The 89,063-nt window shown below is 60.9% G+C and carries 84 protein-coding genes, 1 tRNA gene and 1 pseudogene (1 of these 86 running past the window's edge); 53 read left to right on the top strand and 33 right to left on the bottom strand.

Features of this window, described 5'->3' with window-relative positions:
• The first annotated feature begins 182 nt into the window (after positions 1–182).
• Positions 183–259 (top strand) — tRNA-Met (locus AC3WTO_RS28490).
• On the opposite strand, the gene AC3WTO_RS28485 is transcribed toward AC3WTO_RS28490, so the two are convergent.
• From AC3WTO_RS28485 to AC3WTO_RS28475, 3 genes are all read right to left on the bottom strand, one after another.
• On the bottom strand, positions 216–1,874 hold the full coding sequence (locus tag AC3WTO_RS28485) for a recombinase family protein (RefSeq protein WP_492464303.1): 1,659 nt from the start codon (positions 1,872–1,874) through the stop codon (positions 216–218). The genes AC3WTO_RS28490 and AC3WTO_RS28485 overlap by 44 nt on opposite strands.
• 558 nt (positions 1,875–2,432) lie before the next feature.
• Positions 2,433–2,870: a type II toxin-antitoxin system VapC family toxin gene (locus AC3WTO_RS28480; protein WP_492464130.1), complete on the bottom strand. Its 438-nt coding sequence runs from the start codon at positions 2,868–2,870 to the stop codon at positions 2,433–2,435.
• Entirely contained in the window at positions 2,870–3,115 is a 246-nt protein-coding gene (locus AC3WTO_RS28475; protein WP_492464131.1) for a type II toxin-antitoxin system VapB family antitoxin, read from the bottom strand. The genes AC3WTO_RS28480 and AC3WTO_RS28475 overlap by 1 nt, the downstream gene beginning before the upstream one ends.
• Positions 3,116–3,353: 238 nt before the next feature.
• On the opposite strand from AC3WTO_RS28475, the gene AC3WTO_RS28470 reads away from it, so the two are divergent.
• From AC3WTO_RS28470 to AC3WTO_RS28450, 5 genes are all read left to right on the top strand, one after another.
• Complete coding sequence (locus AC3WTO_RS28470; RefSeq protein ID WP_492464132.1) at positions 3,354–4,313, top strand: ArdC family protein; 960 nt, start codon at positions 3,354–3,356, stop codon at positions 4,311–4,313.
• On the top strand, positions 4,310–4,666 hold the full coding sequence (locus AC3WTO_RS28465) for a DUF2958 domain-containing protein (RefSeq protein WP_492464133.1): 357 nt from the start codon (positions 4,310–4,312) through the stop codon (positions 4,664–4,666). Before AC3WTO_RS28470 ends, AC3WTO_RS28465 begins: the two co-directional genes overlap by 4 nt.
• A gap of 99 nt (positions 4,667–4,765) precedes the next feature.
• Positions 4,766–6,883, top strand: a complete 2,118-nt coding sequence (locus AC3WTO_RS28460) for a ParB/RepB/Spo0J family partition protein (RefSeq protein ID WP_492464134.1) — start codon at positions 4,766–4,768, stop codon at positions 6,881–6,883.
• Between the two features lie 65 nt (positions 6,884–6,948).
• Positions 6,949–7,977 carry a DUF7146 domain-containing protein gene (locus AC3WTO_RS28455; protein ID WP_492464135.1) on the top strand — a complete coding sequence of 343 codons (1,029 nt, stop codon included), beginning with the start codon at positions 6,949–6,951 and terminating at the stop codon, positions 7,975–7,977.
• A 287-nt stretch (positions 7,978–8,264) separates the two neighbouring features.
• Positions 8,265–9,191, top strand: coding sequence for a DUF2493 domain-containing protein (locus AC3WTO_RS28450; protein ID WP_492464136.1), 927 nt, complete (start codon positions 8,265–8,267; stop codon positions 9,189–9,191).
• A 40-nt stretch (positions 9,192–9,231) separates the two neighbouring features.
• On the opposite strand, the gene AC3WTO_RS28445 is transcribed toward AC3WTO_RS28450, so the two are convergent.
• Complete coding sequence (locus AC3WTO_RS28445; protein WP_492558461.1) at positions 9,232–9,834, bottom strand: histidine phosphatase family protein; 603 nt, start codon at positions 9,832–9,834, stop codon at positions 9,232–9,234.
• A 496-nt stretch (positions 9,835–10,330) separates the two neighbouring features.
• On the opposite strand from AC3WTO_RS28445, the gene AC3WTO_RS28440 reads away from it, so the two are divergent.
• The 13 genes from AC3WTO_RS28440 (at position 10,331) to AC3WTO_RS28380 (ending at position 20,021) form a co-directional block, all read left to right on the top strand.
• Entirely contained in the window at positions 10,331–10,657 is a 327-nt protein-coding gene (locus AC3WTO_RS28440; RefSeq protein ID WP_492464137.1) for a DUF736 domain-containing protein, read from the top strand.
• A 179-nt stretch (positions 10,658–10,836) separates the two neighbouring features.
• The gene (locus AC3WTO_RS28435; protein ID WP_492464139.1) at positions 10,837–11,097 is read left to right on the top strand and encodes a DNA -binding domain-containing protein; all 261 of its coding nucleotides are present in this window, start codon (positions 10,837–10,839) and stop codon (positions 11,095–11,097) included.
• Positions 11,094–11,510, top strand: coding sequence for a transcriptional regulator domain-containing protein (locus AC3WTO_RS28430; protein ID WP_492464140.1), 417 nt, complete (start codon positions 11,094–11,096; stop codon positions 11,508–11,510). The genes AC3WTO_RS28435 and AC3WTO_RS28430 overlap by 4 nt, the downstream gene beginning before the upstream one ends.
• A 13-nt stretch (positions 11,511–11,523) precedes the next feature.
• Positions 11,524–11,979, top strand: coding sequence for a DUF2285 domain-containing protein (locus AC3WTO_RS28425; RefSeq protein ID WP_492464141.1), 456 nt, complete (start codon positions 11,524–11,526; stop codon positions 11,977–11,979).
• Between the two features lie 133 nt (positions 11,980–12,112).
• Positions 12,113–12,394 (top strand): helix-turn-helix transcriptional regulator, encoded by a 282-nt coding sequence (locus tag AC3WTO_RS28420; RefSeq protein ID WP_492464142.1) that lies wholly within the window; start codon positions 12,113–12,115, stop codon positions 12,392–12,394.
• A 16-nt stretch (positions 12,395–12,410) separates the two neighbouring features.
• The gene (locus AC3WTO_RS28415) at positions 12,411–13,448 is read left to right on the top strand and encodes a replication initiator protein A (protein WP_492464143.1); all 1,038 of its coding nucleotides are present in this window, start codon (positions 12,411–12,413) and stop codon (positions 13,446–13,448) included.
• Entirely contained in the window at positions 13,445–13,948 is a 504-nt protein-coding gene (locus AC3WTO_RS28410; RefSeq protein WP_492464144.1) for a DUF2840 domain-containing protein, read from the top strand. The genes AC3WTO_RS28415 and AC3WTO_RS28410 overlap by 4 nt, the downstream gene beginning before the upstream one ends.
• Complete coding sequence (locus AC3WTO_RS28405) at positions 13,945–14,508, top strand: S26 family signal peptidase (protein ID WP_492464145.1); 564 nt, start codon at positions 13,945–13,947, stop codon at positions 14,506–14,508. Before AC3WTO_RS28410 ends, AC3WTO_RS28405 begins: the two co-directional genes overlap by 4 nt.
• Before the next feature lie 46 nt (positions 14,509–14,554).
• Positions 14,555–14,890 (top strand): DUF736 domain-containing protein, encoded by a 336-nt coding sequence (locus AC3WTO_RS28400; protein ID WP_492464146.1) that lies wholly within the window; start codon positions 14,555–14,557, stop codon positions 14,888–14,890.
• 48 nt (positions 14,891–14,938) lie between these two features.
• Entirely contained in the window at positions 14,939–15,616 is a 678-nt protein-coding gene (locus AC3WTO_RS28395; protein ID WP_492464147.1) for a lytic transglycosylase domain-containing protein, read from the top strand.
• A 234-nt stretch (positions 15,617–15,850) separates the two neighbouring features.
• The gene (locus AC3WTO_RS28390; protein WP_492464148.1) at positions 15,851–17,590 is read left to right on the top strand and encodes a relaxase/mobilization nuclease domain-containing protein; all 1,740 of its coding nucleotides are present in this window, start codon (positions 15,851–15,853) and stop codon (positions 17,588–17,590) included.
• Positions 17,591–17,613: 23 nt separating this feature from the next.
• The gene (locus AC3WTO_RS28385) at positions 17,614–19,599 is read left to right on the top strand and encodes a conjugal transfer protein TraG (RefSeq protein ID WP_492464149.1); all 1,986 of its coding nucleotides are present in this window, start codon (positions 17,614–17,616) and stop codon (positions 19,597–19,599) included.
• Between the two features lie 5 nt (positions 19,600–19,604).
• The gene (locus AC3WTO_RS28380; protein WP_492464150.1) at positions 19,605–20,021 is read left to right on the top strand and encodes a CopG family transcriptional regulator; all 417 of its coding nucleotides are present in this window, start codon (positions 19,605–19,607) and stop codon (positions 20,019–20,021) included.
• 106 nt (positions 20,022–20,127) lie between these two features.
• Here AC3WTO_RS28380 and AC3WTO_RS28375 read toward each other — a convergent pair whose 3' ends face one another.
• Complete coding sequence (locus AC3WTO_RS28375) at positions 20,128–20,346, bottom strand: hypothetical protein (RefSeq protein WP_492464151.1); 219 nt, start codon at positions 20,344–20,346, stop codon at positions 20,128–20,130.
• A 598-nt stretch (positions 20,347–20,944) separates the two neighbouring features.
• On the opposite strand from AC3WTO_RS28375, the gene trbB reads away from it, so the two are divergent.
• Genes trbB through AC3WTO_RS28320 form a run of 11 tightly spaced genes read left to right on the top strand, consistent with a single transcriptional unit; the run spans position 20,945 to position 30,457 of the window.
• Entirely contained in the window at positions 20,945–21,928 is a 984-nt protein-coding gene (gene trbB / locus AC3WTO_RS28370) for a P-type conjugative transfer ATPase TrbB (RefSeq protein ID WP_129413027.1), read from the top strand.
• A complete protein-coding gene (locus AC3WTO_RS28365; RefSeq protein ID WP_129413028.1) occupies positions 21,925–22,248 on the top strand; it encodes a TrbC/VirB2 family type IV secretion system protein in 324 nt (107 codons plus the stop codon). The genes trbB and AC3WTO_RS28365 overlap by 4 nt, the downstream gene beginning before the upstream one ends.
• Entirely contained in the window at positions 22,248–22,529 is a 282-nt protein-coding gene (locus tag AC3WTO_RS28360; protein ID WP_129413029.1) for a VirB3 family type IV secretion system protein, read from the top strand. The genes AC3WTO_RS28365 and AC3WTO_RS28360 overlap by 1 nt, the downstream gene beginning before the upstream one ends.
• Positions 22,530–22,540: 11 nt before the next feature.
• Positions 22,541–24,997 carry a conjugal transfer protein TrbE gene (gene trbE, locus AC3WTO_RS28355; RefSeq protein ID WP_492464152.1) on the top strand — a complete coding sequence of 819 codons (2,457 nt, stop codon included), beginning with the start codon at positions 22,541–22,543 and terminating at the stop codon, positions 24,995–24,997.
• Complete coding sequence (gene trbJ / locus AC3WTO_RS28350; protein ID WP_492464153.1) at positions 24,994–25,755, top strand: P-type conjugative transfer protein TrbJ; 762 nt, start codon at positions 24,994–24,996, stop codon at positions 25,753–25,755. The genes trbE and trbJ overlap by 4 nt, the downstream gene beginning before the upstream one ends.
• Before the next feature lie 30 nt (positions 25,756–25,785).
• Positions 25,786–26,049 (top strand): putative entry exclusion protein TrbK-alt, encoded by a 264-nt coding sequence (trbK-alt, locus tag AC3WTO_RS28345; protein ID WP_492464154.1) that lies wholly within the window; start codon positions 25,786–25,788, stop codon positions 26,047–26,049.
• Between the two features lie 2 nt (positions 26,050–26,051).
• Complete coding sequence (gene trbL / locus AC3WTO_RS28340) at positions 26,052–27,410, top strand: P-type conjugative transfer protein TrbL (protein ID WP_492464155.1); 1,359 nt, start codon at positions 26,052–26,054, stop codon at positions 27,408–27,410.
• Positions 27,407–28,096 carry a conjugal transfer protein TrbF gene (gene trbF / locus AC3WTO_RS28335; RefSeq protein WP_492464156.1) on the top strand — a complete coding sequence of 230 codons (690 nt, stop codon included), beginning with the start codon at positions 27,407–27,409 and terminating at the stop codon, positions 28,094–28,096. The genes trbL and trbF overlap by 4 nt, the downstream gene beginning before the upstream one ends.
• Positions 28,093–29,079: a P-type conjugative transfer protein TrbG gene (gene trbG, locus AC3WTO_RS28330; protein WP_492464157.1), complete on the top strand. Its 987-nt coding sequence runs from the start codon at positions 28,093–28,095 to the stop codon at positions 29,077–29,079. The genes trbF and trbG overlap by 4 nt, the downstream gene beginning before the upstream one ends.
• Positions 29,076–30,218 (top strand): TraB/TrbI/VirB10 family type IV secretion system protein, encoded by a 1,143-nt coding sequence (locus AC3WTO_RS28325; protein ID WP_492464158.1) that lies wholly within the window; start codon positions 29,076–29,078, stop codon positions 30,216–30,218. Before trbG ends, AC3WTO_RS28325 begins: the two co-directional genes overlap by 4 nt.
• 2 nt (positions 30,219–30,220) lie before the next feature.
• Entirely contained in the window at positions 30,221–30,457 is a 237-nt protein-coding gene (locus tag AC3WTO_RS28320; protein WP_492464159.1) for a DUF2274 domain-containing protein, read from the top strand.
• Between the two features lie 5 nt (positions 30,458–30,462).
• On the opposite strand, the gene AC3WTO_RS28315 is transcribed toward AC3WTO_RS28320, so the two are convergent.
• Together AC3WTO_RS28315 and AC3WTO_RS28310 are read right to left on the bottom strand one after the other, a co-directional pair.
• On the bottom strand, positions 30,463–31,356 hold the full coding sequence (locus tag AC3WTO_RS28315) for a LysR family transcriptional regulator (protein ID WP_492464160.1): 894 nt from the start codon (positions 31,354–31,356) through the stop codon (positions 30,463–30,465).
• Positions 31,357–31,376: 20 nt separating this feature from the next.
• Positions 31,377–32,375 (bottom strand): class I SAM-dependent methyltransferase, encoded by a 999-nt coding sequence (locus tag AC3WTO_RS28310; protein ID WP_492464161.1) that lies wholly within the window; start codon positions 32,373–32,375, stop codon positions 31,377–31,379.
• 367 nt (positions 32,376–32,742) lie between these two features.
• Between AC3WTO_RS28310 and AC3WTO_RS28305 the strand changes: the two genes are divergently transcribed.
• The 3 genes from AC3WTO_RS28305 to AC3WTO_RS28295 all read left to right on the top strand — a co-directional run bounded on the left by AC3WTO_RS28305 (position 32,743) and on the right by AC3WTO_RS28295 (position 36,259).
• The gene (locus AC3WTO_RS28305; protein ID WP_492464162.1) at positions 32,743–33,543 is read left to right on the top strand and encodes a helix-turn-helix transcriptional regulator; all 801 of its coding nucleotides are present in this window, start codon (positions 32,743–32,745) and stop codon (positions 33,541–33,543) included.
• A gap of 102 nt (positions 33,544–33,645) precedes the next feature.
• Positions 33,646–34,857, top strand: a complete 1,212-nt coding sequence (locus AC3WTO_RS28300; RefSeq protein ID WP_492464163.1) for an MFS transporter — start codon at positions 33,646–33,648, stop codon at positions 34,855–34,857.
• Position 34,858: 1 nt separating this feature from the next.
• Positions 34,859–36,259 carry a hypothetical protein gene (locus AC3WTO_RS28295; RefSeq protein WP_492464164.1) on the top strand — a complete coding sequence of 467 codons (1,401 nt, stop codon included), beginning with the start codon at positions 34,859–34,861 and terminating at the stop codon, positions 36,257–36,259.
• A 72-nt stretch (positions 36,260–36,331) separates the two neighbouring features.
• On the opposite strand, the gene AC3WTO_RS28290 is transcribed toward AC3WTO_RS28295, so the two are convergent.
• Positions 36,332–37,471, bottom strand: a complete 1,140-nt coding sequence (locus AC3WTO_RS28290) for an epoxide hydrolase family protein (RefSeq protein ID WP_492464165.1) — start codon at positions 37,469–37,471, stop codon at positions 36,332–36,334.
• A gap of 92 nt (positions 37,472–37,563) precedes the next feature.
• Positions 37,564–37,845, bottom strand: a complete 282-nt coding sequence (locus AC3WTO_RS28285) for a DUF982 domain-containing protein (protein WP_492558458.1) — start codon at positions 37,843–37,845, stop codon at positions 37,564–37,566.
• A 267-nt stretch (positions 37,846–38,112) separates the two neighbouring features.
• Here AC3WTO_RS28285 and AC3WTO_RS28280 point away from each other — a divergent pair, with 267 nt between their 5' ends.
• Positions 38,113–40,050 (top strand): AI-2E family transporter, encoded by a 1,938-nt coding sequence (locus AC3WTO_RS28280; RefSeq protein ID WP_492464167.1) that lies wholly within the window; start codon positions 38,113–38,115, stop codon positions 40,048–40,050.
• A gap of 411 nt (positions 40,051–40,461) precedes the next feature.
• Here the strand turns inward: AC3WTO_RS28280 and AC3WTO_RS28275 are convergent, their stop codons facing one another.
• Positions 40,462–45,264: a putative Ig domain-containing protein gene (locus AC3WTO_RS28275; RefSeq protein ID WP_492464168.1), complete on the bottom strand. Its 4,803-nt coding sequence runs from the start codon at positions 45,262–45,264 to the stop codon at positions 40,462–40,464.
• Between the two features lie 232 nt (positions 45,265–45,496).
• On the opposite strand from AC3WTO_RS28275, the gene AC3WTO_RS28270 reads away from it, so the two are divergent.
• From AC3WTO_RS28270 to AC3WTO_RS28255, 4 genes are read left to right on the top strand one after another with little or no spacing between them, the layout of a single operon-like run.
• Positions 45,497–46,027 carry a phage tail protein gene (locus AC3WTO_RS28270; RefSeq protein WP_492464169.1) on the top strand — a complete coding sequence of 177 codons (531 nt, stop codon included), beginning with the start codon at positions 45,497–45,499 and terminating at the stop codon, positions 46,025–46,027.
• 40 nt (positions 46,028–46,067) lie between these two features.
• Positions 46,068–46,598, top strand: coding sequence for a phage tail protein (locus AC3WTO_RS28265; RefSeq protein ID WP_492464170.1), 531 nt, complete (start codon positions 46,068–46,070; stop codon positions 46,596–46,598).
• Between the two features lie 52 nt (positions 46,599–46,650).
• The gene (locus tag AC3WTO_RS28260) at positions 46,651–47,184 is read left to right on the top strand and encodes a phage tail protein (protein WP_492464171.1); all 534 of its coding nucleotides are present in this window, start codon (positions 46,651–46,653) and stop codon (positions 47,182–47,184) included.
• Between the two features lie 23 nt (positions 47,185–47,207).
• The gene (locus tag AC3WTO_RS28255) at positions 47,208–47,753 is read left to right on the top strand and encodes a GNAT family N-acetyltransferase (protein ID WP_492464172.1); all 546 of its coding nucleotides are present in this window, start codon (positions 47,208–47,210) and stop codon (positions 47,751–47,753) included.
• On the opposite strand, the gene AC3WTO_RS28250 is transcribed toward AC3WTO_RS28255, so the two are convergent.
• Complete coding sequence (locus AC3WTO_RS28250; RefSeq protein ID WP_492464173.1) at positions 47,746–48,039, bottom strand: DUF6916 family protein; 294 nt, start codon at positions 48,037–48,039, stop codon at positions 47,746–47,748. The genes AC3WTO_RS28255 and AC3WTO_RS28250 overlap by 8 nt on opposite strands.
• A 264-nt stretch (positions 48,040–48,303) precedes the next feature.
• Positions 48,304–49,311, bottom strand: coding sequence for a LysR family transcriptional regulator (locus AC3WTO_RS28245; RefSeq protein WP_492464174.1), 1,008 nt, complete (start codon positions 49,309–49,311; stop codon positions 48,304–48,306).
• Positions 49,312–49,357: 46 nt separating this feature from the next.
• Here AC3WTO_RS28245 and AC3WTO_RS28240 point away from each other — a divergent pair, with 46 nt between their 5' ends.
• The 6 genes and pseudogenes from AC3WTO_RS28240 to AC3WTO_RS28215 form a co-directional block, all read left to right on the top strand.
• Positions 49,358–50,200, top strand: a complete 843-nt coding sequence (locus AC3WTO_RS28240; protein WP_492464175.1) for an isocitrate lyase/PEP mutase family protein — start codon at positions 49,358–49,360, stop codon at positions 50,198–50,200.
• Positions 50,201–50,351: 151 nt separating this feature from the next.
• Positions 50,352–51,374 carry an amino acid ABC transporter substrate-binding protein gene (locus AC3WTO_RS28235; protein ID WP_492464176.1) on the top strand — a complete coding sequence of 341 codons (1,023 nt, stop codon included), beginning with the start codon at positions 50,352–50,354 and terminating at the stop codon, positions 51,372–51,374.
• Between the two features lie 44 nt (positions 51,375–51,418).
• Entirely contained in the window at positions 51,419–52,621 is a 1,203-nt protein-coding gene (locus AC3WTO_RS28230; protein WP_492464177.1) for a cystathionine beta-lyase, read from the top strand.
• Between the two features lie 11 nt (positions 52,622–52,632).
• A complete protein-coding gene (locus AC3WTO_RS28225) occupies positions 52,633–53,853 on the top strand; it encodes a cytochrome P450 (RefSeq protein WP_492464178.1) in 1,221 nt (406 codons plus the stop codon).
• 958 nt (positions 53,854–54,811) lie between these two features.
• Positions 54,812–55,096 (top strand): DUF982 domain-containing protein, encoded by a 285-nt coding sequence (locus tag AC3WTO_RS28220; RefSeq protein WP_492464179.1) that lies wholly within the window; start codon positions 54,812–54,814, stop codon positions 55,094–55,096.
• Positions 55,097–55,447: 351 nt separating this feature from the next.
• Positions 55,448–55,795: pseudogene (locus tag AC3WTO_RS28215) on the top strand (hypothetical protein); the annotation flags it as partial.
• Between the two features lie 114 nt (positions 55,796–55,909).
• Here AC3WTO_RS28215 and AC3WTO_RS28210 read toward each other — a convergent pair.
• The 3 genes from AC3WTO_RS28210 to groES all read right to left on the bottom strand — a co-directional run bounded on the left by AC3WTO_RS28210 (position 55,910) and on the right by groES (position 58,208).
• Complete coding sequence (locus AC3WTO_RS28210; protein ID WP_129413049.1) at positions 55,910–56,149, bottom strand: hypothetical protein; 240 nt, start codon at positions 56,147–56,149, stop codon at positions 55,910–55,912.
• A gap of 64 nt (positions 56,150–56,213) precedes the next feature.
• Complete coding sequence (gene groL, locus AC3WTO_RS28205) at positions 56,214–57,842, bottom strand: chaperonin GroEL (protein WP_492464180.1); 1,629 nt, start codon at positions 57,840–57,842, stop codon at positions 56,214–56,216.
• A 51-nt stretch (positions 57,843–57,893) separates the two neighbouring features.
• The gene (gene groES / locus AC3WTO_RS28200; protein WP_492464181.1) at positions 57,894–58,208 is read right to left on the bottom strand and encodes a co-chaperone GroES; all 315 of its coding nucleotides are present in this window, start codon (positions 58,206–58,208) and stop codon (positions 57,894–57,896) included.
• A 319-nt stretch (positions 58,209–58,527) separates the two neighbouring features.
• On the opposite strand from groES, the gene AC3WTO_RS28195 reads away from it, so the two are divergent.
• On the top strand, positions 58,528–58,806 hold the full coding sequence (locus AC3WTO_RS28195; RefSeq protein ID WP_129413052.1) for an usg protein: 279 nt from the start codon (positions 58,528–58,530) through the stop codon (positions 58,804–58,806).
• 91 nt (positions 58,807–58,897) lie between these two features.
• Here AC3WTO_RS28195 and AC3WTO_RS28190 read toward each other — a convergent pair whose 3' ends face one another.
• The gene (locus AC3WTO_RS28190) at positions 58,898–59,446 is read right to left on the bottom strand and encodes a TspO/MBR family protein (RefSeq protein WP_492464182.1); all 549 of its coding nucleotides are present in this window, start codon (positions 59,444–59,446) and stop codon (positions 58,898–58,900) included.
• A 634-nt stretch (positions 59,447–60,080) separates the two neighbouring features.
• Positions 60,081–60,266: a hypothetical protein gene (locus tag AC3WTO_RS28185; RefSeq protein WP_492464183.1), complete on the bottom strand. Its 186-nt coding sequence runs from the start codon at positions 60,264–60,266 to the stop codon at positions 60,081–60,083.
• Between the two features lie 542 nt (positions 60,267–60,808).
• Between AC3WTO_RS28185 and curA the strand changes: the two genes are divergently transcribed.
• The gene (gene curA / locus AC3WTO_RS28180; RefSeq protein ID WP_492464184.1) at positions 60,809–61,828 is read left to right on the top strand and encodes an NADPH-dependent curcumin/dihydrocurcumin reductase; all 1,020 of its coding nucleotides are present in this window, start codon (positions 60,809–60,811) and stop codon (positions 61,826–61,828) included.
• A gap of 95 nt (positions 61,829–61,923) precedes the next feature.
• Here the strand turns inward: curA and AC3WTO_RS28175 are convergent, their stop codons facing one another.
• From AC3WTO_RS28175 to AC3WTO_RS28165, 3 genes are all read right to left on the bottom strand, one after another.
• The gene (locus tag AC3WTO_RS28175; protein WP_492464185.1) at positions 61,924–62,307 is read right to left on the bottom strand and encodes a type II toxin-antitoxin system VapC family toxin; all 384 of its coding nucleotides are present in this window, start codon (positions 62,305–62,307) and stop codon (positions 61,924–61,926) included.
• Positions 62,304–62,561, bottom strand: coding sequence for a type II toxin-antitoxin system Phd/YefM family antitoxin (locus AC3WTO_RS28170; protein WP_129413054.1), 258 nt, complete (start codon positions 62,559–62,561; stop codon positions 62,304–62,306). The genes AC3WTO_RS28175 and AC3WTO_RS28170 overlap by 4 nt, the downstream gene beginning before the upstream one ends.
• Positions 62,562–62,837: 276 nt before the next feature.
• Entirely contained in the window at positions 62,838–63,494 is a 657-nt protein-coding gene (locus AC3WTO_RS28165) for a CPBP family intramembrane glutamic endopeptidase (protein ID WP_492464186.1), read from the bottom strand.
• A gap of 355 nt (positions 63,495–63,849) precedes the next feature.
• Between AC3WTO_RS28165 and AC3WTO_RS28160 the strand changes: the two genes are divergently transcribed.
• On the top strand, positions 63,850–64,323 hold the full coding sequence (locus AC3WTO_RS28160) for a nucleoside deaminase (protein WP_492464187.1): 474 nt from the start codon (positions 63,850–63,852) through the stop codon (positions 64,321–64,323).
• 90 nt (positions 64,324–64,413) lie between these two features.
• Here the strand turns inward: AC3WTO_RS28160 and AC3WTO_RS28155 are convergent, their stop codons facing one another.
• Together AC3WTO_RS28155 and AC3WTO_RS28150 are read right to left on the bottom strand one after the other, a co-directional pair.
• Entirely contained in the window at positions 64,414–64,584 is a 171-nt protein-coding gene (locus AC3WTO_RS28155) for a hypothetical protein (RefSeq protein ID WP_492464188.1), read from the bottom strand.
• Positions 64,585–64,701: 117 nt separating this feature from the next.
• Complete coding sequence (locus AC3WTO_RS28150; protein WP_492464189.1) at positions 64,702–64,908, bottom strand: hypothetical protein; 207 nt, start codon at positions 64,906–64,908, stop codon at positions 64,702–64,704.
• Positions 64,909–65,111: 203 nt separating this feature from the next.
• Here AC3WTO_RS28150 and AC3WTO_RS28145 point away from each other — a divergent pair, with 203 nt between their 5' ends.
• Complete coding sequence (locus AC3WTO_RS28145) at positions 65,112–65,297, top strand: hypothetical protein (protein WP_129413058.1); 186 nt, start codon at positions 65,112–65,114, stop codon at positions 65,295–65,297.
• A 30-nt stretch (positions 65,298–65,327) separates the two neighbouring features.
• Here AC3WTO_RS28145 and AC3WTO_RS28140 read toward each other — a convergent pair whose 3' ends face one another.
• The 5 genes from AC3WTO_RS28140 to AC3WTO_RS28120 all read right to left on the bottom strand — a co-directional run bounded on the left by AC3WTO_RS28140 (position 65,328) and on the right by AC3WTO_RS28120 (position 67,535).
• Complete coding sequence (locus AC3WTO_RS28140) at positions 65,328–65,504, bottom strand: hypothetical protein (protein ID WP_165358149.1); 177 nt, start codon at positions 65,502–65,504, stop codon at positions 65,328–65,330.
• Between the two features lie 33 nt (positions 65,505–65,537).
• Positions 65,538–66,143 carry a hypothetical protein gene (locus AC3WTO_RS28135; RefSeq protein ID WP_492464190.1) on the bottom strand — a complete coding sequence of 202 codons (606 nt, stop codon included), beginning with the start codon at positions 66,141–66,143 and terminating at the stop codon, positions 65,538–65,540.
• A 299-nt stretch (positions 66,144–66,442) separates the two neighbouring features.
• On the bottom strand, positions 66,443–66,817 hold the full coding sequence (locus AC3WTO_RS28130) for a nuclear transport factor 2 family protein (RefSeq protein WP_492464191.1): 375 nt from the start codon (positions 66,815–66,817) through the stop codon (positions 66,443–66,445).
• Positions 66,817–67,272, bottom strand: a complete 456-nt coding sequence (locus tag AC3WTO_RS28125; RefSeq protein WP_492464192.1) for a VOC family protein — start codon at positions 67,270–67,272, stop codon at positions 66,817–66,819. The genes AC3WTO_RS28130 and AC3WTO_RS28125 overlap by 1 nt, the downstream gene beginning before the upstream one ends.
• Positions 67,273–67,307: 35 nt before the next feature.
• A complete protein-coding gene (locus AC3WTO_RS28120) occupies positions 67,308–67,535 on the bottom strand; it encodes a hypothetical protein (protein WP_492464193.1) in 228 nt (75 codons plus the stop codon).
• A 139-nt stretch (positions 67,536–67,674) separates the two neighbouring features.
• Between AC3WTO_RS28120 and AC3WTO_RS28115 the strand changes: the two genes are divergently transcribed.
• Positions 67,675–68,583: a transcriptional regulator GcvA gene (locus AC3WTO_RS28115; protein WP_492464194.1), complete on the top strand. Its 909-nt coding sequence runs from the start codon at positions 67,675–67,677 to the stop codon at positions 68,581–68,583.
• A 295-nt stretch (positions 68,584–68,878) separates the two neighbouring features.
• Positions 68,879–69,130, top strand: a complete 252-nt coding sequence (locus AC3WTO_RS28110; RefSeq protein WP_492464195.1) for a hypothetical protein — start codon at positions 68,879–68,881, stop codon at positions 69,128–69,130.
• A gap of 327 nt (positions 69,131–69,457) precedes the next feature.
• On the opposite strand, the gene htpG is transcribed toward AC3WTO_RS28110, so the two are convergent.
• Positions 69,458–71,383, bottom strand: a complete 1,926-nt coding sequence (htpG, locus tag AC3WTO_RS28105) for a molecular chaperone HtpG (RefSeq protein ID WP_492464196.1) — start codon at positions 71,381–71,383, stop codon at positions 69,458–69,460.
• A 526-nt stretch (positions 71,384–71,909) separates the two neighbouring features.
• Between htpG and AC3WTO_RS28100 the strand changes: the two genes are divergently transcribed.
• Together AC3WTO_RS28100 and AC3WTO_RS28095 are read left to right on the top strand one after the other, a co-directional pair.
• Positions 71,910–73,046, top strand: a complete 1,137-nt coding sequence (locus AC3WTO_RS28100; RefSeq protein WP_492464197.1) for a GGDEF domain-containing protein — start codon at positions 71,910–71,912, stop codon at positions 73,044–73,046.
• Between the two features lie 197 nt (positions 73,047–73,243).
• Positions 73,244–76,909: an autotransporter outer membrane beta-barrel domain-containing protein gene (locus tag AC3WTO_RS28095; protein WP_492464198.1), complete on the top strand. Its 3,666-nt coding sequence runs from the start codon at positions 73,244–73,246 to the stop codon at positions 76,907–76,909.
• Positions 76,910–77,097: 188 nt separating this feature from the next.
• Here AC3WTO_RS28095 and AC3WTO_RS28090 read toward each other — a convergent pair whose 3' ends face one another.
• Together AC3WTO_RS28090 and AC3WTO_RS28085 are read right to left on the bottom strand one after the other, a co-directional pair.
• A complete protein-coding gene (locus AC3WTO_RS28090; protein WP_492464199.1) occupies positions 77,098–77,856 on the bottom strand; it encodes a class I SAM-dependent methyltransferase in 759 nt (252 codons plus the stop codon).
• A gap of 767 nt (positions 77,857–78,623) precedes the next feature.
• On the bottom strand, positions 78,624–79,577 hold the full coding sequence (locus AC3WTO_RS28085; RefSeq protein ID WP_492558460.1) for a helix-turn-helix domain-containing protein: 954 nt from the start codon (positions 79,575–79,577) through the stop codon (positions 78,624–78,626).
• A 531-nt stretch (positions 79,578–80,108) separates the two neighbouring features.
• Between AC3WTO_RS28085 and AC3WTO_RS28080 the strand changes: the two genes are divergently transcribed.
• On the top strand, positions 80,109–84,578 hold the full coding sequence (locus AC3WTO_RS28080) for an autotransporter domain-containing protein (RefSeq protein WP_492464200.1): 4,470 nt from the start codon (positions 80,109–80,111) through the stop codon (positions 84,576–84,578).
• A gap of 313 nt (positions 84,579–84,891) precedes the next feature.
• Here AC3WTO_RS28080 and AC3WTO_RS28075 read toward each other — a convergent pair whose 3' ends face one another.
• From AC3WTO_RS28075 to AC3WTO_RS28065, 3 genes are all read right to left on the bottom strand, one after another.
• Positions 84,892–85,425, bottom strand: coding sequence for a GNAT family N-acetyltransferase (locus AC3WTO_RS28075; protein WP_492464201.1), 534 nt, complete (start codon positions 85,423–85,425; stop codon positions 84,892–84,894).
• 62 nt (positions 85,426–85,487) lie between these two features.
• Positions 85,488–88,610: a multidrug efflux RND transporter permease subunit gene (locus tag AC3WTO_RS28070; RefSeq protein ID WP_492464202.1), complete on the bottom strand. Its 3,123-nt coding sequence runs from the start codon at positions 88,608–88,610 to the stop codon at positions 85,488–85,490.
• A gap of 12 nt (positions 88,611–88,622) precedes the next feature.
• Positions 88,623–89,063 carry the end of an efflux RND transporter periplasmic adaptor subunit gene (locus AC3WTO_RS28065; RefSeq protein ID WP_492464203.1) on the bottom strand. It continues 573 nt past the right edge of the window, so only the last 441 of its 1,014 coding nucleotides appear in the window; its start codon lies off the right edge, out of view — the gene reads right to left on this strand; the stop codon is at positions 88,623–88,625.

Here is an 89,063-nt window from a genome sequence, read left to right as displayed (position 1 = left end):
CAATGGTACTTCGTCTCAAGACGCGGGAGAGTAGGTCGCTGCCAGGTCTGCTAAATGCACGTAATAATCTTCTCTTTTCATGTCGTAAGCCCCGCCAAACGGGACTTCGGGGCCGCGAAAGCGGCCTTTTCATTTGGCGAGGTGGAATTTTGGTAAGCGAAAGCTTATCTTTACATGGTTGACGCGGGATGGAGCAGCCCGGTAGCTCGTCAGGCTCATAACCTGAAGGTCGTAGGTTCAAATCCTACTCCCGCAACCATCTTTACTTGCGAAAACCCCGCCCTTCCGGCGGGGTTTTTCGTTTGGACGGAAAGCGTAAGGATTCCAGCTAGATCGCCCTGGATTTCGATTACGAGCTGTCCACCCTCAGGCCTAAGAACAATTGCCTCGATGAGGGAACGGATAGCCTCGGCTGCTTCCATCCGTCTGTCTTCGGATTCGTCTTGCAGTGTTTCGTGCAGGTGCTGGATGCGGATCCGGTACTGTTGGGCCATCGCCGGATGCAGGAGGGGCGGCGGTTCGTCGACCGTGGCGAGAAATGACGTAAGCTCTTCCTTGCGCGCGCGCACCTTGTCACCACGCGCTTTGACGTCTTGAATGGAAAGCGCATCGCTCAGATAGAGATCCATGAGTTTTTGGACCTCTTGTTCGAGGTTCATCAGTTCGGCTTCGGCTGCAGCAATATTGGTGCGGCTTTCCATGCGCAGGCGGTTGGTCTCTTGCGTGTAAGCATCACAGAATTCCGCGAAAAGATCCGGATCCAGCATGCGTGTCCGCAGCGCATTGAGGACACGCGCCTCAAGCTCGTCGCGCCGAATGTTAACCCTATTGGCACAGGTCCCTTTGTTGCGCGCGTTCGAGCACCCCAGCAGCGTGGCTGAGATCGTCGAATAGCCACCACCGCAGTGTGCGCATTTGAGCAACCCCGACAGCAGATATCTTGGACGTCGCCGGGAGCTGATCACAGAGAAAGCGGCACTCTCCGTGTGGTCTCCCGCTACGGAATTCCTGGCTTGCCGGGTCTTCACAGAGTTCCACAACGCATCGTCGACGATGCGCAATTCAGGCGTTTCCTGAACGACCCATTCGGATTCGGGATTTGGACGTGCTTGGCGCCTGCCCGTGTCTGGATCTTTTATGAAGCGCTGACGGTTCCAAACCAGCTTCCCTATGTACATCTCGTTGTTGAGAATGCCGTTCCCACGCTTGAGATTGCCGTTGATAGTGCTGAAGCCCCAGTCTCCGCCGGAAGGTGCTTTGATTCCCTCCTGATTGAGCGCGGCAGCAATCGCCTTTGCGGATTTCCCCGTGGAGTAGTCTTGGAAAATCCTCCGGACCACATGCGCTTCGAACTCATTGATGCATCGGTCCCCGCGGACCGGTTCGCCGCTTGCATCGTATTTCTTTACGACGTCGTAGCCGTAAGAATTGCCGCCGCCGGATTTGCCCGCTTCGATGCGTCCGCGCTGGCCGCGTCGCGTCTTGTCGGCCAAATCTTTTAGGAACAGCGCATTCATCGTGCCTTTGAGGCCGACGTGGAGTTGGGTGACTTCACCCTCTGATAAGGTGATAATCTTCACATCCATGTAGGACATGCGCTTGAAAATGCCCGCGATGTCCTCCTGGTCGCGAGAAAGACGATCCATCGCCTCCGCGAGGATGACTTTGAAGCGGCCGCGCGTTCCATCCAAAATCAGCGACTGAATACCTGGCCGAAGCAGAGAGGCCCCGGAGATCGCGTGATCTGTATACTCGTCAACAACTTGCCATCCCTGCTTTTCGGCGTGCAACCGGCACAGTCTCAACTGGTCAGCAATGGAAGCGTCACGTTGGTTGTCGGAGGAGTAGCGAGCGTAAATAGCGGCCTTCAACACACTACTTCTCCTGCCTTCAGGAGTTCTTTGATCCGCGCGTCGGTCTTTGTATATCGAAATTCTGGCGTGCCAGTTGTCTGCCAAGCAGCCGGGCCAGTCTTACGAGACGGGGATCTGGTTCGCCCCGCGCCGTGAAGGTGAGTTCCTGCGCTTCGCCTGGCATCGCCTCGATCAACTGCTCGCGCTCGGCTTGCGAGATTGTATTCAGTTTGCGGACTCTGTGAACCATGAGAGCTAGGTTTCACAGAAAATCGCCCATAAACAACGTGAATATTGAGCGAACGATTGACGACGTTTGGGGCTCGATATGGTGTTCTGGAGTGCTTCTGCGTGCGACTACGTGCTACATCGCAGTAATATAACCTATGGAAGATGCTATAAGACTGGGTCATGAAAGCTCCGAAGTCCACTTCTCTTCATATCATGAGAAAGCAGTCCGTCTTTCGTTGTTGCAGGAATGCGGGAATCCTATTCCGATCAGGCATAAATGAACTGATTTCTATTTCGCATATACGTTACGCGGTGTAAATCTCTCATAGCGGGGCGGACGGTTGGCTCCTAGGCAATTTCGATATCTGTTTTCGAAAAATCGTGACCGATGAATAAAATTGGCAAGCGATTTTCTTTTGCACAGGCATAGACAAAACAATCGCCAAAATTCAGTCGAGCCGGATGGGCAACAACTTTGCCATATATTCGAGCTGCGTCTAACGCGCTACGATGAGTCTGGCCGGAGATTGCGATCTCGCGTACCTTCAAGATCGACAAGAGTTCGGCCACGTCCTGTTGAGCCTCGTTGATAAATTCTGCCGGTACCGGAGCATCCTTGCCGAGCTGTCGATTGGCGGCAATCCGAGCGAGGCTGATCACTGCCTCGAACACTGTCAGCGACGAACAAAAGACCGGCTTGGTCGCATTTTCAAGCTTGGCCAACATATAACTGGCCTCTTGTTCGTCCGCGAGTATTGCTACAATCGCGGAGGCGTCGAGATACATTAATTGCCCCACATTTCGTCGGTGAATGCTTTCATGTCAAACGGTTCCGTCTTTGGGCCGAGCCGCGCTGCGACCCGGTCCTGAATCTTTTTCACACGCTCCTTCAACGGTACGCTTTCGCGTGAACGCTCGATCTCATTTTGAAGTGCTCGGCGCACGGCTTCGGTCTTGTTCGGTGCCCTGGTAAGTTTTTGAACCGTCTTTGCTAAATCATCGACGGTGCTGTCTTTTATGAAGAGAGCCATGATGTTCCTGTGGATATTTGTTCTCGGATATCCCGATATCTTATCAGGATATCCGCAAGAGGCAAGGCGAATCGAGACGCTTGTGGAGCTGAAACTGCCGTACTTCCATATCGCCTGGCGCTTCTGCCAAAGAAGGCTCTCAGGGCAAAAGCATACGAGAGGAAGAGTTCGGGTCGGATTGCTGTGACGGGTTGGTAGCTGGGAGAGCGGCTCTCGGCGCCCGTCGCGGAGATCCGCGATGTCCAGGAAAACTGCTTTCGCTCGCGCCGGACAAAACCGGGCGAGCCTGTATGACGAAATCACCGACAAGATCATCGCAGAACTGGAGGCCGGGCGCGTGCCCTGGGTCCAACCTTGGGGAACAGCGGCTGCCAATGCAACGGTCGCCATACCGCAAAACGCTGCTACCGGCAGGCCGTACTCAGGGATCAACATCTTGCTTCTATGGGGCGCGGTCATTGAAAGAGGCCTTCCCTGCCAAAGCTGGCTCACGTTCCGCCAGGCGTTGTCGCTTGGCGGCAATGTTTGCAAAGGTGCGCGCGGCACGACTGTTGTCTATGCGGATCGCTTCGTGCCGGACAACGAGAAGCGCCGTGCTCGTGAGGCAGGCGATGAGGCCCGGGCCGTCCCGTTCCTGAAACGCTTCGTCGTGTTCAATGCAGCACAATGCGAAAACCTGCCGGCTGACATTACAAGCGTCGCGCCGCCGACACCCACCGCCCTGATCGAACCTCGGGTCGAAGCGCTCATCTGTGCCACCCGCATCGACTTCCGCATTGGCGGCGACCGTGCATGCTACATCCCGGCCCTCGACTGTGTGCAGGTCCCACCGCCGCAGGCGTATTTCGAACCAATCAACTGGCACCGCACTGCGCTCCACGAACTCGGCCACGCGACAGGCCACGCCTCCCGCCTGGCACGCGACATGACATGCCAATTCGGCTCCAGACAGTATGCTTTCGAAGAACTGATTGCGGAGATGACGTCAGCCTTCTGCTGCGCGTCGCTCGGCATCGTGCCCACCGTGCGTCACGCAGACTATATCGGCTCCTGGCTCGATGTCCTGCGCGAAGACAATCGCGCTATCGTGCGCGCTGCGTCGCATGCGAGCAAATCAGCGGACTGGCTTCTCGCTTTCCTTCCCGAAGATGAAACCGACACCGAAGTTCATCTCAACGCCGGCAGGAGGGTGGCATGACGCTGATCACGCCCGAACAGCGCATGCGCCTGCTTGCAAACGGCTGCATGCGCGATGTGGATCACGCTCCGCTGGTCAAACTTTTCAACCCCATCGGCACCGGCGTCTGGCTGGTGACCGAACTCGCCACGGATGAAGATACGCTGTTTGGCCTGGCCGATCTTGGCGAACCCGAATTAGGCTCGTTCAGCCTTACCGAAATCAGCGCGGTACGCCTGCCTTTCGGTCTGGGTATTGAACGTGATCTCACCTTCGCGAGCGCCTTTCCGTTGTCGGTCTGGACGGAGGTATCACGTCGCACCGGCAGCATCCGCGCAGCCGAGCAGCTGCTGAAGACGTTGGGGTCCGCCTGACCGGCCGGCCTGGGAGAAGAGTCAGAGCCGGGATGGTCTTTTGTGACGGGTAGGAGGTCGAGAGAGAGGCTCTCGGCCGCCCGTCGCGGAGTAACCCCGATGGCTGCTGGAAATAAGAAAATAACCTTGTCGTCCTCACGCGACATTCCCTTCGACAAGCTGGTGCTGAGCCAGTCCAATGTCCGCCGGATAAAGGCCGGGATTTCGATCGACGATCTGGCGGCGTCGATCGCCAGGCGTGGACTCATCCAGAGCCTGAGCGTCACTGCCGTGGTCGACGACAAGGGCCAGCCGACCGGCATGTTCGAAATCCCGGCCGGTGGCCGACGTTACCGGGCGCTCGAGCTTTTGGTGAAACAGAAGCGGCTTGCTCGCAATGCGGCAGTGCCCTGCGTCGTTCACGAATGTGACGGCGCGATCCTTCCCGAGGAAGTTTCATTGGCCGAAAACATCGAACGCGCGCCGTTGCATCCTCTCGACCAGTTTCGCGCCTTCCACCAGATGCGTTGCAAGGGCCTGACCGAGGAGGACATCGCGGCCGCGTTCTTTGTTTCAGCCCAGGTGGTCAAGCAGCGTCTTCGCCTCGCTTCGGTCTCGCCAGTGCTTCTTGACGTCTATGCTGAGGACGGCATGACGCTGGAGCAACTCATGGCATTCACCATTTCCAGCGATCATCTTCGCCAGGAAGAGGTCTGGAGTGCGGTCAAGGATGCGTGGTCGAAGGAGCCCTACCAGATCCGGCGCATGCTGACCGAGTCAACGGTGCGCGCGTCTGACAAGCGCGCCGTGTTCTTAGGACTAGAGACATACGAGGCTGCCGGCGGCGTCGTCCTGAATGACTTGTTTCAATCCGACGATGGCGGATGGCTGCAGGACGCGGCCCTGCTTGATCGGCTCGTCGCGGAAAAGCTGCGAGACGTGGCGGCCGAGCTGGCCGCTGAAGGCTGGAAGTGGGTGGAGGCGGCTGCCAACTTTCCCTTTGACGTCACGCGCAATCTGCGTGCGCTTCGCGGCGAGCCGCTCGACCTGACGGAGGACGAGCGCGCTGCGGTCGACCTGCTGAACGCCGAGTATCGGCAGTTGGAAGCCGAACACGAGGGCGTCGAAGAGCTGCCGGACGATGTCGACCAGCGTCTCGGGCAGATCGAGGCTGAACTCGCCACCTTCGCGGCTCGGCCAGTTCGTTTTGCACCGCAAGACATCGAGCGTGCGGGCGTCTTTGTCACAATTGCCCACAGTGGCGGGCTCGATATCCAGCGCGGCTACGTCAGGCCCGAGGATGACTTGGAGCCGGAAACCGATGAACCAACGGGCGCGGACGGAGATAGAGATCACCCTGGGCGAAGTGCTCAGGGCGCTCTCATCACGATTGATGGACATTCGAGCCAAGGCGAGGGTGACGACGAGAAGATCAAACCGCTTCCGGATCGTCTGCTCGCGGAGTTGACAGCTCATCGCACGCTGGCGCTTCGCAATGCGGTCGCCGGCAATCCCCAGGTCGCCCTGACGGCGCTTCTGCACAAGCTGGTCTGCGATACGTTTCTGCATCGCAGTCAAAGCGGCTCCCTCGACGTGACCGTCCGGCATGTGTTCTTCCCGTTCCAGGATGAAACCTTGAAGGACAGTGCCGCCGCCCGCGCGCGGCATGAACGTGACGAGAGCTGGGCCAACGACATCCCCGATGACGACGATGCGCTGTGGCAGTGGCTTGCCGGTCTGAACAATGACTGCCGAATGGCCCTGCTCGCCCATTGCGTCAGCGATGGCGTCAATGCGCTTTACGAAAAGCCCAACCCCTATGGCGCCCAGGGCCTGTCGCAGAGCGGGCTTGAGAGACGGCTCCGTCAGGCAGATCGTCTGGCGCGCGAGACCGGTCTGGACATGGCCGAAGCCGGCTGGCGGGCTTCAGTCGGAAACTATCTCGGCCGCGTGAGCAAAGCGCGAATCCTTGAGGCCGTACGCGAAGCCTCGGGCGACCAGGCCGTCCAGCGCATAAGTCACCTGAAGAAAGCTGACATGGCCGAGGAAGCCGAACGGCTGCTTGCCGCCTCGGGTTGGCTGCCGGAGCCTCTGCGCACACCACCCGCAGCCGCCGAGGTCGTTTGCCAGCCCTCTATCGACGATGTCGGGGAAACGGCGGCCACAGGCGATAAATCGGCTCTGGGCGATTTCGACAACCCGGAAGACGATCCCGCTCACGCGATCGCCGCCGAATGAGCCACCGGCACTTGCAAGACGCGCCCGCCGGTGACGGCGGGCGTTTGTCTGTGATGGAGGCAATCATGGGTGATACGCCGCATGAATTGGCATGCAGCCTTGCAGAAAGAGCTGAAGCGGTGTGCCGGCACTATCTTTCGAATGGCCGCCGTGTCGGACGTTACTGGCTGGTTGGCGACGTGCGCAACGCCCCCGGGCGGTCGCTGTATGTGCGCCTTGTCGCGTCGCCCCGGGCAACTGCCGGAAAATGGGTCGACGCCGCCACCGGCGAGCATGGCGATCTTCTCGATGTGATCAGGGAAAACTGTGGCTTTGCCGCCTTCAAAGATGTCGCCAACGAGGCCCAGCGTTTTCTGGGCACCTCAGATTCTGAGGCCACACCGACGGCAAACCGGATGATTGCGGCGGCACGTGACACGCCATCTTCGGCCCGTCGTCTGTTCAAGCTATCGCAGCCGATCGTCGGCACGCTTGCTCACGCCTACCTGCAGCGTCGCGGCATCACGCAGCTGTTGGGCACTGCCAGCCTTCGTTTCCATCCGCGCTGCTATCACCGCCCTGAGGACGGACCGTTCGAGACGTGGCCAGCGATGATTGCTGCGGTCACCAATCTCGATGGCGATATCACCGGTGTTCATCGCACCTGGCTCGATCCGCACGGCCTCGACAAGGCGCCAATCGACACACCGCGTCGAGCGATGGGGGACCTGCTTGGCAATGCGGTGCGCTTCGGCTCCGGTGGCGAGGTCATGGCTGCCGGGGAGGGCATCGAAACCGTGCTTTCAGTCCGTCAGGTCCTCGCCGATATGCCAGAGCTGGCAGCGCTCTCTGCAGCGCATCTCGCAGCCATCCTGTTTCCCGACACGCTGCGGCGGCTCTACATCCTTCGCGACAACGACCCTGCTGGCGAGAGCGCACGCGATCGCCTGGTCGAACGGGCCAGCGGGGCCGGAATTGAGGCAATCGTCCTGTCACCTTGCCTCTCCGATTTCAACGAAGACCTGCGCAATCTCGGTCTTGAAGCCTTGCGCCGTCACATCAGCAGTCAGATCGCGCCCGCGGATAGTGTCCGCTTCCTGTCGCGGGCACGGTGAGCTGGCGGTTCGAAGCGGAAGGCGGGATCGCCTTGTGTGGACCAATCCATCTCGCTTAGGCCCTGCGTCCCGGTCTTGAAGAGACGCGATGTGCCCACAGACCGGCCGGCCCCGCAATGGCTGCGGCCGGCTATTTTCCGTGGCCCTGCGGGCCTTCCACCGCGAAACAAAATAGCCCGCCGCAACCATCCTTCGCTGCGCTTCGGCGGGGTGCGTGACCGGCCAACCTGGGGGCTTCCGCTCTGTCAAGACCGCAGCGGTCGCGGTCCAACCCAGGGAGTTCCACCATGACGAGCGGTCACGCCCACTTCGAGCCTCCTCATCAATCGTCGCCAACCGAGCATGTTCTCAACGAACTCCAACTTCATGGCTACCGGCCATTTGCCGATGAGCCCGACCAGCGACATCTGCCCGACGGCAGCGCAGTCACAGGTGCCGTAGCGGACATCTTCGACGCCCTGATCGCGACGCTGGCCGACACACGCCTCGAGCCCGATCTGGATGAACTCCTCTGGTCGACCGTCAATCTCTTCCACCGCGCCGCTGAACGGGCCGGCCGCGAACTGGACGACAACGAGCTCGCCCAGAGGCGCTCTCAACGGGAACAGGACGGCAGCGAGGTGAAATCAGTCGATCTCGAACGCCTGATCGCGAAGGGTCGTACGCTGATCGAGCGCCAGGATGCATTCGAGCTGATGCGGGATCAAGCCGCCGAGCATTTCGAACGCCATGCGGGCAAACCCTGGTTTCCGCGCAACGGCTCCAAGGTCAGTCACCGCGATCTGACTTCCGCCATCATCGAAAGTCGCGACTTCCTCATGGCCAAGAGGCGTGCCGAACAGGAGGTGCTGCTCCCGAACGGACCGAAGATCATTGTCACCGGTGGCCTCGATTTCAACGATCATCACTTGATCTGGGCAAGGCTCGACCAGGTGAAATCCAGGCACCCTGATATGGTGCTGGTCCATGGCAAATCGCCAAAGGGCGCCGAGAAGATCGCCTCGCTGTGGGCAAGGAACCGCAACGTTCCACAGATCGGATTTGCTCCGGACTGGACCCGTCACGGGCGCGCCGCACCGTTCAAGCGCAACGACGAGATGCTGCAGATCATGCCGAAAGGCGTGCTGCACTTTCCAGGCACCGGCATCAACGACAACCTTGCCGACAAGGCAAGGAAGCTCGGCATCCCGGTCTGGAGGACCGTCGGCGCATGAGCGCCGATAACTGAACAGGCTCGAAATCCGACGCCGTGGACTATTTCAAATGGGTGGTGTCGGCGAGGCTCACCACCGCCCGGTTGCGCCAATAGCCATCTTGCTGGAGATGGGTGATGCTTCCGGGGCTTGCCCGAAAGCTGACATGTCCACAGGCCTCGATCGGCATCCTGATCCAGGCGGCCACCACAAACGTCAAAGCGAAGCCGTGCGTAACGATGATCTGCGTCTCACAAGGACGCTGCGAAATCTCGCCAACGCACTGAAACACGCGTTCGGCGAGCTCTCGACGGGTCTCTCCGTTGGCAATCCCGCCGCGGTGGTCAAGCCGATCGTCGTCCGGCGGAGGTATTTGGCGTTCATCGAGCCATGTCTGCGGTTTCCCTTCGGCAGATCCGTAGCTCATTTCCCGAAGGTCGCCTGTCAGCTCAAGAGGGCACTGCAGACGAGCGGCGATGATCCCGGCAGTCTGGGACGCGCGAAGCAGATCGGAACTGAAGATTTCCGCGGAGCCCACGCCCAACCAGGATGCCAGATGCTCCGCCACCTTGCTTGCGTCATACCGGCCCTGTTGGGTCAAACCGGTATCGTACCAGCCACCGACCTCCCTCTCGATGTGATGAAGCGACTGGGTGTGCGTGATGACAAAGAGGTTCTTTATGAGATTGCGAAGCCCAGATGTGTTCGCAGCCTGTTATCCTGGTCTTGGAACCCTTCCCACCGAATCCCTGTTGTCGACCATCCACGGAGCTAGCGGCGGCTTTGTCTCAAAAGCGTGGTGGACGCCGAAGAGGCATTCAACTGCGAATGCGCGAGCGCCAAGGGACGGCAAACTTACGTGCCGGCCACTGGCGGACCATGGGCGCCAACGCGTCGTTTCCAATGGCTGTCCAACCGCTCCTTTCGGCCTGTTCAATGGCGTGATCTCGCCGAAGCCGGCTGGCGCCTCGACCTCCTGAACGCAACAGCGGCGTCGCACTTTCTTCCCCTGCCGGCTTCGCCGGCATTCCTCGCGAGGCAAGAAAGTCCTCCTTGGCTGTCATGCCCCTTTTGGGGTGCGTCGTCGTTCGCCTTCGGCCTTCCGATCGCCATCGAGGCCGCAATGGTGCGGGTTCGAACACCAAAAACGGAGACTGACAATGGCCACCATCGGTTCCTTCAAGAAGGCCGGATCGAACGAATTCACCGGCGAAATCGTCACCCTCAGCGTTCGCGCCAAGAACGTGCGCATCGCCCCCGATACCCGCGCCACCGGCGACAACGCTCCAAGCCACCGGGTCCTGGTCGGACGCGCCGAAATCGGGGCCGCATGGTCCAAGCGCTCCAGCGAGGGCCGTGACTATCTGGGTCTCAAGCTCGATGACCCGAGCTTCAACGCTCCCATCTACGCCAATCTCTTCGACGACGAAGACGGCGACACCTTCTCATTGATCTGGTCCCGTCCGACGAGCCGCCGGGGCGAGTGAGCAAGGACCAGAGGCCCCGACCAAAACGTCGGGGCCTCTTTCAACAAGGCATGCAGCGGCGATCGCAGCGGGGCGCCGATGCGAAATTCGCATCGGGTGATGCCGAATGTCGCCCATTCGAAAGACGCCGTGCTTCGATAGAATGATGCTTCGGACAATCTGGAAACCGTGATGATGCGATGACGGCAGCGTATGACGATAGCGCCCCAACCGGGGACGAACTCACCGACTATGACCGGGAGCATGGGAAGCTGTACCTGCGCCTGCTTGATGCGGAGGCCGATGGCGCCGCGTGGCAAGAGGCCGTCAGCCTGCTTTTTGGAATTGACCCCGACCAGGAGCCGCAGCGTGCCAGGCAGATGCACTCCAGCCATCTGGAACGTGCCCGCTGGATGACGGAGAAGGGCTATCTGCTGCTGTTGCGGCGTGCGCGCGATTGACGCTGTCGTTTAAGGGTGATGCCGGCCGGACAACACCCGATGTCTCGTCAGGGACTTCCGCCATTTTCATCAACCCGCAATTCTGGCTGATCCGACTTGCATGGTTGCGAGGCATTGTGGTGAAGCCAGAGACGTCCCAATGGCGAGATCAGCAGAGCTATGACTATCTCGATACCTTGACGACAGAGGGCCTCGCCTGGGAATATCTTCGACGCTCCCCCGACTATCAAAAACAATACAATACGCTGGTGGCCGAAGGCCTCGACAACGCGCCTTTTGATTTGGCGGCCCAACGGCGCTGGGGGTTGCGATTTCCCGGCGCGACCGGACCTTTCCGCTCTGGCGCAATCGGTATTCTGGTCACGCGCAGTCGATCCGGCCGTTCTTACTCTTGCTGCGGATTTCGAATTTAGGTCCGGGCATCCGATGCCGCCTCCTGAAATCCGGGCTTATCGCAAGGGCCATGAAGGCACCTATGCAGTTTACGACAATGCCGTCCTGACACAGCTTGTCCTGTCTCCCGGTGCCGATCCCGCTGGTCCGCTTGCGATCCTTGTTCCCTTCGACGCCGACACGCTTGGGCGGATCGAAGCCCTGACACGTTTCTGGCGAGCTTGGCAGCGCCAACCCGTTCCACCCGACACGCGCATCACGGCTCAGCGGCGGCGGCGGTTGCGCCTGGTGCTTCGGGCCGCGGACGGTCGCGACAGCGGCGCAAGCTATCGCGAGATCGCGGTCGCGCTCTATGGCGGGCCGCGCGTGGAAGCTGATCCCTGGAAGACCTCGCCGCTCCGGGACACCGTGATCGGGCTGGTCGAAAGCGCTGCGTCACTCATCGCCGGCGGCTATCTTCAGCTTCTCCGTCACCGCCGCCGTCGCTGATGTCGCGCCGTGCGGGGTGGGATTTTAGTCCGCTCAACTTCCCCATCCCCCACAAGATTTCCCTACGCCACCTTGGTCGCCACTGGCCGCCGAACGCCGGCAGTCAGCACTCAAAACACGGAGGCCGAAATCCATGCGATCTGATCTGGCTTTGTTGCCCCCGCGCTATCTGCGCACAAAGGAAGCAGCCGAATTTCTGAGCCTGTCCGCGCGCACGCTCGAAAAACACAGGACCTACGGCACCGGCCCTGATTATCACAAACTTGGCGGTCGCGTGGTCTACGCGGTTGAGGATCTGCAATCCTGGGCAAATCGCGGCTCCGTCACCTCCACCTCCGACCCTCGCGGTTCGGTCCTGCCGGCAAAACGCCATTCGCCGGCGCCGCCGGCGCACGGCGCAAGGCCATCGCGCTGAACGGTGGACCCTCGAGATGCAACCGGTTTCCCAATTCCTCCAAGGGCAATTCGATCCCTTCCGGGCTCTTCCTGGTGAGTTCGCCCCACGCGACGTGCAGGACCTCATGGCCTATCCGTTCTTTTCCCTCTCAAAGTCGCATCGCACCGTGCCCATCGAATTTGCAACAGGCCGTGTCTCGATCCGCGTCGAGGCAGTCCCCGATCACGGCATGGCGACCATATGGGATGCCGACATCCTGATCTGGGCCGCAAGCCAGATCGTCGAGGCGCGCGACACGGGCCTGCGCACGTCGCAGCTGATGGCAGCCACGCCGTATGAGATCCTGAAGTTCGTCGGCCGCGGAACCAGCGCTCGCGACTATCAGCGCCTGAAGGCCGCGCTCGACCGGCTGCAGTCGACGACAATCTGCACGTCGATCCGTCAACGCGCCGAGGGCCGGCGTCATCGCTTCTCGTGGCTCAACGAATGGCAGGAGCGAACGGACGCTGATGGCAATGCCGGTGGCATCGAGCTGGTCGTGCCCGATTGGTTCTATCAATCGGTCCTTGATGATGCGCTCGTCCTGACCATCGATCGTGGCTACTTCGCTTTGACCGGCGGCCTCGAACGCTGGCTTTATCGGCATGTGCGCAAGCACGGCGGACGGCAGCGTAACGGCTGGCGTTTCGACTTCCGACATCTTCACCAGAAGTCGGGTGCCCTGTCTCCGTTCAAGCGTTTTGCATTCGAGCTTCGCGACATCGTCCGCCGCCAGCCTTTGCCCGGATACACACTGTATCTGGAGGTCGAGCTCGGCGGGCGAATTCTGCTTGCCTTTGAACCGGCATTGCCTCCGGAGAAAACCGGGGAAGGTTTCGTGCCATCGGGAACCCGGCAACACGTGCGATCGGGAACCGCAAGCACGTGCCATCAGGAACCGGACCGGCGCCCAAGCGGCTGTCCGGCAAAGGGAATTCGATCCCCTAACTTAGAGTCTAACAGAGAATCTAACATTCGGCCGCGTGCGGGCAGGCGCAAAGCCCGGGTGCAAAGAGAGGACAGGGAGCCATGACCCTTACCTCCGCCGAGCTCTCGCCGGCGCTCTGCACAGACACACTGACAACCGTCGAACTGACCTGGATAGGCAAGAAGCAGGAGCAGTGGATCCGTTTCGGCAATCCGCTCAAGGAGCAGATCGTCGATCGCCAGCGCCGCATCGTCTCCTTTCGGCAGGATAGCGTCTTTGCCTTGATCCGCTGGGCGGCCAACGATTTCGGGACCACCTTGTCCCGCATCGACATCGTGGTTGCGGTAGCGCGCGGCCAGCCGCTGCAAACGCTGCCGACCGTGCGCCCCGGCGGTGAAATCCTGCTGTCGATGGCGAGATGGCCGCACGTCGAGCTTGTCCTCAAGGCGATCGATGCGATCGAACAGGTCGGGATCGACCCCAGTTCCGTGTCGCCCGAGCATTGGCGACACATGCACAACCGAATGACGGCGGGACAGGCGCCGCGCGGCTATTCGCTGCGCCAGCATCACGCCTTTCTCTTGCGCAGGCGGGTCACATCATGAGGGCTGCGGGCATTGTTGTCTCTATCGCTCTGGCAACGATCGCGGTCGCGTGCAGTGCGTTCGATGCTGATCCGAAGCTGATCTGGAATGCCTCGGCAAGTGTGCCTGTCGGCTTCTATGCACTCAGGGGCGGCGGTCCTTATCACGTGGCGGATCTGGTTGCCGTTCGTGTCAACGGACGACTGGCCGACTTCCTTGCGGACCGCGGTTATCTGGGCAGAGACCTTCCGCTGTTGAAACGCATTCTGGCCGTGGGCGGGCAGACAGTTTGCCGGAACGGTTTCGAAGTCGCGGTTGACGGCATCGTGATGGGCAGGGCGCTCGAACACGACCGCGCCGGCCGATCCCTGCCTGTCTGGCAGGGTTGTTGCCGGCTCGCGGCAGATCAGGTTTTCCTCATGAACCGGTACATTCCCGACAGTCTGGACGGCCGCTATTTCGGCATGACGCCGATCGACCGGGTCATCGGTCGCGCACTCCCTCTATGGACCGACGAGCTTGGAAACGGACGCTTCCAGTGGCGAGCGCATGCGCTGAACGCGCGCAGTGATCCCGCATGACGTCGGCACACCAGGTCACCAACCAGCAACAGCACAGGAGATCGACATGACGCAGATCGGAGAATTCACCCGGACCAGCACCGGCTTTTCCGGACGCATTCACACGCTCAGTCTGAAGCTCGACATCGCGCTGGTTGCGACAGAGGAACAAGATGCCGGCAATGCACCGGACTACCGCATTCATGCCGGCAGCGAGGAGGGACCGGAGATTGGTGCCGGCTGGCGCCGATCCAGCGAAAAGGCTGGCGAATACATTTCGATCCAGCTCGACGATCCGGCCTTTGCGCTGCCCGTTCATGCGAAGCTCTTCCGGAACGGCGACGACCAGACGTCCTGGTCCCTGCATTGGTCGCGCCGGCGCATGCGCGGCGACAAGGCGTGACCAATGCCACGCCTGACCCAATCCTGCGACCAGCAAGCAGCGGTTCGCATGTCCCTGAAAGGTCGACGGTCATTCCTGCTTTTGCTCTTTGGCCTGTCCGTGTTTGCCGCACCCGCGACGACGACGATGGCACAGCCGTTGCAGCAACAGCGTTCGTCATTTGCCGAAGCGCATGCGGCGCATATCGCCGCAGCCGCGCAGCGGTTCGGCATTCCGGCACGCTGGATTGAAGCGGTGATGCGCGTCGAAAGCTCCGGAAAGCAGCGTGCGATATCGTCCGCAGGCGCGATGGGTCTGATGCAGATCATGCCGAAAACCTGGGCGATGCTGCGCATGCGTCACGGCCTTGGTTCGGACCCGTTTGCGCCCCGCGACAACATCCTCGCAGGTACGGCTTATCTGCGCGAGATGTATGATCGCTACGGCAGTGTGGACGCCATGCTTGCCGCCTACAATGCAGGGCCCGGGCGCTATGATGAATTTCAGGCGACGCGGCGTCCGCTGCCCACCGCAACGGTCACCTATGTCGCTACCGTCCTTTCCCTTCTCGGCCGCAAATCCATGCTGCTGCCGGCGCAGCGCCGTGCGTCCTCAGCGTCCGACTGGCGTGAGGCAAGCCTGTTTATCCAGGCTGGCGAAGAACATCGTGTGGGCATCAACGCTCGAACGGTCAACGGGATCTTTGCGTCTCCAACCAGTTCCCGTGAGCGGCCATGGAACAGGTGAGTACCGCGCCAAGCCAGGCGTGCTCGTTCGTATCATCGCGCGCGAGAGAGCGTGGAGGACAGGCAACGACCGAGGGATGGCAGGATAAAAGGGCGCACCGTGCGCTTCGGTTGGGGCGTTGTTTTTGTTGGATTTTTTGTGAATTGCCACAACGTGCGGGGATTTCGCGCACCGTGCGGAGTGCGGCGAACGCGCTGGATTTCCTGGTCTTTCCGCACGTTGTGGCGTTCTGCCATGTCCGATGATGGCGAGATCCGCATTCGCCCGGGACGCATGCGCTCGACCCGTGCACAACACGCCAGATCCTTTGTCGCGCAGGCGCTGGCGGCGGCAACGCGGGCCGGTGGCGATGTCTCACGCGCTGCCGGCCAGGCCGGGGGACGACGGTCGCGCTTCGGCCGCGGACAGCGTGCCAGCATCCAGGCAAACCGGCTGGTTTCGTCTCGCAGTCGCGGCGCGGTCATCAAGGCGCGCGTGGTTCGCCATACAGCATTTTCCAGCCCGCTTGCGACGCATCTCGATTATCTTCGCCGCGATGGCGTTACCCGCGACGGCGAGAAGGCCAGGCTGTTTGGACCCGGTGAGGGCGAGGTCGACGACCGTGCTTTCGCTGGCCGCTGCGCCGACGACCGGCATCATTTCCGCTTCGTTGTCTCGCCCGATGATGCTGTGGAGATGTCGGATCTTCGATCCTTCACACGAGATCTTGTCGGCCAGATGGAAAGGGATCTCAACAGCCGGCTAGACTGGGTCGCCGTCGACCATTGGAACACCGAGCATCCGCATGTGCATCTGATCGTGCGTGGCGTGCGCGATGACGGCCAGGATCTCGTCATCTCCCGTGACTACATCAAGGAGGGGATGCGTGATCGGGCGCGCGACCTCATCACGCAGGAATTGGGACCGCGCACCGACCTCGACATTCGACGCACTCTCGAAAGGCAGGTGAAGGCTGAGCGGTGGACGCAGCTCGACCGGCAGATTGGCCGCGACGCCGACAGGGCCGGCGTCATCGATCTTGCTCCGCAACGCGGTCTCCAGCCCGATGCGTTTCATGCGTTCAAGCTCGGCCGGTTGCGCGCTCTTGAAATTCTCGGCATCGCCGCGCAGGTCGGACCATCGCAATGGTGTGTCGCGCCGCAGGCGGAGGCAGTCCTTCGCGAGCTGGGCGAACGTGGCGACATCATCAAGCGGATGCATCGTGGCCTCACCGAGCGTGGCATCGAACGCGCCGCATCGTCATACGTGCTTGCGGGCGAGAGCCTCGGCCAACCCATCATCGGCCGGCTGGTTGAAAGAGGGCTGAACGATGAACTGCGCGGCACGGCCTATGCCGTCGTCGACGGCGTCGACGGCCGCGTTCACCACATCCGGTTTCCTCATCTCGATGCGACGGGAGACGCCGCGCCGGGTGCCATTGTCGAACTGCGCATGTTCGAAGACGGGCGCGGAGAGCATCGCCTGGCGCTTGCCGTGCGGTCGGATTTCGATCTGCCGGCACAGGTCACGGCGGTTGGGGCCACCTGGCTGGACCGCCAGGCGGTCGGTCGTGTGGTGGCTTCGCTGTCGACCGCCGGCTTTGGTGCCGCGGTCCGCCAGGCGCTCCATGAACGAGCCGACCATCTGATCGGGCAAGGTCTCGCCACGCGGCAGGCGGGGCGCGTCGTGTTTGCCCGCAATCTGATCGAGACGCTGCGTGGCCGTGAGCTCGATCAGACCGCCGCAAGGCTGGCATCCGAAACGGGCCTGACCTTTAACGGCACGGAGCCAGGCAAATTTGTCGGTGGGACCTACCGCCAGCGGGTCGCGCTCGCCTCCGGGCGCTTCGCCATGCTCGACACGGGTCTCGGCTTTCAGCTGGTGCCCTGGTCACCCTCTCTGGAAAAGCAGATCGGTCGTCACGTCAGCGGTGTTGTGCGCGGTGACGGTGGCGTCGACTGGAGCTTCACCCGCAAACGCGGAATTGGCCTCTAACTCGAGCAGGGACACGTATTGTCATGTCGGCCACGAAAATCCTCTGGGGTCAGATCGCAATCACTGTCGCGATCGTGTTGTCGACCACCTGGGGCGCAACGCAGTACGTTGCGTGGTGCTTGGGCTTCCAGGCGCAACTGGGGCCGCCATGGTTCGAGCTCGCCGGCTGGCCGATCTACTATCCGCCGGCGTTGTTCTGGTGGTGGTACTTCTACGACGCCTATGCGCCCGATGTTTTCCTGAGGGGCGGATGCATCGCTGTCTCGGGCGGGTTCCTGTCGATTGCGGCGGCGATCGGCATGTCGGTGTGGCGGGCGCGGGAATCGCGGACGGTGGAAACGTACGGCTCCGCGCGCTGGGCCACGAACAAGGAGATCGCGGCGGCGGGCTTGCTCGGTGCCGACGGCGTCGTCCTCGGTCGCCTCGGGCAGACCTATCTGCGCCACGACGGGCCCGAACACATTCTGTGCTTCGCACCGACGCGATCCGGCAAGGGTGTCGGGCTGGTGGTGCCTTCCTTGCTGGCGTGGCCTGGGTCGGCGATCGTTCATGACATCAAGGGTGAGAACTGGCAACTGACCTCGGGATTCAGGGCCAGGCATGGCCAGGTGCTGCTGTTTGATCCGACCAATCCGAAGTCGGCAGCCTACAACCCGCTGCTGGAAGTGCGCCGCGGCGCATGGGAAGTGCGCGACGTCCAGAACATCGCCGACATTCTGGTCGATCCCGAAGGATCGCTCGAGCGGCGTAACCATTGGGAAAAGACCAGTCACGCACTGCTGGTCGGCGCCATCCTCCACGTGCTCTATGCCGAAGCCGACAAGACGCTTGCCGGCGTTGCCGCATTCCTCTCCGATCCGAGACGTCCGATCGAGGCGACGCTCGCCGCGATGATGAGAACGGCTCACCTTGGCGCGGCGGGTCCGCATCCGGTCATCGCCAGCGCGGCGCGCGAACTGCTCAACAAGTCCGACAACGAACGGTCCGGGGTCCTGTCGACGGCGATGTCGTTCCTTGGTCTCTATCGCGACCCGGTCGTCGCCACCGTCACGCGGCGCTGCGACTGGCGCATCGGCGACATCATCGGTGGCCAACGCCCGACAACGCTCTATCTCGTGGTGCCACCCTCCGATATCAGCCGCACCAAGCCGCTGATCCGGCTGATCCTCAACCAGGTCGGACGCCGCCTTACCGAGGACCTGCATGCCCGTGGCGGTCGCCATCGCCTGCTGCTCATGCTCGACGAGTTTCCGGCGCTGGGTCGTCTCGACTTTTTTGAATCCGCCCTGGCTTTCATGGCCGGCTACGGATTGAAATCCTTTCTCATCGCCCAGTCCCTGAACCAGATCGAGAAAGCCTACGGGGCGAACAATTCGATCCTCGACAACTGCCACGTCCGCATCAGCTTCGCCACCAATGACGAGCGCACCGCCAAACGCGTGTCTGATGCCCTGGGTACGGCCACCGAGATGCGGGCGATGAAAAACTACGCAGGCCATCGCCTGTCGCCCTGGCTGGGACATCTCATGGTTTCGCGCTCGGAAACGGCGCGTCCGCTGCTGACCCCCGGCGAAATCATGCAGCTGCCATCCGCCGACGAAATCGTCATGCTCGCGGGGACGCCGCCGATCCGGGCAAAGAAAGTTCGTTATTACGAGGACGCCCGCTTCACGGAGCGGATCCTGCCGCCGCCGGCGTTGGCCGGCGCACCGACGGCTTTGCCCGATGACTGGAGTGCGCTGGCGCCGCTTTCTCCCCCCATCGGGCAGGCGACTGGGATGACGTCCACCGAAGACGAGGATCCGGCCGGTTCCGAACGGCGCCAGCAACCGGAGCTCGCACGGTTGCCGCCGAGCGAAACGGCAATGCCGATGACCAACGAATTCGAGATCGAAGCGCCCGGCGACCTCGAAGACATCGAAGCGGTCCAGAACCGTCGACTTTCGACAATTGGCCAGAACGTTGCCCGGCAGGTCTCGCTCGATCCCGACGACGGCATGGAGTTGTAGGCACCATGCAGCAACGTCCCCGCAAGACGAAGGTCTCCGTCTACCTGGACAGCGATGTCATGGCGATGCTGGCGGACTACGCGTCCCGGCGCAAGCAATCGCTTTCCATGATCGCCGAAGCGGCGGTCGCGTCCTTCCTGTCGCCGGATTCCGACGAGCGGCGGGAGGCTGCGATCGCCAAAAGGCTGGACCAGATCGACAGGCGCCTCAACCGGCAGGAACGCGATACCGGGATTGCCGTCGAAACGCTGGCCGTGTTCATCCGCTTCTGGCTTGCCACCACCCCGGCATTGCCCGAACCCGCCGCCAATGCCGCGCGCGCCAAGGCCGCGGAACGCTACGAGGCCTTCATCACGGCACTCGGGCGCCGGCTCGCCAAGGGGCCCTTGTTACGGCAGGAGATCAGCGAAGACGAGGCGTGAAAATATCCTTGCGGCCGCGCCGGCCGAAGCGATTGCGTTCGGCACTTTGCGGACCGGGTATGCAATAGTCTGAAGGTATGCAACCTGTGCCCCTTGCGCCGAACGGTTAGTGCGGCCTTGCACTGCCCAAGGCGTCGATCTGCGCTATCACCTGTCGCAGATTTGCACTCATTCGCTGATAGTCGCCAAGCCGGCTTTGACTTGTGTATCGCCGCATTCCCTGACCGTTGACCTCGTAGGTCTGCATGGCGCCGCTACGCAGCGCGGTCATCAGCTCTTCGCAATTGTTGAGGTCGTGTTCGAGCTTGTCTCGAAGCTCCTTCATTGCTGCACCTCCTCCACTCACGTTGCTCGACACGATCCTTTTCCGCCCGCAAGATTCAGACCAATGCGGGAACCAGCCAGGACAGAAGCCCTGTCACAACCGTCCCGGCAGCCAGGATGGAAAAGATGAATCTGAAGAAAGCTGTATTGGAGGGCTGCCAATCGTCCCTGACGAATCTTGGCGCCTGAAAATCGCGTTCCTGGATAGACATCAATGGCTCCCCTAGCACTTCGGAACCCTGACACCTGAACCAGTGCGGTCCAGGCGCGGTCCCTAATCCGCATAATCAGCCAAGCGTGTTCCGGTTCCAGATTTGTTGAAGGGGTCGCGGTGCCATCAGCCCGGTCACCAGCGAAGCGGGACTGCAAGGAATGCTCCGCTGTCCACTCAATAGGGGAGAATCGTCTCTCCAAGATTCTCGGCTACCGAAGCGGGCTTGCGACAAATTCAGCGGGGGCCAAACGGAAGCGCTTTCGCCGAACGCCTGTCTTTGCACGCTGGGGTACTACGACGGCCGAAATTTCTTGAAACCAGACGACATGGCGTTTTCTTAATCATCCCCGTCCTGAGGCCAATGAGCGGCTTCCAGCGGGGTGAGATGGTGGCTTCCTACGAAAACACAGACCAGCGCGCTCGCAGCACACGCATGCTGCGCTCCGCCCTGGGAGCATCAATTGGCCGCTTCCTGGATGATCCAGAAGTTGTCGAGGTGATGCTGAATCCCGACGGTCGCATATGGATCGACCGTCTCTCCAAGGGGTTGACCGATACCGGTGAAGTTCTCGCAATCGGCGATGGCGAGCGTATCGTGCGACTGATTGCCCATCACGTCGGAGCCGAAGTCCATTTTCGTGCGCCTCGCGTGTCGGCTGAACTGCCGGAGACCGGAGAACGCTTTGAAGGCTTGTTGCCGCCGGTCGTAACGGGGCCGGCTTTCGCCATCCGCAAGCCCGCTGTCGCCGTCTTCACGCTTGAGGACTATGTCAGTGCGGGCATCATGGATGCCGCGCAGGCAAGAGCGCTGCGCAGCGCGGTTTCCTCGCGCGCCAACATCCTTGTCGCCGGCGGCACGTCGACCGGCAAGACCACACTGACCAATGCCCTGCTGGCCGAAGTGGCCAAGAGCGACGATCGTGTCGTGCTCATCGAAGACACGCGCGAGTTGCAATGCACCGCGTCCAATCTCGTTGCGTTGCGCACGAAGGATGGCGTTGCGACACTGGCTGATCTTGTCCGGTCAGCGCTGCGCCTGCGACCTGATCGCATTCCGATTGGCGAGGTGCGTGGATCCGAGGCTCTCGATCTTTTGAAAGCCTGGGGAACCGGTCATCCCGGTGGGATTGGGACCATCCACGCGGGTACCGGTATCGGCGCGCTGCGCCGCCTCGAACAACTCATCCAGGAAGCGGTTGTCACAGTACCGAGGGCCCTGATCGCCGAGACGATCGATCTCGTGGCCGTGCTTTCTGGCCGCGGTACCGCGCGGCGCCTGACCGAATTGGTCCGCGTCGAAGGGCTCGGTTCCGATGGCGACTATCGCACGACCGAAAGCATACAAAACAGGACTGGAGCTCCGTCATGATCCCGATCTGTCCGCGCGGCCTTCGCCGCGTCATCACCACCGTCTGCGTCAGCCTGCTGTTTGCGCCTGTCGCGCACGCGTCCGGCTCCTCCATGCCCTGGGAACAGCCGCTCCAGAAAATCCTGCAGTCGGTTGAAGGTCCCGTCGCCAAGATCATCGCGGTCATCATCATCATCGTGACAGGCCTGACACTGGCCTTCGGCGACACCTCAGGCGGGTTCCGGCGGCTGATCCAGATCGTTTTCGGTCTCAGCATCGCCTTTGCAGCATCGAGCTTCTTCCTGTCGTTCTTCTCATTCGGTGGCGGAGCGCTGCTGTGATGGCGCTCTCCTTCGAACATCTTGGTGCCGTGCCCGGCTACGCCGTTCCGGTGCATCGGGCACTGACGGAACACATTCTTCTGGGCGGCGCGCCGCGTGCCATCGCCATCGTCAATGGAACGCTCGCGGGTGCCGTTGGTCTCGGCCTGCGGCTTTGGCTGGCCGGTCTGGTCATCTGGGCGGTGGGGCATTTCGCGGCCGTCTGGGCTGCCAGGCGGGACCCCGAATTTGTGGAAACAGGCCGGCGCCATCTGCGCATTCCAAGCCATCTCGGCGTCTGACGGAGCGTCTGATGTTCAACCTTGCTGAATACCGGCGCTCCTCGGCGCTGCTGTCGGATTATCTGCCTTGGGCCGCACTGGTCGGAGACGGCGTCGTCCTCAACAAGGATGGCAGTTTCCAGCGCAGTGCCGCATTCCGGGGACCTGATCTGGAATCCGCCGTTGCAGCCGAACTCGTTGCCGTTGCCGCGCGGCTCAACAATGCGCTGCGCCGCCTCGGGTCTGGCTGGGCGATCTTTGTCGAAGCGCAAAGGCACGAAGCGGCGATCTATCCCGACAGCCGCTTTCCTGACGTCGCCTCGAGCCTGGTCGATGCCGAGCGAAAGGCCGATTTCGAGGCCGCCGGCGCGCATTTCGAGTCCCGGTATTTTCTGACCTTCACCTGGTTGCCGCCGGCAGAGGAAGGCGCGCGCGCCGAGGCGTGGCTTTACGAAGGCCGCGACCATGCCGGTGTGGATGCGCACGAACTGCAACGCGGCTTCGTCGATCGGTCCAACCGCATACTGGCGCTGCTCGATGGCTTCATGCCCGAATGCGCCTGGCTCGATGATGCCGAAACCCTCACTTACCTTCACTCGACCATCTCGACGCAGCGGCAGCGCGTGCGCGTCCCCGAGACACCGATGCATCTCGATGCGCTGCTCGTCGATCAACCGCTGACGGGTGGCCTGAAACCGCGCCTGGGCGATCAACACCTGCGCGTTTTGACAATCGTCGGTTTTCCCAGCGCGACGACGCCAGGCATTCTCGACGAGCTGAACAGCCTCGCTTTTCCCTATCGCTGGGCCACGCGGGCGATTCTGCTCGACAAGGTCGAGGCCACAAAGCTCGTGACCAGGATCCGGCGGCAGTGGTTCGCCAAACGCAAGTCGATCGCCGCGATCCTCAAGGAGGTCATGACCAACGAACAGTCGGTTCTGGTCGATACTGATGCCGCCAACAAGGCCGCCGATGCGGATGCCGCGCTGCAGGAGCTTGGTGCCGACCATGCCGGCCAGGCCTATGTCACCGCCACGGTAACTGTCTGGGACGCCGATCCCCGCATTGCCGATGAAAAGCTGCGGCTGGTCGAAAAGGTCATCCAGGGCCGCGACTTCACCGCGATGACGGAGACCATCAATGCGGTCGACGCCTGGCTGGGCTCGTTGCCCGGCCACGTCTACGCCAACGTGCGGCAGCCGCCGATCTCCACACTCAATCTCGCCCACATGATCCCCCTCTCCGCCATGTGGGCGGGGCCGGAACGGGACGAGCACCTCAAGGCTCCCCCCTTGCTCTACGGCAAGACCGAGGGCTCGACCCCGTTCCGGTTTTCCCTCCATGTCGGCGATGTCGGCCACACCCTTGTCGTCGGTCCGACCGGGGCAGGCAAATCCGTGCTGCTCGCGCTGATGGCGCTGCAGTTCCGCCGCTACGACAACGCGCAGATCTTCGCCTTCGATTTCGGCGGATCGATCCGTGCTGCCACGCTGGCCATGGGCGGCGACTGGCACGACCTCGGCGGTGATCTGACCGAGGCGTCGCAGGACACGGTCTCCCTGCAGCCGCTGGCCCTCATCGAGGCCGTTCCGGAACGTGCATGGGCGGCAGACTGGATCGTCGCGATCTTGCGGCGCGAAGGCATCGCGATCACGCCCGATGTGAAGGAGCACCTCTGGTCGGCGCTGACGTCGCTTGCCTCCGCACCGCCGCAGGAGCGGACCATCACGGGGCTGAGCGTCCTTTTGCAGTCGAACGTTCTGAAGCAGGCATTGCGTCCCTTTTGTCTCGGCGGGCCTTATGGCCGCCTGCTCGACGCTGAACACGAATTTCTCGGTGCGGCTCAGGTGCAGGCCTTCGAGATCGAAGGTCTGGTCGGCACGGGCTCGGCATCGGCGGTGCTGGCCTATCTGTTCCACCGCATCGGCGATCGCCTGGACGGCCGACCGACCTTGCTGATCATCGATGAAGGCTGGCTTGCCCTCGACGACCAGGACTTTGCCGGACAGTTGCGGGAATGGCTGAAAACGCTGCGCAAGAAAAACGCCAGCGTGATCTTCGCCACGCAATCGCTGTCCGACATCGGCAATTCGACTATTGCGCCGGCGATCGTCGAAAGCTGCCCGACGCGTCTTTTCCTGCCGAACGAGCGCGCGATCGAGCCGCAGATCACCGAGATTTACCGCCGCTTCGGGCTCAACGACCGGCAGATCGAAATCCTCGCCAACGCCACGCCGAAACGCGACTACTACTGCCAGTCCCGGCGTGGCAACCGCCTGTTCGAGCTCGGCCTCGGCGCTGTCGGGCTGGCGCTGTGCGCGGCATCCTCGAAATCCGATCAGGCGCTGATTTCGCGCCTTGTCGCCGAGCAGGGCCGCCAGGGCTTCCTGGCCGCCTGGCTGACAGCACGCGGGCAGGGCTGGGCGAGCGAATTCATCGCGGACCTTGCAGCATCCCCATCACCAACCGCTGAGGACATCCGGCCATGAAAAGCCTTTCGTCGAAAACGCGCTCGCTCGTGCTCGCGACAAGTCTGTTTGCACCTGTGATCCTTTCACCCATGGCGATGGCGCCCGCATTGGCGTGGCGCATTGTCTTCGATCCCTCGAATTATGCACAGAACGTGCTGACGGCGGCGCGCAGCCTCGAGCAGATCACCCACCAGATCACCTCGCTGCAGAACGAAGCGCAGATGCTGATCAACCAGGCCCGCAATCTCGCCAGGCTGCCGTTTTCTTCGCTACAGCAGATCCAGCAATCGGTCGCCAGGACCCAGCAGCTGCTTGGTGAGGCGAAAAACATTGCCTTCGACGTCCAGCAGATCGATCGGATGTTTCAGCAGAATTATGCAGCCATTCCGATGTCGGCGACCGAGCAGCAACTCGTCGCCGGCGCGCGCTCGCGCTGGCAAAACACCGTCGGCGGCCTGCAGGACGCCTTGCGCATCCAGGCCGGGGTGGTCGGCAACATCGACAGCAACCGCGGCCAGATATCGGCGCTGATTGGCCAGAGCCAGAATGCGACAGGTGCGCTTCAAGCGGCCCAGGCTGGCAACCAGTTGCTTGCCGTGCAGTCGCAGCAATTGTCGGACCTGATCGCCGTGATTTCGGCGAACGGCCGCGCCGGCGCCCTGACGGAGGCGGAAAGAAGCGCTGCCGCCGCACAGGGCCGGGAGCAGCGGCGTCGTTTCCTCACGCCAGGCGCCGGCTACCAGGCCGGCAGCGCCCGCATGTTCAACGGCAATTGATCGCCAGGGATCAGCCCCATGGATGCCCGAATGCTCATCCGGCTGGCTGCCGTCCTCGCCCTGGTGGCCACGGCGGCGGCTGCAGCACTGGTGCACAAACAGGAGGCGCCGCCGTCACTGGCCGCCCGTCCGTTTCAGGCCGACTGGCAGGCGCTGCGCGAACGGCAAAGGCGCTGCCAGCAGCTCGGTGAAGCGGGCGCTCTTGATGCGGCGTGCCTGCAGGCCTGGGCCGAGACACGCGACCGTTTCCTGCGTTCGGCGCCGAATGCGCATTTGTCCGGCCAGGAGCAGTGAGCATGGGCGGCGCCGGCGTCATCGACAATTTCCTGGCGGTCTTCACCCGCTACATCGATACGGGCTTCGGCCTGCTTGGCGGCGAGGTCGCGTTCGTCGCCAGCACGCTGATCGTCATCGACGTGACCCTGGCAGGGCTGTTCTGGAGCGCCGGCGCCGATGACGACATCCTGGTCCGGCTGATCCGGAAAACGCTTTTTGTTGGCGTCTTCGCCTATCTGATCTCCAACTGGAACAGTCTTGCCAGGATCGTCTTCGACAGCTTCGCCGGTCTTGGCCTGAAGGGTTCGGGAACCGGCTTCTCGACGGCGGACCTGATGCGGCCCGGCAAAGTGGCGCAGACCGGCCTCGATGCCGCCAGGCCGCTGCTGGAATCGATTTCCGACCTGATGGGCTGGGTGGCGTTCTTTGAAAACTTCATCCAGATCGCCTGCCTGCTGTTCGCCTGGGCGCTGGTGATCCTCGCCTTCTTCGTCCTGGCGATCCAGCTCTTCGTCACGCTGATCGAATTCAAGCTGGCGACGCTGGCCGGCTTCGTGCTCATCCCGTTCGGTCTTTTCGGCAAGACGGCGTTCATGGCCGAACGTGTGCTTGGCGCCGTCGTCTCCTCCGGCATCAAGGTGCTGGTGCTGGCGGTCATCATCGGCATCGGGTCGACCCTGTTTGGCCAGTTCACGCAAGGCTTCGCCGGGCAGACGCCTTCGATCGACGAATCCATGGCGGTGGTGCTGGCAGCCCTGTCGCTGGTCGGGCTCGGGATTTTCGGCCCGGGCATCGCCAATGGACTGGTCGCCGGCGGACCGCAGATGGGGGCGGGTGCGGCGGCCGGAACCGGGTTTGCCGTTGCCGGCGCCACCGTGGCGTCGATCGGTGCGGCTGGTTTGGCTGCCCGGGGCGGTCTTGCAATGGGATCCGGTGCCGGCGCGGCAGTCCGGGCAGGGGCGGGCGCGGCCGGCGCCGCGAGCACGGCCTATGGTCTCGGCGCTGCCGGGCAGACGGGAACCGCAGGCGCCGTGTCGGGCTTTGCTGGCGTTGCCAGTGCAGCCGGCAGTGCTGTCACCGCACAGCTGCGGCAGGCCGCAACGTCTCTTCAGTCGGGTTTCTCGGATGGTAGCAAGGCTGCGTTTGCGGCTACCGGAGGGTCGTCAACGGCTGGAACCATTGGTGATGCCGCGTCATCGACCGGCGACGCCGGGCAGACGCCCGCCCCGACCAGCGATGGGGCGCCCGACTGGGCCCGGCGCATGAAACGCGTCCAGGCGATCAGCCATGGCGCCAGCGCGGCAGCCCACGCCCTGCGCGCCGGCGACAGCCACAGTTCCGGTTCCTCGGTCAACCTATCCCAAAGTGAGCGCTCATGAACCCTTTCAAGCGACCCGCCGCGCATTACGGCAAGACCCCCCAGCCCGTGACCCCCTATCAGAAAGCCGCCCAGGTCTGGGATGAGCGGATCGGATCTGCCCGCGTCCAGGCCCGCAACTGGCGCTACATGGCGTTCGGATCGCTTGTCCTGTCGATGGGCTTTGCCACCGCCCTGGTCTGGCAATCTGCACGAGGGTCGGTCGTGCCCTGGGTGGTCGAGGTCGATCGGCTCGGCGAAGCCCAGGCCGTTGCCCCCGCCGTTGCCGGCTACCAGCCGACCGACCCGCAGATTGCCTGGCATCTGGCCCGCTTCATCGAACAGGTCCGCTCGGTTCCTGCCGATCCGATCATCGTGCGACAGAACTGGTTGCGCGCCTATGAATGGACGACCGATCGCGGCGCCGGCGCCTTGAACGACTATGCCCGCACCAATGATCCCTTCGCGCGGATCGGAAAGCAGCAGGTCTCGGTCGAGGTGTCGAGCGTCATCAGAGCTTCGCCGGATTCGTTCCGTGTGGCCTGGGTCGAACGCCAGTATGAAAACGGCAAGCTGGCCGTGACCCAACGCTGGACCGCGATCCTGACCATCGCGCTGCAGCCGCCGCGCGATGGCGAGCAATTGAAGGCCAATCCGCTCGGCATCTATGTCAACGCCATAAGCTGGTCGCGGGAGATCGCGCAATGATTGCTCCCGTCATTCGTAACGCCGCCAGGCCGTCGGCACGGCCTCGCAACCGGCTCGCGTTGATGTTGCTTGCAGCCGCCTTGCTCGAGGGGTGCGCCGCCAGGCCGACGCGGCAATTCAGCTACGATGCGTCCGTGCCGCCATTGCCGCCGGTCGCCGCCGCGCTGCGTGACACGGTGCCCAGGCCGCTGCTTGTCCCGCCGGCGTGGCGGCCTGCGCATGGCGGGATCGCTGCCAGCTCGGCGACCGGCCGTGTCGAGAGCGCCAATGCGGCGGCGCGTGTCGAGCCGCGGCGCGAGGGCTATTTCAACGCCATCCAGGTCTATCCGTGGAGCGAGGGCGCCCTCTACCAGGTCTATGCCGCGCCAGGCCAGATCACCACGATCGCGCTCGAGCCGGGAGAGACCCTAAGCGATCCCGGTCCGATCGCCGCGGGCGACACCGCCCGCTGGATCATCGGCAATACCACAAGCGGATCGGGCGACGGCCGCAGGGTGCATGTCCTGGTGAAGCCATCCCGGCCGGGGATATCGACCAATCTGGTCATCGCCACCGACCGGCGCACCTATCTGATCGAGCTGCGTTCGGGGGAAAAACCCTACATGCCCTCGGTGGCGTGGAGCTACCCGTCGTCACCGGCATCGCAGCGTCCGGACAGGGCTGCGTCCCCCGTCATCCCCGGGGCGGCGGCGCGCAATTATCGCTATGGCCTGGCCGGCGATGCGCCGCCCTGGCGGCCGGTCACGGTCTATGACGATGGCCGCCGCGTCTATGTCGAATTTCCGCGTGGCATCGTCCAGGGCGAGATGCCGCCGCTGTTCGTGAGCGGGCCGGACGGCGAGGCCGAAATCGTCAACACCCGCATCCATCGCAATGTCCTCATCGTCGACCGCCTGTTTGGAGAGGCAGAGTTGCGTCTGGGCAGCGGCGAGCGCCAGCAGGTCGTCAGGATCGTCCGCAACGGCAAAAGGGGGGCGATATGAGCGGGGACGAATTTACGGCGCCGATGCGGCTTCGCGCCGAGCCACCGCGTGTCACGCGGCTGTCGCGGAAATTCCTGATCGGCCTCGGAACCGCGGCTTCCCTGGGGATCGGCATTGCGCTGATCTACGCCTTCCAGGCACGCAAGGGCGCGGCCGACAGCGAAGAGCTCTATTCCACATCCAATCGGCCGACAGCCGATGGTCTCGCGGCATTGCCGCGCGACTATACCGGGCCAATCCTTGGACCAGCCTTGCCGGGGGATCTCGGGCGGCCGATCCTCGACGCTCAGAACCGCGGACAGCCGGTGATTGCCCCGACCATGATGGCGCCGTCCGTCGACGAGGCAGAGCAGCGGCGGCGCGCCGAGGAAGAAGCCGCGCGCACCAGCAAGGTCTTCTTCCAGACCGAGCCGCGATCCGGCGCGTCGATGCCGGCTGGCGGGGCTCCAGGTTTGCCGGGCAGTCTAGAGGTCGAGGGACAACTGGGTGGAACCGGCGCGAAGGACCGGCAACAAGCTTTTCTCGATGCCGACGTGTCGCGTCGCGTCGTTGCGGCGGACCGGGTCATGCCCGCGCTCTCGCCTTTCGTGTTGCAGGCAGGTGCGGTGATCCCTGCCGCGCTTGTCACCGGCATCCGCGCCGACCTGCCCGGGCAGGTCGTCGCGCAGGTGACCCAGAACGTCTACGACAGCCCCACCGGTCGATCGCTGCTGGTGCCGCAGGGGACCCGCATCATCGGGCAGTACGACAATGGCGTCGGGTTCGGCCAGCGCCGGGTGCTTCTGGTGTGGAACCGCCTGATCTTCCCCAATGGGCGTTCGATCGTGCTGGAGCGCCAGCCAGGTGCCGATACGCAGGGCTATTCCGGACTTGAAGACGGCGTCGACAACCATTGGTGGGACCTCATCAAGGCTGCGGGGCTTTCGACCTTGCTCGGGGTCGGGGCCGAGCTTGCAAGCGACGACAACGACCGTCTGGTCCGGGCAATCCGCGACGGTGCCCAGGACACCATCAATCAGGCTGGGCAGCAGATCATCCAGCGCCAGCTGCAGGTTTCACCGACGCTGACGATACGACCGGGATTTCCAGTCCGCGTCATCGTCACGCGCGACCTCATCCTTGAACCCTACGGGAGCTGACCATGGCAAAGCTGAAACTCGGGGCCCTGGCCGACGACAAGCCCGTAAAGCTCACCGTCGAATTGCCCGCCGCGCTGCATCGTGATCTCGCGGCCTATGCCAACCTCCTTGCCAAGGAAACCAGGCAATCGCCCGCCGAACCTGCCCGCCTGATTGTCGCGATGCTTGAGCGGTTCATGGCCACGGACAGAGGTTTTGCAAAAGCCAGACGCGCTGTACCGGCAACAATGCCGGACTAGACATGTCAGATGTGTCGCAGCTTCGGATTCACCTGCCTCCTTGCCGTGGCCACAAAGCGCAACAGTGCGCGCTTGGGATTGGAATCCAACCACACCGCGTTGACCTGCGCGACGCTTGCCAGGCCGTGGAGAGATTTCCAGATCGTGAAATCAGGCGCGGTCGAACAGGCGCTTTCCTCGGCCAAGGCGATGCCCTGGCCCAACTGTACCTTCAGGACGCGCGTTGCATCGCTGCCGCTACACGGGTGGAGCGACGGCGCCTTGTCAACGCCAGCGGCCGCCAGCAGAGAGCACAGCTGGGCGTGTTGTGATGGTGAGACCAACAAGCGTTCGCGCGCCAGATCCGCCCAGCTCACAGACGGCTTTCGGCCAAGCGGATGATTGGCTGACAGCAGGACAAACAACCGCTCACGCTCGAAGGCTCCAGTCGCGCAAGTCCCGTCGGACATGACGGCGGAGGTGAAGACAATGTCGATCTGCCGTCGGCGCAGCGCCGACATCGCCGGCTCTTGCTGGATATCCTCGATGTTCACGGCCACATCGGGATAGAGGTCGCCGAAGCGGCGGATCGTGGCTGTCAGGAATTTTCGCCCGGCGAGCGCGGACAATCCGATCCGCAACGTCCTGGTGTCCCCTTTGGGCATGTGCTCTGCGGTCAGCACGTCTCGCAATCCCTCATAGTGACCGCGCGCCGCCGCGACCCATGCCTGGCCAGCTTGGGTGAGATGGACACCATGCACGTGACGATGAAAAAGCTTGACGTCAAGATGCTGTTCGAGCGCCACGATGTTGCGGCTTACGCTGGACTCTCTCACCCGCAGGACCTTCGCCGCCTGCCGCAAACTGCCATGGTCGGCCGCCGTGAAAACACAGTCGAGGCGGCGAAGGGCGTTGCTCATGTGGTGCACCGCTCCAGATCCTAACGCACCTGTTCGGTTGCAACGTCGTCGGCGGGATCGCGCGGCAGCGTGGTGTCGTAGACATATTCGTGCGGAATGGCAGGCTCTTCCATCTGGCGCAGATAACGATCCAGGTTATCCTTCGCATTGCTCGCGGCAAGGCTGTAGAAATTCCCGCTGTTCCACGTCATCGCGCAGTATCTGAACTGCGAGCGGATCGCATCTGACATCTGCGCCAGCGACACTTCGTTGTTGAACATGGAGTCGAGCACCAGGGATTTTTTCCGTTCGATTTCGTCCGGCTGGAAGTAGCGCGCCTTGAAGCCATGATCTTTCTGGTTTTCGCGCCGCACGTATTCATCCACGTCCTGCGTGCGGAACTTCTCCACGAAGACGAAGATGCCGTCGTCCTTCAGATGCTGGCCGACATATTCGATCTGTTTCGCCCTGTTCGGGGAGTACATCTGGAAGGTGGTGTCTTCCAGGATGAGATCAAACCCGTTTGCGAATTTGGTCAGTCGCGGGGCTCCCTGCAGCACATCCTTGGTAAGCCGGTGGAAGGGGCCGACAAAGAACTCGGCATGGGGTGGCTCGCCATAAGAGAGGAAACACTCATGGTTCTCCGGATTCGGGCTGCATGAGAGCGTTTCGATGTGCCCACCGGCGAGTTCCGATAAGGTCCTGGCCATTGTTCCTTCTGCCGTTCCAAGGCTGTAGAGGGTGAGCGGGACCGAGCGTTGAAGCGCGTATTTCAAGACCGCATGCGCCATCCGGCACTCTTCTTCCAGCCTGTAGGGAATGCTGCTGTGATAATGCTGATCGAAATGGCCTTGCCGTGCCGCATGCAGGGCAACCAGCGTGCGAAGCAGATCTTCACGCGGAAGCAGGCGGGTGTCAGCCATCGGCTTTCGGATAGGCTTTCCACTCCTGCCTGCTGCGGTCGAGCCGAAGAAGCCACTCAGTTCGTTGATGCGCGGGCCGCGATCGCACTCGGCCAGGAAGTCGTCAAGACCTCGCATTCCAACTCGCCTCCTCGCAGTCGATAGAGCGGTGAGATGCCGAAAGCCCGACCGGAAGAACCTTCAAGAAATCTGGAGCCGTTGAGTATTTCGGCTCGGTCAAGCAATGGCTGAGGCTGCCGGTAGACCTGGAAAATAGAAATCGCTTTCCTGTAATTGCAGGCTTTTCGAAAAGGTCACATGTTCTGCCTACCCTGAGTTATTTTTTAGTTGTCGAATAACCCGGAGTTCTCCACATCTCCCTGCACTGCGATTTCTACGCAAGCGGGAGAGCTTTCTTGTGGGAGAAATAGTTTGCCTTGATCCACGACTTATCAGGCGATCCCGCCAATGCAGCTTCGTCCATCATTTTGAGGATTGGGGCAGGGTGCGCGCCGACCTCATCAAGCGGACGGGGCTTGAGCGGCAGGAAACAAGTCTTGCCCGGTCGAGCCATGCTTTCATTGTCAACCTGCAAGGTGCGGTGTCGCGTGGCGAGGATGTCGTTGATGGCCGACGCCTGCCGTTCGCGCCTCGGCGCGCAGGGTCGTTGATCTACGTTCCACCAGGAACTGAGTGGCTCGGGTGGGACGAAGGCGAAGCAACGGCGGCCTATCTGCTGGTGTCGGTTCAACAAGATCTCGCAGTCGATGTGTTTGCCGAAAAGATGCGGCATCGTCTGCCCAATCCACGGCCCGCCATCGGTTTCAGAAACAGTGCCGTTGAAATGGCCTTGCAACGCATTGCGATGGAGGTCACCCATCCTGATCCGCTCAGCGTGACAATGGTCGAAAGCCAGGCCATGCAGCTCATCGTGCAGATGGCCCGGATGAACGGCTTCCCGCATAACCCTGCCAAGGGTGGCCTCTCGTCCTTCGATCTCAAGCATACACTTGAGATGATCGACACATCGAACAGGACGCCAACACTGGCAGAGCTTGCCAATGCGGTTGGGCTCAGCCGCTTCCATTTCTGGCGCGCCTTCAAGCAGTCGACCGGGATGACGCCATACGCTTTTATGGCAAAGCGCCGTTTGGAAAAGTCATCCGAAATGCTGCGAACGACCACCTTGTCAGCGACGCAGATCGCACTGGAGTGCAATTTCGGAAGCTCCAGCCATTTCACGACCGCATTCAAGCGGGCGTTTGGCGTGACGCCGACAGAGTTTCGAAATCTCTGCCAGACCTAGCGTTGCACTGGCTCGTTTTCAGCAAGTTCCGGCAAATTGGAATAGCATGTGGAAGCGACGCCCGCCGCACTTGTGCCACCAATGGGGCAACTGGGGGCAAACATGTCAATCAGGAGCCCGTGCCGACCTGCCCGCAAGACGATCGGCCGACTTTCAGGTCCGTCGCGGTATGGCCTTCTCTTCAGCGCGGCGTTGGGCGCATTCGGCCGCAACGGCTATTTTCTCACGGCATCCTGGATCCTGGCGGAACGTGGCTACGGCAGTGCCGGCCTCGCGATTTTTCTTGCGATCGTCAGCGCGACGGAGTTTATCCTCAGTCCCGTTGCCGGCTTGCTGGCCGATCGCTTCAACAGGCGTCGGTTGCAGGCGATGGCAGACCTTGGACGCTTCATTGTAAGCCTGGCAACAGCGTCTGCGCTCCCGAACGTCGCTGCTCTGCCGGCGATGTGCATGTCCGCAGTGTTGTTTTCCTTCTGCGACCGCGTCGCGCTAACCGCCGGCCAGTCGATGATACCGGCAATCGTCGCTGGCCGTGACAGCGCAACCTGGAATTCGATCGTCGTCCTTGTCATGCAGACTGGCAATTTCGGCGCGGCGCTTCTCATCGGAATGCTGCTGGGCGGGTATGCTTCGGCAGTGCCCTTCGCCGTGCTCGCCGCCTCCTTTCTGTTCGCCGCAATCATAGTGGCCTCCACGAACACGTCGACTGCGTCGCGCGGTTGTCGCCCACAGCTGACAACGGTCCTGGAGGTCAAACCAGGCTTCCGACGGCTGGTTGTCGCCTACGCGTTTTTCTACTCAAGTGCCGTGCTTTTCAGCGTGATGGGATCGAGCTTCGTTTTCGCCGAGCTGAAAGGCACTGCAGCGGATTTCGGCGTGCTTGAGGCGGCATGGTCGATTGGTTCGTTGCTGGGAGCCGTCTCCTTGGCGGCGGTACGGCCAAGGATCAGCGCCGACAGGCAACATCTGTGGCTATTGGGCACGATCGCGCTGATGTTCATCACATTGCGGTATTCGCACACGCCATGGACGACACTGCTTTTTGCATCCGTCGGTTTCCTCTACAATCTGGGACGCGTGAGCGTTGAAGTTGCGTTTCAGTCGCGTGTCGCCGCTGCTTCACTCGGCAGGGCGAAAGGCGTGATGCACAGTGTCGCCGTGGCGCTGAGCCTGATGGTCTTCGCAGCCGTTGCCGCGGTGGGAGATCGAGCCGTTCCTTCGACGATTTTCTTCGGCTTCGGCGTGATTCTGCTCATCGGTATTTCCGTGTTGACCGTCTTCCATCGACAACCGCAAGAGAAGGGCAAATCGTGAGGTGGACAGCCTAGCAAACGACATCGAGAAAAAAGCGGCGATCGTCGAAACGCTGGCCGCGCTCTATCCGTGGATGAAGCCGTTCTATCCGCGCCCGCTTCGGGACTATGCGTCTCGCCTTTATACTGCTCCGGCCCGGACGACCTCGCCAGAATGTCGGACCATGGCCCTGCACAAACTGCTTGCCGTCATGAAAAAGGCCGCAATCCGAGCCGGGCTGCCGGCCGAAACTGCGGCTGAAGTCTGCAGGGACTTCAACGAACGTCGTGTGCTGCAGACCGGGCCGCATCTGCTCCTCCTTCTCGAACCCGAGGCCTTCTACACGCACGTCTTCAGCCTCTTGGGGCTGTCCGCCCACAATAGCTTGAGCTACGTCTCCTACGCGGTTTCGACGATGAGCCTGGTGGAACGAGCGCGTAAAGGACCCGGCTGGCTGACCGTCGATGGCAGGGCCATCAACGTCTTTGGTCTCAGCAGAAGTCGCATGATCGGCTACAGCCTGCTCACGGGGAACGGACCTTACCGCTTCGAACTGGCATCCATGGACGACGGCGAGCAGGGCGACGCACTGCTCTATCTGCGCAACCTTCTTCCAGAAGCGCAGTTCGAGCGGCCCGCTCAGGCCATCAAGGCGGCGAACGTGTCGCTATGGCCGCGGCTGTTTGGAGATCGTTTCACTTTCCTGCAACTCGACGATGAAGATGGTGCGGAGCTGGTGGCGGATCACCTGTCGGAGCGTTCTTCCTGGCTGCGCACGCGACTGGTCGAAAGTCCCAAGATGGCATCGAGCATTTTGGAGATCATGGACCATTTGGCCGCAGGTGCTTGGGCCGGCTGGTTCACCCGTGGTACCGATTTTTTCTGGGCGTATGAAAATGGCAAACGCCTGCCCCTTCGGTTGGTAGGACGTGACCTGGTTCACCAGGATACGGGTGCAAGGGTGGTGCCCTTCGAGCCGGCCGAACTCGTCGAGAAGCTGCTGAACCGCAGTCTCGTCCCGAACATGTTCCTTGCTTTCCTGGTGTTGGCGATCCTGCCTGGCGTGCGGGTACTCGGCGGGAGCCATCAGCCCATTTACTATCCTCTGATGCGCTATGTGGTGGTGCGTGCGATCGATGCTCTTGGCGTCGATGCGGAACTTCGACAAGCCATGGAGTCAGACGATTTGCCGGGAGCGTGGGGACACCGCGTCCTTGACGACAGCACCTCTCCCAGCGAATTGCTTGGTCATGGAGGCTCGAGGAAAAGCGACGCCCTGATCGGCAAGTGCGGCGATCTCGCCTTGATCGACGCGTGCGGGGCGATGAACAGCTTCACGCAGGATGAAGCCTGGTCAAAGTTGGCGAGGCAATTGGACAGGGGCGTTGTTTCGGCAACCGATCCTGAGTGGGCGCTCACCTGATGGGTGACCAGCGACTGTTGTGCCTTGCCTGTCCCGGTTCCCGGATGCTCGCCGAACGAATGGACGAGGAAATCACGCGGTGATCGTGCCGGCCCAGGCCCGTAAATCGCTGGCGAAAGCGTCAGGCTGTTCAGTCGGGGGAAAGTGGCCGCCACGGGAGTGCTCGCCCCAATGCATCAGATTGCACGCGCGCTCGACAAGAGAGCGTGGCGGGGCTGGATGTCGCGGGTCTGGCCAACACGCATAGCCCGTTGGTACCTCGATCCGCCGCCCTTTTGGCAGTACCCTGCTGTTTGCTTTTTCCGATGCGGTGTAGAGCCAAGTCGATGTCACGAACGTGTCGGTCATCACATAGAGCATGACGCTGGTCAGCAACCTGTCGCGACTGAAGGTCTCAAGCAGCGGTTGCCCGTGCAGATCTGCCCAGTCGTGGAACCTCTCAAGTATCCACGCAGCCTGGGCTACCGGCTGGCCGTGCATTGCATAAGCAAGCGACTGCACCCGTGTTGCTTGAAGGTGCGAATACGCTCCGAGCTGCTTTTCGCGATCGGCATAAAGTTGAAACCAGCGTCGTTCTGTTTCGTCGACAGGGGCGTCCTCGGGAACGGTTCCCAGATAATCAATATGCAGTCCGCGAAGCGACTGGGCATGGTCCAGCGCCATCCATGCACCGATCAGCACTCCCCAGTCGGTCCCATGGACGAGGTAACGGTCATATCCCAAAATCTCGCGCATCAGGCGATCGAACAAGGTTCCGATGCGTGGCGGGGCCATCAGGTGTTTGGGTCTCCCGGAAAAGCCGTATCCCGGTAGCGATGGGATGATGACGTCGAACGCGTCGTCAGCGTGGCCGCCATTGCGAGACGGAAAGGCCAGCGCCTCAACTGCAGGCCAGAACTCATAGGTCGAGCCCGGCCAGCCATGGATGAGCAAGAGGGGGCGCTTGCCATCAGCCTCGCCCCTGACGTGAACGAAGTGGAGTGTCTGCCCGTCGATTTCCGCCGTGAATTGGGCAAAGCGGTTGAGCTCTCGCACCATGGCTCCGAAATCAAATTCACCCGCCCAATAGGCACAGAGATCGCGTAGCGTTCGGGCATCGCAGCCGTGAGACCAGCCGGTGTCGCCGGGCTGATCGGGGAACCGATACGACCGTACCTGCGCCCTCAACGCATCGGCAGCTTTCTTCCTCCACTCCACTTTGAATGGTTTCATGACCGACGGTCCACTTCACGGTGAAAAACGACGGCGCTTTGCATCGACTGATGATGGTGAGCTTGGCTGCTTGTTGCGGGCAGCAAGCTCGATCACGCTGAGAGCCATTCATCGGCAGCTTTTGCCGCCGCCAATTCCATCGCGTCGGGCGCGAGGATGCCCGTTTTCTTGGTGAAGGCTTCGAATGCGAGGCGTGCCAGAGGTACACTGCCGTCGGTGAGAGCCGCACGAACTGCAGACAGAGCCTGCTCGTGGGTGGGGCTTCGCGAACCGACCCATTCGTTGAGGATTTCAAAGGCCTCTTCGACGGTTTCCACATCGCGTGGAAATCCAAGGCCGACAAAAATGGAAACGGGTTTCGCGAAGGGCTTCATGAGGGCTTCCTCGTTTATGAGCAACACCGAAATTATCGGCTTTGGTTCAAACGGACGATCCCGCGCTTCGTTCAAATGAATCCGTTTGGTGGAAGAAGACGCATTCAGAGCAACATGGGTTACCGTGATGGCGGGTCTGTGTGATCATAACAACGCCAGCGCTGGATCGAGTTTCACCGTAACGTGCAGCCGGCTCTCCATTTCATGGTAGGAATGGTCAATCGAGCCATCATTTTGAGGCTTAACCACATGATGCCGTCCTCATACATGACTGCCCGGCTGGCCACCGTCGTCACGGTGATCGCCGCGATCGTGGTTCTCTATGAGGCAAAGGAGTTGCTGCTCCCGCTGGCGATCGCGGTCCTGCTGACATTTGCACTGGCTCCGATCGTCTCCTTCCTCCGGAAAATGAAGCTGCCGCGGCTGGCGGCCGTGATCGGGGCCGTCGCCTGCGCCTTCGCGGTCATCTCGATCTTCAGTCTCATCGCTGCCAGCCAGGTTAGTCAGGTTGCGCAGGATATCCCGAAGTACCAATCGAACATCGTGGAGAAAATCCGGAAACTGAAAGAGACCGGTTCGGAAGACGGTGTCATCAGCCGCCTCGGGCGCGTGTTCGAGCGCGTCAACACCGAGATCAATGAATCGGCTTCCTCGGCAACCCCTGCGAGCCCGCAACTCCACGGCGAGCAGCGCCCGCTGCTGGTTCAGATATTTTCTCCCCAGCGACCCATCGAGACGTTGCGGAACATCATTGAACCCTTGGTCGGCCCCTTGGCCACGATGGGCCTCGTGATCGTCATCGTGATCTTCATGCTGCTCGAGCGCGAAGAGCTGCGCGATCGCTTCATTCGCCTTGTCGGCTACAGCGATCTTCACCGAACCACGCAGGCTTTGCAGGACGCAGGCAGCCGCGTCGGCAAATACCTGCTGATGCAGCTGGTTGTGAACATCACCTTTGGCGTGCCCTTGGCGGCAGGCTTGTGGCTTCTCGGCATTCCCAACGCGTTGTTATGGGGCATGCTCGCCATCGTTTTCCGCTTCGTGCCCTATATCGGGCCGGTCATTGCAGCGGTGATCCCCCTGTTCCTGGCGTTCGCGGTGGCTCCCAATTGGTCGTTGCTGATCTGGACGGCCGGGTTGTTCATCCTGCTTGAGCTCTTGAGCAACAATGTCGTCGAGCCCTGGTTGTACGGCTCCCGCACCGGGCTATCGCCGCTCGCGATCATCGTTGCAGCGGTGTTCTGGGCATGGCTTTGGGGCCCGATAGGATTGGTGCTTTCAACGCCACTGACGGTTTGCCTGGTCGTGCTGGGCCGGCACGTGCCTCAGTTCGAGTTCCTTCAGATTCTGCTCGGCGATGAGCCGGTTCTCGATCCTCACGAACGCCTGTATCAGCGCCTGCTGGCGGATGATCTCGATGAGGCCACCGATAACGCTGAAGAAATGCTCGAGGAGAAATACCTGATTGAGTATCACGCTGCCGTCAGCATACCCGCCCTGTTGCTTGGCGAACAGGATCGGGCGCGAGGGGTGCTGACAAAGAGCCAATCGTCCGATCTTGCCGAAAATGCGCGCCAACTCGTGGCGAACCTGAACGAGATCGCAGCGGAAGAGGAGGAAGACGAGCAAGACCACCAGGAAGACGGCAAGGATAGCAAAGCCGCAAGCAAGACCGATGAGGAGGGGGAAGACGAGTTCGACATCGATCTTCCGGACGGTTCCGGCAAATCGGTTCTCTGTATCGGTGGACATGGCGAACTGGACGACGTTGCGGCCGTGATACTGGCGCAGGTCATTTCCGTCGAAGGGGCCGAATGCGAGGCGGCGGGCCACCGTGACCTCGTTGCAGCCAGAATGCGCAGCCTGCCGCTGGAGGGGCGCAATTGCATCGTCTTAGGCTTTTTGAATCCCGACTCCCTGAAGTATTCCAGGTTCGCAGTGCGGCGCCTGCGGCGACTGGCCCCTCATGCCCGCATCGGTCTCGTCCTGTGGACGTCGCCCGGGAGTGAGCAGCCGTTCGATGAGAAGGAGCTCGCCGAACGACTGGAGGCCGACTTCATTGCGTTCAGTCTCGTAGACTGCGTGGTGGGAACGCTCTCGAACGACAAGCCGCGTGATGTTAGGCCGAGAAGGCAACGAAGCATCCGGCGTTCAGGCTTGGCGGACTCAATGCGGACAAAAGCCCCAACGCCGACGGAAGTGTAGGCATGAGATTATTCAGATTGGCGGTTCGTCGTGTTCCCGCAGTCGGCGGCCAGGTTCTTTGAACGAACGTGAGAATGATCGACGGAAAAGCGGTCCGGATTTGACTTGCAGGGCGGGTAAGCGTCGGTCGCTTGCACCAAAGTCAATTGATGACCGCAATCGCGATCGACACATAGGATTGCCCTGGTATGGAGGTCAGAATGGAAGAATACACTCCAAGCATCCTTGCGACCGCCTACCGCGAATTTGGCTACGTTTGCCGTTGATGCTTCTGAAGGTCCGACTCAGAGCGTCATGCGCGATCGGCAGGAGCGAGGTTTATCGCCAGCAGAGCACTGATTGCCTCTGCAGCGAAAACCAGACCGCTCCATGGGTCGCGGCCTTCAGTGCCGGCCGCGGCGACCATCCGCTTTAGAACGTCTTTCCCAGATTGATCAGGAAGCCGTTGTCGGCGTCGCCATTGCTGCCGAACAGCCCGCGATATTCGAGCCGCACGCCGAAATCCTGTGTCGTCTGGATGTTCATTCCGAGGCCCAGCATGAAGCGGTCCTTTGCCGATCCGTTGATCGAGGTGTGATAGAAAGGTCCATTGAACATGTCTGCGTAGTTCATTGTGATGGCACTGTCGCCCTGGAAATCATGCTGGTATTCCAGTCTGAGCTGCGGCGAGATCACCCCGAAGCTGACAGGTATTTTGTAGGCGAGTCGCAGGCCAAGATTGCCGGTCAAGGTGTCGATATCCTGCTCGCCATAGTGCAAGGCCGACAACGGGTCGCCTTTCTCGGTGAAGGCATCGAGCGTTGCGCGGGCAATGTCCAGACGCGCATAAGGCGAAACCAGCCAGTCTTCGACCTGATACTTGGCGCCCGCCGACACCGATGCAAACCACTGTCCACCGTCACGCTCGCCGGTAACGAATCCACCGCCCGACGTGAGGAAGCGCTTCGAATCGAATGAGAGCCATTGATATCCGAGCAGGCCGTCGATGAAGAAGTTCTGGCCAGGACGATAGCTGGCGTAGAGGCCGGCCGTGTATGCCTTTCCCGTGCTACGGCTTCCGTTGTCGCCGATGTCGCTGACGTCGCGGCCGTATCCGACGCCGAGGCCAAGCGCAAAAGCACGGCTGAAGCGGTAGTCGATACCGCCACTCAGCCCTGTCGTTTCGAACTTGTAGCCATCATTGCCTTCGCGGTCGCCAACATTGATCGAGCCGCCCGTCCAGATCGTCACCTTGCTGTGGCCGAAGCTGCCGGTTCCGAAGCCGCCTGGCGTGCTCGAAGTGGTGTTGTCGTCAAGGTAGGATTTGAACGGCATCTCCTTGCCTGCGAACTGGCGGCCGCCACAGGTTTGGCCGTGCGGAACGAGGTCATCTTTGCCGCACGTGCTGTTGAAGGAGAGAACGATTCCTTGGACGAACGCCAGGGTGTCGGTGGGCTCCTGGCTTTCTTCGCTGTCGTGCAAACCTTCCAGCCGTTGCTGGAAATTGCCAATCTGTGAGTTAGCGAACCGGCGCGTCGCCGCGGTCTGGGCATTGAGGATTCCCATCACCTCGCTGTCGCGCGTTGGATCGGGACGAGCCTGGACGTTGACGGTGATCGCCGTCACCGCCGAGGTTGCATAGGCGTTGCTGAGTGTGAAGGTGACGGTGACGGTACCTTCGAACGTAGCCGCCGGCGTGAAAGTCATCTGGTAGCCGTCAAGCGACGTCGTGCCCGAGGATGTTGGCGGTACCAACACCAGGCTTGCACCGGTGAAGGGGCCTCCGCTGGCGCCCTTGGCCAAGTCCACAATCACAGCCTTGCCGGAGACTGTGGAGACAGTTTGCGCAACCGGAACGGGGCGCGGTCTGACATTGATAGTGACGAGGGTCGGCGGCGTGGTGCCGCCCGGGCCGGTCGCAGTATACTGGAGCGTATCCGATCCGACGAATGATGTTCCGGGAGAATAGATGATATCGTTGCCACTCAGCGTGGCGGTGCCGTGGGCGGGCACACTGGCGATCGCGACCGAAGTGATCGTCCCGGAGTCGTTGCTCAAAACATTGATGGTGACTGGCTGGCCGTCGAGCGTATCGGCGGTGTCGGGATTGGCGACCGGCGGGTTGTTGGCCAGTGCCAGCGTGTAGGCGGCAGTTCCAGTGAAGCCGTGGCTGTCTGTTGCCGTCACCGCGAAGTTGAATGAACCGAAGGCCGTGGGCGTGCCGGAGAATGTGCCCGACGACGATAATGCTATACCGGGTGGAAGCGCGCCGCCGCTGAGTGCGAAGCTGTAGGGTCCTGTTCCGCCGGTGGCTGTAAGCCCCTGGCTGTAGGGTACGCCGAACTGACCGGCAGCGAGCGTCGAAGGAACAAGTGTGATGGTCGGTGCGGCGACCGCGAGCGTATAGTTCACGCTCACGGTTCCCGCGGTTCCAGTTGTGCTGTCCGTCACCGTCACCGTGAAACTGAAACTGCCGCTGACCGTTGGCGTGCCCGAAAGCACGCCTGCTGTCGAAAGCGTCACGCCCGCAGGCAATGCGCCTGCCGTGATGGCAAAGGTATAGGGCGCATTACCTCCGCTGGCTGTAACCGATTGGCTGTATGCAGTGCCAGCCGTAGCCGGTGGTACGCTGGCGGGCAACATGGCAAGCGTCGGAGCCGCGACAGTCAAAGAGTAGCTGTGCGTCCCTGTCTGGGTGTTGGCATCGGTGGCAGTAACGGTGAATGTGAACGTGCCCGATTGCGTCGGGATGCCCGTCAACTCTCCGGTTGGCGCCAGCGACAGCCCTGTGGGCAGCGCGTTCGGGATCGTGGCGAACGTGTACGGTCCGATCCCGCCAGAGGCGGCGAGGGTGGCTGAGTAGCTGGAGCCGGCGGTTGCATTGGGGATGGACGGCGGTGAAACGACGATGGTGGATGCTGCGACCTGGAGGACATAGTTCTGTGTGCGGCCAAAGGGCGCGCCGGTCCCGGTACTGCTGTCGGTGGCGCGCACTGAGAAGGTGAACAATCCCGTAACTGAGGGTGTCCCGGACAGCAGACCTGAGGCGCTATCGATTGAGAGACCTGCCGGCAGCGAGCCGGCACTGACCGCGTAGGTGTAAGGCCCTGTGCCGCCGGAAGCAGCGTATTGCTGGCCGAAGGCTGTTCCATACGTTGCGTTGAGGTTTCCTGCCGGAGGGGTCAGCGCCAGTGTGGGGGCGCTGATCGACAGGGTAAAGTTCTGCGCAACCGAGACGGGGCCGGCTCCACTGCTGCTGTCACTTCCAGTGACCGAGAGACTGAAGCTGCCCGCCTCGGTCGGAGTTCCGGATATGGTGACGCTGTCGGCAGTCGAGGCGCTTACGGAGAGCCCTGCAGGCAAACCGCTGACTGAAAGCGAATACGGCGCTGCGCCTCCGGATGCCGTGAAAGTCTGGGTATAGGCAGTCCCGACCTGCGCTGTCAGTGGGTTGGATGCGCTGACAATGAGGGTGGGGCTGCCCACCATCACGGACACGGTCGCTGGTGCGGAAGTCGCCGCGGAATTGGTCGCTGTGTACGTGAATGAATCGGCCCCGTGGAACCCAGGATTGGGCTGATAGGTGATCGTTGTTCCGCTGGCGATTGCCGTGCCGTTGGAGGGCGCCGATCCGATAGCGACGGAGGTGGGGGTGCCGCCCGTGATGTTGAGCGAGACAGGGTTGGCGCCGCTGTTATAGGCAACGGTCGCCGAGACCGGGTTGGCAACAGGAGGAATGTCCAGGACCGTCAAACTATAGCCGCGCGGGGCGCTGGAATAGGGACCACTCCCGGTGCTGCTGTCGGTTGCGGTTAAAGCGAAATTGAAAGTACCGGATGCCGTTGGTGTACCTGAGAGGTTGCCAGCCGACAGCGTGATGCCTGCCGGGAGAGCGCCTGCCGTGACCATGTAAGTATAAGGCGATGTGCCGCCGCTGGCCGGATTGAGCGGAGCCGAGTAGGCCACGCCCTGGGTGCCATTGGCGAGCGATGTGGCAGGGAGGTTAATCGTCGGCGGGGCGACAGACAGCGTGTAGGCTTGCGTTCCCCTGTATGGCCCCGGCGCACCGCTGGCATCCGTTGCCTGGACAGTGAAATTGAAGGTTCCGCCTGCAGTCGGGGTACCGGAGAGCACGCCTCCTGTAGAAAGCGTCATGCCGGCGGGCAACGACCCGACGCTGACGAGATAAGTGTAAGGCCCAATGCCGCCGCTGGCGCTGATGGTCGTGGTGTAGGCCGATCCGACCGCTGCGCCGCCCGGCAGCGTCGTCGGCGCCAAAACGATGGTCGGCGCTGCGTTGATGACGACGGTGACGGTGTGAAGTGTCAACCAGACGCCGCCGGTCGAAATCGTGGAATTGTCCTGCACTTTTATCGTGAAGGTATAGCTGCCTTGGGTGCTTGGGGTGCCGGAGAGCAGGCCGCCAGTGGATATCCCCAACCCGGGAGGAAGCGTGCCAGATTCATGAGAATAGGTATAAGGCGCGGTGCCGCCGCTGGTGGTGAATTGCTGGCTGTAGGCAACGCCTTCAGCACCGGCTGCCGGGCTGGTCGGCGAGACGACAAGCGTCGGCCCGTCCACCAGGAAACCGTAGCTTTTGTCGGCCGTGAGCGGCGTCGGGGTCGTCGAATCCGTTACATGAACGGTGTAGTTATAGGGACCGGAGCCGGTCGGCGTGCCGGAAATTCGGCCGCCAGCCGTCAGCGAAAGCCCCGGCGGAAGGCTGCCGCCGCCATTGGTGTAGGAATAGGGCGCCACGCCACCGCTTGAGGCCAGCGTCTGGTCGTAGAAAACGCCTACTTTGGGATTTGGCAGGCTCGCCGGGGTGACGCTGATCGGAGAGGACGCGGGCGTGATCGTGACATTGACCGTCACCACCCCAGCTGAGGCATCCTCGAAGGTGAACGTGTCTGTGGTGGCGCTGTCGCCGTTGTTAACATAGGTCAGCAAGCCTGCAGCGGCATTGTCGATCGTAACGTGGCCATGTGGGGGCTGCACCACGCGGTCCTGTGGATTCGTCCCGACCGGATCGCACGCCGATGCATTGATCTGTTTGCTTCCACCAGACACCACGGTGATGGCGATGGGCAAGGGACAGCCAACTGACGGCGCCGCGCGCGCCGGCGAAGGCGCCATGGCAGCAAGCCCGACAAGGATGAGAACGGTGAGCCACAGCCCCAAGCCGCCCGCCACGACACAGGCCGGCGCGGCGCGATACTTCGAATTCCAGTTCAATGCACGCCCCCATGCCGGAAGTTGTGTACACTTTAATACAGAAGCGCGGAATTCGGCGCCGAAAATGTATAGCGGAGTCTTCAGGACTCAATGATTTCTCTGACGGATTCCCCACCAAAGTAGATCACGAAGTTTTATTCATGTCTACCTTTCGATAAAAACACACTTGCAGAATCCGTGGATCGGGAGCAACGTCAATACGACATCGGGCATTGAATAGTTGGGGGAGCTGATGACCGAAGTTTTCCTCGGGCAGGTCATGATGACCGGATTTGCTTTTGCGCAGAAGGGTTTCGCCTTCTGCAACGGGGCGCTGGTCTCGGTAGCTCAGAACCAGGCGCTCTTTTCACTCCTAGGCACGACTTACGGTGGCAACGGCACCACGAACTTCGCCCTGCCCAACCTGCAGAGCCGCACACCGGTGGGATTTGGTCCGTCCGTGGATCCGGCTTGGCAGCCCTCGCCCTACAATCTGGGCGAGACCGGCGGCGCTGAAAATGTCACGCTGCTGACCCAGCAACTGCCGATGCACAATCATGTCGGCAACGCCACCAGCGCGACAGGCGCTGGGCGCAGCCCCGTCAACGCGCTTTATGGCACCACCGCCAACGCCATCTATGCACCACCTGCCGGGCGGGTGGTGACGCTGGCAGCTCCAACCGTCACTTCAGTCGGCGGCGGCCAGCCGCACCCCAACATCCAGCCTTACGAGACAATCAATTACAACATCGCGATGAACGGTATCTATCCGTCGCGCTCTTGACCTATGCCAGTCAGCGCAACGCTCTGAAGGGAGATCATCGATGAGTGAGCCATATGTCGGCGAGATCCGGATGTTCGGCTTTCCCCGCGTCCCCAATGGCTGGTTACCTTGCGATGGCTCGCTATACGCCATTTCCCAATATGATGCCTTATTCACACTAATCGGCACCACTTACGGGGGCGATGGACAGGTCTCGTTCGCCACGCCGCAGCTTTCCGGCCGCGTGCCGATCCACCAGGGCGCGGGCCCAGGTCTGTCGCGTTATGTCATCGGGCAAATGTCGGGAAGCGAGACAGTGAATCTTCTGCCCGCGCAGATACCCCAACACAATCACCCGATGACCGCGACCCCCTCGACAGCCAATTCCAAGTCCGTCGCCACCACGGTGGAACTCGGTGCTATCCCCGGTGACACGATGTACGTGACCGATATCAGTGGCGCGACACCCCTCATCACGGCCCCGCAATCGACGCAGGCCAGCGGTGGCAATTCAGCGCATGACAATACGATGCCGACCCTGACTGTGCAGTTCTGCATTGCCTGGGCCGGAGTTTTTCCTTCGCAGGGATAAGCGGCGCGCAGGCTCGCAAACGCAACCGGTTCAAAGATCGCAGGACGTCGCCATGACCACGCCTTTCATCGGTGAGATACAGGTTTTTGGTTTCAACTTCGCGCCGCGCGGATGGGCATTCTGCAGCGGGTCGCTCGTTCCGATTCAGCAATATTCGGCGATGTTCGCACTGCTGGGCACCAATTATGGCGGTAACGGCACGACAAATTTTCAATTGCCCAATTTCGTCAACCGCGCTGGCTGCAATCAGGGCCGGGGCCCGGGTGTTTCGCCGCGCAGCATCGGCGAGACATTCGGCGAAAACGGCGAGACGCTGACGATTGCCGAAATGCCGGCGCACATGCACCAGTTCACGATTTACAACCAGGCCGATCCGGCCAAGAAAGCGGCTTCACCCTCGGCCGGCAATGCTGTGACCACGCCAGCGAATACCACCGCCTTTGTCGCAAGCGCGCAGCCGAACCTGCAGTTCATACCGAACATGATTGGTTTTACCGGCAGCAACCAGCCGCACGAGAACCGCCAGCCATTCCTTGCCATGAACTACTGCATAGCGATGGCTGGCGCTTTCCCGTCATTTGGCTGATGACATCTGGCGACGGAAGGCGATTGCCTGCGTTTCCTTGCACGGCCGGCTCTCGTTTCCAGCCGCCGCGCGGCGCGACCCGCGCTGCCACGCACGACGACATCGCGTTCCTGCGCCGGCTCTATTGGTCTTTCCGGGCGCAGGACATGGAATATCTGCTATGGCCCATGGCAATGAAACTTGCGTTCATCGATCAGCAGTTTGACCTTCAGCATCGTCATTATGTGGCCAGATTCGCTGACGCCGACTTCCTGATACTGTTGGAAGGCGCTGAACCAATTGGACGCCTGTACATCGACTCCAGTGCCGAGCAATGGCACATCATCGACATCGGTTTCCTGCCGCAATGGCGCAATCTTGGCAAAGGGCAGGGCATGCTGAAAATGATCCAGCAGCAGGTTCTTGCGCATGCGGGTTCACGCGTTTTGCTGCATGTTGAACATCGCAATGTTCGTGCTCAAGCTCTTTATCGGCGCCTGGGTTTCCATCAAATCGATGCTGACGACACGCATCTTGAGATGCGATGGCCAGAACGGCCGCACCCTATCATCGTGGGCGCTCTCAGTTGAAAATCGCCTGATAAACGATGCCCTCCTTGTCCCGGGCGACGGGCACAAGGAATATTTCAAGCTTACCCAATGTGGTGTTTTTCATTTTGTAGAGCTTCTGCGGAAGCACCACCTGCGAGGCGCTTCGGAACATCAATGAGAAAGGTGACCGCCGCATCCCGGAAAAGCCGGTCTCCGGCAGTGGCCGAGCCTCTGCCAGGGTCAGTGCCACGGTACTTTCTCCAAGCTCGAGGTCGAAGGCGCCGCCGACACAACCTGCGAAATGGCCGAGCGTTACGATTTCCATGATCTGAGCCCCTTCAAGGCCAGGAACAACGGGCAAGGAATTTATACTGAGCCGTCAGTAACTCTGTCGCGGTTCTATAATTTATCGGAGTTTCTGAATTTGAGCGAGGCTTGTTCAAAGACAATTGCGATCGGCGGCAAAGTGCGTGACAGCTTTGTACCTGAATTCTGCAACTTGAACAAAGCATCCATACGGCTCCCCGGGGCGGGTGTCTCATTTGAGGGCTGGTCGCTTCTGGAGCGTATCGGCAAAGTGCAGAGATATTTATGTTTCGGAAGCCAATTGCACGTTCACCAGATCGCCCGGATTCTGGCTCAGGTAATCCGTGCTCAGCAAATCACGGAGCCTGGTGGCAGCAGCACTCAAAAAGCCGCCGTGGCGCATAACCAGGAAAACCGGGATGGTTAGTTTCAAATCACCGACATCGATCGTGGCGAGCGTTCCGGCAGCGCGCTCCTCGGCGATGCCACTTTCGGTCATCAAGGCCAGGCCAAATCCCGCTTCCACGAGGCGTTTCTGTGCGGTCAGGCTGTCCACAGGGGTCCACTCGACTTCGCCCAGACCAAACGTCTGGAAGACGCTGAACACGTGTGATGCCCAGATCTCGCGTTGCCCCGGGATTTCCGGGAAGGCCATCCATCGTTCGGTGACCAATTCAGCGAGCGACTTGATAGAGCGGCCAGCCAGGCCATGGTCCGTGGAGCAGGCAACCAGCATCTTTTCCCTGCCAAGACATTCATAGTGCAGGTCAGGCGAACGGTCGCGGTCATAGCGAATGCCGATGGTGGCTTCGCCACGCCGCACCAGATCACTCACCTCCGTGCTGCGGGTCGTCTGCAACGCCAGGTCCACGGACGGATAATCGGCCGCGAAGCGCTTCAATATGCTGGTTAGGCTTGTGCTTGCCAGGGTACCAACCACCGCCAGCGACAAGGGGCCGGCATTCTCGGTCTTGAGGGCTCTTACAGCGGTCTCGGCATCCTGGAGAGCCGCAAGCGCGCGCTCGGCATAAGGTAGCAGTACGCGTCCTGCTTGGCTTAGCGCAATGCCATTAGAAGTCCGCTCGAAGAGCGACATGCCGAGCTCGTGCTCAAGCAGGCCGATCCGGTGCGAGATGGCCGGCTGCGTGCGGTTCAAAGCGCGAGCTGCATTGGAGAAGCCACGTTGCCGGTAGACCATCAGAAACGTGTTCAGTGCTTCGCCATCCATGCGTTCGCTATAAACAATGTTTATGAGCCTGACAAATATTAGAAATTGGACGAATGCGGCCAACCTTAATAGGACTGTCCTCGCTCGCCAATTGCAGAGGAAATCGATAATGGCCGTCCAGATCGAAAAGGCGAAAGCGTTCAAGGCCCTTCACGCGGCGGAGCGCGGTTTCGTCATGCCAAATGCCTGGGATGCCGGAAGTGCAGTCGTCCTGGCGAGTGGCGGCGTCTCAGCGATTGGAACCACCAGCGCCGGCATTGCCTTCTCGCTTGGCAAACCCGACTTTGACATTCGCGATGCCGCCTCGGTGCTGACGCGGGACGAAATGTTCCAGCGGCTTCGGCAGATCGTCGCGGCCGTTCCGCTGCCGGTCAATGGTGATCTGGAAGACGGCTATGGCGCCGAACCACGGTCGGTTGCCGAAACCATTGACCATGCCATGGCAGTGGGCCTGGCAGGCGGCAATATCGAGGACAACAATCCGCGCGCCGAAGGCCTCTACGAAGAGGTGCTTTCGGTTGATCGCATAAAGGCAGCAAAAGCCACAATCGAAGCGAGCGGCGGTGACTTCGTCCTGAATGCCAAGATCGACGCATTCCTTGTGGGCATGGCCGATCCTCTTGCGACAGCCATAAGGCGCGCCAACCTCTATCTGGAGGCAGGGGCTGACTGCGTCTACCCCTGCGGGCCCAATGACCTCGACACCATCAAGACCCTGGTCCGTGAAATCGCCGGGCCGGTCAACATCGTCATCGGCTGGGGCACCGTTCCTTTGAGTGTGCCTGTCTTGCTCGACATTGGCGTGAAGCGCGTGAGCCTCGGTGGCAGCATCGCGCGATCCGCGCTGGGCCTTGTTCGCCGCAGCGTCCGCGAATTGTGCGACGAAGGCACCATCAAATTTGCTGCCGATCAGATCGGCCAGCAGGAACTGAACGCTCTCTTCTCCAGATGATTGCTCGCGGGAAGATCTGGTAGCCAGAGCGGCTTGGTCTGCACGGGCCGCCGATCCACGCAAGGCAATTTCGACGAAATATCACGGCTGGGAAACCGCAACGCCGGACCAATGACGCGCGCATGGGTTTCACGAAAAGGGGGATGGAATGATGAAACTGCTGAAGCTGGTGCTTACCATACCGCTGACGGTATTTGCGATGCCGGTGGTCGCGGGCACGCTCGAGAACGTCAAGGCAGCCGGTTTCCTCAAGTGCGGCGTCAGCACAGGCGTCCCCGGGTTTTCTGCTCCGGATGAGAAGGGCGAGTGGTCAGGTCTCGACGTCGATCTTTGCCGTGCCGTCGCGGCCGCAATCTTCGATGACCCCAAGGCGGTGAAGTTCGCCCCCCTGTCGGCCAAGGAGCGGTTCACGGCCATTCAATCAGGCGAAGTCGATATCCTTCAGTACAACACCACCTGGTCGCTGGGTCGGGATACTGCTCTTGGCCTCAACTTCCGCGCCGTCAACTATTATGACGGTCAGGGTTTCATGATCAACTCCAGGAAATTGCCCGCAGTAAAATCTGCCCGGCAACTGGCGGGCGCTTCGGTTTGTGTTCAAACAGGCACAACCAGCGAACTGAACGTCGCTGACTACTTCAAGGCCAATGGCATGGAGTACAATCCGGTGGTCTTTGAAAAACTCGAGGAGATCAGGTCCGCATACGATGCCGGTCGTTGTGACGTCGTCACCATTGACCAGTCGGCGCTGTACAGCGTGCGCCTGACGCTCGCCAATCCAGCCGAGCACCTCGTCCTTCCCGAGGTCATTTCCAAGGAACCGCTCGGATCGGCAGTCCGCCAGGGCGACGACAAATGGTTCGATGTGGTGAGCTGGGCGCACTACGCGATGGTGACCGCGGAGGAACTGGGCATTACCCAGGCCAATGTTGGCGATATGAAAGTCAACGGCAGTCCCGAAGTCAAACGGGTGCTCGGTCAGGAGGCTGGCAGCCAGCTGGGCGCCGATCTTGGTCTCGACCGCGAGTGGGTTGCCCGCATTGTCAGCCACGTCGGCAATTACGGCGAGGTATTCGAGCGCGATCTCGGAGCCGGCAGCCCGTTGAAGATCGCGCGCGGCATCAACGCGCTGTGGGTCAATGGCGGTCTGCAATATGCGCCGCCGTTGCGCTGAGGGTGGTGTTTGCAATTCCAACTGCATGACTGCGGAGAGGCCGGATGATGGCTGATGGAGAGAGCTTCGCCAAAACTGGCATGAACACGAAGCTGGCGCATATCGGCTATGAGCCGCATGGTTACTTCGGTTTCGTCAATCCACCTGTGGTTCATGCATCGACGGTGCTTTTCCCGGACGCCCGAACGATGGCGACACGGGACCAACCATACATCTATGCGACCCACGGAACGCCAACAAGCAATGCGCTTTGCCGTGCAGTCGACGCGCTGGAGGGATCGGCCGGCACGGTCCTGGTGCCGTCGGGCCAGGCGGCTGTCGCTTTGCCAATGATGGCCTTTCTTGCGGCAGGCGACCACGTGCTGGTCACGGATTGCGTCTATGCGCCGACCCGCCAGTTCGCCGACCTTGTCCTGAGGCGCATGGGCATCGAGGTGGAATACTACGAGCCGCGTATCGGTGCCGGCATCAAACGGCTGCTGCGGTCCAACACCAAAGTGGTCTTCACCGAGTCGCCAGCCTCCAACACGTTTGAAGTGCAGGATATCCCGGCTATTTCCAGTGCCGCTCATGCCGCCAACGCCATTGTCATGATGGACAACACCTGGGCGACACCGCTGTTGTTCAGGCCACTAGACCACGGTGTCGATATTTCGGTGCATGCAGCGACGAAATATCCTGGCGGCCATGCCGACCTGCTGCTTGGCATGGTCTCGGCGAACGCCGCGACCTGGCCGCGGTTGTGGGAGATGTTCCTGGCGCTGGGCATTCCTGCCGCGCCCGATGATAGCTATCAGGTACTGCGTGGCCTGCGGACAATGGGCGTGCGACTGGCCCATCATCAGAAAAGCGCAATAGAGATCGCCGCATGGCTTGAACATCAGCCTGGCATTGCGCGGGTTCTCCATCCGGCTCTTTCGAGCCATCCCGACCATGCCATCTGGAAACGGGATTTCTCGGGTGCGAGCGGGGTATTCTCGATTGTCCTGGCATGCGCCTCGCAGGCGCATGCATTTCTCGATGCACTCAGGATATTCGGCCTGGGCTATTCATGGGGCAGTTATGGCAGCCTTGCCATGCAGGCGGACCTCGCGGATCGGACTGTCGCGGATAGCGCCTTCGACGGCGCGCTGATCCGCCTGCAGATAGGTCTCGAAGACATCGAGGATCTCAAACGGGATCTGTCGCGTGGGCTGCAAGCTGCGGAATGCACGGCTCAGCCCTTGCTCGATCAAGCGGTCTTGTGAGGAGATTCGAGGTGGTGAAACAGCCGGGCAAAGGAATTCCCCGCGAGCCTGCTCATGTGAGAGCAGCGCCGTCCCACGCCGATCCCTATCCCTTCTATGCACGTCTGGTGTCCGGCAAGCCGATTTATCGAGAGGGCGTGGCGGGCCCGTGGATCGCCGTCAGCGCAGCGGCGGCGAACGCCGTGCTGACCAGCCCGCTATGTCTGACCAGGCCTTTGGTCAACCGGGTGCCCGAGCCCTTGGTTGGAACGCCCGTGGCCGAGATTTTCAGCCGTCTCGTGCGGATGAACGATGGAGAAATCCACTGCCCGCTGAAAAGCGCGGTGGCGGCTGTACTCGAAAGTGTGAGTCAACGACGTATAGCGGATCTTACCAGTCATCTGGCGAAGAAGCTGGCGGCAATCCTCAGGCCAGAGGAAGACCTTGAGGGGCTGAATCAGTTCGCGACGGCCTTGCCGTCGCAGGTCATCATGACTCTGCTTGGAGTTCCGCCAGCCAGCTTTTCGGACGTTGCAGGCTGGATGGGTAACTATGGGGCGGCAGCAACAGCTGCCATCACCGGCGTTCCCCAATTGACCCCCGCTATCTTGCAGGCAGGGGCCGACAGTTCGATCCGGCTTCTCGACCTGTTTGGAACCATGTTGGCAGCCCTGCCTGACGATGATGGTTCGCTGCTTGCCATGCTGTCACGGCAAGCAAGCCTTTCAGGCCGATTGGATGCTGGCATGGTGATTGCCAATGGCATTGGGCTGATGGCACAAGGTTTTGCCGGTACCTCCGCGCTGATCGGCTCAAGCCTTGTCGCGCTTGCGCGCCATGCTGAGGTGGCCGCCGCCGTTCGCAGCGATCGATCATTGCTCAGGGCGTTTGTTCAAGAGGTTCTGCGCTTCGATCCGGTCACCCATAGCACGCTTCGCTTCGTGGTCAGCGATGCCATTGTTGCCGGGCAAGCGATGCGTGCCAATGACATGATCATCGTCACCTTGGCCGCAGCCAGTCGCGATCCAGCTCTCAATCCCGACCCTGATTGCTTCGAGTTGTTTCGCGACGACAGGAAATCGATGGAGTTCGGCGTGGGCGTCCACGCTTGCCCGAGCGCCTTGTTGGCGACAACGATCACCGAGACCGCCTTAAACTACCTTCTCGATAGGGGCCTCGTCTATGAGGGGCTTGAAGGTCAGGTGACTTACCGCCCCTCAGCGCATGTTCGGATGCCGGTTTTGGGGCCTTAGATACAAACGGCCCTGGTTGCAGAAACCAATCACATCCGGGACCGTCGCGCGATCCTTTCGAAACTCGGAGGAAGAACAGGCTAACGGCGTTAGCGGTGTACACGGCCTGTGAGCCATTATCGCGTTTGCGCGCCCGCTCAGTGACGGTGACCGATCGGGAGGGCATTCTGTAAGTTTAATACCGCCATCCTTGCGCTACAGCCAGTTTGCCGCTGACCAGGTTAGCGATGCGCCGTCGAAAGGGATTTTGGCTCCCGATGCACGCGTCGGTCTTATCCTGTGGACATCGCCGGGGAGCGAAAGGCCGTTCGATGAGAATCAACTCGCCGAACGATTGGAAGCTGACTTCATTGCGTTCAGTCTCGCGAACTGTGTTGTCGGAGCGCTGTCGGAGGACAAGCTGCGTGACGTTGAACCGAAAAGGCAGAGAAGCATCCAGCGTTCCCGTCCGGCTAACTTAGCGGGCACAAAGGCCACGACGGCGGAAGCATAGCCATCTGGCAAACAAACCAGCGCGGATGACCGGGTAGCGACCTCTTGTCGAGGAATTTCTGGCCAAAGGGCTTCTTAAATGATCGATCGACGATCCTAGCCGCTGGTAGCCTTCTTTCGTCGCAAATGTCGCGTCGCGTTCATCAATCTCGTCCGACCGCATTGTATGGCCTTGACAGCGAAAATCGGCCTTCACATATTTTTCGTGATCGCTGCCAAAGTCGGCGGAGATTATCCTCAAGCATCTGAAATCGTTCAAGAAGTGGAGGTTTCTATGAGCGAGAAAACATTCGAAAATCCGGTGTTGGTCCGGGACGGGCACCGGCATAGCGCGACGTGCCAAACTGCGAAGCGGACAGGCGCCCCAGCCTTCGCTGGCAGTTCTGCGGCGATACCCTGGAATGCCAGGTCGACGACGTATCGGACCATCGACGTGACGGACTGAGCGTTGCGGAGGTATGAAACGATGCTTTCCCAACCCTTCGAAAAGCCGCTGCGCGTGTGGGTCGGGCTTGGCTTCCCGCGCCAGCTGAACTCCGTTGTGGACGCATATCAGTTCGTCACCGATTGGTGCGGTAACAGTCCTGAGCAAAAGGCGGCCATCCGCGCCTGCAAAGCCGCATTGACCGGCGACATCGATGCAGAGACGGCGCGCGGCGTCGTAATCCAATTCGCCAAGAAGAAGAACATTCTGGTGGAAGAAGACGCGATGCCGCCTATGGCCGGACTTCGACAATGGTTGCCTGCCTGACCGAAAAATAAGTGTTGCAGCGGCGATATCGGTATCGCCGCTGCCTCAGCGCGACGTTGCTCGAGCATTTTAGAAACCATCCTTTCGCGATCATGTTGACACGAGCGCGAGGGAGGGTCTGATGGCCAGCACACCGAAGCCCGATCGTGCGACCAAGAAACCACCGGATGCCGAGCTTCACGATGAACCGTTGCGGAATATCAGCCGCAACCCGGCGCCCAATCCCAATCGGCGGATAATCAGAAACGTCCAGAACGACGTCTTAGCCGTAACGCAATGTGGTAGGGCCGTCTGAACCCCACCCATCGCTGAAATATCCTGTATCTTAAGCAAGGTTTGAGATGCCGAAAGCGGCCGGACAATGTCGTCATGGACAAGGCAATGGCCGCGCTGGACAAGAAGAGCCAGGAGATGATGGCGACGATGATCAGTGAGTTGACGAAGGTCACCATCATCAGCGTCGCGCACCGCGCCGAGCTCGAAGCCTATCACAGCCGCACGATAACGTTGGAGCGGCGCAGGGGCGGTGCCAGACTGGTCAGCGATATCGACCTCCTTCCGCGAAAGCGCAAGCGCAACCTGATCCAGCGCGCCTTGTGGGGCAACGCCAAGGGGAACGGAAATAGGGCGGGACGAGTTAAAGCGTTTCACTCTCCGGCCACCACCAGATGCGGCGCAAACGCTCCATCTGAGTGGTGAGTTGCGCGCACGGTTCCATGCACGACCGAAAATGATGCCACGGGGAAGACAACTGGCCGCACAAAACCCGCCCGGCCAGCCGAGCGGGTCTTTTTACGACGGTTGGCGCAGCGCCTATTTCCCCTGGGATTTGTCAGCCTGCATTCGTTTCGATGCCTCCGAAACATGCTGCGCTGCAAGAAACATCAGCGTGGAGGCCGCGGTGCGACGCGCCCAACCCGCGCCCTCAGCCTTGTCCAATAAATTGGCAAGCAGCGGCTTCAGAACAGCGCGGCACTCCAATTCATAATTGAGGAATTCACTTGCCTCGTGGGTCGGTGCCGAAACCAATGGCGAACCGGTCATAGCATTCATGGCGATCACCTCATCTCAAACCAGCCTGCCTCCGCGTGAACGGAGGCGGCATGTGCCAGCGTGCTCAGAAGTCCATCCCGGTGCCGGCGGGCAGGGCCGGAGCGGCTTCCTTCTTGGGCTTTTCCGCAACCATCGCCTCGGTCGTTACCAGCAGGCCGGCGACGGACGCCGCATCCTGCAGGGCGGTCCGCACCACTTTGGCCGGGTCTATGACACCCTGAACATAGAGGTCGCCATATTCGCCCGTTTGGGCGTTCCAGCCATAGGCGAAGTCTGTCTTCTCCCGCAGCTTGCCGACGATGATCGAACCTTCGGCACCCGCGTTCTCGGCGATCTGGCGAACGGGAGCCTCGATGGCGCGACGAACGATGTCGATGCCGTATTTCTGGTCGGCATTGTCGGCGGTCAGCGTGCCGAGGGTCTGGACAGACCGCAGCAGCGCGACGCCGCCCCCTGGCAGGATACCTTCCTCAACCGCCGCGCGGGTTGCATGCAGGGCGTCGTCGACACGATCCTTCTTCTCCTTCACTTCCACCTCGGTTGCCCCGCCGACGCGGATCACCGCAACACCGCCAGCCAGCTTGGCGAGCCGCTCCTGCAACTTCTCGCGGTCATAGTCGGAGGTTGTCTCCTCGATCTGAGCCTTCATCTGGGTGACACGCCCCTGGATCTCTTCCCTCTTGCCGGCGCCGTCGACGATCGTGGTGTTCTCCTTCTCGATCACCACCTTCTTGGCGCGGCCGAGCATCTGTAGCGTAACGTTTTCGAGCTTAATGCCGAGATCCTCGCTGATCGCGGTGCCACCGGTGAGAATGGCGATGTCCTCCAGCATGGCCTTGCGGCGGTCGCCGAAACCCGGCGCCTTCACCGCCGCGACCTTGAGGCCACCCCGCAGCTTGTTGACGACCAGCGTCGCCAAGGCCTCGCCTTCCACATCCTCGGCGATGATGAGCAATGGCTTGCCGGATTGAACCACCGCTTCCAGAACCGGCAGCAGCGCCTGCAGGTTGCCAAGCTTCTTTTCATGGATCAGCACATAGGGCTCTTCCAGTTCGACACGCATCTTGTCCTGGTTGGTGACGAAGTAGGGGCTCAGATAGCCGCGGTCGAACTGCATGCCTTCGACCACTTCCAACTCGGTCTCGGCGGTCTTGGCTTCTTCGACGGTGATGACGCCTTCATTGCCGACCTTCTCCATCGCCTCGGCCAAATAGCGGCCGATTTCGGCGTCGCCATTGGCCGAGATCGTGCCGACCTGGGCAATCTCGTCATTCCTGGTGATCTTGCGAGCGTTGGCCTTGAGTTCCGACACGACTGCTTCGACGGCCTTGTCGATGCCGCGCTTCAAATCCATCGGGTTCATCCCTGAAGCGACGGCTTTGGCGCCTTCTCGTACGATGGCCTGGGCGAGCACCGTCGCGGTGGTGGTGCCGTCACCGGCGAGGTCGTTGGTCTTGGAAGCGACTTCGCGCACCATCTGTGCGCCCATGTTTTCGAACTTGTCTTCAAGTTCGATTTCCTTGGCGACGGTGACGCCGTCCTTGGTGATGCGCGGCGCCCCAAATGACTTGTCGATGACGACGTTGCGGCCTTTCGGGCCGAGGGTCACCTTGACGGCATTGGCGAGGATATCGACACCGCGCAGCATACGCTCGCGTGCGTCGGAATTGAATTTGACTTCCTTGGCAGCCATGGGATCACTCCTTCAATAGGCAGTTTTCTTTGACTTGTTCAGAGACCGTGCCTACGCCGCTTTCTTCAGCGTCGCGGTCACCTCGATCACGCCCATAACGTCGCTTTCCTTCATGATGATGAGGTCTTCGCCGTTGAGCTTGATTTCAGTGCCGGACCATTTGCCGAACAGGATACGGTCACCGACCTTCAGGTCGAGTGCCACCTGCTTCCCGCTTTCGTCGCGCGCGCCAGGCCCCACGGCGACGACTTCGCCTTCCTGCGGCTTCTCCTTGGCGGTGTCGGGAATGATGATGCCGCCAGCCGTCTTTTCATCGGCTTCAACGCGGCGGACCAGGACACGATCATGCAATGGACGGAACGTCATATCGTTCTCCTTCAGGACAAACAGATTGTGAGAGGTTCCTCCACTCCGGACCGGGCGGACCGGAGCGGGGGCGCGCAACCCCAAAAAGGGCATCACGCGAAAGTGGAGCTAATTTTGCGAATTCTGAGTTTCAAGAGGCGACGCGAAATTTTTTTGCAAGACCGGCGCATTTCACTAGAGCGCTGAAAAGCAACAGCAAAATTCGCTACTCGATCTTGAATTCGTCCGGGCTTACGTCAAAATATCGAGACCTTCGCCAAGGCCAGGCGGTCGGCAACGAACGCCGCTCTGGGTGGGTTCGCAGCAAGGAGGTCGAGATATGGTTGCCACCGTGAGCAAGCAATTCCGTCAGCAGATGGAAGGATACGGCCTGACCACGGCCGAGATCCATTATCGCTTGCCCGATCACCCCAGCCTGCTGCAGCTCTATGTGTGGCAGGAATACGACCTTGCGCCGCATTTCCCTGAATTGAAGCAGTTCCTCGGCTATTGGGAACGCGAACTGGCAGGTCCGCTTCATTCGGTTCGCATCGCCCACCAACGCCTGATCCGCCCGTCTGAATGGCGCGCGGTCGACGGGGTTATCGCAATTCACTAGGCGAAACCGCGGAATGAATTCGTTCAGATGACGATTGTCCGAAACCCGAATAGCGGAGGGTCGGTCAGCTGCTATCGTGCGGCGATTGTTTCTAACCGTTCAGGCGCAATATTTCGACATTCAGCAGAACGGCAAACCCCACCCAGGCGGCCAACGGCACCAGGCACCAGGCCGCGACGGGGTCAATCCGCCGGAACATCACGATCGTGGCAAGAATGACCATCAACTGCGGGATGATGTCGAGCAGCCCCGCAAGCGGACTGTGCAACCCGAAAAACAACCAGGACCAGAGCGCATTGAGCGCCAGTTGGAGGAAGAAAAGCGTCAGCGCAGGATGGCGCTCGGCAGGTCTCCCGGGGATCTTGAGCACACGCCATACTGCATAAGCCATCAAGGCGTAAAGCGTGGTCCAGACGGGTGCAAAAAGCCAGTTCGGTGGGTTGAAAGTGGGTTTGATCAGGCCCGAGTACCAAGAGGCGATGTTCGGGTAGGTAGCCCATTGGCCCAGGAGTGATGCCATGATCACCGGTAGCACGGCAATTAGAGCCCTCAGCCATGCCGGCCATACTTGATGCCTTACCCTTGCGTCCATGCGACTGCTTTCACGTCTTTGAATTTCCCAGCCCAGACAGGCCGACATATTCGTCCCCGGTATTTACGCAGTGAACGCAGGCTTGGATCAAAATCTCTTGTGTCATTGGCAGTAATGGCAGCCAGTCGATTTCGTAGCGCATTTCCGGACCCGCTAGGCGAAGTTCGCAGGCCGGAGTCTGACGGCTGTCAGACTGGTCGGCGGCTGGGGAGGTCCAACTGCGGATATTCATCGTTTGGATCCGGCTTGTTCAGTTCGATATCGCACCGGGACATAGCCTGTCCGCGGGACATAGCCTGTCCGCTTGAATAAGCGATCTACCTCTTGTCCAGAACGTTGCAAGTAATCTCGCGCGAGTTCGCAAAGAAGGCCCGCCCAGCGAAACTGAGCAGTCTGTTGACTGAGATGCGTGCCACAACGTTGGACCCGGATCGCCAGACAGTGCGCCAATGCCGAGGGGCAAGCCTCCGCTCGAGCCTCCAATACCTCTAGCTAAGTGTTAAGCTGATGAATGAATGGTACCGGGGACCGAGCGGCGCTCATGGCCGTGCTTGCGAACGGTCAGTGGGCGGATCAGCGCGCCAAAGGGTAGCCGTCCAATGCGGCCAAAGAACACGGCCGCGTCTGGTTCTGGCCGACCGGGCGGAGTTGTCGAACCCGACCAGCCCTTGGCGATACAAAATCATCCACCGCTTTGCGCTTTGCCGTATTCGGCTTTCGCTCGACGGTGGTATTCGTAAGCCGTTCGCCGCTTACGGTCGTTTCGCCTCAGTGTTTCGGCGTCCTTCAATCGTTTCTTCGCGAAGATGAGCTTCGCGTAGGCCTTTGCCAGATCGCCATATTGTGTCGCGCTCTCGTCGAGTACCATGTCTATCTCCTCGATATCCCGAGGAATGAATGGGTGGCGGGAGCGCGGGTTCCAAAAACTGCCTAAAGTAGCCATTCGCTTGTGGTGCCGTGGGTCTTGCGGTTGCACGCCACATCAGCGATCAGCTTTTGCATCTAATGCGAGACTAGCTCTCCAACATATCGTGTTCCATTTCGGACCAACCCCTCCTCATTTTCTCAGGAGTTGATCCGAACCGTGCGATGCAGCCAGCGCGACTTCCCACCGTGTGAACGCGCCTATTTCTGACAAGTTTAACAATCTGATTGGAGCAAATGTTTGCCCCGACCTTGGGGTGCATTATGGATCTTAATTCGCCGTTCAGAACCAAATCAACGCTTCCCGAATCCGGACAAACTCGCGTCGGGACAACACCGATTTTCGAAGGCGCACTCCCGGCAATCCGTTCAGAGAATGATTAAATCGACATTCCCGAAAACATTGGAATTATGGAAACAAATCGACTTCTCTCCACTCCCGGCCGAGAGACATACTGCTGAATAGATTCTGGGAAAGGTCGTGCCTTGGTCGAAAGCAACCGCCGCATACTTCTTGCAAGACGTCCGGTTGGTAAACCGGGCCCCGACAGTTTCAGGCGGGACAGCGTGCCGATCGCAGAGCCAGCGGAGGGCCAGGTTCTGCTCAAGATTCTGTACCTCTCGCTGGACCCCTATATGAGGGGAAGGATGAACGCCGGGAGATCTTACGCCAAGCCTGTGGAAATCGGCGATGTCATGGAAGGTGGCACGGTCGGTAGGGTCGTCAGATCGCGGCACCCCGATTTTGTCGAGGGTGATGTCGTTCTTTCGCATTCCGGATGGCAGAGTTTCGCTGTTGCCGATGGCTCGACCCTTCGCAAGCTCGATCCGGCAGCCGCCCCCATCAGCACCGCACTCGGCATCCTCGGCATGCCCGGCTTTACCGCCTATGCGGGCCTCCTCACAATCGGCCAACCGAAGCCTGGGGAAACCGTGGTCGTTGCAGCGGCCAGCGGTGCCGTAGGATCAGCCGTTGGGCAGATCGCGAAGCTCAAGGGTGCACGCGCGGTGGGCATCGCAGGCGGCGCAGACAAGTGTGCATTCGTGCGCGATGAACTCGGTTTTGATGCCGTGATCGATCACCGTGCTCCGGATTTCGAGGCTCAGCTGAAGACCTCCTGCCCGCAGGGCATTGACGTCTATTTCGAGAATGTCGGCGGCCATGTCTGGGACGCCGTCTTTCCGCTTCTGAACGATTTTGCCCGTGTGCCGGTCTGTGGACTGATCGCCCAGTACAATGATGCTGCCGCATATCCTGGACCGGATCGCCTGCCAGGTGTCATGCGTGATGTCCTGAACCGGAGCCTGCTCATTCGCGGTTTCATCCAGCGTGAGTTTGTCGATCAACGCCCCGCCTTCTACAGCCAGATGGCTGCATGGATTGCATCCGGTCAAATCCGATACAAGGAAGACATCGTCAACGGGCTAGAGGCTGCACCAGAGGCTTTCATCGGTTTGCTGGAAGGGCGCAACTTTGGCAAGTTGGTGGTTCGCGTCGCGGAGTGACGGCATTTCCGGCTGGGTTGCACCTGGTTGCTGGGCGGTTTCGATCCCGGCGAGGTGAGCTTTGACCGTCCGGCGCCACAAAGCGCGGAACGCCATCAAAGCACTCCTGCGACATCGGTTAGGGCAAAATCCTTGCCGACAAAGAGCAAGGGGCATCCATGCTCTTTCGCAACTTCATAGGCAAAACAATCCCCGAAATTAAGCCCAGCAGGGTGCACGCCCTTGCCCCAACTTTCATAAGCACGGGCGATGCGTCGTGCCGATGCCGGTGTGATACTGACAATTTCGAAGCCGAGGCCTTCGATGAGGCGCTCCATTTCTTCGCCGACATTTCGCCTTGCAGCCACAATCAGCACTTCAGCCACAGTGCCAGCGGAAATCAGGAGCTTTTCTTCGGCTTCCAGTGCAACGGCGCAGGCATCCGCTTCGGGTTCATTCAGCACAATGGCCATTAGTGTCGATGTGTCGACCGCGATCATTTTGGAAGGCCGTCATCGCCATAGAGGAAATCCTGGCTTCGCGCGGCATTCGGTCCGGCTACCACCTTTGCGGCGGCAGATGCTCGCACGGCCGTAAGCAGCGTCCGACGGGATTTCCGGTCTGGCGTCGCCTTGATTGGCACAAGCCGTACTGCTGCGTGGCCATGTCGGGTAAGGATGACATCGTCGCCCGCCTCGGCTCGCCGAACAAGCTCCGTTAACTGTCCCTTTGCCTCTGTGACAGACACCTGCATGGTCAACTCCGTAATGGACCACTTAACGGTCCAATCTGCGCTGGTGTTTAGACTATTTGATGGTCCGCAGCAACCGCGTGATAACAATGGGCGCTTCACCGCGACAGCCCAAGCCTCAATGCACTTAAAGCGGCGACATTGGCGGCGCCCCTCCAGGTTTTCACCGAAAGCGCCAGTCCAGCGGATCGCCAGTGTGTGGATGACGCGGAGGATGCCCACAGGCATCAAACTTGTATAGGCTTGAAGGCAATAGCCCTCTAAATGAGCACTCCGTCACTAGATCGTCGAATAATAGATCAGGTTGAGGCCGTTATAGATCACGTGAAGGGTCACGGCCGGCCAGATGGAGCCTGATAGGCGGAACATCGCACCAAAGAAGAGCCCCATCACAAACGCATCCACAAAGATGACGCTCGGTCCGTGAATTGCGGCGAACATGAGCGAACTGCCTAATACCGCGACCCATGATCCGTATTTTTCGAGAGCGCTCTGGACCACCCCGCGAAACACCAGTTCCTCGCCAATCGGTCCCAAGACCGCGCTCGTCAACAACAATAGCAGCATCCCCGCGAGGCCGCCGTTTGCCGCAGCTTGAAAATCCGCTTGTGTGTTCGCTTCGGAGATAAAATGGAAATAGACCGCTTCGATAATGAAGATCAGGCCGAAGCCCACCGCGCCAAGCGCTGCGCTGATCGCTATCCACTTGAGCGTCGTCGGACGAAAGCCGAATGCTCCCCAGTTGCGAACACGATAGAGATACGCGCCGAGCAATCCAGCGAAGCCGAGCGCAAAGTTCGCTGCACCAGCAATGTTGACGCGGAAGACGGCCTTGTCGTCGGGCTGGAGCAGCATCCAGTAGCCAAGAAAGCCAATGCCGAGAATATACACACCAACAGCGATCGCGATCTCCGGCCATCCGGGTTGCGCGTTCATTGGTGTCTGGGCAGGTCGAATATCAGTCATTGGGCAGCCACAAGTCCACCAACTCTTCCACTGTCACGGCCGTTGTTTCTGTGAGTTTAGCATTCTCGACGGCTGGTGCTGAAAGCTGGGGTAAAAAGGCGCAATTCAATATCCCTTAGCGCGAAGCGGTAATGGGCGGCGATATCTTGCCGTGGAAAACCCGATCATTTCTCTCTGCAAGAGTTTAGGTGAAGCTTCTGGCGCTCCGACCCATCAGAACATGGCTTCGGATCGGGCGGCGACCAGCAGCCAGCCGGGAGGATAGCCCGGCACCAGTATGGAGCAAGCTCTTTACACTGGGGCCGACTTCGAATTGGATCATCCCATGGATGAAACCGACTTGAAGCACCTCCGCCGTTGCGTGGATCTGGCTAAAGCTGCCTTGGACGTCGGCGACGAACCCTTTGGCTCGGTCCTGGTATCGAGCGCCGGCGAAGTGCTGTTCGAAGACCATAACCATGTGGCGGGCGGAGATCATACCCAGCACCCCGAATTTGCCATCGCGCGCTGGGCCGCCAACAACTTGGCACCGGATGAGCGGGCCGCGGCGACCGTGTATACGTCGGGCGAACATTGCCCAATGTGCGCCGCCGCGCACGGCTGGGTAGGTCTCGGCCGCATCGTCTATGCCAGTTCGTCCGAACAATTGACCACCTGGCTTGGCGAGCTTGGCGTTGCTCCATCTCGTGTCCGGGCCTTGCCTATCGAAAGCGTTGTCGAAGGGATTGCAGTCGAGGGACCGGTTCCCGCACTCGCTGAGGAAGTCCGGAAACTGCACCGGGCTTTTCACGGAAAATGAAATGCGGGCTGAACAGGTCGGGTCACGGATTGAGGTTGATGAAATTTAGATCGGCAGCTTAACTAGAGCGTCCACCAGGGCGATTGTCTCTCAGAGGTTCTCTGCCATTCGCTCGTGGTCTGAAAGCCGGCGCTGGGTCGTATAGGTTCGGATACCCTGTCCGTCGACTTCGTATGTCTCCATCGTCTTGCTGCGGATGGAGTAGATCAGACCCTCGCAGGTCTGCAGATCAGTTGCGAGCTTCTCACGTAGCGCTGTCATCGCTGCATTCATGGCGTCCCTCTTGATGCGGGCATTTGTTCCCGTCATCAAACGTGGAGCGCTTTGGCAGGTTCCGGGAGATTTCAGGCAGTTCAGGATCTGTCAGAAACCATCGGCCTAGAAGGTATCATCGGTCGAGGAAACCAAGCGTTCAATCTCCAAGAATGTAGCCACGGCTGCAGCGCAACGCCGTCTTGAAGGACCATATCGGACAACGATGGCTCGGGCGCGAGCTTCACCGATGCCAAATTGCTCGCCGAGCGAAGCAATAAGCGCCTCGCGCTCTTTGGACGCAGATTTTTCCTTGCGTTTCTTTTTCGGCATTTCATTTCCCGACTAACGATATCGGTTTGGTAAGTTATGGCGAGAAGTTCAAGGTTTTAACTGGATAGCACACATCCAGTGCACGACGTTTATGAGGCTGGGAGTGAATCCAGCAGCCCAAGCAAGGCGAGGGTGTTTAATAGGTCAATCGAGTTTGCTTCCGCCTCCTTTCAACGATATTCGTTCGTTGATAGGAGATTCCGATGGTTCTTTTCTGGTTTGATCAGCAAGAACGCCTGAAGACGAAGAAGGGCCAGGAACTGCTCTCCGATGACCGTCGGGGCGACATCGTCCCAACAAACGTCGCACCGGCGCCGGAGCCAGTTGAGGGCAAGATCGCAGTCAGGATTGGACCTGATGGCAGGCCTGTGGTTGTCGTGAAGGAATAGGGGCTCCAGCCAGCGACTGCACTGATGTGGCTAGCCTTCCTGTCGCTGCGTGAGGTCAGGCAAGATGCGGGGTTCGCGCTTCGGTTCAGAGGCGCGGAATTCGCGCTCTCTCTTTTCCTTGAGCGCTTTCGCGAATGCAGGATCAGCGAGCAGCCGTGCGCGGAGAGCCAGCTCTTCTTCTGTAATATTGGGCAGCACCGTCGTCATTGGGCATAAGGTCCTTGCTGTGGCGGCTTGAACTTACCCCTTGGGTCGGGGCTGTCCTTTTTTCGGAAAGCCAGCCCAAGGCTTCCAACCGAGATATTCAACCTGTTGCGAGGCGTTAATGGTGGCGCACAGCTTGTCGGTCTTGCCGCCTTTGACGTTCGTCGAGATACGCCCCGACCCTTTCACTCCCGAAAGACGGGCGGAAACACTTACCGGATAAGGGCAGTTGTTTCGAAAGGTGACGCAGGAACATTTCTCACCTGAGCCGACGCAGGAAGTCAGCGTTTTTCCGAGCGTAAGACCGCAATAATCGCTGGATGCGACATCTCTGGATGGTGTGCTGGCCTGTCGCGATACCTGCCACTTGCAGGTTTCCGCCGTTCCGGCGCGCTGCGTGTAGGTTCCTGACATGGCTGACCCATTCACAGAGCCAGTGAACGTGCCACCGTTGCCGAACGAGTTGGAGTAGTCAAATCGGATGCTCTTGCCGGAAAGTCGGCCCGACGTGATCTGACCGTTCGTCATTCCGCCGGAAACGCCGCCGGCATCATCTATGGAAAGCTTGAGTGAACCAGACCCGTAGGAGCAGTTTATGCTGCCTACCCAAGTTGTGTCCGCATTCGCGACAGTCAGTGTCATAGAGACGGCGAACAAAGTCGCCAGAATTCGAAGTAGCATACTGTGTTCCCCCAGGCCTTGGGGAATTCTGCTCTAGCTCCGTCAAACAGACAAGTCGGAGCGAAAGCTCTTCAGAGATCGCGAGGTCCACGGCAGGCTTCGCCGCCTCGCATAACCAATTGCAGGAACTCAAAAGCCCAAAATCAGGCGAGATTTACGGCTTAGTTCGTCTCATTAGCGAGGAGGCTTGGGCACGGCGTCGGACACCCGGGCTTTCGCAAACGACGACGATATTTGCGTCCTTGAGTGACCTCTCTGAACTAACGCGATTGCGCGTAGACGGATTCTCGGATCATCTGCCAACCGCTCTTCTGGTGGCGCCAGAACTGGCTGAAGATCAGTTCGACTGGTTTGCCGTTGGCCTGCATGGTGCGCTTGCCGACCACCATGCCGATGTCGCGGCTCCTGCTCGCATGCAGATATTCAACGGTGTTCCCCTCCCGAGACGCCGCGTCCGTCTCGCACTGTCCCGCAAAGAACGAGATGATCGCATCCTTGTCCAACATCAGGGTCTCGCCGCTGCTGTCGAGCCGATGGATCAGAAAATCGTCGGCGTAAAGCGTCCGCAGCGCGTCGGGGTCGTTGCGTGCAGCGTCGTCCAGCCGCTGGGAGTTTGCAATGAGCTCGCGGTCCATCACTCCCCCCTGAAAGCCTGCTCGAGATCGGCGATGATGATCTTCTTCATCTTGTACATGGCCTGCATGGCACGCTCGGCTTTGGCCCGGTCCTTGTCGGCAATCATCTCGAGCAGGATCGTGGGCGTGATCTGCCAGTAGACGCCGAACCTGTCCGTCAGCCATCCGCAGGGCTGTTCGCGGCCGCCGTCGGCGATCAGCGCATTCCAGTAATAGTCGGTTTCGGCCTGGTCGCTGGTCTCGACCAGAAAGGAGAAGGCTTCGTTGTAGGTGACATGCGAGCCGGCGTTGAGGGCCTGGATCGGCATGCCAGCCAGTTCGAAACGCACAACCGACAGTTCCGGATCGGGCAATCTGGTTTGGCTCAGGACCCTCGAGTCCTTGAACACCGACCGATAAAATTCCATGGCCTCTTCGGCTTGGCCTTTGAACCAGAGGTGCGGGTAGATTTTCATGGCGTTGACCTTTCTGTCAGGGAATTCCGGGCCGATCACCGGTTGCGCGGCTGGATCGAGTTATCCCAGTCACGTTCGAAGCCGACATCCTGAAGACTGTGATCGGAGAAGCGCTCGAACCGCTTCATCGTCTGGCGATGTCGCAGTTTGCCCAACAGGTCATTGGCAGCGGCCGAAAGGCGGTTGCGCGGCGCGCCAATCGCGTCCGCGAGGTCGGCGGAGAGAGTTGGCCGCGCGTTCGCAGTTGCAGAAATGTTACTCATTGCAGAGGCCTTTCCGGGTTCGTGGGATGACTAGCAAGGGGTAAAGCCGCTTGCTTTCATGGGATAAGCATGTGCAATTTGGGGTTGGACGACAAACGACAAATTCTTCGAGATATGTAAATAGAAGTTACAAATAGCCATGGCTCGCAAGCTGCCACCCTTGACTGCTCTTCCCGCTTTCGACGCGGCCGCGCGTCACCTGAGCTTCACCAAGGCTGCTGATGAACTGCTCGTGACGCACGCGGCCATTAGCCGTGCGATCCGTAATTTGGAGGAGGTTTTGGGCACGCGGTTGTTTGAACGGCACACGCGCTCGGTGCGTCTCACGCCGCAAGGTGCTGCCTATGTTGCCGAGATCGGTCCGGCATTGGACCGCATTGGGGCTGCGACGATCGTTGCTTCGGCTTCAAGGTCGGCAGGCGTCCTCACGGTCAGCACGTCCGACGGCTTCGCAGGGCGCTGGCTTGTTCCGCGACTGCACCGTTTCCACCGCGCGCACCCGGATCTCGATGTGCGCCTCTCGACATCGGGCGTGCATGCCGATTTCGTCCGGGACGGGATCGATATCGCCATTCGCTATGGCATGGGCGATTACCAAGGGGTGACTTCGGAATTTCTGGCCGACGAGGATGTTTCGCCTGTCTGCAGCCCTTCATTGATCGAAGGAAAATACCCATTGCGCACACCAGCTGATCTTAAACATCACAGGCTCATCCACGACAATTTTCGGCTCGGTTGGGAGACGTGGTTCCGCGAGGCCGGCATCAATGACATCAAGCCAGATGCTGGCGTCAAATTCGACTCCGCCGTCTATGCTGTCGAAGCTGCTGTTCATGGCGAAGGCGTTCTTCTCGGCAGAAGCGCGCTCGTGTCAGCGGATCTGGCAGCAGGGCGGCTGGTGCGGCCGTTTGATATCTCTCTCAAATCGAGATGGAGGTACTATGTGGTCTATCCCGAAGGCGCATTGCGACAGAAGAAGATCAAAGCGTTTCGAGATTGGTTGTTTGCGGAAATGGCCGATCAACCACCGGGAATTCACTCCGTCTAAGCGCGCCTACCTTTGGTAGGCTCGACAGTCACCATCGGCAGAATTGTTTCCCCGGTCCTCCCGCAAGGTTCCGACTCAAGCACTTCTTGTTGCCACACAGTGCCGATAAGCGCGCCCAGCGCCCCATTTGATGGCGCGTCTCAGGTGACGCCCGCTCAGCTTCGGCTGGGCGGGCTTTGTTGATTTCAGAAGCGTTAAGGATTTTGGAACTTCGGGCGGAAAACTGACTTTTTGGGTTCGGGCAACGAGAGATGTCCGCAGGCAAAATGTTCGATCATATCAAACGGAGATACATATGACCGTCCAACGCTCGGCAATCAGCGGGATTGCCTTTCCCGGCGATATGGATGCGCTACACCGCATCTACGACAGCCTCTGCAATGAGCGTGGATTTTGTCATGGCAGCCCGGCTGCCCAGGATTTGGCCAGAGCGACGATGAGTCTGTTTTCCCAAGGCATCTCCGGCGAAAGCGAAATTCGGGAAAGCATCGCGATCTACCTGGGCCGAAAATCGCCAGCAGCAACTCTGTTGCACGGGGGACAGTGATGGCTTCGTTCAAGCCGGTAATGTCGCCGCGAGAGCTTATGAATTCCCCGTTTCCTGCATGCATCGCGGTGTAAAAGCGCTGCCCATGACCCTGCCGAACACGGCGAAAGCACAGTCGCAGGCGAAACGCATTGCGATCAAGTGCTGAAGCCACAGCCTGGGAAGCGGCCCAGGCCGCTTCCCAGGCTGTGCGTGCTTACCTACCGAGAATTGGCTTCCAGGCGTGGAGGTGCAGCCTCGCGCTGAGGCTGAATGACCTCGCCGAGCGGATGCCAGGCGGTCAACTTTCGGTCTGCCGGTAGCGAGCAACCCGGTGCTGACCTGGGCTCATGCATCCGAGCCACTCTCTCCAGGGGATGGCGGCGTCACTGCCAGGCTTCGCTCGATGAGTGTGGATATACGCTGCGAGAAGACCTTGGCATCTTTCGGCTTGTCGCCGTCGAGGATGCGGGCTTCATCATAAAGCAGATGAACCATATCCTGCCGGAACGGCAGGTCCTCGTCGCTGAGCTTCGCCAGCGCCAGAATGCGCTCGTGCCGAGGATTGATTTCAAGCACTGGCTTTATGGCTTTGTCGAGCCGTCCAGCGGCACTCAGCAGTCGCTCGATCTGGCGATCTGGTCCACCTTCCGGAGCCACCAGACAGACAGGGCTTTCGGTCAGGCGATCGGAGCTTTTCACATCCGAAAGCTCTTCGCCGAGGGTCGATTTCACGAAAGCGATGAATGTTGCAATCTCCTGGGTGGCTTCGGCATCGGGTTTTGCAGCGTCGTGTGGCAGCGCAATCTCGGACAGATCAGCGCCACCCTGCGTTACCGACTTGAACGGTTTGCCGTCGAACTCCGGCGCCATCGTCACCCAGAAACTGTCGACCGGGTCCGTCAACAGAAGGACCTCGACGCCACGTGCTTTGAACCCCTCAAGTTGCGGCGAGGCTTCGAGCCGGGCCTTGTCGTCGCCGGTCATGAAGTAGATCGCGGTCTGTCCGCCCTTCATGTCCGCGATATAGTCGGCGAGGCTGCGCCATGCTTCGCCGGATGTGGTCGAGTGGAAGCGAGCCAGTTTCAGCAACGGTTCGCGGCGTTCCCAATCCTCATACAGACCCTCCTTGAGGACGACACCGAAGTTCTCCCATATTTTCAAATAGCGCTCGCCGTCCGTGTCGGACAGTTTTGCCAGGTCACCGAGGATACGGTTGGTTACGCCCTTGCGGACTGCCGCCAGAAGCGGGCTGTCCTGGATCATCTCCCGTGAAAGGTTCAGCGGCAGATCGGCGGAATCGACGAGACCGCGCACGAAGCGCAGATAGCGTGGCACCAGATCCGCATCGCCGGTGATGAAGACCCGCCGCACATAGAGCTTCATGCGACCCTTGCGATCCTGATCGAACAAATCGAAGGGGCGCGAGCCCGGAATGAAGGCCAGCGTGTTATACTCGTGCCGTCCTTCGGCCTTGAAGTGAATGGTCTCGGCCGGTTCGTCATACAGGCCGGAAACGCCGCGATAGAAATCGGTATAGTCTTCAGGCTTGATGTCGCTCTTCGGCTTTACCCACAAGGCCGTGCCGTCCGCGATCTCTCGTCGGTCGGCTCCCGGCTTCTCGACCAGCGCGACCGGCACCGGCACATGGCCGGATTGTTCCTTGATCAATCCTTCGAGTTGATAGGGTTGCGTGTAGCTGGTGGCGTCCTCCATCAGGTGAAGAACGACACGGGTCCCGCGCCTGGGCGCATCCGCAATCGGGGCCGGCGCGATTTCGTATAAGCCCTTGCCGTCGGAAGACCAGCGCCAGGCCGTTTCAGTTCCTGCCTTGCGCGTGATGACGTCAACTTTGTCAGCAACCATGAAGGCCGAATAGAAGCCTACGCCGAACTGACCGATCAGTTCGGCGCCTTCTCCAGCTTTCGCAGCCTCGATACGCTCCATGAAGGCACGCGTGCCAGAGCGCGCGATCGTCCCAAGCGCCTCGACCAGTTCGTCGCGGCTCATGCCGATGCCATTGTCCTCGACGGTCAGACGTTTTTGGTCGGGATCCGCGGAAATGGTGATGGCAGGCTTGGCATCGCCGCCGAGCAGCTCCGGCCTGGCGATAGCCTCGTATCGCAGTTTCTCGCAGGCATCGGCAGCATTGGAAATCAGTTCGCGCAGGAACACGCTCCGGTCGGAATAGACCGAATGCACCATCATATGGAGAAGGCGTGAAACATCGGCTTCGAAGGATAGGGTCTCGGCTTCTTTCACATCTGTCGTCATGGAAGATTACCTGCTGCAAGTGAATAGGGTAGACGGCCGATGAGATGGCCAAATGCGAGCGTGCTTTCAAGTGTCTTTCGTCTTGGTCGAGAGGGCGTGTGCGCTTCGTATTGCTGAACTCTTCAGCCGGCGAATGCTACTTTTGCCCCCGGCGCGGGAAGGCATGACGCCGGAGGTGAATGCCATCTCGTTGATGTGGTTGACGGCATGCGCGGGCATTGGCGAACCGTGTCAGGTATTCATGGCTGACACATGTGGGCGCGCAACTCGTACTGCTTGAGGGCCCGCCCGGTTTATCGGTCGTCGCGTAACTCGCAACGGCTCACCTCATTGGCCGGCGACACGAGGCGTGTTTCCATGTCAGAAAATATTGGGAAAGTTGAACGAACGTCCTGATAAGAGTTCTGTCTCAGGGTGACACGAAAACCGCTGTCGGAGCTATTCACCGGATATTGACAGAACTCGCGTTATTGCCCTCTCTGAGGATAGACCCAGTTCAGAGCATAGTCGTCATGTGCGGTAGGATATGAGTTATCAGGACGTCATCGGACTGCTTAATACAAGCATGTCTGTCATATTCTGCGTATCAATGTTCTTTCTTTGGCGTCACCATGGCAACCTTACCTACATAGGAATATTCGCTCTCTCATACGCGATCAGGGCTATCTGCTTCGGCGTATTCTACTTCGCGTTTGCGTTGCAGGATCCGGTGCTGCGGCTTCTGGCCAACGTATTCTTGATGTTATCGATGGTTTTGTTGTCGTTCGGGCTGTCGAGCCGGCGCGGACGACGACCTCGCTACAGCATTCTCCTCATCATTGCTGCAGTCGCGTTAGGCGCGCTTTATTACTATCAGTTCGTGGAGCAAAGTCTGCTGGCACGAGTGATCTATCTCAATGGCGGGCTCGCTGCCGTTGGCCTGGTGATGTTGCTGGATGTCGCGGCACGGCCCATTCGCACGCCAGTTGAGCAGGTGCTGCTCGGCCTGATACTCATTTCGTGTGTCGGGTTTCTTCTGCGCCCCCTGTTCTTGCTCGCTTCCAGCGATGCGGCCGGGCCTGTCGAAGGGGCCTATTGGCTCGTTGTTTCAATATCTGACGCTCTCATATGCGCGATGACTGCTGTCGGGATATTCGCAGTGATCGCAAGCGACGTCATGGATGGCATCAAATCGGATGCCCAGGTCGACGCGCTGTCAGGCCTGTTCAATCGCCGCGGCTTTGAAGCGCGCGTGGTGAATGCGCTGGCGCGGCAGACAGCAGAGGCACCGGCTGCGATGATCCTGAGCGATCTCGATCACTTCAAATCCATCAACGATCGCTTTGGACACAGCAGCGGTGACAAGATCATCCGTGTCTTTTCCGAAACCCTGAAGGACAAAGCTCCGGGAGATGCGATCGTCGCCCGCTTGGGCGGGGAGGAGTTTGCGGTGCTGCTTCCCCCAGGACAGGCCATCGTCGCGCAGGCCGTTGCGGAGGCCACTCGCTCCGCGTTCAAGGAAATCGCGCCAGCTATCCTTTCGAATGAATTTGGCCCGACAGCCAGCTTCGGCATCGCAGTCGCATCAAAGGGCGAAGATCTCCTATCTTTGCTCGATCGTGCAGATCGTGCGCTCTATCAAGCAAAAAGCGGAGGACGCGATTGCATTCGGCAGGCTGACTAGAAAAACCGTGAGCGCCTTTCTAATTCCGCCTTCCACCCTGGAGACGGATCTAAGCCGGCGGCCCCACAAGACTTACGCAAGGATAAGAGGAGATGCTTGCGTCGCCATCGGCCTGTGGTGATTCGGGTAGGGGGAACCGCGACTTGAGTGCAGCTGCCGTTACCAGCTCCGACGCTTTCGTAAGCAGAGCAGCCAGAATGGCGCTGCTGCATTCTGCCTGCTTCCATCGCACCACTGTGGCCGCCGCGATGACGGTGCTCCTGCCTTCGGCGGAAGCGCTTGCGCAATGCGCCCCGCCGCCACCTGCGGCGGTGAGCATCTCCTCCGGCAACTGCGAAGATCCGGCGTTCACCGCGCGAGAGAGCGCGGGCACCGTGGTCGAGGTCACCGGCACCGGGAGTTATAGCGCCACCTCTACCCATCTTCTGGTAACGAACAGCGGCTACGGCGCGCATGCGACCGGCGGCGGAACAATCTCGTTCACCGGCCTGCCTAACGATAGCACTACGCTGAGCGAAATCACGACTTATGGCTTGGGCAGCCACGCCCTCTATGCCGAGGGTGGCGGACTGATCACCGGTGACAACATCGCCATCTACACAAACGACGCCGGCGCTTATGGCGTCGGCGCGGTGGGAGCCGCTAGCAGCGTAACGTTGTCCGATGGCGCGGTAAACACTTTCGGGGACGGCTCGCATGGCGCCTATGCGGCGAGCGGTGGGACGATCATTCTGACCAGAACCGATATCCAGACCTACGGCGCGGGTGCTTCCGCTGTCTTCGTGGACGCCGGAGGCTCGATCATCCTCAACAACCTGAACACGTACAGCAACGGAGACAATGGTCCGGGCGCCGTCGCCTCCGGTGCCGGCAGCAGCCTCACCCTCAACAAGACCTACGTAAACATCCGCGGCAACGGCAGTGCCGGTCTGTCCGCCATCGGCGGGGGAATGGTCACCATGAACGGTGGGGCCATCGCGAGCGGCGACTATTACGGCGGCACCGTCATTGCCAACACACCGGGCATCGTCGCCCGGGGCACCGGCAGCAGCATCCAGGTCAGCAATGGCGCAACTTCCGCCACCTATGGCGCGAACAGCCCCGGTGTCTGGGCAGACGCCGGAGCCACGATCGACTTTTCGGGCTACGGCATCTTCACCTATCAACCCAATTCTCCCGGCGCGGCGGCAAGTGGGGCGGGCAGCACGGTCACCCTGACCGACACCATCGTGCGCACGTCCGGCCCTTCGAGCGCTGGCCTGCTTGTCACCGACGCTGGAACAATCACCGTGACGAATACCGAGGTCACCACCGGCTTCAGGGTGACCGGTGGCAACCCGCCAGTCCTCCAGTTCCCAGATGCCCAGATCGGCTTGGAGGCGCATGGCGCCGAGGTGGTCGGTGCCGGCAGCCGATTGCAAGCCGAGAATGCTGACATCACAACGAATGGTGATGGTGCCGTCGGCGTGAGGATCAGCCAGGGCGGCATAGCCTCAATTTTCGGTAGTACCATTGCAACCAGGGGTGATGATACCATTACGGCCGGCGGCGCCGATGGTTTGCGCGTGAACGATGCCGGAAGTCATGGTGTCGTGACCGGCACTTCGATAACCACCGCGGGCATGAATGGCGTAGGCTTGCATGCCAGGGCGGGCGGCACAATCGTCGCCAAGGATGTTAGGCTCGCAACACAAGGGCAGAACGCCCGCGGCGTCCAGGCACAGGAGCCTGACAGCACCATAGCCCTGACGCGTACCGCCATCATCACCGGAGGCACCGGTGCCGCGGGCGTCCAGGCCGACAATGGGGGCACGGTGCAGATCGCCGGCGGTTCGGTTGCCACGACTGGCAGCACTGCGCATGGATTTGCCGCCATCAACGGCGGCACAGTCAATGCCGCCGGCACTGCGGTCTCAGCGACCGGTGCCGGATCGACGGCGATTTACCTTGCCGGTAAGGGTCCGAGTGCGATCTCTGTCACCGGTGGCAGCCTAACCGCCACGGATGGCGCGATCATCCGGGCGGAGGGCGGCGACGGCACCGTCTCGATCAGCGGCGGAACAACGATAAACCCGGCCATCGTGAACGGTCGGCTATTGCTGGCGCAGGTAACCGAGGATGCCGCGGCCAACCCGGCCAAGCTGACGCTGAACATCACCGGATTGCCTTCGCTGACCGGCGACATCATCGTCGATCCCTCGACCCTCAGCTACAGTCTCAGCAACAGCAATTGGACCGGCAATCTGCTGCTGACCGGCTCGGGCAACACCGCCACCGCCAGCCTGACCACGGCGCGATGGACCGGCGCCCTTTTGGCCGATGCCGACAACACCGCCGATGTGGCGCTGGCGCAAGGCAGCCTCTGGACCGGCCTGGCGCGGAACGCGACCGATGTTGCCATCGATGGCAGCAGCGCCTGGAATGTGACCGGGGATTCCAACGCGACCGGCACGGTGACCAATGCCGGCCTGATCCAGTTCCTCGCACGACCGGGAGCCTACAGCACGCTGACGGTCCGCAACTATGCCGGCAACAACGGCCGCATCGGCTTCAACACCTATCTTGGCTCGGACAACTCGCCGAGCAACCTGCTGGTGATCGATGGCGGCCGGGCAAGCGGCACGTCGTCGGTGCTGGTGGACAATGCGGGCGGTCCAGGTGCGCAGACCGTGGCAGATGGCATCCGGCTGGTGCAGGTGACCCGTAATGGCACCACCGCGACGAACGCCTTCACGCTCGGCCAGCGCGTCGCCGCAGGCGCCTATGAGTACCAGCTCTTCCGCGGCGGCAGCACCAGCGCCGATGATTGGTTCCTGCGCTCCCATCTCATCGACACGCCCACGACCCCGACGGCGCCGAGCGGTCCGGACATCCCGCTCTACCGTCCGGAGGTGGCGCTCTATGCACCGATCCCGGCGATCGGCCGGCAGATGGGGCTCGCGACCCTCGGCACCCTGCATGAGCGTGTCGGCGAGGAAGAGAACATCCGGAATTTGACCGGCCGCGGCTACGTCAATGGCGGCTGGGGCCGCGTCTTCGGGGAAAACACGCGCAACCAGTGGGACGGTACCGTCGACAGCCGTGCTGCCGGCGACCTCGTCGGAATACAGGCCGGCCTCGACGTCATCCGCACCGATCCCTATGCCGGCGGTCATCGCGACCATCTCGGCGTCTATGGTGCGTATACCGATTACAGTGCGCACTCGGTCTCCGGCTTTGCCCTCGGTATCGAGAACCTTCGTGTCGGCCGTCTGTCGATGGCAGGACCTTCTCTCGGCGCCTACTGGACCCATTTCGGACCAAGCGGCTGGTATGTCGACGCCGTCTTCCAGGGCAGCTGGTACGACATAAACGCGCGCTCGGACTACGGCGCCACGCTGTCCACCGACGCCACCGGCTACACCGCTTCCGTTGAGGCTGGTTATCCGATCCGCTTCGGCGAAGGCAATCGCTGGCAGATCGAGCCGCAGGCGCAGATCATCTCCCAAACCATCTCGGTCAACCGCTCCAGCGACGCCTACTCCGGCGTGAGCTGGGACGAGGGCCATGCCTGGACGGGACGGCTCGGGGCACGGCTGCAATATACCGATGAGGATGCGCAAGGCAGGCTCTGGCAGCCTTATGCGCGGGTCAATCTCTGGCACGCCTTCTCCGGCAATGAAAGCGCGATCTTCGGCTCCGCCTCACCCTCCATCGAGACCCGTTTTGGCGATACCGCACTCGAGCTCGGCGGCGGTGTAACCGCGCGGGTTAACCAGAATGTGAGCATCTACGGACAAGGCTCCTACCGCTGGTCGCTCGATGGCAATCGCAGTCGCCAGACCGCAACCGCAGGCACCGTCGGCATCCGTTTGAATTGGTAGCTGAGACAATCGAGGCGGGAAGCATTCCTGCATCGCTGGCTCGGCATGACAGCAAGGCCGTCATCTCGGACATCCAGCCTGCCTTTGGGTTTCCTGAAAGCTGCCGTTCGCATCGTCAGACCGGATTGCAGCAGACTTGGCGGACGTTGCAGATACCCAAGTCCGGGTAGCTGAAAGCGTATGTCAGGTCATTCGGGGCGGAGCGCCTCGAAACTGATGATTTCGTCGTCTTTGTGCGGTGCTCTTCCATGCTGATAGTTGCCTGACACCACGACATCGACAAAGCCCGCGCGCTCAAGCGCCATCGTGAGCTCTTCGACGCCCCACCACCGCAACTTGAATAAATCGAGTTCGGATTTCGCAAGGTTTCCATCTTGCCAGAGTTCATAGCGCAGACAGGCGAGCGTGGTCTGCGCGACATAGTCTGTTTCAACCCGATGATCCGTGAGTGTCAGCAGATCGCCATCCTCTGTTTTCCAACGCCGGACCGAACCGGTCGGCCCAAGGAAACTACCTATGGGGTCGAGATCTAGGATCAATTTTCCGCGGGGAACCAGGTGATCATAAAACCGTCTCAGCACAGCGATCGCCGATGTCGTATCCGTCACCAACTGAAACGACCCCGCCGGGATGATGATGGCTGCAAAGCTTCTGCCATAGGAGAAGTCTTCGAAGGTCTGTCGTGTTACGCTTGCGGAAAGGTTTCTCTTCCTGCATTCGTCCAGGCAGTAGCCAAGCATCTCGTCGGATGCATCGAACCCTTCGATCGAAAACCCTGACTCGAGCAGTGGCACATAAACGCGACCGTTGCCGACAGCAGGTTCCAGGATCGGGCCTTCGGATTCGCCAAGGCGTTGCCGATAATATTCAACATCGCCGAATGAACGCCCGACCGGTTTGTCCAGATTATAGACCCAGGAAGCCAGTGTCCCGTAACGATTGTTCATTCCAGCCTCGTAGGATCGATTTAGCCGCGCTGCTTCCGCCCTACTCGAAATCAGCTGCCATAAACTTAAAGAAAACGATCCTCGCCAATTGCAAGTAACCGTAAATGGGGCGCGAACGGACCTTCGCGCAAGCGATGGCGCTGGTCTTGTTGAGAAGGAGTCAGTGGCTGCAGGGGGCGTTGAGAGGGCAGCGACAGCGGGCAAATGGCACGCTGTCGGGGGCCCGTCATCACGCGCCTGCATGCAGACGGATGGCTCGTGCCGGTAACCGCCTTGAATTGCCGCGGACGGAGGAGGTCACCATCGAGAATGAATTTGCTCGCCGCCTCGGCCCCATTGGTCAGACCACCGTGTCGAGTAGCCGGCCCTCAATATGACTTCCTGACTTGCTATCGTTGCAAGTAAGAAATTCGTTCCTGGCCGGTTGGCTGGGAACGCGACGTCCAATCCGCCGTTCACACAACTCTGCTTAAGCACGAAAGCAGCCGTTGGACCTGCATCCGGTCCCGCCTTCACATCGGCGTCTGGAGCAGAGATGCCAATCTTGTCGCTTGATCTTTGCATTGACCCTTCCGGATAGCCTGTCCGCTGTCCGCTGTCCGCTGTCCGCTATCGGCGATATAGGCGTGCTGCGCGCGGCGGCCCGCGGTTACCCTTTGGGGAACGTTGGCGATGGGGCCGCTATCGGCATGATGGCTCAATGCCGGATAGGGGGCACGAGCATTTTTGCGCATCCCAGGGATGCCTCGGGCGCAGCGTATGCGACATCAAGAGGGCGCTGTGCGCGCTGAATGAGCTTTCGCCGCCACGTCCACCCACCACCGGTTCACGACGTCCGGACTGGTCAGCTGGTTTTGCGCTGATGCCTCGAGTTGCATCCTGCGATATTCGCTTGCGGTCGTGCCGAACCGTTGACGGAAAGTGCGGCTGAAATGGGCTTCGCTGTTGAAGCCGAGATCTGCGGCTATTCGGGACAGTTTGCGTGTTTCGAGGGGATCGCTCAGGGCCGCTCGCACCGCGATGAGCCGACGTTCCTGAACATAGCGCATGATGCCACCCCGTCGGGCGAAGGCGCGGTAGAGCGATGCCCGCGAGATGCCAAGCTTCTCAGCAAGGAAATCCGGGGAGAGTTTGCCGATGGCAAGATTGTCACGGATTGCGGCCTCCGCCAGCGACAAGAGGTCATCATCGGTGTGGCGCGAACTTCTGGATGTGAAGTCCGGCTGCAGCAACAGCCGTCGCAGGAAATCAGCGGTGTCGGAAACAGCGCGTGTGACCTCGTCCTGCGAAATGTGCGTGCTGCGCTCCTGAAGCGACCGCATATGGGCAACAAGGAGTTCGTTGCGCCTTGCGTCGAGCCGTGGTTTCAGCGTGCCCGGCGCTATTTCGCCCAACATCCTTCGTGGAACAATGAGTGATAAGGTGTTGGAAGCAAACGCGCGGGTCCGCACCTCATGCGCCAGGTCGATCACCGCAACCTTCCCAGGGCCGATGGAGACCTGCTCTCCTGATATCTTTCCGTTGAAACCACCGCTCATATAAAGGTGCAGCAAGATGTGATCGGGTGTCGAAACGATGCGCTGTCCATCCCGGATGAACATCTGCGGTCCGAACGACACCTTGGCGATGACAATGTCACCCAGAATAGCGCCGTTCGCCGATCCAGCGGGCAGGGTTTTGCTGCGTGTCCACGGTTTCGGCTCGAACAGGGGAGACAACACTGCGCTCCAGGTCGCAAAGGCCTGATCCGGATCCAGCCCGGTCGTCACATAATAAAGTCTGGGTATGGTCATGCTTCGGAAGAGACTCTCTAGTCGATGGCGCCGACCGCGACAGGAGGGGATGAAGCAAGCTGCTGCGACCGACGTGTTGTAGGCGGCAGGATGCCTCAGTTCCGTATCTCGTCGCGCCCCCGGATGTTTAAATTTTCGCGAAAAATTTGATCAAGCGTCTCAAGCGGCGAACAGGCTGTGCCTGGCTGCTGACATCTCCGCGGAACTTATGTTTTCAAGCACCCGGAAATGGGGATGACGCCGCCATCGCGGCGTCTGCTTGGGTGGGTAAAATTGCATATTCTTTCTGACGGGATCACTTCAGCTTCGCGCGTCGTGAAGGCTTTCGAGCGTTTTCACTCATCAACGGAAGGCCTGCGCGAGGGGCCGTCCCGGCCTTCCGTAATGCGTGCCAAGGTGTTTGCAAACCATGCATGGCGTCGAGGCCTGCTCGTCTGCACCGCTCTTTTCACCGTAGGGATGATCGCGACCGACGCTGTCGCGCAATCGACGGGTGGTCGTGGCGGCGATGGCAATCACGACAGCTATGGAGGCGCCGGCCAGACGTTCGGGGTTGCGGGAGCGGCGGGCGGAGACTCGATATATTATCGGGGCGGTGGCGGCGGCGGCGGCGCGGGCGCTGCAGGCGGCAAGGGTGGCTCCAACACAGGTAGCGGCGGGACGGCTGGCACCGATGGCAATAGCGGCAGCCCGATCGGCGCAAACGGCGGCGACGGTGGCAGCGCCAACTATGGCGGCGGCGGTGGTGGTGGTGGCGGCGGAAACGGAATTCGGTTCTCCGCGGCCGGCATGCAGACGACAATCACCGCAACCGGTGGCAACGGCGGTACCGGCGGCACGACCTTCTACAACAACTCCGGGGCCGGTGGCGGTGGTGGCTCGGGCGGTTACGGTGTTGGCGCGACTGGAGGCGCGCTGAACCTGAATGTATTCGGTACGGTCAAGGGCGGTAATGGCGGCACCGGCGGAACCGGCTACGGCGACCGAAACAGCGGCGGCTCCAGTGGTAGCGGTGGCGACGGCGGCGGCGGTATCTATTTCGGATCGGCCGGATCGACGCTCAACCTGGCCGCCGGATCGGTCATTGGTGGCAATGGTGGCGCAGGCGGCATTGGCGGTCGCGGCAATGGTGCTTCCGGGCGCGGCGGTAACGGCATCGATTTCAATGGCGCCGTCAACAATACGGTATCCACGCTGGCGGGTACCACGATCAAGGGTGGCAATGGCGCGTCCGGTGGGGCCGGCGGCGTCGGTATCGTCGGCAGCAGCATCACCATCATCAATGACGGCATGATCGCCGGCGGATATTCGAACCTCGGCGGCGCCGGCGCCGTGCAGGCAGACGCGATAAGCTTCACCGGCGGCGCCAACAGTCTGAGGCTCGGCAGCACGGGAACGATCGATGGCAACATCGGTGTCACGGGAAGCCTCGCCATCGATGCCGGTACGATGGCTCCCCCTAGCGTAACGCTTGGCAACATCATCCACGACACCACAGCCGCCGGCAGCCTCGTCAAGGTCGGCGAGGGCAGGCTGGTGCTGACGGGCACGAATACCTACACCGGCAGTACCACCTTCGCGGCCGGCACGCTCACTGCCGGAAGCGCCGGGGCGCTCGGGACAACAGGTGCCCTCAGCTTTACGGGCGGCACGCTGCAATACAGCGCCGCCAATCAGACTGATTATTCGAGCCGGCTCTCGACCGCCGCCGGGCAACAATACAGCGTCGACACCAATGGCCAGAACGTCAGCTGGGCGGCGGATTTGGCGTCTTCGGGCGGTAGCCTCACCAAATCGGGCGCCGGCACGCTGACCCTCACCGGGGGCACCGGCTATACCGGTGACACCGTCGTGGCGGGCGGCACCTTGCGGTTCGGCGACGGCGCCCGCGGCGGCACCAGCCTTAGCGGTTCCATCACTGTTGTCGGCGGTGCTGCTGTATCTTTCGAAACACCAGGCAGCTTCGACATCGGCGGGCGGGTCGAGCTTGGCGACACAGCTGTGCTGTCGACAAGGGCCGGCGCCGGCCAGCCACTGCTGAAGACCGGAGGCCTCAAGATTGGGGCGGATGTCAACTTCAACCTCAGTGGGATCGGCGATCGGAGCGGTGCTAACCAGGTACTGATCGACAGCAACTCAGTCATTCAGGGCGACTTCGCCACGATCAGCGTTGGCGGTTTCAGCGGCACGGTCGATTATATGACCGTGAACACGCGGAAGTCTGCCGATGGCAAGCAGTATCTGGCCAGCTACGATCTGAGCTGGACTGCCAACAACAACCTGGCGCACGGCACTTTCACCCTGGCCGACGCTGCGAACAGCTTCACCGTCGGGGCTGATCTCGCTGACCGGACGGCAAATCCTGTCACGGGTTGGGATGGGAAAGCGCTGACCAAGACAGGCGCTGGCACGCTCATCCTGGCGGGCGAGAACACCTATAGTGGCGGTACGACGATTGCCGCCGGCACGCTGCAGGTCGGTGAGGGCGGCCGGGGTTCGATCGCCGGAGATATCGTCAACGAAGGTACCCTTGCCTTTTATCGTTCCGGCACGCTGGCAATGAACGGGGCCATCTCTGGCAGCGGCAAGCTCAGGCAACAGGGTGCGGGAACGGTGGTGTTGTCCGGCATCAACAGTTACCGCGGCGGTACCGTCATGGACGCGGGCACGCTTTCGGTTTCGGCCGATGCCAATCTGGGCGATCTGTCGGGTGGTCTCGCTTTCCACGGCGGCACGTTGAACACCACCGGCAGTTTCGACACGGGTCGCGCGGTAACACTCGGTTCGAGCGGTCGCTTCGATGTTGCCGCAAACACCTTGCTCAGCCTGTCGGGCGCAGTGTCCGGCGGCGGTGATCTGATCAAGGCTGGCGCGGGCACACTGAAGCTCAGCAATGGCGGCAATGCCTACGGCAACACGTTTGTCGAAGCAGGCTCGCTGACAGGTAACGCCTCAACAATCTCCGGGCGGATCGGCAATGCTGCAACGATGGTGTTCGACCAGGTTTCGGACGGGACCTTTGCCGGCGACATCGGCGCGCTCAACGGCAACCGGGGCATCATGATCAAGCGGGGTGCTGGCGAGCTGATGCTGACGGGCACGTCCGCCCTGGATTGGTCGGTCGAAAAGGGAAAGCTGTCGACCACAGCAAGTCGCTTCGGTGGCAATGTCATGATCGGCGCCGGTGCCGGTGTCACCTTCGACGAACAGGTTGACGCCCTCTATTCAGGAGCGATTTCTGGTACCGGCAACCTGACCAAGACCGGATCTGGCACATTGAAGCTTGCCGGTGACAGTTCCGGTTTCGTCGGGTCGACATCGATTGCCAAAGGCATCCTGTCGGTGGACGGTTCGCTCGGCGGTTCGATCCGTGTGATGCCCGGAGCCCGCCTGCAAGGCAAAGGCACCATAAGTGAGCTCACCGTTGCGGCTGGCAGCACCATCGCGCCAGGCAATTCGATCGGCACGCTCAACGTGGCCGGCGATGTCTCCCTGGCAGCGGGGGCAATTTATGAAGTGGAAGTCGCAGGCAATGGGACGAGCGATCGCATTGCCGCAAAAGGCAAGGCGACGGTCGACGGCGCCAAGGTGGCCGTAACGGCACTGGATGCCGCGACAAGCTATCAAGACGGCCAGAGTTACACGATCCTGACGGCAGGCGGCGGTATCGCCGGTGGTTTCGAGCCGGCCGTGCTTTCGCGCTCGGCATTTCTGGATGCGACGCTCGCTCAGGGAAAGAATGCGGTCGATCTGAAGATCGTCGTCAAGGGCGCCAAACCAACAGGACCGGTGTTCGAGAAGGCCGCCAATACTTTCAATCGTCACCAGACCGCAGCTGCGCTCGACAGGCTTCGGCAGAGTGGCCAGTCGCTTGCGCTTTACAACAAACTGCTGCCGCTCTCGATCGAGGAAGCGCGGTTGGCCTTCGATGGGCTGTCGGGCGAAATCCACGCTTCGACGGTGACGGCCCTGATCGAAGACAGTCGCTTCACGCGCGAAGCCATCAACGATCGCCTGCGTGCTGCTTTCGAGACGGTCGGCGCCCAGCCGCTGCTGGGTTATGGTGATGACGCCAAGGAGATCGCCACGGCTTCGGCTTCTTTCGAACGTTATGGCGCCTGGGGCTCGGTATTGGGCTCGTGGGGCCATTTCGGCGGCGACGGCAATGCCGCCAGTCTGTCGCGCTCGACCGGTGGTTTTGTCACCGGCGTCGATGGCCTGATCACCGACGATGTCCGGCTTGGTTTCCTCGCCGGCTACAGCCATTCGTCGCTGAAGATCGATGATCGCAGGTCATCGGCTTCGATAGGCAACTACCATCTTGGTCTCTACGGCGGCACACAACTCGGTGCACTCTCTTTCCGTTCCGGCCTTGCCTATACGTGGAGTGAGATCGATAGCAGCCGGCAGGTCTCGTTCCCCGGCTTCACAGACGGCCTCGCAGGCGGCTATCGCGCCGGCACCACGCAGGTCTTCGGCGAACTCGGCTACAGCATGAAGGCTGGCGGCATCGCCTTCGAGCCCTTCGCCAACCTGGCTTACGTCAACGTCCACACCAACAGCCTCACCGAAACGGGTGGGACATCGGCACTCACCGTGTGGAGCGGCTCCAACGACAACACCTTCGCAACGCTTGGGCTTCGTGCCTCGACCGACTTCGAACTCGGCACGACGAAGGCGGCGGTGCACGGCACGATCGGCTGGCGCCACGCCTATGGCGATATCACGCCAACGGTCAACCAAGCCTTCACCGGCTCCAATGCGTTCCAGATCGTCGGTGCACCGATCGCGAAGGACGCAGCCGTCATCGAAGCGGGGCTCGACTTCACCGTCGCGCCACGCGCAACGCTAGGGATTACCTATCACGGCGAACTCGGCTCCAAGGTCAGCGACCACGGCGTGCGTGCGGATTTGAGTGTGAAGTTCTAAGGGCCGGGCACCCGACTTGCTTGCGGTTGCGCACGCGCGGGGGGCGCACCGGGAACCCAGGTGTAATTGATAGGGCTATTCTACGCTCTCACTGAGAGGTGGCCTATCACCTTCGTGGAGGAAGCGGTCAAACTGGGTTTCTGTGCCTAAGCGAAAGCAAATTCGTGAGAGGCATGATCTGGAGAGAAGCTTGCCGCGGTGAAGCGACCGGCAGCTTTGCGCCCTAATTTCAGACTTTCAATCCGTTCAATCGCTATCCGGAAAGCGGACGTAACCAATGGGTGCGCTGGATTTCTGGCTCGATCTCATTGGATCACATGCGCTTCTCGAAGCGGAACATCCCGTCGTCACCCGGCAGGCCCGGGCCACCGGGATGATGCGGGTCCGGGTGGCGCGGGTTGTAGTATTCCACGATGCTGAACCCGCAGATGTTGACATAGAAGTGGATGTTGCGCTTCTCGAAATACGGCGTGTGGGTCGTCCAGACCTTGGTGGCGGAATAGTGCTTCTCGATCGCGGTCCACGCCTTGCGGCCGAGGCCCCGGCCGATCTCGCCGGCGCGGACGAAGAAGAAGTCGAGCGAGTTATGCTGGGTCTTGGCATCGATCGACACGACGGCGCCGCCGACCCACCGCTCGTCCTCCAGGATGCGGTGCACCACGGCGTTCGGCGCCTCGAAGGAAGCGGCCACGTCTTCGTTGGACGGAACCAGTCCGTCGCTGGCCGACCCGAACGCCTTGAGGGCGGCGATTGCGAAGGCTTCCTGCAGATCCTTTCGAAAACGGGACAGGTCGGCTTTTCTGGCGATGTCGAGCGTGACACGGCTTTCGTTCGGCGAGGTTGCCATGAAAATTCTCCAGATTGAGGCAATAACCGGCGCCCGCGTTCGGCTGATCGAGCCCCGGAGACCTATGTCTTGACCGTAGCCCCTCCAGCTCCGCCTTCAACCGGCGCCTTTCGGCCTGCCCGTCGCATGATCAGGACGAAGAACACGGGCACGAAGAGTACGGCAAGCACGGTGCTCGAGATCATTCCACCGAACAGGCCCGTGCCAAGGGCGTTCTGCGTTTCGGAGCTTGGCCCCTTGGCGATCACCAGCGGCACGATGCCGAGCGTAAAGGCGAGCGAGGTCATGACGATCGGGCGCAGCCGCAGCCGGGCCGCTTCGACGGCCGCGTCACGGAGCGATCGTCCATCCTCGTGCAGCTTGCGGGCGAACTCCACGATCAGCACCGCGTTCTTGGCCGACAGGCCGATCAGGGTGATCAGTCCGACCTTGAAGAACACGTCGTTCTCGAAGCCGCGCAGATGCACCGCCGCGACTGTCCCCAGGATGCCGAGCGGCACAACCAGCATGACCGAGAGCGGAATGGCCCAACTCTCGTAGAGGGCGGCCAGCACCAGGAAAACGACGAGGAAGGAGAACGCGACCAGCAGCGGCGCCTGCGCGCCGGACTGACGCTCCTGGAGGGACTGCCCGGTCCATTCCACGGCGAAGCCGGCGGGAAGTTGCGCAGCGACTCGCTCGATCTCGCCCATCGCGCTGCCGCTCGACACGCCGGGCGCGGCGTCTCCTGAGATGCTGAGCGAGGGATAGCCGTTGTAGCGATTGAGCTGCAGCGGCCCGACGGACCATTGCGGCGTCACCACCTCGGACAGGGGAACCATCCCGCCCTTGTCGTTGCGCACAGCGAGTTTCAGCACGTCCTCGACCTGCATGCGGTCCTTTGCCTGCGCCTGCACGATGACCTGCTGCAGGATTCCCGCGCGCGGAAAATCGTTCACGTAGGTCGACCCCATGGTGGAGGCGAGCACGTCGCTGATGGCCGAGAAGGAAACCCCGAGCGCGCCGGCCTTCTGGCGGTCGACGCGCAGGTTGACGCTTGGCCCGTTGGGCAGGCCGTCCACGCGCACGTTGCGCACGAGCTTGCTTTGCCCGGCGAGCGCGATCAGCTTCTCTGCCGCGTCCCGCAACGCCGCCGCGTCGCGCCCGGCGCGGTCGACGAGGCGGAGCGAGACGCCGGATGTCGTGCCCAGTTCCTCGATGGCCGCTGGCTTCATGACGAGAACCTCGCCTTCCGTCGTCTCCCGCATCGCCTGTTCGGCCGCCGCGATTTCCTCGTCGGTGCTTCCGCTGCGCGCATCAAAGTCTCGCAGCGTCGTGAAGGACATCGCGGCGTTGGGTCCCGAGCCGGAAAAGCCGAAGCCCATGATTGACAAGTTGTTGGCTATGTCGGGACGCGTCGCGGCGTGACGGTCGAAGCGCTCGACGAGCGCCTGGGTTCGCTCGGAGGTTGCGTCGGCCGGCAGTGTGAAGGAGGTCATGAACGTGCCCTGATCCTCGTCCGGTACGAATGCGGTCGGCAGCGTGCCGTAGCCCAGCGCCACCGCGCCGACGAGGGCGCCGTAGACCAGCATGACGCGTCCGGCCCGCCTCACGAGCCAGCCGACCCATGACGTATAGCGTCGCGTCAGCCTTTCGAAGCTACGGTTGAACCAGGCAAAGAAGCCCTTGCGCTGATGATGAGGCGATGCCGGCTTCAGGATCGTGGCGCAAAGCGCGGGCGTCAGGCTGAGGGCCAGGAAAGCGGAAAACAGGATCGAAACTGCGAGCGAGACCGTGAACTGGCGGTAGATGGCGCCGACCGAGCCGCCTGCGAGACCCATGGGCAGGAACACGGCCGTGAGGACCAGCGTGATGCCGACGACGGCTCCCGTGATCTCACGCATGGCGCGGCGGGTGGCCTCGCGTGGCGAAAGGCCCTCGGTCGCCATGAGCCGTTCGACGTTTTCCACCACGACGATCGCATCGTCGACGATGATTCCTATAGCAAGCACCATGCCGAACATCGTCAGGACGTTGATCGAATAACCGATTGCCCACATCACCGCGAAGGTGCCGAGCAGCGCGATCGGCGCGACGATGGCCGGGATCAGCGTGTAGCGAATGCTCTGGAGGAAAAGGAGCATGATCAGGAACACCAGCACCATAGCCTCGGCGAGCGTCTGCACCACCTTCGAGATGGAGAGCTTCACGAAGGGCGCCGTGTCGTAGGAAACGGCATAGGTCACGCCCTTCGGCATCGAGGGCGCGAGCTCGGCAAGGCGCGCCTTGACACCTTCCGAGGTCGAGACGGCGTTGGCGCCGGGGGCGAGCTGGATAGCCGCGGCGGTGGCCGGCTTTCCGCCGTCGAAGATCGAGAATCCGATCGTCTGCGGGCCGATCTGGATCTTGGCCACGTCGCCGAGCGTCAGCTTCGAACCGTCCGGATTTGAATGCAGGACGATGGCGGCGAACTCCTCGGGCGTCTTCAACTGCCCGTCGAGGCCGAGCGGCACGCTGATCATCTGGCCGGCCACCGCGGGCGCCACGCCGAGGCGGCCGGGCGCCACCTGGAGGTTCTGGGCCTGGATGGCCTGCGTGATCTCGGCCATCGAGACAGCGTAGGAAACGAGCCGGGCCGGATCGACCCAAACGCGCATGGCCGCCTCCGAGCCGAAGGACTGGACGCGCCCGACGCCCGGCACGCGCTTGAGCTCCGGGGCGAGTCCGCGCACCAGATAGTCTTCCAGCGCAATCGAATCGGCTTTGCCGCCTTCGGAGCGCATAGAGACGATCATCAGGAACCCGGACGTGACGCCCTCCACGGAAAGGCCGGAGCGCCGGACGGGCTCGGGCAGGCGCTGCTCGACGGCCTTCAGCCGGTTCTGGACATCGATCTGGGCGAGTTCCGGGTCGGTGCCGGGCTTGAAGGTGACGGTTATGCTGGCGTTGCCGGCTGAGTCGGACGACGATTCGAAATAGAGGACGTTCTTCACGGCGGTCAGCTCGCGCTCGATCGGCGCCGTGACGCTGTCGTTTATCGTCTGCGGGCTGGCCCCAGTGTAGGTGGCGTAGATGTTGACGCTCGGTGGCGCGATGACGGGAAAGCGCGAGACCGGAAGCTGCGGGAGCGAGACGAGACCGGCCAGCACGATGAAAATCGCGATGACCCATGCGAAGACCGGTCGCTCTATGAAGAACTGAGGCATCGCACAGTCTCCTCAGCTGTCGCTCTTGGCAGAGGCAGGAAGGTAGGGGACGAGCTCCAGCGGTTGGCCTGCTTCCGTCCGATCTTGGCCCTGCACGACCACGGTCTCGCCGGCCTTCAGTCCGGACAGGATGACATACTGGCGATCGACCAGCGCTCCCAATTCGACGTCGCGGCTGCTGGCCGTCTTGTCGTTTGCGATGACCGTGAGTTGGGCTCGCCCCGAGGCATCGCGACGTACGGCCTGTTGCGGTACGGTCAAAGCATCGGGATAGACGGCGCTGGGCACCCTCACGCGCAGATACATGCCCGGCAGTAACTGCCGGTCAGGGTTGGGCACCTCCACGCGCATGGCGATGCTGCCGGTGCCGGGATCTACCGTGCTCTCGGAATAGAGCACCTTACCCGGGAACCCATAGGGCTTGCCGGTGATCGTCAGGATGTCGACCGGAAG

It is taken from the genome of Mesorhizobium sp. EU05-FHT14A09 (assembly GCF_058790995.1).
Note: the sequence above shows the minus strand (reverse complement) of the source record. Positions and strands in the feature narration are given on the sequence as shown.

Excerpts from the sequence above, each read along its gene's own strand:
- AC3WTO_RS28190 (WP_492464182.1), bottom strand. The coding sequence starts at position 59,446 with ATGTCGGCCTGTCTGGGCTGGGAAATTCAAAGACGTGAAAGCAGTCGC.
- AC3WTO_RS28240 (WP_492464175.1), top strand. The coding sequence starts at position 49,358 with ATGGCCGTCCAGATCGAAAAGGCGAAAGCGTTCAAGGCCCTTCACGCG.
- AC3WTO_RS28360 (WP_129413029.1), top strand. The coding sequence starts at position 22,248 with ATGGCGCTCTCCTTCGAACATCTTGGTGCCGTGCCCGGCTACGCCGTT.
- AC3WTO_RS28400 (WP_492464146.1), top strand. The coding sequence starts at position 14,555 with ATGACGCAGATCGGAGAATTCACCCGGACCAGCACCGGCTTTTCCGGA.
- AC3WTO_RS28280 (WP_492464167.1), top strand. The coding sequence starts at position 38,113 with ATGACTGCCCGGCTGGCCACCGTCGTCACGGTGATCGCCGCGATCGTG.
- htpG (WP_492464196.1), bottom strand. The coding sequence starts at position 71,383 with ATGACGACAGATGTGAAAGAAGCCGAGACCCTATCCTTCGAAGCCGAT.
- AC3WTO_RS28145 (WP_129413058.1), top strand. The coding sequence starts at position 65,112 with ATGGTTCTTTTCTGGTTTGATCAGCAAGAACGCCTGAAGACGAAGAAG.
- AC3WTO_RS28320 (WP_492464159.1), top strand. The coding sequence starts at position 30,221 with ATGGCAAAGCTGAAACTCGGGGCCCTGGCCGACGACAAGCCCGTAAAG.
- trbJ (WP_492464153.1), top strand. The coding sequence starts at position 24,994 with ATGAAAAGCCTTTCGTCGAAAACGCGCTCGCTCGTGCTCGCGACAAGT.
- AC3WTO_RS28080 (WP_492464200.1), top strand. The coding sequence starts at position 80,109 with ATGATCGCGACCGACGCTGTCGCGCAATCGACGGGTGGTCGTGGCGGC.
- AC3WTO_RS28270 (WP_492464169.1), top strand. The coding sequence starts at position 45,497 with ATGACCGAAGTTTTCCTCGGGCAGGTCATGATGACCGGATTTGCTTTT.
- AC3WTO_RS28115 (WP_492464194.1), top strand. The coding sequence starts at position 67,675 with ATGGCTCGCAAGCTGCCACCCTTGACTGCTCTTCCCGCTTTCGACGCG.
- AC3WTO_RS28405 (WP_492464145.1), top strand. The coding sequence starts at position 13,945 with ATGAGGGCTGCGGGCATTGTTGTCTCTATCGCTCTGGCAACGATCGCG.
- AC3WTO_RS28395 (WP_492464147.1), top strand. The coding sequence starts at position 14,939 with ATGTCCCTGAAAGGTCGACGGTCATTCCTGCTTTTGCTCTTTGGCCTG.
- groES (WP_492464181.1), bottom strand. The coding sequence starts at position 58,208 with ATGACGTTCCGTCCATTGCATGATCGTGTCCTGGTCCGCCGCGTTGAA.
- AC3WTO_RS28455 (WP_492464135.1), top strand. The coding sequence starts at position 6,949 with ATGGGTGATACGCCGCATGAATTGGCATGCAGCCTTGCAGAAAGAGCT.
- AC3WTO_RS28375 (WP_492464151.1), bottom strand. The coding sequence starts at position 20,346 with ATGAAGGAGCTTCGAGACAAGCTCGAACACGACCTCAACAATTGCGAA.
- groL (WP_492464180.1), bottom strand. The coding sequence starts at position 57,842 with ATGGCTGCCAAGGAAGTCAAATTCAATTCCGACGCACGCGAGCGTATG.
- trbB (WP_129413027.1), top strand. The coding sequence starts at position 20,945 with ATGGTGGCTTCCTACGAAAACACAGACCAGCGCGCTCGCAGCACACGC.
- AC3WTO_RS28310 (WP_492464161.1), bottom strand. The coding sequence starts at position 32,375 with ATGCGAGGTCTTGACGACTTCCTGGCCGAGTGCGATCGCGGCCCGCGC.
- AC3WTO_RS28325 (WP_492464158.1), top strand. The coding sequence starts at position 29,076 with ATGAGCGGGGACGAATTTACGGCGCCGATGCGGCTTCGCGCCGAGCCA.
- AC3WTO_RS28475 (WP_492464131.1), bottom strand. The coding sequence starts at position 3,115 with ATGGCTCTCTTCATAAAAGACAGCACCGTCGATGATTTAGCAAAGACG.
- AC3WTO_RS28300 (WP_492464163.1), top strand. The coding sequence starts at position 33,646 with ATGTCAATCAGGAGCCCGTGCCGACCTGCCCGCAAGACGATCGGCCGA.
- AC3WTO_RS28420 (WP_492464142.1), top strand. The coding sequence starts at position 12,113 with ATGCGATCTGATCTGGCTTTGTTGCCCCCGCGCTATCTGCGCACAAAG.
- AC3WTO_RS28095 (WP_492464198.1), top strand. The coding sequence starts at position 73,244 with ATGGCGCTGCTGCATTCTGCCTGCTTCCATCGCACCACTGTGGCCGCC.
- AC3WTO_RS28075 (WP_492464201.1), bottom strand. The coding sequence starts at position 85,425 with ATGGCAACCTCGCCGAACGAAAGCCGTGTCACGCTCGACATCGCCAGA.
- AC3WTO_RS28090 (WP_492464199.1), bottom strand. The coding sequence starts at position 77,856 with ATGAACAATCGTTACGGGACACTGGCTTCCTGGGTCTATAATCTGGAC.
- AC3WTO_RS28135 (WP_492464190.1), bottom strand. The coding sequence starts at position 66,143 with ATGACACTGACTGTCGCGAATGCGGACACAACTTGGGTAGGCAGCATA.
- AC3WTO_RS28185 (WP_492464183.1), bottom strand. The coding sequence starts at position 60,266 with ATGGTACTCGACGAGAGCGCGACACAATATGGCGATCTGGCAAAGGCC.
- AC3WTO_RS28230 (WP_492464177.1), top strand. The coding sequence starts at position 51,419 with ATGATGGCTGATGGAGAGAGCTTCGCCAAAACTGGCATGAACACGAAG.
- AC3WTO_RS28365 (WP_129413028.1), top strand. The coding sequence starts at position 21,925 with ATGATCCCGATCTGTCCGCGCGGCCTTCGCCGCGTCATCACCACCGTC.
- AC3WTO_RS28260 (WP_492464171.1), top strand. The coding sequence starts at position 46,651 with ATGACCACGCCTTTCATCGGTGAGATACAGGTTTTTGGTTTCAACTTC.
- AC3WTO_RS28415 (WP_492464143.1), top strand. The coding sequence starts at position 12,411 with ATGCAACCGGTTTCCCAATTCCTCCAAGGGCAATTCGATCCCTTCCGG.
- AC3WTO_RS28425 (WP_492464141.1), top strand. The coding sequence starts at position 11,524 with ATGCCGCCTCCTGAAATCCGGGCTTATCGCAAGGGCCATGAAGGCACC.
- AC3WTO_RS28440 (WP_492464137.1), top strand. The coding sequence starts at position 10,331 with ATGGCCACCATCGGTTCCTTCAAGAAGGCCGGATCGAACGAATTCACC.
- AC3WTO_RS28150 (WP_492464189.1), bottom strand. The coding sequence starts at position 64,908 with ATGCCGAAAAAGAAACGCAAGGAAAAATCTGCGTCCAAAGAGCGCGAG.
- AC3WTO_RS28465 (WP_492464133.1), top strand. The coding sequence starts at position 4,310 with ATGACGCTGATCACGCCCGAACAGCGCATGCGCCTGCTTGCAAACGGC.
- AC3WTO_RS28380 (WP_492464150.1), top strand. The coding sequence starts at position 19,605 with ATGCAGCAACGTCCCCGCAAGACGAAGGTCTCCGTCTACCTGGACAGC.
- AC3WTO_RS28385 (WP_492464149.1), top strand. The coding sequence starts at position 17,614 with ATGTCGGCCACGAAAATCCTCTGGGGTCAGATCGCAATCACTGTCGCG.
- trbF (WP_492464156.1), top strand. The coding sequence starts at position 27,407 with ATGAACCCTTTCAAGCGACCCGCCGCGCATTACGGCAAGACCCCCCAG.
- AC3WTO_RS28195 (WP_129413052.1), top strand. The coding sequence starts at position 58,528 with ATGGTTGCCACCGTGAGCAAGCAATTCCGTCAGCAGATGGAAGGATAC.
- AC3WTO_RS28390 (WP_492464148.1), top strand. The coding sequence starts at position 15,851 with ATGTCCGATGATGGCGAGATCCGCATTCGCCCGGGACGCATGCGCTCG.
- AC3WTO_RS28155 (WP_492464188.1), bottom strand. The coding sequence starts at position 64,584 with ATGACAGCGCTACGTGAGAAGCTCGCAACTGATCTGCAGACCTGCGAG.
- trbL (WP_492464155.1), top strand. The coding sequence starts at position 26,052 with ATGGGCGGCGCCGGCGTCATCGACAATTTCCTGGCGGTCTTCACCCGC.
- AC3WTO_RS28410 (WP_492464144.1), top strand. The coding sequence starts at position 13,445 with ATGACCCTTACCTCCGCCGAGCTCTCGCCGGCGCTCTGCACAGACACA.
- AC3WTO_RS28140 (WP_165358149.1), bottom strand. The coding sequence starts at position 65,504 with ATGACGACGGTGCTGCCCAATATTACAGAAGAAGAGCTGGCTCTCCGC.
- AC3WTO_RS28170 (WP_129413054.1), bottom strand. The coding sequence starts at position 62,561 with ATGCAGGTGTCTGTCACAGAGGCAAAGGGACAGTTAACGGAGCTTGTT.
- trbG (WP_492464157.1), top strand. The coding sequence starts at position 28,093 with ATGATTGCTCCCGTCATTCGTAACGCCGCCAGGCCGTCGGCACGGCCT.
- AC3WTO_RS28315 (WP_492464160.1), bottom strand. The coding sequence starts at position 31,356 with ATGAGCAACGCCCTTCGCCGCCTCGACTGTGTTTTCACGGCGGCCGAC.
- AC3WTO_RS28220 (WP_492464179.1), top strand. The coding sequence starts at position 54,812 with ATGCTTTCCCAACCCTTCGAAAAGCCGCTGCGCGTGTGGGTCGGGCTT.
- AC3WTO_RS28290 (WP_492464165.1), bottom strand. The coding sequence starts at position 37,471 with ATGAAACCATTCAAAGTGGAGTGGAGGAAGAAAGCTGCCGATGCGTTG.
- AC3WTO_RS28165 (WP_492464186.1), bottom strand. The coding sequence starts at position 63,494 with ATGAACGCGCAACCCGGATGGCCGGAGATCGCGATCGCTGTTGGTGTG.
- AC3WTO_RS28250 (WP_492464173.1), bottom strand. The coding sequence starts at position 48,039 with ATGGAAATCGTAACGCTCGGCCATTTCGCAGGTTGTGTCGGCGGCGCC.
- trbE (WP_492464152.1), top strand. The coding sequence starts at position 22,541 with ATGTTCAACCTTGCTGAATACCGGCGCTCCTCGGCGCTGCTGTCGGAT.
- AC3WTO_RS28120 (WP_492464193.1), bottom strand. The coding sequence starts at position 67,535 with ATGAGTAACATTTCTGCAACTGCGAACGCGCGGCCAACTCTCTCCGCC.
- AC3WTO_RS28110 (WP_492464195.1), top strand. The coding sequence starts at position 68,879 with ATGACCGTCCAACGCTCGGCAATCAGCGGGATTGCCTTTCCCGGCGAT.
- AC3WTO_RS28130 (WP_492464191.1), bottom strand. The coding sequence starts at position 66,817 with ATGGACCGCGAGCTCATTGCAAACTCCCAGCGGCTGGACGACGCTGCA.
- AC3WTO_RS28210 (WP_129413049.1), bottom strand. The coding sequence starts at position 56,149 with ATGAATGCTATGACCGGTTCGCCATTGGTTTCGGCACCGACCCACGAG.
- AC3WTO_RS28470 (WP_492464132.1), top strand. The coding sequence starts at position 3,354 with ATGTCCAGGAAAACTGCTTTCGCTCGCGCCGGACAAAACCGGGCGAGC.
- AC3WTO_RS28450 (WP_492464136.1), top strand. The coding sequence starts at position 8,265 with ATGACGAGCGGTCACGCCCACTTCGAGCCTCCTCATCAATCGTCGCCA.
- AC3WTO_RS28285 (WP_492558458.1), bottom strand. The coding sequence starts at position 37,845 with ATGAAGCCCTTCGCGAAACCCGTTTCCATTTTTGTCGGCCTTGGATTT.
- AC3WTO_RS28435 (WP_492464139.1), top strand. The coding sequence starts at position 10,837 with ATGACGGCAGCGTATGACGATAGCGCCCCAACCGGGGACGAACTCACC.
- AC3WTO_RS28175 (WP_492464185.1), bottom strand. The coding sequence starts at position 62,307 with ATGATCGCGGTCGACACATCGACACTAATGGCCATTGTGCTGAATGAA.
- AC3WTO_RS28235 (WP_492464176.1), top strand. The coding sequence starts at position 50,352 with ATGAAACTGCTGAAGCTGGTGCTTACCATACCGCTGACGGTATTTGCG.
- AC3WTO_RS28125 (WP_492464192.1), bottom strand. The coding sequence starts at position 67,272 with ATGAAAATCTACCCGCACCTCTGGTTCAAAGGCCAAGCCGAAGAGGCC.
- AC3WTO_RS28100 (WP_492464197.1), top strand. The coding sequence starts at position 71,910 with ATGAGTTATCAGGACGTCATCGGACTGCTTAATACAAGCATGTCTGTC.
- AC3WTO_RS28160 (WP_492464187.1), top strand. The coding sequence starts at position 63,850 with ATGGATGAAACCGACTTGAAGCACCTCCGCCGTTGCGTGGATCTGGCT.
- AC3WTO_RS28265 (WP_492464170.1), top strand. The coding sequence starts at position 46,068 with ATGAGTGAGCCATATGTCGGCGAGATCCGGATGTTCGGCTTTCCCCGC.
- trbK-alt (WP_492464154.1), top strand. The coding sequence starts at position 25,786 with ATGCTCATCCGGCTGGCTGCCGTCCTCGCCCTGGTGGCCACGGCGGCG.
- AC3WTO_RS28070 (WP_492464202.1), bottom strand. The coding sequence starts at position 88,610 with ATGCCTCAGTTCTTCATAGAGCGACCGGTCTTCGCATGGGTCATCGCG.
- AC3WTO_RS28460 (WP_492464134.1), top strand. The coding sequence starts at position 4,766 with ATGGCTGCTGGAAATAAGAAAATAACCTTGTCGTCCTCACGCGACATT.
- AC3WTO_RS28480 (WP_492464130.1), bottom strand. The coding sequence starts at position 2,870 with ATGTATCTCGACGCCTCCGCGATTGTAGCAATACTCGCGGACGAACAA.